The sequence below is a fragment of the Erwinia rhapontici genome (genome assembly GCF_012271765.1).
Lineage (GTDB): Bacteria > Pseudomonadota > Gammaproteobacteria > Enterobacterales > Enterobacteriaceae > Erwinia > Erwinia rhapontici.
Window position 1 is genome coordinate 57,672 of the sequence record NZ_VRKO01000003.1, and the last position, 115,343, is coordinate 173,014.

Below are 115,343 nucleotides of genomic sequence, written 5' to 3' on the forward strand. Positions count from 1 at the left end.
GATTTATCGGCCAGCGGTGACAGCAACTCATCAGTGCGCAATGTTTCATAGCGCCACTGGCTGGAGTGGTTGTAGAAGAATGAGGTGCCGTTCATCTGGCGCGGTGGACGCTGCCAGTCAAGGCCGAAGGCCAGCGGCAACCAGCCCGTTTGCGGACGGAGCTTCTCCTGACCAACATAGTGCGCCCAACCGCCGCCGCTCTGCCCCACGCAGCCACAGAACACCAGCATATTGATCAAACCCCGGTAGTTCATGTCCATGTGATACCAGTGGTTCAGGCCGGCACCAACGATAATCATCGAACGTCCACGGGTTTTTTCGGCGGTTTCTGCAAATTCACGCGCTATACGCACAATATTCTGGCGGGATACGCCAGTGATCTGTTCTGCCCAGGCCGGGGAATATGCTTTCACTTCGTCATAGCTGGCGGCACAGTTAGCATCATCCAGCCCGCGATCTACGCCGTAGTTTGCCAGCGTCAGATCATACACGCTGGTGACAAGGGCACTCGATCCATCGGCCAGTTGCAGCCGTTTTACCGGCAGCCTGTGCAGCAGAATTTCATCCAACTGCACGCGGTTGAAATTCGGGTTATCTATTGCACCAAAGTAAGGGAAGCCGACATCGACCAGCTCGTCATACTGGCCCAGCAGGCTCAGTTGCAGCTCCACTTCCTGCTGGTTTTTACCTTCACGCTGCTCAAGGTTCCATTTGCCTTTCTCACCCCAGCGGAAACCAATTGACCCCTGCGGGGCCACCAGTTCACCGTTTTTCTGGTTAATGGCGATGGTTTTCCACTGCGGGTTATTCTCCTGCCCCAACCCGTCCACCAGATCGCTGGCGCGCAGCATACGTCCGGCTGCGTAAAAGCCGCCTTCGCGCTCCTCCAGCAGCACCAGCATCGGCATATCGCTGTACTGGCGCACATAGTTGCGAAAATACTCCACCTCACGCTGCTGGTGGAACTCGGTCAGGATCACATGACCGAACGCCAGCGCCAGCGCGCTGTCAGTACCCTGCTTCGGGCTCAACCAGTGATCGCACAGCTTGGCAATTTCGGCGTAGTCCGGGGTGATCGCAACGGTTTTGGTGCCTTTATAGCGGACTTCGGTAAAGAAGTGTGCATCCGGGGTTCGCGTCTGCGGCACGTTACTGCCCCAGGCAAGAATATACGCAGAGTTATACCAGTCAGCCGACTCGGGAACATCGGTCTGCTCACCCCACGTCATGGGTGATGCTGGTGGCAGGTCGCAGTACCAGTCATAAAAGCTCAGACAGATGCCGCCAATCAGTGAGAGATAGCGTGAACCGGCCGCATAGGACACCATCGACATCGCCGGAATAGGCGAGAACCCGATAATACGGTCAGGCCCGAACGCTTTAGCCGTATAGATATTGGCGGCGGCAATCAGTTCATTCACTTCTTGCCAGTCGGCACGAACAAAACCGCCGCGCCCACGAGCCTCTTTATAGCTTTTTGCCTGCTCCGTATTTTCCACAATCGACTGCCAGGCGAGGACCGGGTCACTGTGCTGCGCTTTTGCCGCGCGCCAAAGACTGACCAGGCGTTTGCGCACCAGCGGGTATTTCAGGCGGTTGGCGCTGTACAGATACCAGGAGTAACTGGCACCACGCGGACAACCGCGCGGCTCGTGGTTAGGCAGGTCGGGTCGGGTACGCGGGTAGTCCGTTTGCTGGGTTTCCCAGGTCACCAGACCATTTTTGACATAGATCTTCCAGCTGCACGAACCGGTGCAGTTCACACCGTGAGTAGAGCGGACGATTTTGTCATGCTGCCAGCGGCTGCGGTAACCATCCTCCCAGTCACGGTTGGTGTTCAGTGTTTGCCCGTGCTGGCCGGAGAACGGCTCACCCAACTGTTTAAAATAACGTAACCGATCAAGAAACTTGCTCATTCGACATGCTCCAAAAACACTAAAAGGATGCTCGCGTTTATTTCGTTTTTTTACGGCCGTAAACCAGCCAGGTAATCGCGATACAGATCAGATAAAACACCAGGAACACCTTCATCGCTCCGGCGGGTGAACCGCTGAGTGACAGTGACATTCCGAAAGTTTGCGGGATAAAGAACCCACCCAGTGCGCCAATTGCCGAGATAAAACCGAGTGCGGCACTGGTATCGGTAACGGCTTCGTGCTGGGCGGCTTCATCGCTTCCGCCTGCTGCCTTAACCCGATCAATGGTGATTTTGCGGAAGATGACGGCAATCATCTGGAAGGTGGAACCACTCCCCAGGCCCGCCGCGAAGAACAGCACCATAAACACGCCATAAAAGGCGATAAATGAACCTGACTGGCCTTCACCCGGAAGCGTCAGGAACAGCAGTGCGGTAAATACCGCCATCAGAATGAAGGTGAACAGCGATACCCGCACGCCACCAAGGCGATCGGAGACGATGCCACCCGCAGAGCGTGCCAGTGCCCCAATAAAGGGACCAAAGAAGGCGTAATGCATGATGACCACATCGGGGAATTGTGTTTTGGACAGCATGGCAAAACCGGCAGAGAAACCGATAAACGATCCGAACGTTGCAAGGTACAACAGCGACAGAATCCACAGATGCCCGCGTTTCAGCACGGGCAGTTGCTGGCGCAGAGAACTTTTCGCCGCAGCCAGATCGTTCATACCAAACCAGGCGGCGAACGTGGCGATGAGCAAGAACGGCACCCACATCCAGGCCGCATTTTCTAACCACAGCCCATTTTCTGCATGAGAAGACGGGCCGCTAAACCAGCTAAACAAGGCTACCGAGATAGCGATGGGCGCAAACAACTGCATCACGCTGACACCCAGGTTACCTAACCCGCCATTAATGCCCAGCGCGGCACCCTGACGGGCCTTCGGGAAGAAGAAGCTGATGTTGCCCATGCTGGAAGCGAAGTTAGCCCCGGCAAAACCGCACAGCAGAGAGATCACCACAAATACGGCAAAGGGCGTGGCTGGGTTTTGCACGGCAAAACCCAGCCAGATGCAGGGCACCAGCATTAGAGCAGTGCTGAACGCCGTCCAGCGACGGCCACCAAATACCGGGACCACAAACGAATAGGGGACTCGCAGTAGCGCACCGGAAACCGACGGCAGCGCGGTCAGCAGGAACAGTTGATCGGTAGTGAAGTTGAAACCGACTTTATTGAGATTGACTGCAACGGTGCTAAACAGCATCCAGACGCAGAAGGCGAGTAACAGGCAGAACACAGAAATCCACAAATTGCGGCTGGCAATCCGTTTACCAGTTTGTTGCCAGAAAACGACGTTCTCAGGCTGCCAGTCCTGAATAAGCGCACGATTTTCCGTCCCTGGCGATGCGTTAATTTTCGACATAATTTTCTCACTGACTGTGTATTTATCAGCCTATCCTGGGCATCTCAGGCATTGTTTAAATTGACGTGTATCAATCAGGTTGCAGGTGAGAACATGCCCATGCAGAGGGAGTATGTCGTTTAATGTGGAGGGGGTAGGATATTAAGATGAATATAATCAGTTAGTTAATATCATTATGTTGTTTTATTTGCTGAACCACCAAAATACAGATATTTAGTATTACCACAAAATAGGTATGGGAATAGAAGGGCCAATCGGTGACAATCCTCCGCTGCCACTTCATCTGAAGAGATAGCATTCCGCGAATCGGCCACCAGCAGGAAGACAGGATGACAACCCAGCTTACGCAATTGCTCTCCAACAAACCCGCCAGTGTATTATTGATCGACGATCATCCGATGATCCGTAACGGGCTTAAGCAACTTATCGGTCTCGATTCACGTCTGTGCGTAGTAGGGGAAGCCAGTAACGGGGCGGATGGTGTGGCGCTGGCAGAACAGCTTGAAGCGGATTTGATCCTGCTCGATCTGAATATGCCCGGCATGAATGGTCTGGACACACTGGAACAGCTGCGGGCTATTGATGCCTGCGGTCATATTGTGGTTTTCAGCGTGTCAGATTATGAAGATGATGTGATCAATGCATTGAAACGTGGGGCTGATGGCTACCTGTTGAAAGATATGGAGCCTGAAAGCCTGTTGGAGTGCCTGCATCGGGCTGCTGCCGGGGAGCTGGTATTGAGTCATACCCTGCCCTCTTTGCTGGCCGCCAGTCTTCGCCAGCAATGCGCCCCACCACTGGCCGAAAAACCTGACTTCACCACACGCGAGCGCGATGTTCTCCGGTTAATCGCCCAGGGCATGAGTAATAAGCTGATTGCCCGCAGACTGGGGATCAGTGAAAGTACTGTGAAGGTGCATGTCAAACATCTGTTGAAAAAACTGAATATGAAATCCCGCGTCGAGGCCGCCGTCTGGGCACTTCAATGCGGAGAGGTGTGAGATAACCTGCAGGCAAAAAAAAACGGTGACCGAAGTCACCGTTTCTCGCATTACTTTATTCATCAGGTGGTTGCGCAACCTGTCCCGCTTAATTATTCACGAAACAGGGCTTCAATGTTCAGCCCCTGAGCCTGCAGGATCTCACGCAGGCGGCGTAAACCTTCAACCTGAATCTGGCGTACACGCTCGCGGGTCAAGCCAATTTCACGACCCACATCTTCCAGTGTTGCCGCTTCATAGCCCAACAGGCCGAAACGACGTGCCAGCACTTCACGCTGCTTGGCGTTCAGTTCGAACAACCATTTAACGATGCTTTGTTTCATATCATCGTCCTGCGTGGTGTCTTCCGGGCCGTTCTCTTTCTCATCGGCCAGGATGTCCAGCAGCGCTTTTTCAGAATCACCGCCCAGAGGCGTATCAACTGAGGTAATGCGTTCGTTGAGACGCAGCATCCGGCTGACATCATCAACAGGTTTATCTAACTTCTCGGCAATCTCTTCCGCACTTGGCTCATGGTCGAGCTTATGGGAAAGTTCACGCGCGGTACGCAGATAAACATTCAATTCTTTCACGATATGAATCGGCAGGCGGATAGTACGGGTTTGATTCATTATCGCCCGTTCAATCGTCTGACGAATCCACCATGTGGCATACGTTGAGAAGCGGAAGCCTCTTTCCGGGTCAAACTTCTCTACGGCGCGGATCAGACCGAGGTTACCTTCTTCAATCAGGTCCAGCAGTGCCAGACCACGATTGCTGTAGCGACGGGCGATCTTCACCACCAGACGCAGGTTACTTTCGATCATGCGACGACGAGAAGGAATGTCACCACGGAGTGCACGACGAGCGAAGAACACTTCTTCCTCTGCCGTAAGCAACGGAGAATAACCAATCTCTCCTAAGTAGAGCTGCGTTGCATCCAGTACGCGCTGGGTTGCGCCCTGTGATAACAGCTCTTCTTCTGCTAAGTCGTTATCACCAGGTTCATTTCCGACAAGTGCCTTCTCGTCAAAAACCTCAGCTCCGTTTTCGTCGAATTCCGCGTCTTCATTTAACTCGTTAACTTTCAGCGTATTCTGGCTCATAAGCGGCTCCTACCCGTGATCTCAGGGCAGAACACCAGGGTTCTGCCGGATTAACGTTGCGGTAAATAGCGCAACGGATTTACGGATTTCCCCTTGTAACGAATTTCAAAGTGCAATCTAACCGAACTCGTGCCGGTACTACCCATTGTGGCGATCTTCTGACCCGCTTTCACTTCTTGTTGTTCACGGACCAGCATGGAATCGTTGTGGGCATACGCACTCAGGTAGTCATCATTATGTTTGATGATAATCAAATTACCGTAGCCACGCAGAGCGTTACCGGCATAAACCACGCGGCCAGAGGCGGTGGAGATGACGGACTGACCGCGCGAACCCGCGATATCGATGCCTTTATTGCCCCCTTCGGAAGCAGAGAAGTTATCGATGATCTTACCGTCTGTCGGCCAACGCCAGCTTCCCACAGGGGTAGCGCTGTCTGTTGTACTACTGACGGTCGGGGCGGTAACCGGAACTGTTGTCGTTGCAGCAGTTTTCCCGGACGAAGGCAACATTTTGCCTTCACTTGGTGTACCTGAATCCTCAGAATACGTAATTACCGGTTGGTGTGCAACCGTTCCGGTGTTCATTTGTGAACCGGAAGAGGCCGTGGTCACGCCACCCGCATTCGCATCTGCTGCCGTGACTGCGTTGCCCCCAGTGATTGGGGTACCAGAGCCGTTAGCTACCTGTAATTGCTGGCCAACGTTGAGCCCATAAGGCGCGGCAACGTTATTGCGCTGGGCAAGATCACGGAAATCGTTACCGGTAATCCAGGCAATATAGAACAGCGTATCACCCCGTTTTACGGTGTAGGTATCGCCGCCATAACTACCTTTAGGAATATTCCCATAACTACGGTTGTACACAATTCGACCGTTTTCGGTAACCACATTCTGATTCTGGCTCGCGCTGGCAGAAGAGGAGGAAATCATTCCCCCACCCGACGCCGGAGGGCGAGCCGGGCGGATAAACCCGCCGTTGCTGCCACCGGAGCTGCTGTTCATGCCCGGGTTGCCAGAATTGCTGCTCATCATGCCGGAGTCATTTCCGCCAACAGAGCTGATGGGGGCCTGCGCGTTATCGCTGCTGGTACAACCTGCCAGCCAAAATCCTACCAATGAAACGGCCGCAAGACGGCGTAACTTAAATACTGGGCTTCCCGTGCTCATTCAATCCCCCATTACGGCAATGCTTTGACGAAAAAAATATAAACAACATAACAGCTGCACGACCGACGGCATTAAGCCCGCATGCGCAAATTTAGTCAGATACTAGCAATATCAATGACTGCGTGCCATGAAACAGTTGTATAGAAATATCCTGGTTGTTGCGGATATCAGGCAAGATCACCTTTTACCAGTGGGACAAAACGGACGGCCTCCACGGTATCGATGATAAATTCGTCACCTTTACGGCGAATGCGCTGCAAAACCTGCTGCTCTTCCCCCACAGGCAACACCATGATACCGCCCTCATCAAGCTGCGACATCAATGCTTCAGGAATTTCGGGCGGTGCTGCCGTGACAATAATTGCATCAAACGGCCCACGCGACGGCCAGCCAAGCCAGCCATCACCATGACGGGTAGAGACATTATGCAGATCCAGCTGCTTCAGGCGGCGCTTGGCCTGCCACTGCAAACCTTTAATCCGCTCGACGGAGAAAACATGTTCCACCAGATTGGCCAGAATGGCGGTCTGATAACCGGAGCCCGTGCCGATTTCCAGCACGCGTGACTCCGGCGTCAGGGCCAGCAGGGACGTCATTTTTGCGACCATGTAAGGCTGGGAAATCGTCTGCCCTGACCCTATCGGCAACGCTGTATTTTCCCAGGCTTTATGTTCAAAAGCCTCATCAACAAAGCGTTCACGCGGCACATCTTCAATGGCTTTCAGCAGCCGTTCATCATCAATACCCTGTTGCCGCAATTGTGCCAACAGTGTATCTATCCGCCCACTCACCATTCGCGATTGACCTCAACATTGGCTAACCAGGAAGAGACGACCTCCTGCGCGGCATGAGCAGTCAGGTCAACATGCAGTGCGGTCACCGAGACATAACCCTCATCAACAGCGGCAAAATCCGTGCCCGGGCCGGCATCAAGCTTTTCACCCGGCGGCCCAATCCAGTACATCGTATTACCGCGCGGGTCCTGCTGTGGGATGGCCTGATCGCTGGGATGGCGGCTGCCACAACGGGTGACGCGAATCCCTTTGATTTGATCGAGCGGCAAATCTGGCACATTAATATTCAAAATACGCCCGGTGCGCAGTGGCTCGCGCAGTAACGCTTTCAGGATTGAACAGGTGACGGCAGCGGCGGTGTCGTAATGCACATGCCCGTCAAGGGAGACCGCCAGCGCAGGCAGGCCCAGATGACGTCCTTCCATCGCAGCGGCTACCGTGCCTGAATAAATCACATCATCGCCCAGATTGGGGCCCGCATTGATTCCTGACACCACGATATCCGGCTTAGGACGCATCAGGGTATTCACCCCGAGGTAGACGCAGTCAGTCGGCGTGCCCATCTGCACCGCAATATCCCCGTTAGGATAGTTAAAGGTACGCAGAGGGGTTTCCAGCGTCAGCGAGTTCGACGCTCCACTACGATTACGATCGGGCGCGACAACCTGCACCTCAGCAAACTCACGCAGCGCTTTTGCCAGCGTCTGTATGCCTGGCGCATGGATACCGTCATCGTTACTCAGTAAAATGCGCATTGAGACCTAACCTGTTGATAAATTTTGTTCACCCTCCCCCGAAAACTGACTCGTGTTCCCGGGGCGTCGGATGCGGCTGAAAACATTTTAGCTGGATGCGCCAGGGAGTGGTAGGTGTAAATATCTGGTAAATAAAGGATGCCAGTGAGCCATCGCAGGGCGGGCCGATCAGCTTTCGGCCTTGTCTTCCCCCAGTTCCTGTAAAAAACGTTGCTGCGAACTCATCAGTTGAGTGAGCGTCAGGCACTGATAATCATAACCATAACGTGCGGCGATCTGCGCAATGATCCCCGCCAGCATCGGGTAGTGACGATGGTTCCAGTGGGGGAACAGATGATGCGTTAAGTGCAGATTCATTCCGCCCAGCCAGTAACCCAGCCAGTGCGGCCGCGTCGTCCAGTCGCAGGTTGTCGCAAACAGGTGACTGTAGCGGCTGTGGGGCAATTTCCCCTGTTCGGTGGGCTGGTAGCTGTTTCCTTTCGCCCAGTGAGTACCGATAATCAGCATGACAAAAACCAGCGATGCCAGCATCTGACAGGAAAGATAAACCAGCACGATTGTGCCGATGCCTAATGAAGGCGGCAACAGCCATAAGGGCAGCGCCAGCACCAGTAAAAAATGGCCCACTTTTACCAGTAAAAAAGCCGCCCAGCCTTGGATACCCTGCAGGCGCATTTTCGCCCCTACGCGTGTCTGCCCGGCGCGATCCAGCCAGTCAAACAGCCAGATATAATAGGGAAACGTCAGAGCAGCCACCAGCGGCCAGTAATAGCGCTGATAGCGCATTAGCGGGCGCAGTCGCTGAAAACGCGACTGGCGAAGAATGCCGTTCTCTTCCATATCCGGGTCATACCCGATGACATTATTTCCGGTGTGATGCATCAGCACATGGCGCACACGCCAGCACTCCGGGTCCAGCCCCAGCGGAATGGTAGCCAGCACATTCAGCCAGCGATTGGCCGATTTTGACCTGAAAAAAGCCTGATGCGAGGCATCATGTACCACGTTGATCGTCAGCAGCATGGCAAAGAAACTGACCCCGGCCTGGCAAGCCGCCCAGCCCGTCCAGTGAGTCTGCTGCAGGCCAAGCCAGCCGCAACCGGCAGCCAGTAAGGCCAGCAGCACCGCTTTGGCGATCATCGCCCCGTTGGCAAAACGGTGGTCGCCGTGCTGATCGAGCCACGCCTGAGTGGCTCGCGTCAACTCGCGGTGAAATTGCAGATTTTCACGGGAAAAACGCAGCGGTGGCGGGTTCATGCAACCTCCTCCGGCTGTCCCATCCGGCGTAAAAATGTCTGCTGACGCCGCAGCAGTTCGCGATAACTGATACAGCGGTAATTCATGCCGTGTTCGCTGGCAAGCCGGGCAAGTCTCTCCGCCAGTGCCGGATAATGCCGGTGATGCCATCCGGGAAACAGATGGTGCGTCAGGTGCATATTTAGCCCGCCAGTGAAATGCCCGATCCAGGCAGGCGAAGGCAGCCAGTCGCAGGCGGTGGCGAAGTTATGGCGATACCAGCCTTGCGGCAGCTTCCCGTCAGGCCCGACCTCGAAAAACTCCGCCTCAGCCCAGTGGGTGCCCAGCAGCAGGAATACCACCAGCAAAGAAGCCATCATCTGGCTACACAGCCAGGCACCCAGCACTACGGACATCGCGATGCCATTCTGCTCTGCCGCCCACAGCGGTACAGCGAGAACCAGCAGCAGATGCAAGACTTTACTGCCGCAAAACAATAGCCAGCCGCGGACACCCGGCATCACGTGCCTTCCCGCCAGCGGCGTTTTTCCGCAGCGGTCGGCCCAGTCAAACACCCAGGCCAGATACGGCAGCGACAGTGCGGCCACCAGTGGCCAGTAAAGATGCTGCCAGCGCATCCATGGTCGCCAACGCTGATACGGGGTTTGCCGGAAGAAACCGTTCTCTTCGGTATCGAGATCGTAATGTTCGATATTGGCGTAAACATGATGAAAATGGACATGGCGAACGCGCCAGTAATCCGGGTCCAGCCCCAGCGGCAACGTCACCAGGCGGCTGATAAGACGATTAACACGCGGCGAACGGCTGAAGACACCGTGGCTGGCATCATGGTTAACCACAATATTAAGCAGCATTGCCATCAGCATAAACAGGAGATAGCAGAGAACAAATCCACCGCTGCTGGACTGAAGCAGGCTCAGCCCATAGCAGGAGACACAAAGTATCAGTAACACCCCTGCTTTCAGCCAGTCGCCGCGCCCGGCGAAACGATGATCTTTGGATGCGGAAAGATACTGATGCGCTGCACGCTGCAACGCCTGGTGGAAAGCCTGTTCGCCATCCGGAGGATAACGCAGCGGTGGCAGTGAATTAGCCATTTTCGGCCTCCGGGATCAGCACCTGACGCCCCCACCCCGCCGCCAGCGCGATGCTGTGCAGCATCACCAGCAGTGCACCGGCCAGCCAGATCTCAACCGACTCGCGGCACAGGATAAACCACGCCGGATACGCCAGCCCCACCACCAGCCACAGCAGCGGGCTCCAGCGCCGTCCTTCCGACAACCCACCTAATGCCACCGCCCCGAGCGCCAGTAAAACAAACAGCGCCACCTGCTCCCGGCCGATATTTTGATAGCCGTAGCCATATATCCAGACATAACTCGCCACCAGCACAAATAACAGCAGCATACCGCTGGTCAGTGCGCGGGCGCGGCAATGAAACGTTGCCGCGCTTTTCGCCGGAGAAAATGGCAGTTTAAGCAGCCGGAAAAATGGCCGGTTACTGGCCCAGAACGGGTTACGGGATGAGCGCTCCCCACCGGTGCCGAAGCGATACTCTGTTTCTGGCAGGCGGGCAAACGTCCCAAACATTTTGTCCCAGAAAATAAAGCTGCCGCCAAAGTTCTTATCGGAATAAGCGCGATCGCAAACGTGATGGACACGGTGATGATTCGGCGTCACCAGAATATATTCCAGCCAGCCCAGCTTCGGCGTCAGCGCGTTGTGGTTAAACAACTGCACGCTGTAGTGGAAAATCGATACGGTGATAAACACCGACAGCGGCACACCGGCTATCGCCAGCAGCAGGAAAAAGGGAATCGAGGTCAGTGAAGAGTACCAGGAGTTACGCACCCCCAGCGACAGATTAAAGTGCTCGCCCTGGTGATGGACGACGTGCACGGCCCACAGCAGACTGAAACGATGATGCAGGCGGTGCAGCCAGTAAAAGGCAAAATCCCAGGCCAGCAGCGCAAACAGCCACAGTCCCCAGGTCGGCAGCACATCCAGCCAGTGCTGGCTGAAGTGCAGCGCCACATAGCCGTAACAGGTCACCTCAAGGCCACGAAACAGCCACAGCATGATATGGCCGGAGTTGAGGTTAAACACCACATCATGCCAGTTGACCCGCTGCTTATCCTGACGGTTCAGCACCAGCGCCTCGGCCATCACCAGCAAGACCATCGCCACAATCGGCACGACCAGATCACTCATTGCCGCTCTCTCCATGAATAAGGAAACGTCTGTGCTGCCCGCAGGCAGATCCAGCCGCAGACCAGCGCCACCAGCGCACCGCTGACCAGGTCAATAAACAGGTGGCGGCGCAGTTGCAGAATCGATACCGCGATCAGCGCCCCCCACAATAACAATAGCCCGCTGCGCCAGCGTTGTTCAGGCTGATACAGCGCCCAGACCGCCAACAGCGACAGCGCCATATGCAGCGAGGGCAAACAGTTCTGTGTTGAGTCGGCGGCCACCAGCTGCGCCAGCAGATGCGAACTCAGCCCCTGACCGTGATCGATGGGATAGACCAGCGTGGTGGGCCACAGCAAATACACCGCACCGCACACCAGCGCGGTGAGGATCATTGAGCCCGTTAACCAGCGCAGTTTCTCCGGACGGCAGAACAGATAACCCGCGGGGATCAGCAGGAAAAAAGAGAGGTAGAGCCAGATGCCATCGGCACTGAACGGAATCATCCGGTCAACGAAACCGGGGTGCATCACCGTGCCGGGCCCCTGCCAGCGATCGCTGAACGTGTAGATCACGCCGACACTGCCCCAGCCCAACAGCATTGCCACTAAGCGACGTAACAGATTCATACGCCTTCTCCTTTTTGGCGAATAATACGCCGCCGCTTGCGGTCAAACTGCGGCATCAGCGGCTGTACACTGAGCTGCCAGCACAGTCTCTCCGTGGCGATCCCCTGCTGTGCGAACAGCGCAATCAGCGCCTGCTGGCAGGCGACCAGCGACGCTTCATCCGCATCGCTAATCAGCTGCACATCATGCATCCCCGTCTGCACCAGCCGGTAATCACTGGTCAGCGGCAGGGAACGGGCAATCGCGCGGCTGCACACATCGGCAAAGACGGCCTGCACGTCACCCTTCATATCAGGTAGCAGAAGCTGGTCATCGCGACGTCCTTCTATAGCCTCCAACACCCGGGTCGGCTGCCCGCAAGGGCAAGGTTCATTTGCGGCGACCAGCACATCGTCCAGCCGGTAGCGAATCACGGGCTGAGTGCGGCGACTGAAATCCGTAATCACCGGCGTAAAGCGCCGCTCATCAATCCACTCCGGCTCCACATGGATAAATTCTTCATTAAGATGCAGGCGCCCATGAGAACAGCTGGCCGCGAGAAACCCCTCGGTGGCCTGATAGACCTCGGCCACATCGCCGAACACCGTTTCTAGCAGCTGGCGATCCTGCGGTTCCAGCACTTCCGCTACGGAGATCACCCGGCTGACGCTCAGTTTAAGTTGCCCACCCTGCACGGCCAGTGCCAGCGCCCGCAAGACCTGTGCTGGCGCCACAATAATCGTCGGCGCAAACGCCGGCAGCGTACGCAAATGCTCACTGAACGGTGCGAACAGATCAAAGAACGCCAGGCTCAGCCAGCGGGTATTCACGCTGTGATAGAGATGATTATCGGCACGCAGAAACAGCGCCACACGTTCACCGGAGAGCAGCCCGCGTGGCAGCATCTTCGCCAGCATACCGCCTGCCCAGATGCGCTGCTCCCGTGGACTCACCACAAACACGCCGCGCCGCCCGGATGTGCCGGACGATAAGCCCACGCTGAAGCGCCCGACTTTCGGCGCAAAATCGCGGTCTTGTTCACTTTTCAGGGCACACTGGAGCAGCGTATCGACCTGCAGCCCGGCGGTATTCATCTGATCAAAATGGGTCATCATCTGCGCTTTGTCACTCAGCGGCCATGACGACAACGGCAGATGACAGAACGGGGCATAGAACGGACTTTTCGCCATCACCTGACGGGCAAAACGTTGCAACTGCCTGGCCTGCCACCGCTCAAGCGCGGCGCGATCGCGAAACCGCAGCCGCCGCGCACGGAAGTAGTGCCACAGCATACGTACCGGGATCATAAATCCCCCTCGTGACACAGCAGAATACGCACTTTGCCGCCACGCCAGAGCTGGTGCAGCTGGGTGAGCGTGCGGTAATAGGCGGCGCTGTCATCCATAATCAGACTGGCCAGCCGTGAGGGGCCGCGCAATTTCTGGTAGTTATCCGGGCACCAGGCGGCATCGCTGGCCAGCAGCGTCCAGCCATCATCCTGCAGGATAAACGCGCCAAGATGCCCGGCAGCATGGCCCGGCAGCGCGACCAGCACAATTTCGCCGTTGCTGTCCGGCAGTTGCCAGCCGCGCTCAAAAGGATGAAGTTCAGCGGGAAGATCGACAACGTCGAAGCGCTCAACAAAATGCAGGCGTGACTCAAAATCGGCCGGGATCAGTCCCGGCACAAAAGCATTTTTCAGCGCGCGCACACCTTTCAGGCTGCGGGTTTTCTGCCAGCCCTCCCCGGAGGCGATCATTGGAACGCCCGGAAAATCGTGCAGACCGGCAATATGGTCGCCGTGGAAATGGGAAATAATCAGCCCCTGGATATCATCAGGTTGATATCCGGCCTGGCCGAGCTGCGCCACCAGCGCCTGCTCTGGCGAGAAATAGACCGGGGTCAGCTGTGCATAGAGACGGAAAATGCCTTGACGGGTGTGATCAATAAAGTGGCTGGCGTAGCCGGTATCCCATATCCAGCGACGGTTATTGGCCTCCAGCAACCAGGCTCGGGCAGGAAACTGGCAGACGCGCAGCCCGGCACCGCGCAGTGCCATGCAGCCACGGTGAGTGCAGTAACCCGCTTCGAACGTCGTCAGTTTAGCCACGCTGACCCACTCCCTGCTGCCGCCACCATGCCCCGGTCAGCGCAATCGCCTCATCCATAGAATAATGCGGGCGATAACCCAGTTCATCGATGACACGCTGCTGGCTGAGGGTCATATCCAGGCTCACCGCGCCGACGCTGTAGCGGGTCAGTAACGGCTCACGCCGCGTCAGTAACGCCGCCCCCTCCATCAATGCCGCCACACCGTAAAGCAGGCTGGCAGGCAGTGAGCGGATCGCGCAGTTCAACCCAAGCTGCTGGTTAAGCAACGGGCGCAACACCTCCGCCAGCGTTACCGGCTGCTGATTGGTCACGTTATACACCGCGCCAGAAGCCAGGTCGGGTACATCGGTCGCCAGCCACATTGCCTGCACCACGTTGAGTACAAAGGTCAGATCGAGCAGCGTATTCCCGCCGTTGGGCAGCCGCAGCACGCCATTATCACGCTGAATCTGTGCCAGCAGGCGCGGCACAATCACCCGATCGTGTGGACCAAACAGCGCACGCGGACGCAGCATGACAAAGGTGGTGGCAGGATGCTGTGCCACCCGCTGCAACACCACCTGCTCGGCGGCATATTTGCTGGCAGCATAGTGATTGGCAAAACGCCGGGCGCGGAAGGTTTCATCAATATCGTGATGAGGGGAATAATCGAAATAGATTGAGGGCGTGGAGATATGAATAAAACGCCGAACGCCCCGCTGCCCGGCGGCAGCCGTCAGACGCTCAGTGGCCGTAACATTGGCCTGCCAGAAATCGTCACGCGGCCCCCAGGGCGAGGACTTGGCAGCGCAGTGCCACACGGCCTCAGCCTCGCCGACCAGGTCAGCGCAATCGGCAGCCGAAGCCCGGGCCAGATCCAGGGCGGTAAACTGCGCCCCGCACTGCCGCAGTATCTCTCCCACCGCATCATCACGCCCGGTTGCCAGCACCTGATGCCCGGCTGCCAGCAGCCACTCAACGGCGTTGCGCCCCAGACCACTGGTGGCTCCGGTGACCAGAACCTTCACGGCAGCAGCACCATGCCACCCAGGGTTAACCCGGCGGCGGTACCAATCAGCATCACCGGGCCTTTTTGGAAACGATCGGTGACCATCGCTTCATGCAGCGCGCTGGGAATCGATGCCGCCACCTGGTTTCCGCGATAACGGTAAATATCCACCAGCGCATCACTGCTGACGTTCAGCCGTTTACGCATATGTTCCAGCGACAGGTGGCTGGCCTGATGCGGCACCACCGTGGCGATCTGTGCCAGAGTCAATCCGGCCATCGCCAGCAGGCGCGCCAGATAATCTTCGATCAGCCCCGAGGCCTGACGGAACAGTTTTTTGCCCTGCATATGGAACAGAAAATCGCTGTCGCGCATGCCCGCACGCGGGTTGCAGCGCGTGCCTCCGGCACGGATCTCACAGAGTTCACTGCCATCCGGCCAGCTCTCCATCAGGCAGGAGATAATGCCGCTTTGCCCGTCACCGCGTTCCACGATGGCGCAGGCCGCGCCGTCGCCGAAGATCAGCGATGACTCTTCATGCTCCCAGTCAATACCGCGTGACGCCAGCTCAGTCGACACAATAGCAATGCGCCGATAGGCACCGCAGTTCACTAATCCCCCCGCCACCTGCAACGCCGAAATAAAGCTGACGCAGCTGCTGTTAATATCAAACACCGCGGTGCCCGGCGTCAGAGGCGACAGCTTGAGCACCTGTATGGCACTGCATGGCAATGCCTGGACGGCGATGGCCGAGGCGAAGATGAGCAAATCAATGGAAGCCGGGTCGATATGTTGTGCACTTAGTGCAGCGGCCAGCGCATCGGCGCCCAGTTGCGCCTGACTGGCCTGGTGATCGGCATGAAAGCGATGAGCGATACCCGAGCGTTTTTCAACATAGCCGGGTTTCATACCCAGACGTTCGTCGAGCATCGCTGAGGTGACGCAGCCGGGAGGCAGGGCCACACCGCTGGCAATAATCTTCAAAGGCACGAAAGCCGTTGTGCTATCCGGCACTGGCAGATGGGGTTGGTTCATCCGTATTCCCATTAACAAAATTGTTAAATTATTGCGCATTGTAACGGAAGTACGGGTTCTCGCAAAATCGCCAGAAAAGAAGAAGATAGCGGGGAGAAAACAGTGAAAGGAACGACTGACTTAAGCGGATAAATCAGCAGAGCCTGCTGAGAATCAGGCTCTGCTGCAAGGGGAATTACTCGTCAACCTCGGCTGCGCTGCCCTGGGTCAACAGCAGTTCGCGCACCACGCTGGTGGCAAAGCTGCCCGCCGGGAGCCAGAAGTTCATCTCCAGCGTGACGTCATCCAGCCAGTTCCAGCGGAGATCGCGCGGGATCACCAGCATTGCACGACGTGCGGCATCCACACGTTCACGATCCATCAGCGCGAGCAGCGCAGCTTCACCGGCCAGGCTGTTTTGCTCAAAAGCCAGCGCTTCGTCACGCGTACCCCACTCGCCGCTGCCCGGCAGCGGTGCAGTAATGCGCAGTTCACTGGCATCAACGCGCTGCTGCAGGGTATCCAGCTCCGCAGCCTCAGCCACAAACCAACTGCCGCGCCCGGTCAGCTGCAAGGCATCGCCCGGCAGCACCTTACACAGTGAGCCCTGCTGCGCCAGACGGTCACTGACCACCTGATTAAACATGGCGCTGCGGGCAGCCGACAGAATAAAGCTGCGTTTATTGCGCTCACGCACGCGGATTTCATCTGCCGCCCAGCGCTGCGCCATCGTCAGATTGTTACCCTCATGGCCGAAACGCTGGCTGCCAAAGTAGTTGGGTACGCCGTCACGAGCAATCAATTGCAGGCGCTGTTCCACCGCATCACGGTCAGAAATCTGGCGCAGTACCAACGCAAAGGCATTGCCCTGTAACGCCCCGGTACGCAGCTTGCGGCGATGGCGGGCGCTTTCCAGTACCTCAACGCCTGTCAGCTCAAACGCGCTGAGGTCCGGAGTGACTTTGCCCGGTACACGCAGGCAGAACCACTGCTCGGTCACCGCATGGCGATCCTTCATCCCGGCAAAACTGACGTCACGCGGATGAATGCCAACAAACTTTGCCAGCGCTTCGGCGACAAAACGGGTATTGCAGCCATTTTTGCGAATACGCACCAGCAGCTGTTCGCCGTCACCGTCCGGGGCGTAGCCGAGGTCTTCGATCACAACGAAATCTTCCGCGTGAGCCTTCAGCACACCGCTGGCAACCGGCTGACCGTGCAGCCAGCCCTGTTGGGTTAAATCCATCGGTTACACCTTCATCAACAGGGCAACGGCTTCACAAGCGATGCCTTCACCGCGCCCGGTAAAACCGAGTCTTTCGGTGGTGGTCGCTTTCACATTGACCTCATCCATATGGATCCCGAGATCTTCAGCAATATTGATGCGCATCTGCGGCGCATGGGGCAGCATTTTCGGTGCCTGAGCAATAATCGTCACATCGACGTTGCCCACGCGATAGCCTTTTTTGGCGATCTGGCGCATCGCTTCGCGCAGCAGTTCGCGGCTGTCCGCGCCTTTATAAGCCTCATCGGTGTCCGGGAACAGTTTGCCAATATCGCCCAGTGCCGCCGCACCCAGCAGTGCATCTGTCAGCGCATGCAGGGCAACATCACCATCAGAATGCGCCAGTAACCCTTTTTCATAAGGGATTCGTACGCCGCCAATAATCAGCGGGCCTTCGCCACCGAAGGCATGGACATCAAAACCGTGACCGATACGCATTATGTGTTCTCCTAACGTTGTATTTGGGTCAGATAAAATTGCGCCAGCGCCAGGTCTTCCGGCCTTGTCACCTTCAGGTTATCACTGCGCCCGCTCACCAGCTCAGGGTGGTAGCCACAATATTCCAGCGCAGAGGCTTCATCCGTGATCGTGGCGCCTTCATTCAGCGCACGCAGCAGGCAGTCATGCAATAACGCCTGCGGGAAAAGTTGCGGTGTCAGCGCATGCCACAGCGCTTCGCGCTCAACGGTATGATCAATATTGCTGCGGCCCCCGATGGCGCGTTTCATCGTATCGCGCACCGGGGCGGCAAGAATACCGCCCACTTCGCTGGTGGCGGTCAGTGCCAGCAGTCGGGTCAAATCGCTGAGATGCAGGCAGGGCCGAGCCGCATCATGCACCAGCACCCATTGCGCCTCTTTTGCCGCCTGCAAACCTGCCAGTACCGAATCAGCGCGCAGTCCGCCGCCGACCACCGTCGTCACACGCACATCCGCGGCCACCGGCAACTGGCGAAAATGGATATCCTGCGGGCTGAGCGCCACGATCACCCGGCTGACAGCCGGATGAGCCAGCAGCGCATCGATGCTGTGTTCCAGAATGGTTTTTTCACCAATGGTGAGATATTGCTTGGGGCACTCGGAGAGCATACGGCTACCGATCCCCGCAGCGGGGACGATGGCGATGATCTCCGGAGAGGATTCGGCGTTATTCATGATGCTCATGGTGATGGTTACTGACTGGCTGTTCGCTGCTGCGCGTTTCGTTTGTTTTGATCCGGCACAAGGCGATAGAAGGTCTCGCCGGGTTTAATCATCCCCAGCTCATTGCGTGCGCGTTCCTCGATCGCTTCCGAACCGCCGTTTAAATCGTCGATTTCGGCAAAAAGCTGATCGTTACGCGCTTTAAGCTTGGCGTTATTGGCCTGTTGCTGAGCAACATCCTCATTAACGCGTGTATAATCATGAATGCCGTTCTTGCCCAGCCAGAGCGAATAATGCAGCCAGCCGAGAAGTACAAGTAACAGCAACGTAAGTTTGCCCATCCCCGCCCCCTGAAAAACGGCTCAATCATCCCATAACTTTTGGTATGACTCCACTCCGTCGATGAAATAGAGCCACTTTCTCAGAATACGGCGTCAATACGCGTTAAAAAAACAGCAAAAAAGAGCATTAAAACGCCCTGCACTGATAGATTTTGTAACGTTGCGATGTATTTGCACATCTCACTGACGGGTCACCAGCCGGTGAGAAGCGTAAATAACAGCCAGAAAAGGGCGATCACCAGCAGCACCGTCGCCAGCGCAGCCCAGACAAAATGCTCACGCAGCAGCATAGTCGCGGCGATTCCCACCAGCACCGACACCGGTAACAGTGCCAGGAAGAAAGGCCAGGTGTAGAGGAAAAAAAACAGGGTAGTGGAACCATACAGCAGGAAAGGGATCGCCAGCGCGACCCACCATGAAACAAAGCCCATCGCGCCACCAGGGATGGCCCATGACGGCTCTTCCCGCTCGCGTTCGTCTTTACCTGCCAGCATGGGGGTAACGTTTTGCATAGACTTCCCGTTGATGCTTAGGCGGAGGCCAAACTGCCTCCGCCTGATAACTGCCCGCAAACGGGCGTTAGCCGAAGCTCTCTCAGGGTTTGATAATATCTCGCTGGCGCAGCACGTCTAATAACTGGCGGGTTAAATGTGTTACCAATTGTTCACCATCCAGATGAATATCCGCTCGTTCAGGGGCTTCATACACTGCATCGATACCGGTGAAATTTCGCAGCTCCCCGGCTCGGGCTTTTTTGTATAACCCCTTCGGATCGCGTACTTCACAGATAGCCAGCGGCGTGTCGACAAAGACTTCAATAAAACGCCCTTCCCCGACCATGTCGCGCACCATCTGACGCTCGGCACGATGAGGGGAGATAAAGGCGGTTAATACCACCAGCCCGGCATCCACCATCAGCTTCGCCACCTCACCGACGCGGCGAATATTCTCTTTACGATCGTCATCACTGAAACCGAGATCGCGGCACAGGCCGTGACGCACATTATCCCCGTCCAGCAGATAGCTGCTGACGTTCAACCGATGCAGTGCCTGCTCCAGCGCGCCAGCGACGGTGGATTTACCGGAACCTGACAGCCCGGTAAACCACAGCACTGCGCCCTGATGACCATGCTGCTGCTCACGCTGTTCCCGGCTGACCGGATGCGCGTGCCACACCACATTTTCATCATGCTGCGCCATATTACTTACCGCCCAGCAGGTCGCGTGCATTCCAGTGTGGGAAATGACGACGCACCAGTGCATTCAGTTCCAGTTCAAAGGCGCTGAAATCACCGCTGCTCTGTTGCACATCGTCCAGCGGCTGACGGATCATACCCGCGCCAACGGTCACGTTGCTCAGGCGATCGATAAAGATCATCCCGCCGGTCACCGGGTTTTGCTGGTACGGATCCAGCACCATTGGCTCATCGAAGATCAGATCCACCAGCCCGATACCGTTCAGCGGCAATTCATCGGTGTTGTGCTGCGTCAGGTTGTTGATCTCCACCTGATGCTGAATGCGCTCCACGCGCGCACGGGTTTTCTTCCCGGCAATTTTCACGTCGAAACTCTGGCCCGGCACCAGCGGTTTTTCCGCCATCCAGACCACATCCACTGCCGCAGCCTGCACCGGCGTCAGGTCAGCATCCGCGGCCACCAGCAGGTCGCCACGACTGATATCAATTTCGTCTTTCAGCACCAAAGTAATCGCTTCCCCGGCGGCAGCCTGCTCCAGATCGCCATCGAACGTCACGATGCGCGCAACAGCAGACTCCACGCCAGATGGCAGCACTTTCACCCGCTGTCCGACCTGAATAATGCCGGAGGCCAGCGTCCCGGCGTAGCCGCGGAAGTCGAGGTTCGGGCGGTTAACATACTGTACCGGGAAGCGCATTGGCTGCTGCTCCACCACGCGTTGTACATCCACGGTTTCCAGAACGTCCAGCAGCGTTGGGCCGCTGTACCAGTTCATCGCGTCGCTCGGGGAGGCGACGTTTTCGCCCTCCAGCGCCGACAGCGGCACAAAGCGGATATCAAGATCGCCTGGCAACTGCCCGGCAAAATCCAGGTAATCCTGTTTGATGTGCTCGAAGGTCTCCTGGCTGTACTCCACCAGATCCATCTTGTTGATGGCGACGATCAGATGTTTGATACCCAGCAGAGTGGAGATAAAGCTGTGGCGACGGGTCTGATCGAGCACGCCTTTGCGCGCATCGATCAGCAGGATCGCCAGATCGCAGGTTGAAGCGCCGGTCGCCATGTTGCGCGTGTACTGCTCATGGCCCGGCGTGTCGGCGATAATGAATTTACGCTTCTCGGTGGAGAAGTAGCGATAGGCCACGTCAATGGTAATGCCCTGCTCACGTTCAGCCTGTAAACCATCAACCAGCAGCGCGAGATCCAGTTTTTCGCCCTGGGTTCCATGACGTTTACTGTCGTTGTGCAGTGACGAGAGCTGATCTTCGTAAATCTGACGTGTGTCGTGCAGCAGACGCCCAATCAGCGTACTTTTGCCATCGTCCACGCTGCCGCAGGTAAGAAAGCGCAGCAGGCTTTTATGTTGCTGGGTGTGCAGCCAGGCTTCCACGCCGCCCTGGTCGGCAATCTGTTGTGCAATTACTGTATTCATGACGGTTCCTTAGAAGTAGCCCTGGCGTTTTTTCAGCTCCATTGAGCCGGCCTGATCGCGGTCAATCATGCGCCCCTGGCGCTCACTGGTGGTGGAAACCAGCATCTCTTCGATGATCCCAGGCAGCGTTTGCGCTTCGGACTCGACGGCGCCGGTCAGTGGCCAGCAGCCGAGGGTACGGAAACGCACCATACGTTGCTCGATCACTTCGCCCGGTTGCAGGTCAATGCGATCGTCGTCGATCATCATCAGCATACCGTCACGCTCCAGCACCGGGCGTTCCGCGGCCAGATACAGTGGCACAATCTCGATATTTTCCAGGAAGATGTACTGCCAGATATCCAGCTCTGTCCAGTTGGACAGCGGGAAAACACGGATGCTTTCGCCTTTGTTAATCTGACCGTTATAGTTGTGCCAAAGCTCAGGCCGCTGATTTTTCGGGTCCCAGCGATGAAAGCGGTCACGGAAGGAATAAATGCGCTCTTTCGCACGAGATTTCTCTTCATCACGGCGTGCGCCACCGAAGGCCGCATCAAAACCGTACTTATTCAGCGCCTGCTTCAGCCCTTCAGTTTTCATAATGTCGGTGTGTTTGGCACTGCCGTGAACGAACGGGTTAATGCCCATCGCCACGCCTTCCGGATTGCGGTGGATCAGCAGCTCTGCACCAATATTTTTCACCATGCGATCGCGGAATTCGTACATTTCGCGGAATTTCCAGCCAGTATCAACATGCAGCAGCGGGAACGGCAGTGTTCCCGGATAGAAGGCTTTACGCGCCAGGTGCAGCATCACCGATGAGTCTTTGCCGATAGAGTACATCATCACCGGGTTGCCGAACTCTGCGGCCACTTCGCGGATAATATGGATGCTTTCCGCCTCCAGTTGACGCAGATGAGTGAGTCGTTTCTGATCCATATCTTTTCCTCAAGCCAAATTCACAACAGGGGACTCGCGTCCGTCCTGCTGCGCTGAATGTTGAAACCATGCCAACTCGTCATGCAGTTTGACCACTTCGCCAATCACTAACAGCGCCGGAGTTGGGGCGTTTCGTGCCAGTTCTTCAAGTTGTTGTAAGGTCCCGGTCAGTACCTGCTGATCCTGACGGGTGCCGCGGCTAATCACCGCAGCCGGGGTGGCCGGATCGCGCCCGTGCGCCATCAGTTGGCTGGCAATGTCGCCTGCCGCCATGGCCCCCATATAAATAGCCAGCGTCTGACGTGAACGGGCCAGCGATGGCCAGTCGGTGCCGTTGCCATCCGCACGGCATTGTCCGGTGACGAACAGAACGCTTTGTGCATGGTCACGGTGAGTCAGTGGGATGCCCGCGTAGGCGGTCGCCCCTGCTGCTGCGGTCACGCCCGGCACTACCTGGAAGGGAATGCCAGCGGCCACGGCGGCCTGAAGCTCTTCGCCCCCCCGGCCAAAGATAAACGGGTCACCGCCCTTCAGGCGCACAACGCGTTTGCCCTGCTTCGCCAGTTTTACCAGCAGGCGGTTGGTTTCCTCCTGCGGAACACTGTGGGCGTTAGCGCGCTTACCCACGCAGATGCGGTCAGCATCGCGGCGCACTAAATCCAGAATTTCATCGCTGACCAGATGGTCATACAGCACCACATCAGCTAGTTGCATCACCTGCAAGCCACGCAGGGTCAGCAGGCCACTGTCGCCAGGCCCGGCACCCACCAGAATAATCTCTCCCTGCGGGGCTTCCGGGTCAGTCAACTGCTGGTCCAGCGTGCGTTTAGCCCCTTCAAGATTGCCGGAGGCGACCTGATTGGCGAATAAGCCGTTGAAGGCTTTTTCCCAAAAACGGCGGCGGTCGGACATCTTGTTGAAGCGGGCTTTCACCTTCCCGCGCCACTGGCCGGCAATATGCGCCATCTGTCCCAGGTTCGCAGGCAGCAGCGATTCCAGTTTTTCACGCAGCAGGCGTGCCAGTACGGGCGCAGTGCCGCTGGAGGAGATCGCGACCACCAGCGGGGAACGATCAACAATAGAAGGAAAAATAAAGGAGCATTTTGGCTGGTCATCAACCACGTTGGCCAGCAGACGGCGCGCAGTGGCATCCAGATAGACCTGACCATTGAGTTCGCCATCATCGGTGGCGGCAATCACCAGGAACACCTGATCAAGCTGAGTGGCCTGATAATCCTTTGCCAGCCATTCGATACTGCCGCTGTCATGCAATGCGGCCAGTTCTTCACACAGATGGTGTGACACGACCAGCACATGCGCACCGGCGCGGCGCAGCAGTTCGATTTTGCGTGCAGCGACATCGCCACCGCCAACCACCAGCACCGGCTTGTGTCTGATATCAGCAAAAAGAGGGAGATAATCCACGTGAACCCTGTCTATATCACTATTGTTAAGGGGACTATACGTCCCGCGCTTAAGGCTTATGAAATTACTAATTGGAATGAGTAGTTACCGAATGGAATAACGCCCCGGTAAAGCTGAGAACAAAATGTGCTTAACAGATGATATTTCGCACCTTTCAGAGAGATTAAAATTGTTTAACGGCCGTCACAATTTCATACTAACTGCGCAAAAATTTTCGTACGTATCGTCACTGACGACGTATCAATGCCTAAATGATTAGGCGTAATTGTCGCAGCCAGTTTGGACCCGGACAGCGCTCAATCCCGCAGCGTACACGCAGTACGTGAGGATTTTGAGCACTGCCCAGGTTCAAAATGGCAAGTAAAATAGCCTGATGCGACAGGTTTTAAGGAATGATCCATGGTAACCCTTCTGCGCCAGGGGATGCTGGCAGCACTGCTCATTTGCGGCATCAATTTCAGTACGAATGCCGTCAGTATAAAGACAGGCAGTATCGCCGAACAGCAACTGCGGCATATTGCCACCTATTTTCCCGGCAGAATGGCGGGCAGCCCGGCGGATATGCTGACCGCCGATTATCTGCAGCAGCAGTTCACCCAGCTTGGCTATCACAGCAACCAGCGTCGTTTCACCACGCGTTATGCCTATCAACATCAGAGCGGTGATGTGACATGGCGCAACGTCAATGCAACCTCGGTGATTGCGGCCCGGGAAGGTCAGGTCGCACAGCAGATTGTGATTATCGCCCACAGCGACAGCTGGACGCCGCACAATGATAGCGAGATGCAAAATAACCTCGGTGGGCTCACCAATCAGGGCGTTGATGACAATGCCTCCGGCCTGGGGGTAATGCTGGAACTGGCACAGCGGCTCGGTACTCAGCCGCTGCATTACAGTTTGCGTTTCGTTGCCCTGAGCGGCGAAGAGATTGGTCATCAGGGCAGCGAAGACTACCTTTCGCGTATGACCCCCGAAGAGAAACACAATACGCTGCTGGTAATTAATCTCGACAGCCTGATTATCGGCAGCCATCTGACGTTTACCAGCGGCAGCAAAACCCCCAAAGCCGTGGCCCGGCAGACGCGCGATCGCGCCATGACACTGGCCCGTCATCTGGGCATCAAAAGTTCGGCGCAGACAGCGAGTGAAGAGACCCCCTTCGACCGCGCCGGCTTCCCGCTACTGTCGGTCAACGCCAGCGATGCGCCATCCGGCAAGCTGCCGCGTAGTATCGCCCAGCACTTCCCTGTTGCGCTGCGCCATCAGGCACAGCGTGATAATCTGACCTATATTGACCGCTGGTTACCGGGGCGTATCACCCACCGAGCACATGATTCGGTGGCGGTGCTGCTGCCCTTGATTCGCGAACTGGCTAATCCTTAATGTTTTGGAGTGATGAATGTATATCGTCTTTCTGACCTACACCCGTCCCATGGAAGAAGTGGAAGCGCTGCTGGAACCTCACGTTGCCTGGATTAATCGTTACTTTACCGCCGGGGCCTTTATCAGCGCCGGGCGTAAAGATCCGCGCACCGGCGGCATGATCATGGTGAAAGAAATGGACAGAAAGCAGCTGGACGTTATCCTGGCGGAAGATCCGTTCCAGAAAGTCGCCAGCTACGAAGTGACAAAAGTGAATATCACCCGCTCTGCGGATAAGTTTGCGGCACTGACCGGGATTTGATGGTCCCGATACCAACAGCTACCCCGCTTTAATACAGAGCACCGGTGACCGCAATGGGCAGAACGCCAGGACGCCGTAAACCCTTCCCTGGGGGCTTCGCTGCGGCATCCATGCCGCAGAGACCTGGCTAACCTGTCCCATCACGTTCACCTCTCTGGCAACAGCATCGCGGCCAGAAAAGGCGAAAATCCCACGGAAGGATACGTCAATTTCAAGTAGTCGCTGTGATCCTCGGCCTGGCAACGACAGCCGTTCAGCCCGCAATGGCCATTTTTGGCTGTGATCATTTTGGTGGTGCTGATTATGGGGATAGTACAATCCTGAATGCGATCGCGCCGAGACTTCTGATAATCCAGGTAAATTCACTACTGATGTTGCAGCAGATAACTGATAGGGTCCCCATTTCTTTTATGGGGCCTTTTAGGCTTCGCTTGCGGCACCATAACAGAGGAAGGCAGCACGTTATCACTGAATGCCCATAACAAGGAGAATGTATGGCTCAGGATATGTTTATAAAAATCAATGGCGTTGAAGGTGAGTCACTGGATTTTTCTCATAAAGGGGAAATCGAAGTCTTGAGGTGGAACTGGTCAGTCGCTCAGCCAGCTAATATGCACTCTGGAAGTGGCGGAGGTGCAGGAAAATCAACCGTACACGATTTATATTTCAAACATTACATTGATAGATCCTCGACAAATCTCATTCAATATTGCCTGACGGGAAAACATATCCCGGAGGCTGTTCTGACCGTCAGAAAAGCCGGTGGTTCTCCATTAGACTTCTTAAAAATAACATTGCAAGAACTGATTATTACTTGTGTCGAGCCGATTGGCATGGTCCATATGCCAATACCAATAGAGAAAGTAGGTCTTTGTTTTTCAAGAGTGAAATTCGAATACTTACCACAGAGTGCAGAGGGGAAGATAATGGGCATGGTAGCAATGGGTTATGACATTAAAGCTAACGCGACTATTTAGATCCTAATGGGATAGGCTCTTAGTGCATTTATAAAGGAAGATAATATGTATATAGATGAAGACGGTTATATTTATGATGACCGCATCGAGAGAAAGATATTTAAAACGATTGAGAGAGGGAGTCTCGATAGCGTTAATGATATTGTCGTGCATCAAACTGATAGTTCGTCAGCTCAAAGTACTTTTAACAGTTATGCCAACAAGGCTGCTAATGGAGCACATTTTCTAATAGATAAAGATGGCAAGGTTTATCAAACAGCGTCGTTATTTAAAACAACCTGGCATGTTGGTTTGATGCAATCTAAATGCTTCTTAAAAAAAACATGTCAACCTACCGAAGTTCGTTTAATAGCATTGCACACTAAAAAATTTTGGGAACGAAAAATATCCAAGGAAATATCTGATATAGAAAGAGAAAAGAACTTCCCGGAGCGTTTTCCAAATAACACCGATAGCATAGGCATTGAAATAGTTGGAAAGGCCGCAGGCCCTAAAGGTAATGAAGTTTACGAGACTGTTACAGATAAGCAGAACGAGTCTCTTAAATGGCTCGTTGCAGAGCTTACTTCAACATTTAACGTTCCTATGACTGAAATCCATAGACATCCCAATGTAGGCAGAAAAAACAACACGGAAGCGAGTACAGCAAAATGGGAATAAAAAAAAATTTATTCTACCCCCTGCTATTTTTAACTTTATACACTCATGCGGGCAGGGAGGTGGATCATATTGAAATATTAGAGGGTGGTCACTATGCTTCTAGTGTTGAAGATACAGAGGGATATTCTAAATGGTGTAAGCTTTTCAACCCCACAAAAAAGGAATTAATCGATTACTTTGCCAAGGCCAGGGAGGACGAATTTGGCGTAGGATGGGTTCACGAATACTACTCTCCTTGTATCGCTTCTGGCACTGTTACATTTAAAGATGGATCTTATGGGGTTTGGGGACTGCACGATAGCGGCCTTGGCTCTGTATATTTTGAGGATAAAGTGAACGCAGGGAAGAAGAGGTTATTCCTTTATCTGAATAACAAATGGGAAGATGAATGAAAACTGTAAGTTTCCTGTCAAAAAATGAGGGGACAAACGGGATCGAATACAAGAAATGGGAATAAGAAAAGTGATTTTTTGGTTTTCATTACTTTTCCCTGTATTTGTTCAGGCGAGTAGAGAATTCACTCCAGTGGGCTTGGATGGGTGGACTTCACCCAAGGGAGTAGAAAATATTTCTACCACATCGATAATGAGTGGGAAGATTAAGCGAACCAGCAAAACAGGAATGGAAAAAATAAATTTTTATAGTCATCTTAACTGGCCGACCGGAAAAGAAGGTCGGCCACTACAGATGCTTAAAGAAACCAGGCCACGACGCTAATTTGGTAACAAGTAACACTACTCGTGCAGGCCGCACTCGCGCTTCAGGCCAAAGAAACGCGTCTCTTCTTCTGCCATCCCCGGTTCCCATTTACGCGTGGTGTGGGTATCCCCCACCGAGAGATAACCCTGTTCCCACAGCGGGTGGTAGCTCAGGCCATGCTGTTGCAGATACTGATATACCTGACGGTTATCCCAGTCGATGATCGGCAACAGCTTAAAGACGCCTTTCTTGATCGCCAGCACCGGCAAATGCGCCCGGCTCCCGGACTGATCGCGGCGCAGGCCGGCAAACCATGTCTGGGCGTTCAGCGTCTCCAGCGCACGGTTCATGGGTTCAACCTTGTTGATCTGGTTGTAACGCTCAATGCCCTCTACGCCCTGCTCCCACAGCTTGCCATAACGCGCTTCCTGCCACGCCGGGCTGTGCTCTGCGCGGAACACCTGTAAGTTGAGATCCAGCTTCTCCGTCAGTTGATCGATAAACTGATAGGTTTCCTGGAACAGATAGCCGGTATCCGTCAGGATCACCGGAATATCCGGCTTCTGACGCGCAACCAGATGCAGACTGACAGCCGCCTGAATACCAAAACTTGAGGTCAGCACGGCCTCACCCGGCAGGTTCTCCAGACCCCAGATCACCCGGTCTTCGGCAGACAGTTTATCCAGCGTGTTGTTGATTTCGGCGAGCGCCATGACGCGCTCCACCTTCGGTAATGCGTTCAGTGTCGTCAGATCGAGAACTGCCATATCACGCCTCCATCATTCCCAGAAATCACGGGCCGGATCGAGTACCGGCCGGACGATCCCGGCACGGATGGTGAAATCACCGAAACCTTCGTCAGCTTCGCGCTCTTTCGCCCAACGGCCAACCAGCTCATCCAGCGTTGCCAGAATCTGCTCTTCATTGATGTTTTCACTGTGCATACGCGGAATGCGTGTACCCACGCGGTTACCGCCCAGATGCAGGTTGTAACGCCCCGGCGCCTTGCCGACCAGGCCCACCTCAGCCAGCAGCGCACGGCCACAGCCATTCGGGCAACCCGTTACGCGCAGGACAATATGCTCATCACCCACGCCGTGCTTATTCATGATGCCTTCAACACGCGTCACAAACTCTGGCAGGAAACGCTCCGCTTCAGCCATTGCCAGTGGGCAGGTCGGGAAGGCCACGCAGGCCATCGAGTTTTCACGCTGATGACTGACGTTTTCCATCAGACTGTGTGACACCGCAAGCTGTTCAATCTTCTCTTTCTCTGACTCCGGCACCCCGGCAACAATCAGGTTCTGATTCGCCGTCAGGCGGAAGTCGCCCTGATGGATCTTAGCGATCTCGGCCAGACCGGTTTTCAGCGGCCGGCCTGGGTAGTCCAGCAAACGACCATTTTCGATAAACAGCGTCAGGTGCCATTGATTATCAATGCCCTTAACCCAGCCAAAACGATCGCCACGTGTGGTGAATTCGTACGGACGGGTCGGCTCGAAGGTCAGCCCTGCACGGCGCTCCACCTCCGCTTTAAACACATCCGGGCCAACGCGCTCCAGCGTGTATTTAGTTTTTGCGTTCTTACGGTCGGTACGATTACCCCAGTCACGCTGAGTGGTGACGACGGCTTCGGCCACATCGAGAATTTTTTCCAGTGGCAGATAACCGAACTCACTGGCGGTGCGTGCGTAAGTGGCTTTATTCCCGTGGTCGATAGACAATCCGCCGCCCACCAACAGGTTAAAGCCCACCAGCTTGCCATTCTCGGCAATCGCAATAAAGTTCAGGTCGTTGGCGTGCAAATCGACGTCATTATGCGGCGGCACCACTACGGTCGTTTTGAACTTACGCGGCAGATAGGTTTCACCCAGGATCGGCTCAACGTCAGTGGTGGCCACTTTTTCCTGATCCAGCCAGATTTCGGCGTAAGCGCGGGTCTGTGGCAGCAGATGCTCAGACAGCTTTTTGGCCCACTCGTACGCTTCCTGATGCAGTTCAGACTCAATCGGGTTTGAGCTGCACAGCACATTACGGTTCACGTCATTGGCGGTCGCCAGCGCATCCAGGCCCACTTCATGCAGCATCTGATGCGCCGGTTTAACATTGCCTTTCAGAATGCCGTGGAACTGGAAAGTCTGGCGGTTAGTCAGACGGATACTGCCGTAAATCGTGTTATCGGTGGCGAACTTGTCGATCGCCAGCCACTGTTTCGGCGTCATGATGCCGCCCGGCAGACGGCAGCGCAGCATCATCGCATGGCGCGCATCCAGTTTCTGCTCTGTACGTTCAGCACGGATATCACGATCATCCTGCTGGTACATACCGTGGAAACGGATCAGCAAGAAGTTATCGCCGTTGAAGCCGCCGGTCAGCCCGTCATGCAGGTCTTCGGCAATGCCACCACGCAGATAGTTACTCTGTTTTTTCAGGCGTTCAGCGTCGACCAGCTTGCCTTCGACCACCAACGGCCCTGGATATTTTTCATTGCTCATTAGTACACATCTCGCTGATAACGGCGCTCAATGCGCAGCTCACTTAAAAATTCATCCGCCGTTTCGGTGTCCATTGCACCGAATTCGGCTACCACTTCCAGTAATGCCTGCTCAACGTCTTTAGCCATACGATTTGCATCGCCACAGACGTAAATGTGCGCGCCCTCTTCGATCCAGCGCCACAGTTCCGCACCTTTCGCACGGATTTTATCTTGTACGTACACTTTATGATCCTGGTCACGTGACCAGGCTAAATCAATGTTTGTCAGCAAACCGTCTTTCACGTAACGCTGCCACTCAACCTGATACAGGAAGTCTTCGGTAAAGTGTGGATTACCGAAGAACAGCCAGTTTTTACCGCCAGCCCCTTCTGTATCACGCTGCTGCATAAAGGCGCGGAACGGTGCAATCCCGGTGCCCGGGCCAATCATAATCACCGGAGCATCCGGGTTGGCTGGCAGACGGAAATTATCGTTGTGCTCGATGAAGACGCGGATTTCTGCATCCTCCTCCAGACGGTCAGCCAGATAACTGGAGGCCCCGCCAGCACGCGCACGGCCTTCAATCTCAAAGCGCACAGCACCGACGGTGATATGCACTTCGGTTTCATTCTCAGCCTGCGAAGAAGCAATCGAATAGAGGCGCGGCGTCAGCGGACGCAGCAAGCCAAGCAATTGCTCAACGTTCAGCTCAGTCGGGGCGTAACGCACCATATCAACAATCGGTGTGTTCTGTGCGTAATGGTGAAGTTTGGCTTTCTCGTCAATTTGCGCCAGTAACGCTTCATTGCGGGAAAGCTGGGCATACTGCTCGACGATCTGCGGGGTATTGACCGTCAGTTCATACTGTTTTTGCAGAGCCTCTGCCAGGGGTAACGTCTCGCCGTTCACGGTGACTGTCTCGTCGCCTTTCAGCCACAGCAGTTCAAGCAGCTCTTTGACTAACAGCGGGTCATTTTCGAACCATACGCCGAGTGCATCGCCCGGCTGATAACGCAACCCGGAATCACCCAGATCAATTTCAATATGGCGCACATCTTTATCGGAGTCACGGCCCGTGATTTTCTGATTGACCGCAAAGCTGGCGGTCAGCGGAGTTTCTTTGGTGTAGGGGCTGCTGTGAATTTCATTCACGCTACCTGTTGCCGCTGCGGCAATCTGACCCGCGCTGGCATCCGGCACACGAGCTTTAAGAACATCCACCACCTGCTTACGCCAGGCTTCGGCCTGTTGCGCGTACTCCACGTCAGCATCAACGCGATCGAGCAGACGCTCCCCGCCCAGTTCAGCCAGTTTGTTGTCAAAATCTTTTCCGGCCTGGCTGAAAAATTCGTAAGACGTATCGCCCAGACCAAACACCGCAAAGGCGCTGCCGTCCATTTTTGGCGCTTTCTTCGACATCAGGAATTTATGCAGCGCAACGGCTTCTTCCGGCGGCTCCCCCTCGCCCTGCGTGGAGGTCACCACGACCAGTAGCTTCTCCTGCCCAATCTGCTTGAATTTGTAATCACCGGCATTCACCAGGTTAACGTTCAGTTTCACGGCCAGCAGGTCATCACGCAGCTGTTCAGAGAGACGGCGTGCATTCCCGGTTTGTGACGCAGAGAGAATAGTGACGGTTGGCACCTCAACCGCAGCGGGAGCGCTGGCGACTGCCGTACCCGGCGTCTGATTGACCATGCCCCAGAAATAACCGGAAAGCCACGCCAGCTGGGTGGGGGAATAATCACCGGTGGCTGCCTGTAAGCGGGCAAGCTGGTCCGGATTTAACGGAAGCATGTTAGAGGGTGCCTGAGTCGTCATTACGTTGAAAATTCCACAGTCAGAGAGCTATTAACAACAGGGTAAGGGCAAGCATAATAACCCTTAAATAAGGGTTGGAAATAATTAATAACCAAAATGACTAAACGGTTTTTATGGTAAGCATTAGCGACAAAACAGGTTAATTATTTTCATACTATTCAATTAGTTAAAAACAACACCTTTAACAGGTATTTCCCTTTATCGCGTTTAGCCGGGAAACGGGTGCGAAAAAAGCTGTTTTCCGGTATCCTGCGGCGGTTTTATTGATAAAGACTGAGACTGTCACTATGGCGACTACGCTGTTTAAAGATTTTCAATTCGAAGCCGCGCACCATTTACCGAATGTGCCAGCAGGGCACAAATGCGGCCGCCTGCACGGGCATTCCTTTATGGTTCGTCTGGAAATTACTGGCGAAGTGGATGCGCATACGGGCTGGGTAATGGATTTTTCAGAGATCAAGGCGGCGTTCAAACCCGTTTATGATCGTCTGGACCATTATTATCTCAACGACATCCCTGGGCTTGAAAACCCGACCAGCGAAGTGCTGGCAGAGTGGATCTGGCAACAGATGAAGCCGGTTCTGCCACTGTTAAGCGCCGTACTGGTGAAAGAGACCTGCACCGCTGGCTGCGTCTATCGCGGTTGATTGCCAGACAGGCCTGTCAATCAGGCCTGCTTTTCTATACCCGTCATACTTCAAGCTGCCTTCATGCACCTCGAATTATTTTCGGTCTATATGCGTTTTTCAGAAAAGCTTATGAATTAAATATATATTCTTAGAGAATATATTATATCATTTCAAGATATAAGCGCTCCTTACACCACCGTGATATTCTCTCGCCACAGAACAAAAATCGATATTTATTTTTTAAGATGGGTGAACAATGCCAGCATGGCTTACGTTAGCAATTGATTCATTCTGGCCGATGCTGTACGCCGGTGTGACATTTACCATCCCTTTAACGCTGGTCTCTTTTGCACTGGGTTTATCGCTGGGTTTTATCGTTGCACTGGCACGATTATATGGGCCTAAGCCCCTGCAATATATTGTGCGATTTTATGTCTGGCTTATTCGTGGCACGCCATTATTGGTACAGCTCTTTCTGATTTTCTATGCACTTCCTGGCGTAGGCATTACGCTTGATGCTTTTCCGGCTGCGGTTATTGGCTTTACGCTGAATATTGGTGCCTATACTTCTGAAGTGATCCGCGCCACGTTGCTTTCTGTGCCAAAAGGTCAGTGGGAAGCGGCGCACTCCATCAGTATGAGCTGGGTTCAGGCACTGCGTCGCATCATTATTCCACAGGCTGCACGCATTGCCGTCCCGCCGTTATCCAATACCTTTATTTCGCTGGTCAAAGATACCTCTCTGGCCTCGGTCATTACCGTCCCCGAGATGTTCCTTGCCGCACAGCGTATTGCGGCAGTCACCTATCAGCCATTAATACTGTATACCGAAGCCGCCATTATTTATTTATTAATCAGTTCTGTTTTATCTGCATTACAGACCAGACTGGAAAATAAGCTCGCCAGCAATAGCACGGTAAAGGAAAGAGATAATGATAAAATTATCCAACATTGAAAAACAATTTGATGGCAATCCGGTTTTAAAGAATATCGACCTGACAATTAATGAAGGTAGCGTGACGGCACTTATCGGCCCTTCAGGTAGCGGCAAGAGCACATTATTACGCTGCATCAACCTGCTGGAAATACCGCAGGCGGGCGAGTTAACCATCGGTAACGAACATATTGTATTTTCCGGCAGCCAACGTGTTGCCCGAAAAGATATCCGTCGTATTTGCCAGCAAACCGGCATGGTATTCCAAAACTTTCAGCTGTTTCCACATCTGACCGTCATTGAAAACATTATGGAAGGGTTGATTACCGTCCATAAACAGCATCCCGCTCAGGCTCGCGAACGTGCCGAAGCGCTGCTGAAGAAAGTGGGCATGATCCACAAGCGCGATGCCTGGCCTGCCACCCTGTCCGGTGGTCAGCAGCAGCGCGTGGCGATTGCCCGCGCACTGGCGCCGTCACCCAAGGTGCTGCTTTGTGATGAACCCACATCGGCGCTGGACCCGGAGCTGTCGCTTGAAGTTGTTGCGGTGCTGAAGGATCTGGCAAAAGAAGGAATGACCATGCTGATGGCAACGCACGACCTGCGTCTGGCCGCCAATATTGCTAACAACGTGGTGTTTCTCGAAGCGGGGGAGATCGTGGAGACGGGAACCTCCCGCGATCTGTTTACCCGCGCCGAGAAACCCAGAACGAAAGCCTTTATCTCGACCCTGACCGACACCCTGCCCGATTCCTGGGAAATATAATTTAAGACCCCATCACAGACAGCATTCAGGAGTTTTTAATGAAAAAGATCGCAACGTTATTATTGGCAGGCCTGGTCCAGCTGAGCTTCTCCTCTGCCGCACTGGCAGAAACTGATCTCGCTAAGATTCAGTCGGCCGGCGTGCTGAAAATTGGTACGGAAGGAACCTATCCACCGTTTACTTACCACGATGCTACCGGCGCGTTAACCGGCTTTGATGTCGAGATCGGCCGCGAAGTGGCTAAACGCCTGAACGTGAAAGCGGAATTCGTGGAAGGGAAGTGGGATGGACTGATCGCCGGGCTGGATGCCAGGCGTTACGAAGCAGTGATTAACCAGGTGTCTATTACCCCGGAGCGTCAGCAGAAATATGATTTCTCTGTACCCTACATCGCCTCAAAAGGCGTGCTGATTGTGCGCAGCGATAACACCAGCATCAAATCCTTCGAAGATTTGAAAGGCAAAAAATCAGCGCATACGCTGACCAGCAACTATGCACAGCTGGCACGCAGCTACGGTGCGGAGATTGTCGGCACCGACGGCTTTAACCAGTCGGTCGATCTGGTGGCCAGCGGCCGTGCCGATGCCACCATTAACGATAACCTGTCTTACCTCGACTTTAAAAAACACAAGCCGGACGCCAACGTGAAAATCGCTGCCACCCGTGCCGATGCCGAGCAGGAAGGTATTCTCATCCGTAAAGGTAACCCTGAGCTGAAAGCCGCCATTGATAAAGCCTTAGCTGAGATTAAAAGCGACGGGACTTATCAGCGCATTTCTCAGCACTATTTTGCCGCTGACGTTTCCAAATAACCCCCCTCTGTGACACTCCGCAGGGCTGCCAATGCCCTGCGGAGACGCTTCTCCTGCTGATGAGTGACTTCAATGACGATCTCCTCCACTGACCTGTTTACCGTCGTTCAGCCCACGGTGCCGCTTGCCGATCCGCATGTTCTGTCAGATATCCGTGACCGGCGCAGCATTATTGATGCGATCTTTGATGCGCTCGTCAGACGCAACGATGAGGGCGAGTTTATTCCGTGGCTGGCGGAAAGCTGGTCAGTGGAGGACGATTGCCGACGCTGGTGCTTCCAGCTGCGCGCTGGCGTGCGCTGCCACAACGGCGCAATACTCACAGCCTTTGATGCCCAAGCCTCTCTGCTGCGCGCGCTCTCACCGGAGATGCCAGGCGAGCTGGGTACGCAGGGCGTGCTGCGCAGCTATTTACAGCATGCCACCGTGACAGTGGCCGATAATGGCGCGCTGACGATCGACAACCCGGAACCTTTTGCTGATCTGCTGGATTTACTGGTGGATATTGCCATTGTTCCGGCAGACAACCTGCACGCGCTGCCACAGCAGCCTATCGGCAGCGGTCCTTACCAGTTCGCAGAGCAGCAGCCAGGGCGTATAACCCTGCACGCCTTTGATGATCACTGGGCGGGTAAACCGCCAGCCGCCACGCTGGTGTGGCTGGCCGAGCCTGATGCCGTGCAACGCCAGGCGCTGTTCGCCCGTGGTGAGGCCGATCTGCTGGTGGACCCGCTGTTTGAGCCAGCTGGCGCGGAACACATCGTCAGCCAGCGTAGTTATCTGTGCATTATTTTTCTGCTGAACCTGTTTGAGGGTGCCACACAGGATGTTCGGGTCAGAAAGGCGCTGAATTATGCCGTTAATCGTCAGGCAATTATCGCGCATCCACAGATCGCTCAGGGCCACGCGCGCCCCTTAGCCGGGCCGTTAACGGCCCGCCACAGCGTTATTCCGCAGGATGTGCAGCCCTATCGCTACGATCCCAACGCAGCACGACAGCTGCTGGCAGACGCGGGCTATGCCTCAGGGCTGAAGCTGTCGCTGGCGCTCCCGGCACGCTTTCCCGATGAATCGATTGTGCTGGCCCGGCATATCGCGGAGGAACTTCAGGCGGTGGGTGTGACCGTCGATTTGACTATCTATGAAGACAGACCGGCCTATGCGCAGCGGGTACGCGATAAGCAGTTTGGCGATATTGCCTGCTTTGACTCCAGCCCGGCCAGCGGCTGGCGCATTTACCGTGAAAAACTGGATTCCCGCCAGCAGGGCCCGTGGTGGCAGGGGTATCACAGCGAGGCGCTCAATGCGCTGCTTGACCGTGCCGCCGCGACGGCTGATGGCGATCAACGTGCGGCAATCATGCGCCAGGCGTTTACTCAGGTTCACGATGACGCACCCTGGCTATTTTTGTATGCCCCGGATCATCGCTGGGCGCTGGGAGAGAAAGCCCGCGGCTGGCACCCCTGCGCAGAAGGTCGGGTCCGCATCCTCTGATACCCTAAGGTGGCTCACAATACCGAGCCACCTCCCCGGCCCCCCATCCGTCTTTACTCTTCCCCTCTCAGCAGTCGCCCGGCGTCCTCTGCGCTAAACCATGCCACCAGAAAATCCAGCAATGTACGCAGGCGTGCAGACTGGTACTGCCGCGACGAATAAATCGCATACAGCCCCAGCTCATCAAGCTGATACTCTGGCAGCAAGGCTACCAGTTCACCGCTGGCCAACAGCGGTCCTGCACTGTAGTTCGGCTGCATGGAAATACCGGCCCCCGCCAGGGTGGCAGAGAGCAGCATCACCGAATCATTGCCACTCAGATTACCACTGACCGCCACCGCCTCTTTCTCCTCGCCCCGGGTGAAGTGCCACAGGCTTTTACCGAAATGCGAGTAGGCCAGGCAGTTGTGATGGGTGAGGTCCTGCGGGATCTGCGGCGTTCCCGCACGGGCAAGATAAGCGGGAGCCGCACAAATCACCGACTGACAGGTATGCAGGGGGCGGGCAATCAGGTTGGGCTCCAACTGGGCAGTAATGCGCAGCGCCAGATCAATACGTTCTTCCACCAGGTTGACCCGTTGATTGCTGATGTGCAGGTCGATACGCACCCGGGGATAACGCTGCTGAAACGCGGTCAGTGCCACCATCAGCACGCTTTGCCCCAGCGACAGCGAACAGGAGACGCGCAGCAGACCGGAGAGCCCCTCTCCCTCTGGCTGGTTGCTGTGCTCAATCTCGGCAGACAGCGCCGCCAGTTGCTGGCAACGCGCCAGGGCATGCTCTCCGGCAGGCGTCAGGCTCAGACGGCGGGTGCTGCGATGCAGCAGGCGCGCCCCGGCCCAGCTTTCCATCTGGTTCAGATAGCGGGTGACCATAGCCCGCGACATATCCAGCGTTTCCGCCGCCGCCGACAGGCTGCCGCGTTGAACAATGGTGATAAAAACCGTCGCTGCGGTGACGCGATCCATAATATGCCCGTTTTATGCAACAATCTGTTGCCTGATAGTCGGTTTATCTGCTGTATTTTGCAACCTACACTGGGTTCTTTTCCGACTCACAGGTTATTTACGATGAAAACCCGCCTCACTCTCCTGCTGGCGCTGACGGCCAGCGCTCCACTGTATGCCGCTGAAACCCTAAAACTGGAAGTTTATAATCCAGGCGAAGCCAGTATGTTTGCGGTTTCCAGCGAAATCATTTCCGGCCCGAATGAAGTGGTGCTGATTGATGCCCAGTTCCAGCGCAATGATGCCGAAGCGCTGGTCAAACGCATCAAAGCGACAGGAAAAACGCTCACTACGGTGTTTATCAGCCAGTCGGACCCGGATTTCTACTTCGGCCTCGATACGATTAAGCACGCCTTCCCACAGGTGAAAATTCTCGCTACTGCCGCCACGGTAGATCTCATTAAACAGAGCAAAGAGGGCAAGCTGGCGTTCTGGGGGCCGAAGATGGGCGCTAACGCTCCAGAGTCGCTGATTGTTCCCGAGGTCTTACAGGGCGACAGTTTTAAGGTGGACGGTGAGCGCATCGAGGTAAAAGGCGTGAACGGCCCGCAGCCGCAGAATACCTGGCTGTGGGTGCCCTCCCTGAAAACAGTGATGGGCGGCGTGGTGGTGTATGGCAATAATATTCACGTCTGGATGGCCGATGCGCAGTCAGCCACCGAGCGGTCAGTTTGGCAGCAGAAGCTGGAAGCGATTACAGCGCTGAAACCGGTGCGCGTTGTTCCAGGGCATTTCCTGCCGGGTGCGGCAGAGACAGTGGCGTCGGTGAACTTCACTCACCAGTATCTGAAAACGGCTGAAAGCGTGTTGGCAGAGAGTAAAGATGCCGCCAGTTATACCGCGACGATGAAGACGAAATACCCTGATTTAAAAGATGCGTCGAGCCTGGAATTGAGCGCGAAAGTGCTGAAAGGCGAGATGAAGTGGCCGCAGTAACCCTTCAGGGTCTGAAATCGTAGGGGCGAGGCACGCCTCGCCACATCCGCAACGGGTGAGGCATGCCTCACCCCTACATGGCCCTGTCGATCCGGGTCAGGCAATATTCAAATATTTGTGCGTCTGCATCGATAACCGCCAGTTACGCGCAATGCAGGTTTCAATGCACAGCTTCGTCGCATCATCCTTCTGACTGATCGGCTGTAGCGCGATAATCCGCGCCTTATCATCGCTGAGCGTTGCCAGCAGATCATCCAGCGCATCGACGTCGCGCTGACGCGCCACCGGGTGTTTCACTTCATCGGCGCGCACCAGGGCCTGATGCAGCACATCATAGCCGCCGCGCATATTCACCTTCGGCGACACTGTCACCCAGGTTTCCGGCGTACAGCGCACATCGTGCGTGCCGCTGGTTTCAATCTGGCAACCGAAACCATGCTGCTGAAGGGCTGCGGTCAACGGAGTGAGATCGTGAATGCACGGCTCACCGCCGGTGATCACAATATGTTTCGCCGTCCAGCCATGCTGGCGGATCACGCCGATCAAGGCCTCTGCATCGGCGGCACCCCAGGCATCGGTTTCGACGGTTTTCAGCAGAATATCGCCCAGCGATGTCTCCCGATCGGCCAGTTTATCCCAGGTATGTTTGGTATCACACCAACTGCAGCCCACCGGGCATCCCTGCAAGCGGATAAAAATTGCCGGTACGCCGGTATAAAGACCTTCGCCCTGCAACGTCTGGAACATTTCATTTATCGGGTACTGCATTAACATCTCGACTGGTGGCTAAAATACGGGCGCAGATTATGGCAGATTGACAGAATAAGGCCAAACAAAGCGTGCCAATCATTGCGCCGCCGTTGACCCTCCCCCCAATGCAGACGGTCAACGGCCAGGCAGGCGGGGTTAAAACGTCTCCCAATTCCCTTCGTCGGTGGCTGCGGCTTTACGCGGAGCGGCCAGCCGTGGGGTTTTGAGTGCCTGAGCGCTGCGGTTATCGACAACCACAGCACGCTGTGGTCCGATTTTAAACACGGCAACCGCCTGAGACAGCAGGCTGGCCTGCTCTTCCAGTGACGCTGACGCAGCCGCAGATTCCTGCACCAGAGAGGCATTCTGCTGCGTCACCCGATCCATCTCGGTGACGGCAAGGCCAATCTGGTCGATGCCACGGCTCTGTTCATCAGACGCCGAGGAGATCTCACCCATAATATCGGTGACGCGCACCACCGCGCTGACGATATCCGTCATGGTTTCCCCTGCCGTCGCCACCTGCTGTGAACCGGCATCCACGCGGTTCACTGAGTCCTCAATCAGGGATTTAATCTCTTTGGCAGCCTGGGCGCTGCGCTGGGCAAGATTACGCACTTCGCCCGCGACAACGGCAAACCCACGCCCCTGCTCACCGGCTCGTGCCGCTTCAACCGCCGCATTCAGTGCCAGGATATTGGTCTGGAAAGCGATGCCGTCGATCACGCTGGTAATATCAGCAATCTTTTTAGAACTTCCCGCGATCTCATTCATGGTTTTCACCACACCTTCCACCACCCTGCCGCCTTTCGCGGCGGTTTCTGAGGCGTTCTTAGCCAGCTGTGACGCCTGACGCGCGTTTTCGGCGTTCTGCTTCACGGTGGCCGTTAACTGTTCCATGCTGGCCGCAGTTTGCTCCAGCGAGGCCGCCTGCTGTTCAGTACGGGAAGAGAGATCGTTGTTACCCTGAGAGATTTCACTCGCCCCGGTGTAAATGGCATTCGAACTGTCACGCACATTACCCACGGTGCCGATCAGCGACTGCTGCATTTGCGTCAGGTTACTGGCCAGCAGACCCATTTCGCTGCGCCCGTCCACCACCAGGGTTTCGGAAAGGTCACCCGCCGCGATACGCTGAATATGGACCAGCAACTGTTTTAACGGCGTCAGCAGAACACGTTTGATCACCACCCAGACCGAGCCCACCAGCAGCAGCAATATCAACACCACCGCCCCCAGCGTCCAGACCATATGGTTGTAGCCGTTTTGGTTATCGGTGACGCCCACCGCCAGCAGGCTGCCGTTCTGCTCACGCCAGCGGTCATAATTTTTTTCTAAATCATCCTGGGCTTTCTGCGCTTCCAGATTACCGTACGCTTCGTAGTTATTGGCCCCCAGATACTGAATGGACTGTTTCATGGTGTCGTACATCAGCTGATAGCTGCTGACAATGGCGTCATCCAGTGCCGTATTCTGGCCCTCTACCGCCGGATACTGTTTATAACGGGCAAAATGTTGTCCGGCATCGTCCAGCGTTTCAGAGGCCTGGCCCAGCAGTTTTTCAATCGCCGCCATGGAGGCAGGATCGGTCTGCTTTTTCAGGATACGGATAGCCACCCGGTTGATGGTGACCCGCGTTTTGACCAGTGTTTGCCATGCATCACTCAGTTGCCCCTGTTGCTCAGTCAAAATCGTGGCACGGGTGAAGTTGGCTTTGTCCTGGCTTATCGCATTGAACGAGAGCGCGCTGGAGACAAGCAATAGCGCACTAAAAATGATCAGCATGATAACGATGCTGGTGACGACTTTTATATTTTTTAGCATGGTGCGCACTCTGTGATGGGGTTAGCCCGATAACAGCTAATATCGGTTCAGAGTGGCATTTACTTTAATTACTTACAAAAGCCCTGTGGGCGGCCCTTTGACGGCCGCCCGGATTGATAAATTACATAAATCTGTTGTCGCGCATCTGCACCATCGCCTGCTTCGCCACGTCTTTCGCCCCGCTCAGGGTAAAGTGACCGTAGTCGTTCGAGGTCGGATGGCCGTCAGACGCCAGCCCGCGACAAATGTTACCGGGGCAGACAATCGAATAGACCGAGATATAGGGCGTTCCCTGCTCGGCCATCGCTGTACGCATTTGTTCGTCCGTCCCGCGGATCTCTTTCTTAATCGATGAGGCAACCAAATCTTTTCGTCCGTCCGTCTGATAAGCCAGCAGGTCCGGCAGCGCTTCGGTATATTCGACGGTCGGCCCCATGACGATGATATTGCCAGAGCGAGATTTCAGGTGCTCGAGCGTTGCGCGCAGAGGCGCGATATCCTCCGGTGCCCAGCGCGCCGAAATGATAATGCCGTCAATATGATGTTCTGCGATCCACTGGTCGTAGACATAGTCCACCAGTCGGGTGCACGGATTACGCAGTGACTGCTGGTACAACGGCTTACAGCCTGCTGAGGTCGCCTGAATAACGTTCACTCCGTCCCCCGCCGCCAGGCTGATAGCACGCCACAGATGCGCTGCATGGCTGTCACCGATCATCACATAGTTCTTCGCGGTCGGAGAGGTCTTGAGGCAGAACTCACGATCAAACGGCTTATCTTCCTCGCTCTTACCATCAACGAAACACTGCCCACGACGATATTGGTAGTCAAACTCCGGCATCTTGCTGTATTCCGAGTACTGCGCCAGCGCCAACGCCGCCGGAGAAAATTGCCCGGAGCTGTTACTGATATGGCCTTTATACAGCGCTCCGCTGGCCATCACGGCAAGCCCTATCACCGAAGCCGCCACAATACGGCCCGGGCTGATGTAAGACAGTTTGTAGCGGAACGGGATTTCGATCAGATAGCGCGATGCCACTGCCAGACCAAAGGTTAAGGCGAGGATCACCAGCTCACGCACACCCGGTTCAAAATTAAAGAACATGCGCGAGTAAACAATGATCGGCCAGTGCCACAGATACAGGCAGTAGGAGATCATACCGATATACACGACCGGCTTCAGTGCCAGCAGACGGGAGACGACAGACTGCTGACCCGCCAGGATAATCAGGAAGCTACCAAGACACGGATAGAGCGCATTCCACGCCGGGAAAGGCAGGGTGGTATCAAGCCAGAGAAAACCAAACAGAATCAACGCCAGCCCGCTGAGGCTCATGGCGTGTTTCACCCCGGTACGGTAATGGGCGGTTTTGGCTTCCAGCCCGGCGATAGCAATAATCCCGCCGAGCGCCATCTCCCAGGCGCGGGTCGGAAGCATGTAGAAGGTAAAGGTAGGTTTGCGCGTAACGCCGTAAATACTCAACAGCAGCGAACCCGCTATCACCAGCAGCATCACCTGAGTGGTACGGTTGCGGAACAGACGGATCACCAGCAACAGGATGATGGGGAAGAGAATATAGAACTGCTCTTCCACCGCCAGCGACCAGGTATGCAGCAGCGGCTTGAGATCGGCCGGGCCATCAAAATAGCCGGTGGTTTTCCAGAAAAAGATATTCGATGCCGACAGCAATGCCGCCAGCGCACTGTTGCTCAGATCGGTAAACTGAGCGGGAAGCAGGTGGTAATAACCAAATATCATCACCGCCAGCAGCACCACAAACAGCGGTGGCAAAATACGCAGGCAGCGACGTTTATAGAAATCGAGATAAGAGAAGTTGCCACTCATGGCACTGTTATAAATAATGCCGCAGATCAGATAGCCGGAAATCACAAAGAAGATATCGACGCCGGTAAAACCGCCGGGTATCCCCCCTATTCCCATGTGGTACGCAATAACCGGCAGTACGGCGAGTGCGCGTAGCCCGTCAACATCAGCACGGTATTTCATATTTTCTGATCCTGGTTACAAATAGTCACCGCGAATTTACACAAAATGACGCATAAAAACGCCCTGCAATCCATGAACCAGGACTTTTCCGCATTCAAGAAATAACCTTAACTCGCTGAAAAATAAAAATAAGCAAAAAAAAGCCCCGTCCGGAGACGGGGCTTTTCAGATAATCCTCAACCGGATAACCGGTTCAGAATATCGGCAGCTTACTGACCTTTAACTTCTTTCAGGCCGTTGAATGGCGCACGGTTGCCCAGCGCTTCTTCGATACGGATCAGCTGGTTGTACTTAGCAACACGGTCAGAACGGCTCATAGAACCGGTTTTGATCTGGCCCGCTGCAGTACCTACCGCCAGGTCAGCGATAGTGGCATCTTCAGTTTCACCTGAACGGTGAGAGATCACCGCAGTGTAGCCCGCGTCTTTAGCCATTTTGATCGCAGCCAGCGTCTCGGTCAGAGAACCGATCTGGTTGAATTTGATCAGGATGGAGTTAGCGATGCCTTTGTCGATGCCTTCTTTCAGGATCTTGGTGTTGGTCACGAACAGGTCGTCGCCCACCAGCTGGATTTTGTCGCCCAGCACTTCGGTCTGGTATTTGAAGCCAGCCCAGTCAGATTCGTCCAGGCCATCTTCGATAGAGACGATTGGGTACTGTTTGGTCAGGTCTTCCAGGAAGTGAGTGAACTCTTCAGAAGTGAAGGCTTTGTTGCCTTCGCCTGCCAGCACATATTTACCGTCTTTGTAGAATTCAGATGCTGCACAGTCCATTGCCAGGGTGATGTCTTTACCCAGAACATAGCCCGCTTCTTTTACCGCTTCAGCGATAACAGCCAGTGCTTCTGCGTTAGAACCCAGGTTTGGCGCATAGCCACCTTCGTCACCAACCGCAGTGCCCATGCCTTTAGATTTCAGCACTTTTGCCAGGGTATGGAACACTTCAGAACCCATACGTACAGCTTCTTTCAGCGTTTTCGCGCCAACAGGCTGGATCATGAATTCCTGGATGTCGACGTTGTTGTCTGCGTGCTCGCCGCCGTTGATGATGTTCATCATTGGCAGTGGCATAGAGAACTTGCCTGGGGTGCCGTTCAGTTCAGCGATGTGCTCGTACAGTGGCATGCCTTTCGCAGCAGCCGCCGCTTTAGCCGCAGCCAGAGAAACAGCCAGAATGGCGTTAGCACCAAACTGTGATTTGTTCTCAGTACCGTCCAGATCGATCATGATCTTGTCGATATTGGCCTGGTCTTTGGCATCTTTGCCGGTAACCGCGTCAGCGATCGGACCATTAACAGCAGCAACAGCTTTAGTGACGCCTTTACCCAGGAAACGAGATTTGTCACCGTCACGCAGTTCCAGCGCTTCGCGAGAACCAGTAGAAGCACCTGATGGCGCCGCTGCCAGACCGACAAAGCCGCCTTCCAGATGCACTTCAGCTTCAACAGTCGGGTTTCCACGAGAGTCGATGATTTCGCGACCGATGACTTTAATGATTTTGGACATTAGTTTTTCCTCAGTACAAGTTAGCTTAAACTTAGACACACGGCTTGAAACCCTAAGATTTCAAGCCGTTATGAAAACACTTATTTTGCCAAACGCTTCTGGTACTCGCTGGCAGCTTTCACAAAGCCACTGAACAGCGGGTGCCCGTCCCGAGGTGTTGAGGTGAATTCCGGATGGAACTGACACGCAACAAACCATGGGTGGTCAGGGATCTCAATGATCTCAACCAGTTGGTCATCCCCAGAGCGACCTGCCACACGTAAACCGGCCGCTTCAATTTGCTTCAATAGCATATTGTTGACTTCATAACGATGACGGTGGCGCTCAACAATGGTGTCTGAACCATAGAGATTACGCACCAGGCTGTTATCCGTCAGCTGGCACTGCTGGCTACCCAGGCGCATGGTGCCGCCCAAATCGCTCTGCTCAGTACGCTGCTCAACGTTGCCTTCTTCATCACGCCATTCGGTAATCAGCGCCACAACCGGGTACTTACAGTCAGGAACGAACTCCGTTGAGTTCGCCCCCTCCATATGTGCCACGTTACGGGCAAACTCCATCAATGCGACCTGCATACCGAGGCAAATGCCGAGGTAAGGAATATTGTTTTCGCGGGCATACTGCGCCGTCATCAATTTGCCTTCCACACCACGATAGCCGAAACCGCCAGGGATAAGGATAGCATCCAGATCCTTCAGCACTTCAACACCACGGGTTTCAACATCTTGAGAGTCGATCAGCTTGATATTCACCGTCACACGGTTTTTCAGACCACCGTGCTTCAGGGCTTCGATCACTGATTTGTACGCATCCGGCAGTTCGACATATTTACCGACCATCCCGATGGTCACTTCACCACCTGGATTCGCTTCCTGATAAATCACCTGCTCCCACTCGCCAAGGTTGGCTTCCGGAGCATTCAGATTGAAGCGTTTGCAGATAAAGTCATCCAGGCCCTGCGATTTCAGCATGCCAGGAATTTTGTAGATGGAGTCGACATCTTTCAGTGAGATAACGGCTTTTTCCGGCACATTACAGAACAGCGCAATCTTAGCGCGTTCGTTAGCGGGAACCGCGCGGTCAGAACGGCAGATCAGCACATCGGGCTGAATACCGATAGACAGCAGCTCTTTCACGGAATGCTGGGTTGGCTTCGTTTTCACTTCGCCCGCCGCGGCCATATACGGCACCAGCGTCAGGTGCATATACATGGTGTGCTCACGGCCCACATCCACCGCCATCTGACGAATGGCTTCCAGGAATGGCAGTGATTCGATATCACCCACGGTGCCACCAATTTCCACCAGCACGACATCATGGCCTTCGCCACCTTCAATGATGCGTTCTTTGATGGCATTGGTAATGTGCGGGATCACCTGAATGGTCGCACCCAGATAGTCGCCACGACGCTCTTTGCGCAGGACTTCTGAATAGATACGGCCTGTGGTGAAGTTGTTACGGCGGCTCATCTTAGTACGGATGAAACGCTCGTAGTGACCGAGATCCAGATCGGTTTCCGCGCCATCATCGGTGACATAAACTTCACCGTGCTGGGTTGGACTCATGGTGCCTGGGTCCACGTTGATGTACGGGTCCAGCTTCATGATGGTCACGTTAAGACCACGCGCTTCAAGGATAGCGGCCAGGGAAGCTGCGGCAATGCCTTTACCCAGAGAGGAAACGACCCCGCCGGTCACAAATATATAGTTCGTTGTCATGCTGAACCTGAGAATGTAGGTTTAAAGACGATGGAATGAATAACCAAGACGGGAAAATAGTATACCCGAAACACCCCGTTGCGACAATTGCTCGTTTCCGGTTGTGTGCTTACCACCGCATTTACCGCCATGAGATTACCTGAATATGCGCATCAGGAGGTTGACGCGCGTCACATTTTTGTTGAATCGTGTCAGCCAATTATTCCTGAGATTTCACAACCTGCCATGCGGCTTCCATCTGTTCGAGGGTCGCCTGCTGCATTTCCATCCCTCCTGCGGCAATAATCTGCTCAACCTGGCGAAAACGACGTTCAAACTTGGTATTGGCCTTCTGCAATGCAGTTTCGGCTTTACTGCCGAGGTGCCGTGACAGGTTGACCGTGGCAAACAGCAGATCGCCAATCTCTTCTTCCAGCTTGTCCTGATCGATGACCGCCTGCTGCGCTTCATGCATCACTTCATCAATCTCTTCATGCACTTTATCGAGCACCGGTCCAATCGTGGTCCAGTCGAAGCCCACGTGACTGCAACGCTTCTGGATTTTGTGAGCACGCATCAGAGCAGGCAAGGCATGTGGGATATCATCCAGCGCCGAATGCTGTGCTTTTTCGGCACGCTCATCGCTTTTAATTTTTTCCCAGTTGACCAACACCTCAGCACTGTCGCTGACCTGCGCATCGGCAAAGATATGCGGATGGCGGCGTTGCAGTTTATCGCTGATCGCATTGCAGATATCGTCGAAGTTAAAGCGCCCCTCTTCCTGCGCCATCTGAGCGTAAAACACCACCTGGAACAGGAGATCACCCAGCTCACCGCGCAGATCGTCAAAATCAGCGCGGTTAATCGCATCAATCACTTCGTAGGTTTCTTCGAGGGTATAAGGGGCAATAGAGGCAAAAGTCTGCTGGCGATCCCACGGGCAGCCGTGTTCCGGATCGCGCAGGGTTTTCATGATGCCCAGCAGGCGATCGAGAGAAGTCATAGTGTATTCCATGTTGAATTAGGAGGGCGACGCATGCGTCGCCCCTACGATCGAACCGGGCACCAGGGGCCGGGCATGCCCGGCCCGGTTAATGCAATCTCTTAGCGTCGATGATATCCGGGACCTGGTTAAGCCGTGCTATCACCCGGCTCAACACCTGCTGGTTATAGATCTCAATATCCATATCAATCGTCGCCAGCTGCTTTTTGGTGTCACTGTGGCTGGATACGCCCAGCACGTTCACTTTTTCATTGGCCAGGATGGTGGTGATATCGCGCAACAGGCCGCTGCGATCGTTCGCGGTAACACGCACCACCAAGGAATAACCGCTGGAATAAGTCTCACCCCAGACCGCATCGACGATACGTTCCGGTGCATGAGACATCAGATCCGCCAACTGGTCACAGTCGGCACGGTGAATCGAAATTCCGCGTCCCTGGGTGATAAACCCGGTGATATCGTCACCCGGAATCGGCTGGCAGCAGCGCGCAATGTGGTGCATCAGATTACCGACCCCTTCCACCACCACGCGGCCGCTCTCTTTGCTACGAGGTACGCTGTTAGAGGTTTTCTGCGTCAGTTTTTGCAGCGCTTCACGATCTTCTTCCTCAGCGCTTGGCTTGTTCAGCTTCGACTGCAGGAAGTTGCTCATCTGGTTGAGACGGACATCGCCACCGCCAATCGCGGCCAGCAGCTCATCCAGCGTGTTGAAGTTGTAGCGCGGTAGCAGCAGCTTCTCGGCATCTTTCAGATTGATATCAAGATGGTCCAGTTCGCTGTCGAGGATTTGACGCCCGGCAATAATATTCTTGTCACGATCCTGTTTGCGGAACCAGGCGTGGATCTTCGAGCGCCCCCGGCTGGTGGTGACATAGCCCAGGTTCGGGTTCAGCCAGTCCCGGCTTGGGTTCGGCTGCTTCTGAGTGATGATGTCAATCTGGTCGCCCATCTGCAGCTGATAGGTGAACGGCACAATGCGCCCGCTGATTTTCGCGCCGATGCAACGGTGGCCGATATCGCTGTGGATATGGTAAGCAAAGTCCAGCGGTGTGGACCCGGCCGGCAGATCGACCACATCCCCTTTCGGCGTAAAGACATAAACCCGGTCGTCGAACACCTGGCTGCGTACTTCGTCGAGCAACTCGCCGCTGTCCGCCATCTCTTCCTGCCAGGTAATCAGCTTACGCAGCCAGGCAATACGTTCTTCGTGGCCGGAAGCCCCGCGAGCGCTGCCACTTGCTGCACCCTCTTTATATTTCCAGTGCGCGGCAACGCCCAGCTCGGCATCTTCATGCATCTGGCGGGTACGGATCTGAATCTCGACGGTTTTACCCTTTGGCCCGAGAACCACGGTATGAATAGACTGGTAGCCGTTCGGCTTAGGGTTGGCAACGTAGTCGTCAAATTCGCTCGGTATATGGCGGTACAGAGTATGGACGATACCCAGCGCACCATAACAGTCCTGCAAACGCTCAGCCACGATGCGCACCGCGCGCACATCGAACAACTCATCAAACGACAGCGACTTTTTCTGCATCTTGCGCCAGATGCTGTAGATATGTTTTGGGCGACCATACACCTCGGCCTTCACGCCCTCTTTCACAATCTCCGTGCGCAGCGACTGCACGAAAGTATCAATGTAGTCTTCCCGATCGATACGACGCTCGTGCAGCAGTTTGGCAATACGTTTGTATTCATCAGGATGCAGATAACGGAAGCAGAAGTCCTCCAGCTCCCATTTAAGCTGGCCGATACCCAGGCGGTTTGCCAGCGGAGCATAAATATTGGTGCACTCTTTTGCCGCCAGGACGCGTTCATCTTCCGGCGCGTCTTTCACTTCACGCAGGTGGGCAATACGCTCCGCCAGCTTAATCACCACACAGCGGAAATCTTCCACCATCGCCAGCAGCATGCGGCGCACGTTATCGACCTGCTCTGAGGCCATCGAATCATTGTGGGTCGCTTTTAACTGACGGATGGCATCCATATCGCGCACGCCATGCACCAGCGAGACAATGGCTTTACCGTGCTGCTCTTCCAGAACCTCTTCGCTCACCACGTTGGCATCGGCCAATGGGAACAGCAAAGCGGCACGCAGCGTTTCGTTGTCCATGCTGAGCATTGAGAGGATTTCTACCATCTCGACGCCACGCCACAGTAACAGTGCTGCGTCAGGATGATTTTTGGTCGCTGTTTCACAATAGCGCCAGGTATCGGCCAGTCGTTCACATGACTGCTGGTTGGAGATCCCCAGACTGGTGATCCATTGGTCGAGCGCAAACTCGCCAGCTGTATTCAGATGTGCACTTCTTACCGCAACCATATCCTCTCCTGGAATAGCCTCTGTTCAGGCCTTATTTTCAGCTAAACAGCACCATGGATCTTCGCCGTACACAGTGACGCCGTTGTTTTCAGATTATTGAATCCCGCATTATACGCAGCCTTCACGACTATTGCTGCAACGCCTTCCACACCTGCGACATTTTCAGCCATTTTTCCTGGCGTCTGAGCCCAATTTCTCATTTCAAAAGCACATTTCATCGGTGTGTGGCGATACAGTCAGCTGCTATAGCTTAGGCTTATGCGAAAACTGTTCCAGTTTTTAAAAAAAAATTTATCATTCTGCGTTACTGAGCAGGAAGAACTGATACAAGCCTTTGCCTGCCCCTGTTCGTGACGTTCATGCCAATGTCCTGCCACAAAGCGTGGCGCTGAACGCTATCATCAATCTGAAATGACGCCTTATGTTCACGCTTCACGATGGGGCAACACAATCTTTCAGGGTAGAATTTCATCATTGTTTCTTTGTGATTCACACGTCATCATTATCGGCAGGAAAATCGGGTATTGCCTGCCTCTGAACACAGCGCCAGTTGGACGGCACAGAGCGAAACACCGCGCACAGGGAATATTATGACCAAATACAGCCTGCGGGCTCGAATGATGATTTTGATTCTGGCACCCACGCTGATGATTGGGCTGCTGCTCTCCACGTTTTTCGTCGTGAACCGATATAACGAATTACAGAGCCAGCTCACCGATGCCGGGGTCAATATTATCGAACCGCTGGCGGTCTCAAGTGAATATGGCATGACCTTTCACAGTAAAGAGTCCGTGCGCCAACTGGTCAGCCTGCTGCATCGCCGTCATTCAGATATTGTGCGGGCCATTTCGGTTTTCGACGATCACAATCAGTTGTTTGTCACGTCAAACTACCATCAGACGCCCGACCTGCTGCGCCTGCCGGACAACACGCCGTTAACCACTCGCTATATGAAACAGCGCCACGGAAACTCCGTGATCCTGCGTACCCCCATCCTCTCCGAAAGCTATTATCCGGATGAATCGCCGGGCCAGGATGCGAAACCCAATGGTAATCCCCTCGGTTATGTCGCCATTGAGCTGGATCTGCAATCCGTCAGGCTACAGCAGTATAAAGAGGTGTTTATCTCTACCCTCTTGCTGCTGCTTTGCCTGTGTATTGCCATGCTGTTTGCCTACCGTCTGATGCGCGATGTCACCGGGCCGATCCGCAATATGGTGAGTACCGTTGACCGCATCCGCCGTGGCCAGCTAGACAGCCGCGTAGAAGGGCATATGCTGGGTGAACTCGATGTGCTGAAAAACGGCATCAACTCGATGGCCATGTCGCTTACCGCCTATCACGAAGAGATGCAGCAAAATATCGACCAGGCTACCTCTGACTTGCGTGAAACGCTGGAACAGATGGAGATCCAAAACGTCGAGTTGGATCTGGCTAAAAAACGCGCCCAGGAAGCCGCGCGTATTAAATCAGAGTTCCTCGCCAATATGTCACATGAGCTGCGCACGCCGTTAAACGGCGTGATTGGCTTTACCCGCCAGACGCTCAAAACCACGCTGAATTCCACCCAGCGCGATTATCTTCATACCATTGAACGATCGGCGAATAACCTGTTAAGCATCATTAACGATGTGCTCGACTTCTCAAAACTTGAAGCCGGAAAATTAATACTGGAGACCATCCCCTTCCCGCTGCGTGCCACGCTGGATGAAGTGGTGGTTCTGCTGGCGCAGTCCGCACATGAGAAAGGACTGGAGCTCACGCTTAATATCCAGAGTGACGTGCCGGATAATGCCATTGGCGATCCGCTGCGCATGCAGCAAATCATCGTCAACCTGCTCGGCAACGCAATCAAGTTCACCGAACGTGGCAATATTGATATTCGCGTGGAGAAACGCGCCCTGAGTAATAACCGTATGGAGCTGGAAGTTCAGATTCATGACAGCGGCATCGGGATTTCAGAAAAGCAGCAGTCGCAGCTGTTTCAGGCGTTTCGTCAGGCGGATGCCAGTATTTCGCGCCGTCACGGCGGCACCGGGCTGGGTCTGGTGATCACTCAGAAACTGGTTAATGAAATGGGCGGCGAAATCTCGTTCCACAGCCGCCTCAATCACGGTTCCACCTTCTGGTTCCACGTTAATCTGGCCCTGAATCCGAACGCTGCCAGTGATCCACGGGTGATGGATTGCATCGAAGGCCAGCGCATGGCTTATGTCGAACCCAACGCCACGGCCGCGAAAGCGCTGATGGAGATGCTGGCCGCAACGCCAATGAACATCAGCTACAGCCCGTCACTGAGTGAACTTCCGGAAGCACACTATGATGTGCTGCTGATGGGCGTTCCGGTAGCTGACCCGCAAAATCTTGAGATCACCGGAGAACAGCTGACGCCAATACTACAACGTGCTAACAGCGTCATTATGGCTCTGCCATTCCAGATGCAGGTTTATGCGGAAGAGCTCAAAGCACGCGGTGTGACGGCCTGCCTGATTAAACCGATATCCATGACCCGTCTGATCCCCGTTCTGGTCGATCATCATCACCGTGATGCCCTGCCACTGACCGAACGGCACCGTCTGCCGCTGCGTGTGATGGCGGTGGATGATAACCTGGCTAACCTGAAGCTGATTGGAGCACTGCTGGAAGAGCAAGTCGCGCACATTGTGCTGTGTGACAGTGGTGAAGCGGCGATTAATCAGGCGCGTCATCAGCATCTGGATATTATTTTAATGGATATTCAGATGCCGGAGATCGACGGCATTCGTGCCAGTGAAGCCATTCGTACCCTGCCACAGCACGCCAATACACCGATAGTGGCGGTCACGGCGCACGCACTGGATGGCGAAAGGGAACAGCTGATCAAAGCCGGGATGAACGATTACCTCGCCAAACCTATCGATGAGCAGAAACTGAGTCGACTGCTGGCACGCTATTCACCGGGCGGGCAACGCATGTCGCTGCCGGTGATTGAAGTACCGGCGTCCCTCGACTGGGCACTCGCGTTACGTCAGGCGGCGAATAAACCCGATCTGGCACGCGATTTGTTGCAGATGCTGGTGGATTTCTTACCGGAAGTTCAGATGCTGATAGAGCAATATATGACGGAGAATAATACAACTTCACTGCGCGATATCATCCATAAACTGCATGGCAGCGCCAGCTACAGCGGAGTACCACGCATGAAGCAACTCTGCCTGGCACTGGAACAAAGCCTGCGTCAGAGTGAGGATATCACTCAGGTAGAGCCTGAATTGTTTGAGCTGTTGGATGAGATGCAGAACGTGGCACGGCTGGCGAAGGAGCGGCTAAAACTGTAGGTTCGGGATCCGCTGCGAGGCGGGCCTGCATTGCAGACCCGCTCGTCAATTATGCAATGAGCTTAGCCCACTGCTCAACCCACGGAGAGGTGACCTCTTCCGGCTCCGGGTTTTCCGTGGCATCCACCAGCAGCATCTCACCCACGCGGATAGCACTTTGATCCTGTAACAGGTCAGCAAATTTTTTGCCGCCGCCGCAGAACTCATCATAGCTGCTATCGCCCAGCGCGATAATGCCGTAACGCAGCTCAGGCTGGTAACCCAACTTATCTTTGATGCCAGCGTAAAGGGAAGCAATGCTGTCCGGCAGATCGCCTTGTCCAGTGGTTGACGTGATCACCAGCACGGCTTTCTGCGCATAGTGCTGCCAGTCTTCCAACGTGGGATCTTCAAAAATCTTCACCTGATGGCCCGCCGCAACCAGCAGTGGTTCAGCCTCTTCGGCCACCAACAGGGCATTACCGTAAACGGTGCCAACAAAAATGCCTACCTCAGCCATGCTCTTCTCCATTTTGGAATGCTTATCGTTGTTCACTATCCTGCGGGCTTTCCGTCGCGAACTCAACCCGTGGAATATCAGGGAGACAGTGCTGCCAGTCGAACTGCGTCATCGCCGTTTGCCAGACGTCATCCAGCCCGGCACGCAGCACCAATGGCACCTGGGTTACCGGGTGCGCCAGGCATAGTTCGCTGGCGTGCAGCATAAGTCGGTTCATCCCGAAGTTTGCCGCAGCACTGCGATTCTGCTTCAAATCGCCATGGGCGCTATCGCCGATAATCGGGTGGCGCAGATGGGTCATATGACGACGCAACTGATGCTTACGCCCGGATTCCGGTTTCATCTCTACCAGAGAATAGCGCGAGGTTTGATAAGGGCCGACGGGCACGGGCAGTTCGGCAGTGGCCAGCCCACGCCAATGGGTGACGGCCGACTGCGGCGCTTTTTCAGGCTGGCTAAACTTATCCGCAATTTTGTCCAGTTCTTCGGTCAGCGCATAGTCCAGTACCTCATCACCTTCCAGCCAGCCGCGTACCACGGCATGATAGGTTTTCTGCAACTGATGCTGTTCAAATTGTTCTGACAATAAACGCGCCACATCACTCGACAGCGCCATCAGCAGTACGCCGGACGTTGGCCGATCCAACCGGTGCACGGTAAACACGTGCTGGCCAATCTGGTCTCGCACCGTTTGCATCACAAAACGGGTTTCATGACGGTCCAGCCAACTGCGGTGAACCAGCCAGCCGGACGGCTTATTCACCGCCACCAGCCACTGATCCTGATAAATAATTTCCAGCATCAGTTTTGTGACTCAAATAACTGGTCAAAGGCATTTAAAAGGTGCAACAGTTGCGCACGCTCCGGGATCTCACCTTCCAGCCACACTTCATAGTAAGGCGCTATCGCCAAAGTTGTCGGCAGCGGCGCACCGGCATCCAGCAGCGCCTGCATGCGCGGCAGGAATATCCATTGCAGCCATTGTAATGGCGTCATGGTATCGACGCAGAAAGGTTCTGTGCTGGCAAACGCCTCACTATTTGGGGCAATAGCCTGCCATAAACCCGCCTGTTTAAGCTGCGTTTCAATGGCCAGCAACCGTTCCTGCACCTGTTGTTCACGGCTCATGAGCAACCTCCTGATTAAGCGTTGGGGATAAAGGTCGCAAAGCATAGCATCCGCACCGTGCCGGGTAAAAATTTCAACGAAAAAAGGGGCACTGTATATACAGTGCCCCTGGTCCGTTTGCAGCGTTCCAGCTACATTTATGCTCCCTGCTCATCCTTGAAAACTATTCCTGACACTCTCCATAGCGTGCACCATCCTGATGCGAATCCTTTGACGTCCATGATCACCGACTACCTTGTTCGGTCCACATTCTCCGTCCTGGAGGTGTCCTTTACCTCTCCCTGAGGTTTCCACGCTTCATCCGGAAGCCTTTCCCTGATACGTCATCCTGACGGGTCCAACTCATTCCATGAGCACATCGTCCTGATGTTCGTTCAACCCTGACTGTCCTTTGCGATGGGTGCTATTTTGCCTGTTCAGCATAAGCAAACAAGACACCCGTGCCAGTTTTTTACGCATCTCACAGGCGTGTTATCACAATCAGTACCCTAACGTGATGATCTACAATATTTTTACAATTAGAACGATTGATATGTCTGCATCAAAGGGATGCGATCTCTCACAGAGCACGTGAGACATCTCGCACAAAATAAACGGGCAAACTCTCAGCAACGTTCGCTAAGGGGTTGTAAAGAAATAAGAAAATTCTCAATTGAAGGGGAAATGACCTGCCGTTTTTGCGTTCCTAACTGCTCAATAATCACTTCGCCATTGAGATTACAAACCGACACCACCTCCAGTTCAGATTCCGTAGTAGCAATAAACAGAGTAGGAGAGTGTTTAAGACGACGCTTCATCACCAGGTGCCCAATCAGATTTTCCTGCACGCGCACAAAATCGTCTTCACTCCACACCTGTACCAAAGACACCTGGTGTCCGGCATAAGTTCCCATCATGTCACCGGCAAATTGTGCGGTATAGAATCCGGTGATCGAGGGCTGCAAGCTGATATCCAGTGCACGTTCAACGGCATCCAGGTTTTTTGCCAGCGTAAAGGGCTGTGGCTGCCACCAGACTTCATCATTATGGGTGGCGGTGACGCAAGGCGAGGGAATGCCGTACAGATCGGCGCTCGCCGGTGCATGACCATGCTGCTGCTGCCAGAGATCGCAATAGCGCTGGCTAAAATCGCGTAGGGCCTGGGAGGTTTCTTCGATCATTATTTTTTCACTCTTTGCTGGCTGGGTTACACTGACAACCTGGTGTGCACATCGGTACACGACACTCTTCAAGCTGCCTGCCACGGCGGGCACCCTAAAGTAACACAAGGTAACACCATGTCTTCATACGACCATCATCAGGCACTGGAAGGCCTGACTCTGGGGAAACCCACAGAATATCACGACAGCTATCAACCAGAGCTGTTACAGGCTGTCCCGCGTAGCCTGAACCGTGAACCGCTGGGCCTGTATCCCGATAATCTGCCGTTCAGCGGCGCGGATATCTGGACGCTGTACGAACTGTCCTGGCTGAACAGTAAAGGGCTACCGCAGGTGGCGCTGGGTGAAGTCACTCTGGATGCCGGCAGCGTTAATCTTATTGAATCCAAAAGTTTTAAACTGTATCTGAACAGTTTTAATCAAACGCAATTTGCCGACTGGGGTGACGTCCGTCAGACGCTGGAACGCGATCTCAGTGACTGTGCTGCGGGTAAAGTTAGCGTTGCGCTATTCCGCCTGCAAGAGATTGAAGGCCAGCCCATCGGCCGTTTCAACGGCGAATGCATTGATGAGCAGGACATTGTGATTGATCACTATCAGTTCAATGCCGACTATCTGCGCGATGCCACCAGCAACGAACGCGTTGAGGAGCAACTGGTCAGCCACCTGCTCAAATCTAACTGTCTGATCACTAACCAGCCGGACTGGGGGTCAGTGCAAATCAGTTATCGTGGCCCGCGTATTCAGCGCGAGGCACTGCTCCGTTATCTGGTCTCATTCCGCCATCATAATGAGTTCCACGAACAGTGCGTCGAACGCATCTTTAACGATATTCTTCGTTACTGCCAGCCGGAGAGTCTGACCGTTTATGCCCGCTATACGCGGCGTGGTGGTCTGGATATCAATCCCTGGCGTACCAACGATAAGTTTGTCGCCAGCCGTTCAAGACTGGTCCGTCAGTAAATCGCCGATCGCAACGTTAAGCTATTGTTAAATATCAATGGAAAAGGCTACTCTGACAACGGGCAGCGACAGCGGCCCAAGGACATTTTGCTTTTGTGATCGTCACATCACGGAGTTACTGCACCCCTGCGGGTGTAAAGGAGTTCACTTGATTACACATGTCAGCCCTCTCGGCTCAATGGACCTGCTTTCACAGCTCGAAGTCGATATGCTGAAGCGCACGGCCAGCAGCGACCTCTACCAGTTATTCCGTAACTGCTCACTTGCCGTGCTGAATTCAGGCAGTCAAACCGACAGTAGCCACGAACTGCTTTCCCGCTTCGAAAGCTTTGATATTAACGTGCTGCGCCGTGAGCGCGGCGTCAAACTGGAACTGATCAACCCGCCAGAAGAGGCATTTGTTGACGGGCGAATTATTCGTGCGCTTCAGGCTAACCTGTTTGCCGTTCTGCGCGACATCTTGTTCCTCAACGGCCAGATCGATAACGCCGGGCGCTTCCAGCAGTTGAAAGCGGAAGATCCCGTCCATATCACCAACCTGGTTTTCTCTATTCTGCGTAACGCGCGAGCGCTGCACGTAGGAGAAGAGCCCAATACCGTGGTGTGCTGGGGTGGTCACTCAATCAACGCCGTTGAATACCAATACTGCCGCAACGTTGGCTCCCAGCTTGGCTTACGTGAACTGAATATTTGCACCGGCTGCGGGCCGGGTGTAATGGAAGCACCGATGAAAGGGGCGGCAGTGGGCCATGCCCAGCAGCGCTACAGAGATAGCCGTTTCATCGGTCTGACCGAACCCTCAATCATTGCTGCCGAACCGCCTAACCCGCTGGTGAATGAACTGATCATCATGCCCGATATCGAAAAACGCCTGGAAGCGTTTGTGCGTATCGCCCACGGCATTATCATCTTCCCCGGCGGGGTCGGAACAGCCGAAGAGCTGCTTTATCTGCTGGGTATCCTGATGAACCCACACAACCATGACCAGGTTCTGCCGCTGATCCTCACCGGACCAAAAGAGAGTGCCGACTACTTCCGCGTGCTGGATGAGTTTATTGTCAGTACCCTGGGGGATGAAGCACGCAAGCACTACACCATCATTATTGATGATGCGGCCGAAGTGGCACGTCTGATGAAAAAAGCGATGCCGAAAGTGAAAGAGTATCGCCGCGAAACCGGTGATGCTTACAGCTTCAACTGGGCACTACGCATTGCGCCCGACCTGCAAATGCCGTTTATGCCAAGCCATGAAAATATGGCAAACCTCAATCTGTCTCCCGAACAGCCTGCCGAACAGCTGGCAGCTGCACTGCGCCGGGCGTTCTCCGGCATCGTGGCCGGTAACGTGAAAGATGTGGGCATCAAGGCCATCAAAGAGAAAGGGCCGTACAAACTGCACGGTGACCCGGAAATCATGCGTCGCATGGATGATCTGCTGCAAGGATTTGTCGCGCAGCACCGTATGAAGCTGCCGGGCAGCGCGTATATCCCCTGTTACGAAATCATTAAGTAAAGAGCGGCCTGCGGGCCGCTCAGGGTTATCTGATGATACATCTGTTAATTATCGATGCGCTGAATCTGATTCGGCGCATTCATGCGGTTCAGGGCTCCCCTTGCCAGGAAACCTGCCTGAATGCCCTGCAACAATTGTTGCTCCACACACGCCCAACGCACGCCGTGGCCGTTTTTGATGATGATGATCGCAGCGACAGCTGGCGCCATCAGATCCTGCCTGATTACAAAGCGGGACGTTCACCGATGCCGGATTCCCTGCGTGACGAAATGCCGTTGCTCCGGGCTGCCTTTGCCAGTATTGGTGTAACCAGCTGGCACTCAAAAGGCGATGAAGCTGACGATCTGGCCGCAACGCTGGCCAGCAAGGTCGCCTCCGCAGGCCATCAGGCGACGATTGTGTCGACCGACAAAGGCTACTGCCAGTTGCTGGCACCGACTATCCAAATTCGTGATTACTTCCAGAAACGCTGGCTGGATGTGCCTTTTATTGCCGCAGAATTTGGCGTGGCTCCGGCACAGCTGACCGATTACTGGGGGCTGGCGGGGATCAGCAGCAGCAAAATCCCCGGCGTTGCGGGCATTGGGGCCAAAAGTGCCAGCCAGCTACTGCAACAGTTCGGCAGTCTGGCGCAGATTTATCAGCAGTTGGATCACGTACCGGAAAAATGGCGCAAAAAACTGGCCGAACATCAGCAGATGGCGGAAATCTGTCAGCAGGTGGCAACGCTTAAAACGGATTTAGTGCTGGAAGGGAATCTGAAGGATCTGCGTTTGCCGTAGGGTCGGGCTCGTTTAACAACGGGCGAGGCATGCCTCGCCCCTACATTCTGGATTATTTTTCGTCGCGGCGGCCCGGCGCGGCGCTCCAGATGCGGCGGATATGTACCGTTACTTCTTCACGATCGTGATAAAGCTGACGCGCCTGAATCTGTGCATTAATGCCATTTTCTTTCAGCTTTTCGTCGATCATCGCCAGGTTCTGCGAGACCTCTTCATAGCGTTTTTTCATCGGCAGCTTGAGGTTAAAAATCGCCTCACGACACCAGCCATTCACCAGCCAGTCCGCCATCAGATTTGCCACACGCACCGGTTTTTCTACCATGTCGCAGACCACCCAATAGTTATTGCTACGCGTTGGGCGATATTTGAAGCCGTCTTCACGCTGATGGAACACCTGCCCGGTATCCATCAGGCTCGGTGCCATCGGACCGTTATCTACCGCGTTAACCATCATGCTGCGCTGCACAAGCTGATAGGTCCAGCCGCCAGGACAGGCCCCCAGATCCACTGCCCACATCCCGCTGGCCAGGCGCTCATCCCACTCATCGGCAGGAATAAAGACATGGAAAGCCTCTTCCAGCTTGAGCGTGGAACGGCTTGGTGCATCGGAAGGGAACTTCAGGCGCGGAATGCCCATAAACAGCGCGGAATTATTCTGCGGCAGGGAATACCCTACATAACAGCAGCCAGAAGCGATAAAGAACACGTGAACCACCGGGCGCTTATTGCTTTCGTAGTTAAGCAGAATGCCTTCTTTACGCAGGCTGGCACGCAGCGGGACGGTAAACTTACGGCAGAACTTCAGCAGCTCTTTGCTGGCATTGGTGTCCGGCACTTCAACACGCAGATCGCCGCCCTTCTCTACCACTCCGGTCAGCATCCCCGCGACAGGCGAGATGCGGTCCTCGGTGGGCAGGTCACGCAGCAGTTCACCCACCACGATCATCTGGCGGGAGAAAATCAGTTCGCTAAACGGCAGCTCATTGAGCAACTTTTCTGCTTCACCCTGCTGATAGCACTCAAACAGCACGTAGGCAGAGTCATCTTTCACGCGGGCGAAGCCATACACTTCGCGTTCAGCGGCTTTGGCGGTAATTTCGGCCGCACACTCTTTCTCAAAACCCTGACGGCAATACAGCAAAATTTTATTCATGGCGATCTGCCCTTTTTTTCAGACGCAGCGCGCCAACCAACATCAGAACCCACCCGATCAGGAAGCCAGTGCCGCCAATCGGGGTGATATAAACCCATAACTTCAGGTGGGACAGCGCCAGGCAGTAAAGGCTGCCGCTGAACAATACCGTACCCAGCGCTAAAAATGCGCTGCTCCAGTAAAACCAGATATTTGCACGGCGCAGCATCGCTGCTGCCATACCGAGTATCGCCAGGGTGTGAAACGCCTGATACTCCAGCCCGGTTTTAATCCAGGCCATCTCTGCGCTTCCCAGCGACTTGCTTAACACGTGGGCACCAAATGCCCCCAGCATCACGTAGAAGAATCCACTGATGGCGGAGAAAATCAGCATTGCACGACTGGACATGACACCATCCTCTATCCGGACAGGGAGGCCCCTCCCTGTCTCTTTATTCATTACCCCTGCCGCTCGGCGGCGAAGGCATCACGGTCAGTGTTCGTAGCGAAAGCGAAATTTTTCTTGTTCGCTGGCCGCTTTTGCCAGAATCCACTGACGGAAGGCGGCTATTTTACCCAGTTCTGCCTGACTGTCATGACAAACCAGATAAAAAGCATTTTTACTGACTAATACATCATTAAACGGGCACACTAACCTGCCCGCTTCAATCTCGCTCTGCGCCATCACGTTATTAGCCAGTGCAACGCCTTGTCCATGGATTGCCGCCTGGAGCACCATGGCACTGTGGCTGAAAATCGGCCCCTGCTGAACATTAATACTGTTCAGCCCCAGTTGTCGGGTATACGCCTGCCAGTCACGGCGTGATGCATCATGCAGTAAAGTATGGCCTGCCAGTGCCGCAGGCGATGTCAACGGGCGCTCGCCCGTTAACAGCAGCGGTGAACAGACCGGAAGCAGGTATTCCGCATAGAGTTTTTCCACCCGCAATCCCGGCCAGTTACCGCGTCCATAGAAAATCGCCACGTCCACATCATCGGCCAGTTTCTCTTCATCGCGGTCCACGGCCTGGATACGAACATCGATTCCCGGATAAGCTGAGTTAAAGCTGGTCAGTCTTGGCACCAGCCATTGAATGGCAAAACTCGGCAGCAAACTGACCGTCAGTGCGCCTTTTGCACTGCGGGCCTGTAGCTTGCGCGTGGCATCATTCAGCGCGGTGAAAATTTCTTTAATATCGAGGTAATAGCTTTGCCCTTCTTCCGTCAGCAGCAGAGATCGATTACGTCTACGGAACAGCTTAAGGCCCAGAAAGTCTTCCAGTGACTTGATTTGATGACTGACAGCGGCCTGAGTCACAAACAGTTCTTCTGCCGCTCGGGTAAAACTGAGATGACGCGCAGCAGCGTCAAAAACCCGCAGCGCATTCAAAGGTGGTAAACGTTTAGACATGATAGATGGGTACTTTTCATCAAGGCCGGGCGTTGCTCTGTTACACAGAGTTACGTATTAGTTTTTTTTATCCGAGGCATTATAAATTGTCCGTTGAGGAACTGCCAGCAAATACCTATAGTTGCGCCACTTCCTGAGCCGGAACGAAAAGTGTTTTGAAATTTGGTGCTAACGCGCGGAATTTTGAGGGGCTTTTGGCTTGTGTCGTGATGTTGTGTTTGCATTTGACCTGACGATTTTCAGGTCTGGTAGCCTGGCTACCTTTTATTCCTGTAGATTTACCCTGTCTGTCCATATTGATTGTTAATAGCACCGCCTGTGGCGGTGCTTTTTTTTGCCTGCGTTTTACTGGCCCATCTCAACCATCTCTTTGACATCAGAGCGGTTAATCTGCTGTTTTGACCCATTGGCATCTTTATAGCTGATCATCCCGGTATCATCGTCTACCATAGGTTTGCCCTCGGCAACGATAGTCCGGCCGTCATTGGTATGCATCACATAATTGCTTGAACAACCAGCCAGAGCTAATGTCATGGTGCAGGCTGCGATCACAGCGGCGAGCTTTTTCATTTTTATATCTCCGTGATGAGAAGAAGTACCCGATGAGCTGTCAAAATAACAATAGAAAAGGGTTTAACATCCTACTAAGACAGCGCTTCTATTTGCGGGTAAACACTATAAACAGTCATAATTCAGCATAACGCGCTTTTTCAGCTTTGCCAGAAAACCACATCTCTTTCAGTCTGGTCCTAAAAAGGCACGAACCATCCCAGAGGAACGCGTAAAAAGTATGACGTCATTTAATCCGCGGCACTTTCGCCAGCAGTTCCCCGCACTCAACGATGCCACCTGCTATCTCGACAGCGCAGCCACCGCGCTGAAACCGCTGGCGGTGATTGATGCCACGGAACAGTTTTATCGCCTGAGTGCGGGTACGGTCCATCGTAGCCAGTTTGCTGCCGCACAGCGCCTGACCGAACGTTATGAACAGGCCCGCGCACAGGTGGCACACCTGCTGAATGCCGCCAGCAGCCACAATATTGTCTGGACCAAAGGCACCACTGAAGCGATCAATCTGGTGGCACAAAGTTGGCTGCGCCCGCGCCTGCAAGCGGGGGATGAGATCGTGGTCAGCGAAGCGGAACACCACGCTAATCTGGTGCCCTGGCTGATGGTGGCAGAACAGACGGGTGCCCGCGTCGTCAAATGGTCGATTGGTAAAAACCGCCTGCCAGACCCCGATCTGCTCCCGGCACTGCTGAATGCACGCACACGTCTGGTGGCCGTGGGGCAAATGTCTAACGTCACTGGCGGTTGCCCTGACCTGCAACGGATCATCAGCCTTGCGCATGGCTGTGGTGCAAAAGTGATGGTCGATGGCGCCCAGGGCGTGGTGCACTGCCCTCCGGATGTACAGGCACTGGATATTGATTTTTATGCTTTTTCGGCACATAAGCTGTACGGCCCGATGGGCATTGGTGCGCTGTATGGCAAAGCCGAACGCCTGGCAGAAATGGTGCCCTGGCAGGGGGGCGGCAAGATGATAAGCAGCGTGACCTTCGAGGGATTTACCCCGCAACCCGTCCCGTGGTGCTTTGAAGCCGGCACCCCTAATGTGGCTGGCGTCATTGGCCTGAGTGCTGCGCTGGAGTGGTTAAGCCACATCGATGTAGCTGCCGCCGAGCGCTGGAGTTGTGAACTGGCGACACAGGCCGAACAACATCTGTCGGCACTGCCCGGTTTCCGCAGCTATCGCGCCAGCCACTCCAGCCTGCTGGCATTTGATATTACGGGTATCCATCACAGTGACGTCGTGATGCTACTGGCCGAAAGCGGCATTGCCGTGCGCGCCGGGCAGCACTGCGCCCAGCCGTTGCTGGCCGCCCTGGGCGTCAGCGGGACATTACGTGCCTCCTTCGCCCCTTATAATACCGTTGAAGATGTGGACGCGCTGGTCGCGGCCATGACCAGCGCCCTGACACTACTGGCAGATTAATCATGAGTTTACCGCTTATCGCTTCGCATCCCTTTGGCACACTGATTACTCCGGACACACTGCGGGCGCAGTTTTCCCATTTCAGGCAGTGGGAGGAGCGTTACCGCCAGCTGATCCTGCTGGGCAAACAGTTGCCCGCCCTGCCCGATGAACTGAGAAGTGCTGATATTGAGCTGACCGGATGTGAAAATCGCGTCTGGCTGGGGCATCAGCTGATGGCTGACGGGCGTCTGCATTTCTTTGGCGAGAGCGAGGGACGTATTGTGCGCGGGCTGTTGGCCGTACTGCTGACGGCTGTAGAAGGTAAAACAGCGACACAGTTACAACAGGACGATCCGCTGGCGCTATTTGAGCAGTTGGGATTAAAAGAACAGCTGAGCGCCTCACGCAGCGCCGGATTGCAGGCGATGGCCGATGCCGTGATACGGGCGGTGAATGAATAATACGGCTGCTTGTAACCGTCGGGTCGATCATTTTTTCGATCGACCCGTGCAATAAAAGGCTGACCGAAACAGAAGATCAGCCTCTACGCTATTTATGCCTGACGCGCTGCTTTTGCCATCATTTTCTTCAGCACATGGGATACCGCGACAAAACCAAAGGTGGCGGTGACCATCGTTGCAGCACCAAACCCTGCCGCACAGTCCATACGCTTCGGGCCTTCTGCGGTGCTGCGCGACGCACATACCGAGCCATCCGGCTGCGGATACATCAACGCCTCGGTGGAAAACACGCAGTCGATTCCCAACTTACCTTTGCTGTTTCTGACGATATTGAAATCACTTTTGAGCCGCTCGCGCAATTTCGCCGCCAGCGGATCCTGAATGGTTTTTGCCAGATCGGCCACCTGGATCTGTGTGGGATCAATCTGCCCACCTGCGCCCCCGGTGGTCACCAGCGGCACTTTATTACGCCGACACCATGACAGCAGCGCTGCTTTGGGTCGCACGCTATCAATGGCATCAACCACATAACTGAAGTCCTTCCCAATCAGCTCCGCCGTATTCTCTGGTGTAATGAAGTCGTCAACACAGGTCACCCGGCATTCCGGATTGATCGCCAGCAGACGTTCAGCCATCACCTCGGTTTTCGCCCGGCCAACATTCTCTTTCAGCGCGTGAACCTGACGATTGGTGTTGGTGACGCAGACGTCGTCCATATCGATCAATGTGATCGCACCGATGCCGGTACGTACCAATGCTTCCGCCGCCCACGAACCAACCCCACCAATGCCCACTACACAGACATGCGCATCCGCAAAGAGCTGAAGCGCAGACTGGCCATAGAGGCGCGCCGTTCCGCCAAAGCGTTGCCGCCAGGCATCTGAAAGAACCATCATCTGTTATTCCTCGAAACCTATCCAAACACAGCGGGCCGCCTTCGCCGCCCGCTGTGGATTTACTGACTGACCAGTAAACCACTCTGAGAAGAACTATTCTGTGCAGAAGAGAATATCGGTGCGCCGGCCCCTGGGGCATTTTTCAGCACCCAGACGCGGCCATAATGGTTAAACCAGCCCGCCATATGCCCGGCATCGGGGCCGATTCCCTGGTATATGTCGAAGTGCTGCCCTTTAATGGCCCCCCCTACATCCAGCGACACCATTATACGCATCTCATATTTGCCGGTAAATTTACCGTTGTTATCCAGCAACGGAATCTCTGCCAGCAGCGCAGTACCCGGTGGGATCAACGCACGGTCAGCCGCGACCGAAGCTTTTGCCACCAGCGGCACCGCGCTGGCACCACGCACGGGCGCAAAGTTCTCAGGTTTAAAGAAGACAAAGGAAGGGTTCTGCTCCAGCAGTTCGCGCACCTCAGCCGGGCTGTGCGTTTCGCCCCACTGACGGATAGCCTGCATCGACATGTCTTCGCGCTTCACTTCACCGCGGTCGATCAGAACTTTACCGATACTGCGATAAGGATGGCCATTCTTACCACCGTAGCCGAAGAACGTCAGCGGACGCCCATCCCCGTAGTCAACATAGCCGCTGCCCTGCACATCCATAATAAAGTTATCCATCAGCGAATTGCTGTAGCCCGCGATAAAGCGTTCATCCAGCGCACCACTGTAGATTTCCGCCCGGCTTGGCAGCTTCCTGCCCTTACTACGCGGTGGCATACGGTATAAAGGATACTGGAATTCACCCTGGCGGGTGTAACGCGCCTGAATCACCGGGGTGTAGTAACCGGTAAACTGAACGTTGCCATAATTGTCGGTGCCTTCCATCTGATATGCATCCAGACCGAACTGGCGCAACTGACGAGTATCGCCCCCGGCCATCAGCCAGCTCTCGATGGCGCTATAGGTGCCGGACTGACGCGAATACATGCCCGCAGAGGAAAAACGGATTTGAGAAACCTGGTCGGCAAAGTCTTTGCCATTCACCGGGCGCCCCTTCGCGTTGGGCTGATTGACCAGCGCCAGCGGTTGATTCAGTGTCCCATCCTTATACTGTTGCCCACGATCGGTGGGTTTCGACGAACACCCCGCCAGCAGCGCCAGCAGCGTGCCGGTCACCAGATATTTTGCCCAACCTGCTTTCATGCCTTCTTTACCTTTATACGGGAACCCTGCGCGAAGATAGCAAAGGCACCGCCATAATTAAATGCGCCTTCTGAAAAAGACCTGAGGCATTTGTGCAACATTCCAGCATCTGAGCGTAAAAATCCATCACAACCACGATTTTAGCCACTTATCTGCAAAAAGGGGTTGCAAGAAAACCCATCAGGCGTATAGTGCGCAACCACGGACGCGGGATGGAGCAGCCTGGTAGCTCGTCGGGCTCATAACCCGAAGGTCGTCGGTTCAAATCCGGCTCCCGCAACCAATTAAACACCCTTAAGGGTGTTTTTTTGTATCTGTCGTTTGTCCCCCTCTTGCTGAATCACAGCGGAATCCTTTCCGCCCGTTGACTATTTATGCAGTGCCAGCGGCGCACCGTTAGCAAAATACGCTTTAATCCCTGCCAGAATGGAATCCGCCACCTGATGCTGAAAACGTGTGGTGCGTAATTTACGTTCCTCTTCGATATTGCTGATAAAGGCCGTTTCTACCAGAATCGAAGGGATATCCGGTGCTTTCAGTACCGCAAAGCCTGCCTGATCCACCGTCCGCTTATGCAGATGGTTAATTTTCCCCATGCGCGACAACACCTCTTTGCCAAACTTCAGACTGTCGTTAATCGTCAGGCTCTGCACCATATCGAACATGGTGTGGTCGAGGTAACGGTCGCCGCTTCTGCTAACGCCCCCAATCAGATCGGATTCATTCTGCGTCTGTGCCAGAAAACGGGCAGCGGTACTGGTTGCCCCTTTCGTCGACAGCGCAAACACCGATGATCCGCGTGCCGCACGGCTGGTAAATGCATCAGCATGAATCGAGATAAACAGGTCGGCACGCTGCTTGCGCGCTTTCGCCACACGCACTTTCAGGGGAATAAAGACATCCTCATTGCGCGTCATATAGGCACGCATGTTCGGCTGCTTATCGATCAGGGCCTTCAGCCGTCGGCCAATCTTCAGCACCACATCTTTCTCGCGCGTTTTATGCTTACCAACGGCCCCGGAGTCTTCACCGCCGTGGCCGGGATCGATCATGATGACAATGGGACGATCCCGACCCGCCTTACCGGGAAGCGGTGCGGCCGCTGGCTGGCTGCGTTCGAGATCGCCCTTGTTGTAATCTTCCAGCAATGCCAGTAGCGGATCATCATTGTGCTGTTGTGTTTGCACCGGATAGAGATCCAGTACCAGACGATTTTTGATCCCGGCAACCGGATCGAGCGTAAAAATACGCGGCGCAACGTTTTGCTTTAGCTCAAGCACCAGCCGGACGGTGTTTTGGTCGAACTGGCCGACACGCGCATTTTTAATATAGGGATCGTCCTGACGGACCAGATTGCCCACGCTATTCAGCGCCGAATTCAGCCGGATATTATCGATATCCACGACCACGCGATCGGGATTGCTGAGGGCAAACTGCTTATACTTAAGCGGCGTGTTGGACTCAATGGTCAGACGTGAATAAGTAGAAGAAGGCCAGAGGCGGATCGCGACCACATGGCCGCTGGCGGCCATGCCGACACGGCTGATGCTGAGTAACCAGGCTGCGCCTGCCCCTTGTAATAACCGCCGCCGGTTAAGTGAGGTTGAATCGGTCATGCCACTCCTGATGCGTTGCTGTGTTTAATAAAAAGCCAATAACAAAAATTTTGCAAAAACTTTAACGAATCCACCAGGCAGTGTCACCCAAAAAAAGCGAATAAATGCAGGGCATTAGCCACAGAGAAATGCGGTAGCAAGTGATAAGTAAGGATAAATGCCACTTGCACCCGGAGTGATAAAAGAATAAAAATACACTTTTACCGAATAATAATTCAAAGAGGGTTTACCGTGAAGGAACGTAGTACCGAGCTGGTCCAGGGATTCCGCCATACAGTTCCCTATATCAACGCCCATCGTGGTAAAACGTTTGTCATTATGCTGGGTGGTGAAGCCATCGAGCATGAGAACTTCTCAAGCATCGTCAATGATATCGGCCTGCTGCACAGCCTGGGTATCCGCCTGGTCGTAGTGTATGGCGCCCGCCCGCAAATTGATGCCAGCCTCGCCGAGCGTAACCTCGAACCGCTCTACCATAAACATACCCGCGTTACGGATGCGCAGTCGCTGGAGCTGGTCAAACAGGCCGCAGGCCGTTTACAGCTGGATATCACTGCCCGCCTGTCGATGAGCCTCAATAACACGCCGCTACAGGGCGCACATATTAATGTGGTCAGCGGCAACTTTATTATTGCCCAGCCGCTGGGCGTGGATGACGGCGTGGACTACTGTCACAGCGGCCGTATTCGTCGTATCGATGAAGAAGCTATTCATCGCCAGCTGGACAGCGGTGCTATCGTGCTGATGGGGCCCGTCGCCGTTTCGGTCACCGGAGAGAGCTTCAACCTGACCTCTGAAGAGGTTGCCACCCAGCTGGCGATCAAACTGAAAGCTGAAAAAATGATCGGCTTCTGTTCCGAACAGGGCGTGACGAACAATGAAGGCAATATTGTTTCCGAGCTATTCCCTAATGAAGCGCAGAAGCGTATTGAAGAACTGGAAACCAGCGATGATTATCACTCCGGCACCGTGCGCTTCCTGCGTGGTGCCGTGAAAGCCTGCCGCAGCGGCGTGCGCCGTAGTCACCTGATTAGCTATCAGGAAGATGGCACCCTGTTGCAGGAGCTGTTCTCACGCGACGGTATCGGTACGCAGATTGTAATGGAGAGCGCCGAGCAGATCCGCCGCGCCACGATTAACGATATTGGTGGCATTCTGGAACTGATCCGCCCGCTGGAGCAGCAGGGCATTCTGGTGCGCCGCTCGCGCGAGCAGCTGGAAATGGAAATCGATAAGTTTACGATTGTTGAACGCGATAACCTGACCATCGGCTGCGCTGCACTTTATCCATTCCCCGAAGAGCAGATCGGTGAAATGGCCTGCGTGGCAGTACACCCGGATTACCGCAGTTCGGCACGCGGCGAGGCACTGCTGGAGCGCGTAGCGTTACAGGCACGCCAGATGGGGTTAAAAAAACTGTTTGTGCTGACCACACGCAGTATTCACTGGTTCCAGGAACGTGGTTTTGTCCCGGTGGATATCGAACTGCTGCCGGAAAGCAAAAAACAGATGTACAACTATCAGCGTCGTTCCAAAGTGCTGATGGTCGACCTGCGGGAAGCCACCGCCCATACGCGGCAAAGTTAATCGCGCACCGCACGATTAACCGACGGGGCGAGGCATGCTCCGTTCGATGTTAACCGGGACGGGCATGCCCGTCCCCCTAAACCTGCGTTAATCGATCCACCAGCCCACTGCGCCTTTGCGTGCGCATCTTCACTGCGGCGTTAAACACGCCTTTATCGGCGTACAGCGTTAGCTGCCGTTTGGCACGCGTGATGGCGGTATACACCAGCTCACGCGTCAGCACCGGCATGATCTGATTTGGTAACACCATCAGCGTATGTTCAAACTCCGATCCCTGCGACTTATGCACCGTCATCGCCCAGGCGCTGTCATGCGGCGGCAGGCGACTCGGTTGCACGGCCTTGATGCTGCCATCGGGCAGTGGGAAAAACACTTTCAGCTGCTGCTCATCGTCCAGCATCGCAATACCGATATCGCCGTTAAACAACCCCAGCGCCCGGTCATTACGGGCAATCATCACAGGCCGCCCGACAAACCACTTGCCATTCATCGCCACAACGCGGCGAATCAGCCCCGCCTGGCGCAGCGACTGCTCAATGCGTTCATTCAGCCCGGCAACACCAAATGGCCCCTCGCGCAGGGCGCACAGCAGTTGGAATCGGCCAAACTCCGTCAAAACCTCAGCAGGCGGCGCTCCGGCGGCGAGCAATTTCAGATAGCCGCGATAACCCGCCACACAGTCATTCAACAGCTGCTGGTAATCCTCGCTGCTGCTCAGTGCCTGGCGACGAATATCCGTAAATCCACCGCTGAAGACCTGCTCAACCCGCTTCACCTCACCGGCGTTGACCGCCAGCGCCAGCTGACCAATACCTGATGACGCTGTAAAACGGTAGCTTTTCCGCAGCAGGCAGATGATATCGCGCACCACAGAAGCACTGGCATCCTCACGCCCGGCAACGTCACACCCCGTCAGACGCGTGAGTTCAGCGGCACGCTCCAGGCTGTAACCGAATTCGGCACAGCGGCAGATATCCCCCAATACGGCACCCGCCTCTACCGAGGCAAGCTGGTCGCGGTCACCCAAGAAGATCACTCGTGCCTGTGAAGGCAGCGCCGCGATCAGGTTAGCCAGCATCGGCAGATCGACCATTGAGGCTTCATCCACCACCAGCACGTCCAGATGCAACGGATTACCCCGGTGGTAACGCATGCGTTGGCTGCCTGGCAGTGCGCCCAGCAGGCGGTGCAGCGTGGTCGCCTCCGTCGGGAAACGGCTGCGAATCTCCTCGTCCAGCGTCAGTTCCTGTAGCGTTTTTCCCAGTGACTCCGTGAGTCGGGCTGCCGCTTTCCCGGTTGGAGCTGCCAGTTCAATCCGTGGCGCCGTCACTGATAGCTCAATCAGGCTGGCGAGTAATTTCGCCACCGTTGTGGTCTTCCCGGTGCCCGGCCCGCCTGAAATCACTGCAACCTGACGGGTGAGCGCCACGGCAGCGGCAATTTTCTGCCAGTCGTCAGGCTGCTGGCCGAAATAGCGGTCAAGCGTCTGGCGCACCTGCGCCTCATCCAGTGCGACGGCATGCTGCTGGCGCTGCACAAACTGCGCCACTTCCCCTTCGCTCTGCCACATCCGGTGCAGATACAGCCGCTGTTGATGTAACACCAGCGGCGTCGCTGACTCCCCGTTACTGACGGCGGTTTGTGCCAGTAATGTATCAGCCCAGTCCTGTGGTGCTCCTGCCGCCTGCCACAATGCCTGCGCCAGCTCCGGGTGACGGCCGGCAAAAAAAGCCTCAGGATGCAGTTGGTCCAGCGGCAGACAGACGTGCCCTTCCCCCGCATCGCGACTGACCAGTGCGGCCGCCAGCATCAGCGCCGGTTGCTCTGCTGTCGCCACCATCTGCGCAAACTGCACATCAAGGGGCCGCAATAGCCGCAGTCGCTGCGCCTGCTTTAATCCTTCTGTCAGCGTCATGCGCCCTGCTCCGCGTTGTTAGCAAACAGCTGGTCAAGCGCAGTGACAAAGTCTGCCTGGGGCCGCGTGCTGTAAATGCCATTGCTTCCCTCCGTCCCGTCCAGGCCACGCAGGAACAGATAAATCACGCCACCGAAATGACGTTCGTAGTCATAGTCCGCCAGACGGTGCCGCAGATAGCGATGCAGCGCCAGCGTGTAAAGCTGGTACTGCAGGTCGTAGCGATGTGACTGCATCGCCTGCGCCATAGCCGGACGCGTGTAAGCGCTACTGTCCTCACCCAGCCAGTTCGATTTGTAATCCAGCAGGTAATATTTTCCCTGCCAGCAAAAGACCAAGTCGATAAAGCCTTTCAGCATGCCCTGCACCTGATAAAAATCGAGCGGCGGGCAGTCAGCCGAAAGCGGGTCCTGGCGCACCACCTGGTCCAGTGCATCAGCCGTCAGAAGACGTGAAATCGGCAGATAAAATTGCAGCTCAACTCGCCGGGCTTCAGGTGCAAGCTGATCCAGGCTCACGCCACTGTCATTGAGCGGCGTATGCAAAATACGCCCGAGCCAGTCATGCATCACCGGATGCCAGGCCTCGTCCAGCCCCTGACGACTAAGCTGAAGCGCCAGCCAGTCATCTTCCAACGGTGCGGTAAATTCGAGGGTTTCGAACAATCCATGCAGGAAGGTGCCCGGTGCCGCTCCGCGCGGGAAAGTGTGCGGCGTAAGCTGTGGTAACAGCTCATCGCTGGCTTCCCCCACCGCATCAACATCCAGCCGGGGCAGCAGGTCCAGCGCGGGCGCATGTCCGTGCTGTTGCAGGCCGGAATAACTGGTCACTCGCCAGTCATCGCGCAGGGTACGTTGTAACTGCTGGCTGCTCAGGCGCTGTGGGTCTTCGTGCTGTGGCTGCCACGGCGTATCGTCCGGTTCCTGCGGAATAACGACCGCGGTCGCATCACTTTGCAGGCTCAGCAGTGCCGTCCTTAATCCTGCGGCATCTGCCGCTTCGCCTTGCTGGATCAAGTAGCCCAACGCGCTGCGGTGCAGGTCGCTGTCGCCCTCTTTTTTACGTGTGCCTTTAATCAGGGGAGCAATACCGACGCTACAGTGGTAAACCGAGCGCGTCAGCGCCACATACAGCAAGCGCAGATCTTCTGCCAGCCTTTCCTGCTCGGCCAGCGCCACGCTCTCTTCCCCTTGTTGTAAGTCGAGCAACGCTTCGAAGGTTTGACGATCGTGATAAACGCCGTTTTCCGCCTCGCGGAAGCTGGCAACAAATGGCAACCACACCAGCGGATACTGTAAACCTTTCGATTTATGGATGGTGACAATCTGCACCAGGTTACGATCGCTCTCCAGGCGCAACTGCTGGTTAGCCACTTGCCCGTCCGGCTGTTCCACCTGCTGAGCGAGCCAACGCACCAGCGCATGTTCACTGTCGAGGGTGGCTGCAGCCTCCTGCAACAGTTCACCCAGATGCAGCAGATCGGTCAGACGGCGTTCCCCGCTGTCGGACGCCAGGAGGTTTTCCGCAATATGCCGTTTCACCATCAGATCGCGCAGCATCGGCAGTACGCCGCGCTTTAACCAACGCTGGCGGTAGTCGGCAAATTCATCCACCAGGGCATCCCAGGCCCGTTCGTCCTGGTTCAGCGCATCCAGTGCCCGGGCATCAAGGCCCAGCAGGCTGCTGGCCAGCGCACTGCGCAGAACACGCTCCTGCTCCGGTGCCAGCACCGCCTGCAACAGCCACAGCATTTCGCGGGCTTCCGGTGTGGTAAATACGCTGTCACGGTTGGAGAGATACACCGAGGGGATTGCCAGGCCGTTTAATGCCTCACGCATCACCGAGGCCTCACTACGGCTACGCACCAGAATCGTGATATCCGAGGCACGCACCGGCTGCTGTTTACCGGCCTTACCGATCATCGCGGTGCCCTGCTGCCCGGCACTGAGCCAGCGGCGAATTTCCGCGGCACACTGGCGCGCCATAAACTGCTGGTAATCACTGACCCCAACGCCCTCGCCGGGCTGCAACCAGAACTGCAAAGCCGGCTGTTCTGCTCCCTCCAGGCTAAAGCTCAGAGTGGCGTTCGGCTCTGCCGGGCTGACGGTAATAAACGGGATATCATTGAATAAAAACGGGTTTACCTGGTGCAAAAACAGCTTATTAACGCCATCCACCATCGCCGGTGATGAGCGCCAGTTAGTCTCAAGCGTATAGTGAGCACTAACTTCTGCTCGCGCCTTCATATAGGTAAAGATATCCGCACCACGGAAGGCGTAGATAGCCTGTTTCGGATCGCCGATCAGCAGCAGTGCACTGTCTGGCTGCCGCGCATACAGCGTGTGGAAGATGCGGTATTGCTGGGGATCGGTGTCCTGGAATTCATCAATCAGGGCAACCGGATAACGCTGACGGATTGCCGCTGCCAGCGCGGCCCCCCCCGGCTGCTGCAATGCAGCATCAAAACGCCCCAGCAAGTCATCAAACCCCATCTGCGCATGCAGGCGTTTCTCCTGCTGGGTCACAAAACGCACCTCGTGCAACGCCCGGGCAATCACCAGGTCGCGCAATGACAGAGGCTCTGCGAGGAAGGCATCAATCTGGTCAAACAACGGATGCCGTGGCGGCTCGCCTTTCTTGGTTTTATCCGACAGCACGCGCTGACCAAAACGCTCAAGGTCTTTCGCGACCTCATAGTCTTCCGTTGCTGCCTGCGCCCACTGGGTAATTTTTTCCAGCCAGTTAGGTAAGTGCTTACTACTGTAACTGCGCTTGTCCACACCGGAGGACTCAACCAGCGACTGCAAATCGCCTGCCGCCAGCCATGCCTGTTTCAGCAGGTCGATGTGGGCAATGATTTTCTCATGGCGCTGCTCCAGCGTTTCATCGCGGTCTGGCGCTGATTTGAGCGCTGGCGCTTCTCCCCCCAGCCACGGCGAAAGCGTTTTCAGCAGTTGCTCCGGCCCTTCCCACAGTTGACGCACCACGCGCGCCACTGGCAGCGGCAACGGATAGCAGTGACGACGCCAGAAATCGGCCGTTGCGCGACGGCGCAACGGGGTTTCGTCCTCAATCAACTCCTGTTCAAACAGCATGCCGGATTCAAAGGCGTTGAGATTCAGCATGCGCTGGCAGAAACCGTGAATAGTAAAGATACCGGCCTCATCCATCTGCCGTTCTGCGGCCAGCAGCATTGATGCTGCCCAATTTCGGTCGGCGACTTCAGTCATAAGCTGTTTAAACATCGGGTTATGACTTTCACCGCGAACGCAGGCAATGCGCAGCTCGTGGATATTGGCACGGATACGCCCGCGCAGCTCCGCCGTTGCCGCCTCGGTAAACGTCACAACCAGAATCTCTTCCACTGACAACGGGCGACTGAACGCCGCTTCACCGCCCAACCCCAATAACAGGCGCAGATAGAGCAGCCCGATGGTGAAGGTTTTCCCGGTTCCGGCGGACGCCTCAATCAGCCGCTCGCCGTGCAGTGGCAGGGTTAACGGCTCAAGCCTTTCAGGCACCCGTTGGTTCATGGCTGATCCTGACTCACCGGTAATGATTGCTGCAAGGTAGAGAGATCCTTCCAGGTCTTCCAGCCTGATGGTGCAGCATAGTCAGCTTTGCCGTGGCGGCTGCCGGACACCTGGGACAACAACGCCAGCCCACTCGGCGCAATGACAGCCTGATGGAAGAAGTCAGCCAGCCCCTGCGGCGTTAACGTCTGGATCTGCGCAATCACCTTCTCGCGGGTATCGAAATGGTAGTTCTCACGATCGAAATCTTTGCTAAAGCGCCCGGCTTCCTCATCCAGCGTTTGCGGGCGCTGCTTCAGTTCGTTGATCATCGCAGCCTGATACTGAGCAAAATCTTCGTGGCTCATTTCACGCAGGCGCTTCTCAGCCGTTGGATAAAACGCCTCAAAGCGCTTCAGCAGATAAGCGGGTTGCTTCACGTTACTTTGCAGCAGGAAGCCGATGCCCCACTGACGGCCCACCGGCATCTGGAAGGAGAAGACCGCATAGCCGAGTTGCTCTTCCGTACGGAGCTGATTGTAGAACCACGGCTGAATAATCTGGCTCAGCATCGCACTGCTGGCCATACTCTGATACTCCGGGAAGCCCAGCGGAATATAGACGGCGGCCAGTGCAGAGTCGGTACTGCTACCGGGCTGTTGCAGGTTAGCCAGCACTTTTTTATCCACCGTCACGTGCTCACTGTGCCACCAGTCGCTGCCTTCGCAGTTAAGCTGATTTTTCACGTCAGTGGCCAGCTTACGCACGGCATCCGGCGTCATATTCCCTACCACCATCAGTTCCGGAGTGGATTGTTCCAGCAGCATTTTACGGTAGTCGAGTAGCTGTTGTAGCGTGATGGCAGGCACCAGTTTACGGCGTTCACTGCGTTGCGTGTAAGGCAGCTGTGACAGCAGTTGCGCAGGCTGAATCGCCAGCTCAAACGCTTTGCCTTTTTCGGCCGAATCCAGACGTTCCAGATACCAGGATTTCGCCTGTTCCAGCTGCTGTTCCGTTGGGGTAAAGCTGGCGTAACCGTCCAGCAGTTGGCCCATCAACTTCGGCAAACGCTGCGTGAACCCGCTGGCACTAAAGGAAACGCCGTCATCTTCACTGGTGGAAAAACTGATGCCACCGACAGAAGCCTGGGAACTCAGTTCATCCAGCGCAACCCCCGCCAGATAGTCATTGAGCGCAAACAACACCTGATTTTGAGCGGTGCTCATTGACGCCTTGTTACGCAGGGCCAGGGTGATATTGGCTTTAGGCTCATCGGCGTAGTACTGGCTTGGCATGTAGAACACGCGCAGCCCTTTCTGATTCATCAGCTCTTCCGGGCGCTGATACTTTTTATCGGCCTTGATCAGGCTGAAATCATCCGGGATGTAAGGGTTAAGAACCGGTAACGACAGGCTGATTTTGTCGCTTGCCGCCTGCCACTGATTAAAACGCTGCGCAGGAATACGATCGACCTGATAAGGCGCATCGACAAAGTAAGCGGTTTTATTGTGTGGCTCTTTCGGGCTGATAAACCAGATACGCGCATTTTGTGGCGTCATGCCATCCAGACGGGCATTAACCGCCTGCGGATCAAACTGGTCGGCAATATACGGGGCGACCAGCGTATCCTCGACCGGTACGCGCAGCATGGTATCCACCAGCCATTCGATGTAGTCCATATCGCGGGTAATCGACGGATAACGGAAGTCGAGATCCAGCACGTGGGACACTTCATCAAAGTAGCGCTTATCAATGCCCTGAGTACGCAGCGTTTTCAGGTAGCTGAATACGGCGGCAATCACTTCATCCCGGTTAGCCTGGCCTTTATCGGTCAGGGAGATAGCGATGGAGAACACGCCACCGTTGCGGTCGATCATCGGGTCAGCACCCGCACTGATGGAATCCGCCAGGCCCTGATTTTGCAGCCAGTCTGAGAGCGTATTTTTGCTGCGGTTACCAATCAGATACCCGATCAGCGTGTCCGTTTTGCTGCGGAATTTGTCGCTGTTGTTATCGATGCGGAATTCGATTTTCAGCTGCTTACGTGGCTGGGCCGGCACGTAGTGAATGATCACGCCTTTCTGCTGGTCGGTCACCACCGGAACGGTGATATCCGGCACCGTGGCATGGCGGTTTTCCACGCGCCCAAAGGTTGCGGCGGCAATTTTCTCCAGCTCCGGCAGTGGCTGATTACCGTAGATCACTGCCTTCATTAAGTTGGCGGAGTAGTAGCGATGGTAAAAGGCCTTCAGCGCATCGTGCAGTTTGCTGCCCGGTTTATCGCGCAGGGTTTCCAGATTCCCGCCAGAGAAGCGTGAGCTGGGGTGTTCTGGATTGAGAGTTTCAGCACCGACCTGCGCCATGCGCAGACCGTCACGCGAACGGGCCATCGTCAGCTCGGCGTTCACTGCATGGCGCTCGCGGTCAGCATTCACCGGGTCGAGCAGCGGTTCAGCGATAGCATCGGCCAGGCGGTCGACGGCGGGTTGCAGGGCATCGTTTTCCACTTCCAGGTAGAACGCGGTGCGATAAGACGCGGTGCTGGCGTTATGGCTGCCACCGTGTTTTTTGAGGAATTCAGCGAGGTTATCCGGCTGCGGGTAACGTTTTGAGCCCATCAACACCATATGTTCGAGGTAGTGTGCCAGGCCAAGTTGATCGGTTGGGTTTTCCAGTGAGCCGACCGGCAGCGTCAGCGCTGCCAGCGATTTCGTGGCCTGCGCGTCGGACACCAGCAGAACGGTCATGCCATTATCGAGCTTAATGGCCTGATACTGGCGTGGGTCCTTCTCACTTTTACGGATGGTTTCAGTGAGGGGCTGCCAGCCGGTCTGAGCAAGTGTCAGTGGGCTGAACATCGAGACGGAAACAAAACAAGCTAACCAGACTGCATAACGACGCATTCAAACTCCTCAACGGGCTGGTGTTATCCGGCTTCCCGCCAGATGAACATCGGCTTACAAATTTCAGCGTACGGCTGTGTGACGTGACATACGCTAACACAATAAAAACACTACAGGATGTCGCCCTGAATGTCCTGAAAACATCAACTATTATGCACCAGTAACGGCAGCAACCACCGCTCTGCCTGCACGGCCATCTCTTGTTCGCTATTGCTATCCAGGGTACGCAGTAAACGTTGCAGATAAGGGTCTGTGCCCTCGCCGTCAACCTGATAATTTCCCTGCCAGCTCAGCAACAGTTTCCCGCGTGCTTTTTTCAGCGTCGCGTCATCGCGCAGCACCGCGCCCGCTTTCTCATCAAAGCAGGCTTTCAACCAGGCACCGCCGGATGCGGTCAGCAGCAGTGGCGCACACATGCCCTGACGATAACCGTCAACATACCCGGCAAGCTGCTGCTTTGCAGCAGCAGGGGCCAGCGGAGGGAAATGCCATTCGCTCTCTTTGCGTCCCAACATCCTGCTGCTGCCGGTGCCCCCCATCGAACAGTACACCAGGTGCTCCAGCCACAGCGTCAGGCCATCATTGAAGTTGAGAATACCGGGCCGCCAGCGCAGCAATCCGCTGTCCTGTACCTGGGGCAGCCAGCCGTTTAAGGTCACGCCCCCCACTTCCAGTGCGATCTCCCAGCTCTCAGCCGCCGCCCGCAGTTCACGTACGCGCCCCGCCAGCTCGCTCATCTCCTGCTCCTGTTCCTGCCAGAACAGTTCGCCAAAGGCCCCATAGGGTAACGCCCCGGCGGCGCGCTGACGGGCATACAATCGTTCGCTTTCACTGCCCTCAATCAGGCTGTTAAGCAGTTGAGTGTTGACCTGATAGCGGCTCAGACCCTGTAAAGAAAAAGGTTCCGCATCGGGCAGCCCGGTCTCTTCAAGATGGAAGCTGACCCCAAGACGCAGGCTGAAAAAAGCCCTGACCGGATGGCGCCAGAAGCGCACCAGCTTGTCGAAGCTGAGCTCATCCGTACTTTCATCAGGCAGTGCCTGCATAAACGGCGGGTGTGCCGTCCCCTGTGCGCTGGCAGCAGGGAGCCATTCAGCGGCAAAGCTGCGGAACTCCGATTCAGCGCTGAAGTTTTCCGCGGCAAAGGGCATCCGGCTATGCAAATGGTGCAGATGCTCCACGACGGCTTTTGCGCTGCTGTCAACATCCCGATCGCGGTCCTGCTCCAGGCAGAAGCTCTGACTGATGTATTCCACTAATTCACTGACCAGCACAGAGGGGTAACGTTCCGTATTATCCTGAATCGAGCGGCCGATGTAGCTGATATACAGCTGTTGCTGCGCCGAGTTCAGCGCTTCGAGGAACAGATAACGGTCATCGTCACGGCGACTACGGTCCCCCTTCTGCGACTGCTGGCTCATTAAGTCAAAGCCCAGCGGCGGCAGCGTACGCGGATATACGCCGTCGTTCATTCCCAGCAGACAGACGACTTTAAACGGGATCGAACGCATGGGCATCAGAGTACAGAAGTTAACCGGGCCGGCGAGGAAGCGCTGGCTGATGCGCTGCTGGTCGAGGCGTGACGACAGCTCATCACGCAGTAGCGTCAGCGGCACGGCCTGCTGATAACCTGCCTCCACGCCGTAGTTGATCGCCTGCTGCCACTGCTCTTCAATCAGCGTCAGCGCCGCTTCGGTTTCTGCGTCACTGGTAAAGAAATCATCCAGCATTTGGCGGCACAGCGGCAGCCAGTGCTGGAGTTCACGGGGTTCACTCAGCCACTGCCGCCAGCGGTTGAGCTGCATCAGCAGTTCAGCAAGGTTTCCGGCCAGTTCTGCAATCAGCCCGCTGGATTCATCGTAAGGCAGGATACCCTGCCAGTCCCCGGCCTCGCTGTTCATAGCATAGCCCAGCAGCATACGCGTCAGACCAAAATGCCAAGTGTGCTGGCCGGTAGCAGGCAGATCCAAATCGCGCACGCTGTCATCATCAAGCCCCCAGCGAACGCCGGACTCCGCAACCCAGTGGCGCAGCAGACGTAATCCTTCTTCATCCACGGTAAAACGGCTGGCGAGTGCAGGCACTTCCAGCAACGCCAGCACATCCTCGGCGGTAAAGCGGCTTTCCGGCAAACTGAGCAACGAGATAAAAGCCTGCAATGCAGGGTGCGCCTGGCTGGCACGGCGGTCGGAAATAGCAAACGGCAACGCGCGATCGGCCGGAGCATTGCCAAACACCGCCTGAATAAACGGGGTATAAGCGTCAATGTCAGCCACCATGACGATAATATCGCGCGGGGTCAGCGACGGGTCGTCAGCCATCATGGCCAGCAGCCGATCCTGGAGCACCTCCACCTCGCGCTGTGGGCTGTGACAGAGGTGGATCGCCACCGAACGATCTTCAGGGGAGAGCACCCGCTTGCTACGACTCGTAGACCATTCACTTTGCTTCAGGCCAATCGCGGCATGATCTTCCAGCTCCAGCAAATCCCGCTTCAGGGCATGCAGCAGGTTTGTCGGCTCAATATCGACAAAGGCAAAGACTTCATTCGGTTCCATTTGCGCCAGCAGGTACAAATTGTCACGCCCCAACTTGCCCCAGGAGGCCAGCAACGGGTTACTCAGCTGCTGTTCACCGCCTTCATTAAACAGCCCTGGGGCTGCATCGCTGTCACGAAACTGGGGGATCTCGCGGTTATCCTGATAATGGCGACGATGGCGGCTTTGTAATTTTGCCAGGAAACCATAATCCTGAATGTCGCCCCAGTAGTGACGGCAGGGATTCGTGAAAAGCAGATGGATATCAATATGTTTACCCAAAGCCTGGAGGGCTTGCAGGTAAACCGGCGGCAGTGCTGAGATACCACAGATAAACACACGATCAGGGAGGTTAGCCGGGCGTTCACCGCTGTTGTCCAGCCGGGCAATAAAGCGCTGATAGAGGTTGGCACGGTGCCATTCTGGCTGGCCGAGTTTATCCGTGTAGTCAACCAGCGCAGCCCACAGCGGTGCCTGCCAGCATTGGGATTCCCCCAGATCATCCACCAACTGCCCTTTTTCCCAGCTGTTCAGCCAGTGAGGGCGATAGACCAGATACTGGTCAAAGAGATCCGCCACGCGGGACGCCAGCTGGAACAGCTTACGGTCGTCGCCATCGCTGAGATAATGACGCAGCATTTCAAATTCTTCACCGCCCAGCATTCCGGGCAGGATAGCCATCAGCTTCCAGCTCATGCTGGATTTATTAAAGGCACTCTCTTTCGGGATCTCCGGCAGCACGCGGACAAACATGTCCCAGATAAAACTGGCGGGCAGGGGAAAGTCGATATTCGCGGCAATGCCGAACTCTTCGGCCAGCGACATTTGCAGCCACTGCGCCATGCCCGGGCTTTGTACCAGCACCACTTCAGAACGCAGTGGATCGCCCAGCGGCTGGTTTTCTATCTGCCAGCACGCCAGTGTTTTTAGCAAATCCAACTGATTGGAGTGGTACACGGTAAACATACAAATATGCCCTTAAACAATACGCCGGAGGCTACTGTAACCCGATAAGCCCGGCTTGCAAATGTCACTATGTTATCGGTTTCTCTCATCGCACTGGAGGTGCGTCAGTTCGGCACGCCGCCCGGCGGGGCTGATTGCCTGCACGGTGATCAGTTGGCAACCCTGTGGGCCGCTACGTGACTGTTGCTGTATTTGCCAGCCTGCGGTCGCCTTACCCTCTCGTCGCTGGAAAGCCTGCCACCAGGCATCGCGCTGCTGCCACTGCCAGTGGAAACCCTGCCCCAGCACCTGCTGGTAGTGCAGCAACGCCGTGTAACTCAGGCTGAACAACAGCAGAGAAAACAGGATTTCCACCAGGCTAAATCCCTGCTGCGTGTGACTAGTTGACATCGCAGGCCCCCTCCCCGGTCAAGGGGCAGTAATCCAGCCAGCCGTGCGGCTGTGCCTGTAAAGTCCCGTTCGCTTGCTGACCGACCCAGCGATAAAGTGCCAGCGTATCTGGCCCACTGTCACCGCGCAGTAATTGATCAACGGGCTGAAAACAGGCACGCCAGTGATGCTCCACTTGCTGCTGGCAATGCCACTCTTCAGCCGCAACCCAGTGCAAACGTTCGCCCCAGGCCAGGGCGGACATCGCCCCGGTAAACTGCTGAAGGTAATGTCGTTCATCGCCCACCTGGCTCATTGAATCATCAAGCTGCCGTCGTGTGGTGTTCAGCATCAGAGTTCCCATCAGCAGGATCATCATCACCATAACGAGTGCCCCGCTACCCCGCTGTGTCGATGTCTGCATCACAGATTCTCCGCCGTCAGCCAGTGTTCCAGATCGCGCACGATACCCGGATCGCGCTGCGCAAAACCACTGAGGCTGACCTTGATCTGGCGCCCTGTCTGGACCAGCTGAAAAACACGGATGCCAACGCGCCGGGGGTCATTCAGCCTTTCCCAACCGCCGCCCTGGCAGTCTGTGACGCCACGCTGCATTTCCAGACTGGTGCCACGCAGACGGTAACCATAAACTTCACTGTCCTCACGCCCCGGCGCTTCCCAGCGGCCATTACTGTTTTCATCCCAGCGCACCAGCAGGCATCCCGCTGAGATGTGTAACCCGGGTTGTGCAGCATCACGGCAGTTGCCGTGGCAGTACCCGGCACGCCGCACGGCTTTTTCCAGGGTGTGCATGATCTGCTGAAGATCCTCATGCAGTTGGGTCTGCATCATGAGACGCAGGTTTTGTGCCTGAAGCTGCGGCAGCGTGCGCGCCGCTGACAGCATTAACATGCTGCCAATCGCCATCGCCATCAGCATTTCCAGCAGCGTGAATCCCTGGGCCTTCATCGACAGTTCTCTTCAGAGGGTGAACAGATGCGTACCCGTCCACGAGACGAGACAACAATCCGCCGCTTACCGGCTGCGTTGCCGATTAAAATACTGCCGGGATGGGCGGTATTTTTCTTGCCATAAAACCCTAAATCGCTGGTGACCAGCTCAACGCTCACGCCGGGGTGCGGTGCACGTAACGTATGTTTTGTGATGCTCAGACAATCTGCCGTCCCCGCCCCCAGGCACCAGCGCCCGGCGGATTTCAGCCACAAGAGATGCACAGTATTGTGCCAGTTGGCATCACTGCGCAGCCGTTGCAGCAGACGCTGGATCTGCTGGGCACTGTCGTTCAGTTGCTGCCGCTGCTGCCAGCTGTGCCAGCCGCTCCATGCGCCCAGGCTCAGCAGACTGACAATCGTCACTACCACCATCATTTCCAGCAGGGTAAACCCGCGCACGTTTTTCGTTTTCATGCACGACAGTGTGCGCTTTCCGTTCGCTCAAACCAGCGGCAGTTGGCAGGGTTGCGCGCCGTCTTCCAGACTGATTGCCCACTTGCATGTGCTTTCATTCAGATGACAAGAAGGCTCTTAATGTTGGGGAAAATACAGGGAGGTGAACAAGCCAGTGAGGAGAGATAAAGCGGTAACATCAACAACAGAGAGGGTTTTGTCGAAAGGTGATGCCCCCGGTGAAGGGGGCATGCAGGTCTAGATTGCGACCGGGGCTTTAATTGCCGGATGCGGATCGTAGCCTTCAATCTCGAAGTCGTCGAAACGATAGTCGAAGAGGGAAGCCGGTTTACGTTTGATCACCAGCTTCGGCAGCGCACGCGGCTCACGCGTTAACTGCAAACGCGTCTGCTCAAGGTGGTTGCTGTACAGATGAGTATCCCCGCCCGTCCAGACAAAATCACCGACTTCCAGGTCACACTGCTGCGCCATCATATGCACCAGCAGCGCATAGCTGGCGATGTTAAACGGCAGGCCGAGGAAGATATCGCAGGAGCGCTGATAAAGCTGGCAAGAGAGCTTGCCATCAGCCACGTAGAACTGGAAAAACGCATGACAGGGTGCCAGCGCCATCTGATCCAGCTCACCGACATTCCAGGCGGAAACAATGATGCGACGCGAGTCCGGGTCGCTTTTCAGCTGTTCGACCACTTTCGTCAGCTGGTCAATCTGAGCACCATCGGGTGCTCCCCAGCTGCGCCACTGTTTGCCGTAAACCGGGCCAAGATCGCCATTTTCATCAGCCCACTCGTCCCAGATCGAGACCTTATTTTCTTTCAGGTACGCGATGTTGGTGTCACCGTTCAGGAACCACAGCAGCTCATGAATAATCGAGCGCAGATGGCACTTTTTGGTGGTAACCAGCGGGAAACCTTCCTGCAAATTGAAACGCATCTGATGACCAAAAATCGACAATGTGCCGGTGCCGGTACGATCATTTTTCGGCGTGCCCTGGTCGAGCACATGCTGCATTAACGCCAGATACTGTTTCATTTTTCCTCACGAAGCTGTGGCTGCGGACGACGACGATACGCCCAAATCATCATAATCACGCCAGCCACAATCATTGGTACAGAGAGGATCTGCCCCATGCTGATGCCGCTGAACAGGCCAAGCTGCTGGTCAGGCTGACGGAAGAATTCAACGATAATACGGAACGCACCGTAGCCAATCAGGAACAGCCCGGATACCGCGCCCATCGGGCGAGATTTACGAATGAAGACGTTGAGGATGATAAACAGCACGATACCTTCAAGGATCAGCTCATAAAGCTGTGAAGGATGACGTGGCAATACACCGTAGGTTGACAGCAGCTGCTGCCATTCAGGATGGGTTGCGACCAGGGCGATATCTTCGCTACGCGAGCCTGGGAACAGCATCGCCCACGGCAGATTGGGGTCAACGCGGCCCCACAGCTCACCGTTAATAAAGTTGCCGAGTCGGCCAGCACCCAACCCAAATGGGATCAGCGGCGCCATAAAATCAGAAACCTGGAAGAAATTGCGTTTGGTGCGCCAGGCGAAGATCAGCATCACCACGATCACCCCAATCAGGCCTCCGTGGAAAGACATGCCGCCATCCCAGACTTTAAACAGGTACAGCGGGTTATCCAGGAACAGCGGCATATTGTAGAACAACACATAGCCGATACGCCCGCCGAGGAAGACACCCAGGAAACCGGCATACAGCAGATTTTCTACTTCTTCTTTTTTCCATCCGCTACCCGGTTTGTTAGCACGGCGAACTGCCAGCCACATCGCGAAAACGAAACCCACCAGGTACATCAGTCCGTACCAGTGCAGTGAAACCGGTCCGATGGAGAAAATCACCGGATCAAATTGAGGGAAAGCCAGATAGCCGTTATTCATCTTTCACCATTAGTAAAGTCAGTCCTGACAGGCAGCCGCACACTCCGGGGCTGCATAAGGCGCGCATCATAGCATAATGCGAATTATTGCGGCCTGAGCTAACTGTAAACTTTGTTAAGCAAACGCTGCCAAAAAACACGGTTAACGGCCACCACGAATCAGGCCGCCTAAACCTCGCCGCTCCATAAACGAGGCCACCAGATGACGTACCTCTGTCGCGAACTGGGCTTCCATACCCCGTTGCGCCAGGACTTGTGCATCTTCATGCTCAAGATGGCTCAGCAGGTATTTTACGCGTGCCACGTTGCGACCATTCATACTGAGATGGTGATAACCCATGCCCACTAACAGCGCCACGCACATGGTATCACCGGCCATTTCACCGCACAGACAGAGTTCGATACCGGCGCGTTGGGTTTCATCCGCAATACTTTTTAATGCCCGCAGCATCGCCGGATGCAGGCTGTCATACAGACTGGCCACCCGGGTATTGTTACGGTCAACCGCCAGCAGATACTGTGTCAGATCGTTGGTGCCCACAGAGACAAAATCGACGCGCCCCTTAAGCTGCCCGATCATAAAGATCATGGAGGGGACTTCGATCATGATGCCAATGCGCGGCTGTGGAATAACATAGCCGAGCATCTCTTCCACTTCACGCGCAGCACGTGCGATCAGGCGGCGGGCCTCATCGATCTCTTCCAGACTGGTGATCATCGGCAGCAGAATATTCAGATTGCCGCTGGCGACATTGGCACGCAACATGGCGCGCAGTTGCACCAGGAAGATCTCCGGTTGATCCAGCGTCAGACGAATACCGCGCCAGCCAAGACAAGGGTTTTCTTCACTGATGGGCATATAGGGTAGCTGTTTATCCGCCCCCACATCCAGAGTACGCAGGGTCACCGGCTTATCCAGGAACAGTTGCAACATGCCCTGGTACTGCGCCACCTGCTCTTCTTCCGATGGAAAACCGTTTTGCAGCATAAACGGAATTTCGGTGCGATACAGACCCACACCGTCCACCCGGTTCCCTACCATCTTCTCGTGTTCGGCGCTTAGGCCTGCGTTGAGCATCACTTTTACCGGCTCACCGCTTTTCAGCGCGCCGGGCAGGAAGACAAAATCCTCCGCCAGCAGGCTCAGTTCATTCTCTTCGCTGATCAGCCGCTGATATTCCTGCACCAGCACGGGTTCAGGATCGACCAGCAGTTCGCCACGATAGCCGTCAACGATCAGCAGATGCCCTTTCATCAGCTCGGGCTGGATGTCAGCACCCATCACCGTTGGGATGCCCATCGCCCGCACCATAATCGCGGCATGCGAGTTGGCGGCACCATCGCGCACCACCACCCCCGCCAGGCGGTCACGCGGCAGCTCGGCCAACGTGGTGGCGGTCAGCTCATCGGCCACCAGTACAAAGCGCTCAGGCCAGGTGTTAGTGCCCTGCATGGTGTCATCGAGGTGAAACAGCAGACGCTGCCCCAGCACGCGCAAATCGCCTGCACGCTCACGCAGATAGCTGTCCTGCAAGCTGGCAAACTGCGCGGCGAATTTTTCAATGACTTTTTTAACCGCCCACTCGGCCACCGATCCGGCATCGATTTCCGCCAGCAGGTCTTTTTTCAGCCGGGCATCACTTAAGAGGTGTGAATAGAGATCGAAGATCGCCGCACTCTCTTTGTGCATGCTGGCAGTAAAACGCTTGCTGTAACGACGAAACTCGTTCGAGGCTTCACTCATGGCGAGCGCGAGGCGTTCGCGTTCTCGCACGGTATCGAGGGTCGATGCCGCGAAGACGTTTTCCAGTGAAGGCTGGCTAGAGTCGACCCAACCCTCCGCTACCGCAACGCCAGGCGCCGCCGCCAGCGCACGAATGCGGGTTTGACGGTACTGGCCAAACAGGGCATTAAGCTGTGACTGTGAGAGGATCGCTGCCATTTGCGTGGCCAGCGTAACCAGAAAAGACTCTTCACTTTCGTCGAACTGACGATGTTCGCGCTGCTGAACCACCAGCACGCCAAGCAACTGGCGACGGCTGATAATCGGCACGCCAAGAAAGGAACGGAAACGCTCCTCTTTCACCGAAGGAATATATTTGAAGCTGGGGTGACTCTGCGCATCGGCGAGGTTAATGGGCTCTGCAAGCCGCCCTACTAAGCCAACGATACCTTCATCAAATGCCAGGGCAACAGTGCGCCCACGCGGCTTTTTTAGCCCACGGGTAGCCATCAGGTAATAGCAGCGACGATCGTGATCCGCGAGATAGACCGAACAGACTTCGGTTTGCATCGCCACACAGATTTCGTTAACCAGAATATCCAGCGCCTCGGTAAGCCGGGGCGCTGCCGCCACTTTCTCAACTATTTCGCGTAGCTGTGTGAGCATAATCTACGTGGCTTAACCTCTCTTCCGTCGAAAACCTGGCGCATTTCGCTGTACGGTATTCTCCTGCAGGGGCATAACCACACTGGCAAACTCTTTCATCACGCGGCGGTAAACATCGCGTTTAAAAGAGACCACCTGGCGTACCGGATACCAAAAGCTCACCCAACGCCAGCCGTCGAACTCTGGCGTGCTGCTGGTTTGCATATTGATATCCGCGTCATTGCACATCAACTGCAGAAGATACCACTTCTGTTTTTGGCCGATACAAACCGGCTTTGTGTCCCAACGCACCAAACGTTTTGGCAACTTATATCGTAACCAGTTACGGGTGGATGCAAGGATGCGGACATCCTTGCGGTTCAAACCGACTTCCTCGAAAAGTTCGCGGTACATCGCCTGCTCCGCCGTCTCCCCTGCGTTAATACCGCCCTGGGGAAACTGCCAGGAGTGCTGACCAAAACGTCTGGCCCACAACACCTGTCCCTGCCTGTTACAAATTACGATACCAACATTCGGGCGGTAGCCATCATCATCGATCACCGGACTACCTCAAACTAAAACTGGATGTTCTGATTGTTTCATACTCCTTACAGACGGTAAACCACTGCTTTTAGGGGATGTGACTGCATCCGGCTGGGATAACTTGCCCTTTTTTGCAAAGTTATAAACAGATACCCGGATAAAAGTGCGATCTTATTCACGTTTTCTGTGGATAGCTTTGTGCAGAACTCTGTTAACAGGTGGGGAAAACTTTTTGACAGGCACAGAGCGACTTTTTTAAAACTAAGAATAACCCCCTATTAATCATCATCTTTTGCCGTTAACCACAGGCTTTCAACCGCTTGTCATTTGGCTGTCATCATCCACTGATCGCCAACTGGTGAAAGATCGAACGCCTTGCACGTTATCCACAGAATATGCCGATTAGTTAGGCATGAAAAAGGAAAAATAGTGGAAAAGAGCCAACGTCAAGGCTGTAAATGGAAACAGTATTATTATAAAAAGTGAGTTATCCCACTTTTCTGTGGATAACTACCCCGGTGATCCTGTTCATTGTCGGTGGCAAGCCGGGTAAAACTGTAGAGAGAGGCTTTTTTTTACGTGCCTGATGCAATAAAAAAACATGATTTATCATGCTATTATTGGTGTTTTCCCCAGACCTGTCCGGGATATTTTCTCTGTGGGCAAATGACGGCTATTTTTTGAACAGATTACGGACGTGATGATGACTGGTGATCTCTACCTCGTTTCTCCGCCAGAAAATGAAGACGAACTGATGGCGCGCGCCGCCGCACTGGCCGGTTATACGCTGGGCGAACTGGCAGCGCGCATCCACCTGCCCATCCCACGCGATTTAAAACGCGACAAAGGCTGGGTTGGCCTGTTGCTGGAACGCTACCTCGGCGCCAGCGCAGGCAGTAAGCCAGAGCAGGATTTTGCCGGGATTGGCATTGAGCTGAAAACGATTCCGGTTGATGCCAGCGGCCGCCCGCTGGAAACCACGTTTGTCTGCGTGGCACCGCTGACCGGCAACAGCGGCGTCACCTGGCATAACAGCCACGTACGCCATAAGCTAACGCGGGTACTCTGGGTGCCCGTGGAGGGTGACCGCGCTATTCCACTGGAACAGCGCCATGTGGGCGCACCCTTATTATGGAGCCCGGATGCCACAGAGGAGTTGCAGTTGCAGCGCGACTGGGAAGAATTAATGGATATGATCGTGCTGGGCCAGGTTGAGCAGATTACCGCACGTCACGGAGAATTCCTGCAAATCCGGCCGAAAGCGGCGAACAGTAAAGCGCTGACAGAGGGAATTGGCCGTGACGGGCAGCCGATCATGACGCTGCCACGGGGTTTTTACCTGAAGAAAACCTTTACCGGCCCGCTGCTGGCCCGGCATTTTCTGCTATAAAAAACCCCTGTAAAGATTTTCCCGCTGCTGTAAACCTTAGGTATAATCGTCGTTTAGCTTTCGTTTAACTTTTATTAGAATTTAGGATGCAACATTACCATGTTTGACTGGATTGCCGATCCCAATGCCTGGTTAGCGCTCGGTACGCTAACGATCCTCGAAATTGTCCTCGGGATTGATAATATTATTTTCCTCTCGCTGGTGGTGGCAAAACTGCCTAAGCATCAACAGAATACCGCCCGCCGTATCGGTCTGGCTGGCGCCATGTTGATGCGTCTTGGCCTGCTGGCCTCGATTGCATGGGTTATCCGCCTGACGGACCCGCTGTTTACGCTGATGGATCATGCATTCTCAGCGCGCGATCTGATTCTGCTGTTTGGTGGATTATTCCTGCTGTGGAAGTCGAGCATGGAAATTCATGAAACCATTGAAGGTGGCGGCGGTGAGCACAACACCAATGTGCATTCATTTATCGGCGCTATCGTGCAGATCATGCTGCTGGATATTATCTTCAGCCTTGATTCCGTCATTACTGCCGTGGGCCTCTCCGACCATCTGGTTATTATGATGGCTGCCGTGGTGATCGCGGTACTGGTGATGATGTTTGCCGCGCGTGCTATCGGTGATTTTGTTGACAGACATCCGTCGGTGAAAATGCTGGCGCTGGCGTTCCTGATCCTCGTGGGTTTCACGCTGATGCTGGAAAGCTTCAATATTCACATTCCTAAAGGCTACATCTATTTCGCCATGTTCTTCTCTATGGCGGTGGAATGCCTCAATCTGGCACGCAATAAAAAACGTCCGCTGTAACATCACCTCCTTACCCGGCCTGTCGGGCTGGGTAAGGAAATAGTGGTGATGCAATGTCAATGGTGTGTTGTGCGCACGATCCATTTTCAGACTCATACTATTATCGCTACAGGGAAAATAGTTTATTACTACACTTATGCTGAAGTGTTGAGTAATGAAGAGTAAGGGAGACAACGATGAAGTGGATTTTTAGCGCAGCGGTGCTGGGCATGGCAGTATTAGCGAGTGGTTGCAGCAGTAATTATGTGATGGCAACCAAAGACGGCAAGATGATTATGACCGACGGTAAGCCGCAGATTGATAAAGATACTGGTCTGGTGAAATATACCGACGATTCCGGCCACGAACTGCAAATTAACGGTGATGAAGTCTCGTCCATCGTTGAGCGTTAATTTTTAACGCAACAGTCCCATCATTCATTCGAGTTGCAGAATCAACCGACTTCTGCGACTTGATAAAGGATGAGTTTCAAGCGGCCTTTATAGCACTTCCCGATAAATACCCTCTTCCCCCACCCGCGCTGCACGGTTATAGTCGAAAACCGGGTTTTTGGCGTAACCTGCCAGCCCCAGGCAAAAAGCCCCTGTTGCGGACGCCCTGATGTCCCTGACCTTTGACGAATGAAAAAGGAAGCCGGCCATGCATTATCACCGTATCCCTCACAGCACCCTGGAAGTCAGTTCCCTGGGGCTGGGCACCATGACGTTTGGTGAGCAAAACAGCGAAGCCGACGCCCATGCACAACTGGATTTAGCCCTCAGCCGCGGGATCAACCTGATTGATACCGCCGAAATGTACCCTGTGCCACCCCGCCCGGAAACCCAGGGCCTGACCGAGCAATATATCGGCAGTTGGCTGAAGGCCCGTGGCAACCGCGATAAAGTCATTCTCGCCTCTAAAGTCTCCGGCCCGGTACGCGGTGCCGATGCCTCTATCCGGCCAAATCAGGCGCTGGATCGCAAGAATATTCGTACGGCGCTGGATGCCAGCCTGAAACGTTTGAACACCGACTATCTTGACTTATACCAACTGCACTGGCCGCAGCGTCAGACCAACTATTTTGGCAAGCTGAACTATCAGTACACCGATAACGCCGCCACCGTGACGCTGCTGGAGACGCTGGAAGCGCTGACTGAGCAGGTGCGCGCAGGTAAAATTCGCTATATCGGCGTATCCAATGAGACGCCGTGGGGCGTGATGCGCTATCTGCAACTGGCAGAGAAACATGAACTGCCGCGTATTGTCAGCATTCAGAATCCCTACAGCCTGTTAAACCGTAGCTTTGAACTGGGGCTGGCAGAGATCAGCCAGCACGAAGGGGTTGAACTGCTGGCTTACTCCAGCCTGGCGTTTGGCACCCTGAGTGGCAAATACCTTAACGGCGCGAAACCTGCCGGGGCGCGTAATACGCTGTTCAGTCGCTTTACCCGTTACAGCAGCGAGCAGTCGAATCAGGCAGTAGCCGAGTATGTCGCGCTGGCGAAGCAACACGGGTTAGATCCGTCACAGATGGCGCTGGCCTTCGTGCGTCAGCAGCCATTTGTTGCCAGCACCCTGTTGGGCGCCACCACGCTGGAACAGCTGAAGATCAATATTGACAGCTATGATGTCACGCTGAATGAAGAGGTGATTGAAGGGCTGGAAGCGATTCACCGTCGCTACACCTACCCGGCACCATAAGAACCGCAGGCAGGGCGATCGTTCGCCCTGCCTGGTCTGACTGCCCCGTCAGAGCTGACGGGTAACTTTGCGTTTCTGCGCCAACTGCCAGCCCCACAGCACCGCAATCGCCAGCGCAAACAGCGCACCAAAGCCAACGCCTGTCGCCACTGGCGGCGCACCAAACTTAATCGCCAGCGTGTAAAGCCCAAGCATCAGCAGCATCGCGGTGTTCTCACCCAGATTCTGTACTGCCACCGCATTCCCCGTGCCTACCGAGTCTTTGCCACGCATCTGCAATAACGCGTTAAGCGGTACGACGAAGAAGCCGCCGAGCATCCCGATAATCACCAGCAGCACATACGCATTGATGGCCTGCTGCTGTAATGAGAAGAACAGCACCGCCACGCCAATCAGTACACCTGCAGGCATACAGCGTCCCACGGTTTTTAACGTCACCAGCTTCGCTGCGGCAATGGCGCCGAAGACGATCCCAATCGCCACCATCGCATTCAGCAGCGTCGGCGTTTTATTGTCGCTAATCCCCAGCGCCACCGGCACCCACAGCACCAGCAGGAAACGCAACGTCACGCCCGCGCCCCAGAACATACTGGTACCCACCAGTGAGAAACGGGTTTCGCCATCACGCCACAGGGTACCACAGGCGCGGAAGAAGCTGGCCGACATGCGGGCCGGATGCCATGACTGACCGCCGCGTGCGACCGCCAGTTTTGGGATCAGCACATTCGCCGCCACCGCCAGCGCATAAGCCAGCACGCAGGCCACCAGCGCCGCCGTCAGATTCCAGTCAGCAAGAAACCCACCCGCCACCGATCCCAGCAGGATAGCGGCAATGGTGGAGGACTCCATCAGACCGTTGGCTTTCACCAGCGTGTCACCGCCGGTCAGCTCCCCGAGAATGCCGTATTTCGCCGGAGAATAGGCCGCCGCACCAATCCCCACCAGGCTGTAGCCGAGGAACGGGTCAAAACCAAAACAGATCACCAATGCGCCCAGTAGCTTGAGAGCATTGGCAAACATCATGACCCGCCCTTTGGCAAAGCTGTCGGCCAGTTGCCCGACAAACGGGGCCAGCAGGATGTAGGTGGCCACAAACATCATTTGCAGCACCGGCTGGCTCCACTCCGGGTAGACCAGTGATTTCATCACAGCCAGCGTGGCAAACAGCAGCGCATTGTCACCAAATGCGGAGAAGAACTGCGCCACAATCACCGCCATCATGCCCTTGGACAATAGCGGCTGACCACTCACCTGGGATGTGCTCATGCCTGTTCCTCCGACTTTTCAGCCATTTCACGCAGAGTGACGAAATCCGGTTTACCGCTGCCCAGCAGCGGCAGCTGTGACAACACGCGAATATCACGGGGAACAGCCAGCTCAGGGCTGCCCAGTTCACGCGCCGCACGGGTCAACTGTTCGCGGGTCAGGCTGGCATCGGTGGTAAACAGCACCAGAGCCTCGCCGCGATTACCGTCCGGTTTGATGGTTGCCGCATGCTGTTTCTCCCCTGAGGCTTTCAGCGCAATCAGTTCAACACTTTCCAGCGAGACCATCTCTCCGGCAATTTTCGCAAAGCGCTTCACGCGCCCCTGAATCTGACAGAAACCGCCCTCATCAAAGCTGACGATATCGCCGGTGTCATACCAGCCAGCGTCCATCTGACCTTCGCCGTTATCGGCCTGAGGCGCTTCCAGCACGCCAGGGCGCTCAACGCGCAGATAGCCTTTCATAATGTTCGGGCCACGCAGCTGTAACAGACCGCCCTGCTCGATCCCCGGTACAGAAACCAGGCGCGAATCCATGCCCGGCAGGATGCGACCCACGGTGTGGGATTTCGCGGCCATCGGCACGTTGATCGCCACCACTGGCGCGCACTCCGTTACACCATACCCCTCAAGAATACGGATGCCGTATTTCTCCATCCACAGTTCACGGGTCTGGTTTTGCAGCTTCTCCGCCCCTGCCACCACGTAACGTAAACGGGCAAAGTCATACGGACTGGCAAAGCGCGCATAGTTCCCCAGGAAAGTGGAGGTGCCAAACAGCACGGTGCAGTTACGGTCATAAACCAGCTCCGGCACAATGCGATAGTGCAGCGGGCTGGGATAGAGAAACACTTCCGCACCGGTCATCAGCGGGGTAAACAGGCCCACCGTCAGGCCAAAGGCGTGGAACAGTGGCAACGCTGACATAAAACGATCGCGCGGCGTAAAGTCAGCCACGGTGCGGATCTGTTCAACGTTCGCCAGCAGGCTTTTATGCGAATGCACCACCCCTTTCGGGTGGCCTTCAGAGCCGGAGGTAAACAGCACCATCGCGGCATCTTCCGGCTGCTGCGGCACCTGTGCCCGGGAAGGCATCAGCAGATGGCGCAGGATCCACAGTTTGTCCTGAGTTGTGACGGTATCTTTCAGATCTTCGAGGTAAATCCACTGAACCTGAGGGATGCCTTCCGGCAGATGCCACAGCTTGCCTTTGTCGAGGAACTGACGCGAGGTGAACACCGTTTTCACTTCAGACGCGGTCAGAGCGCTGGTCAGCCCTTTCACGCCTGCGGTGTAGTTCAGCATCGCCGGGATACGCCCGCGCATTGATGCACCGAGGATCGCCGCTGCCGTGACGGTGGCATTCGGCAGTAACAGGCCGATATATTCCCCCGGCTGGCTGTAGCGTTCCAGAATACGCCCCACTCCGAGCGACTTTTTCAACAGCCCGGTGTAGCTGTCAGGTTTAAAATTGACGTCTTCCACGCAGGGTTTAAACAATCCATAGCGGGTGCGTGCGGCCAGGAAGGCCTGGTACAGTGTTTCACGCGGACGTACCGCCATGCGGGCTTCCATCATGATGTGATGCAGATGCTCACCCGCCAGGCGACGACGATCGCGCGCACGCGGTGCTTCGGGCATCGGAATTATCGTCGCAGGCAGTACGGTCAGAGTGATACGTGGAAACAGACGGCGTTTAAACACACCGGCGAGGCGGCCAAACAGGGTGTATTCGGCACCTTCAATGCGCAGCGGCACCACGGTCGCCTGCGATTTTGCCGCGACAAACCCCGCACCATCGTAGATTTTCATCAGCGACCCGGTCACGGTAATACGCCCTTCCGGGAAGATCACCACCGGGCGCCCCTGGCCAATCAGCCGCACCAGGTGTTTGATGGACATCGGTTTGGTCGGGTCGAGGGGAACGAAGTCGATCACCGAGCGCAGCGCACGCATATACCACTGTTCGCTGATAGAGGAGTAGACGGCAAATACGGGTTTCACCGGCAGGAAAACCGCCAGCAGGATGCCATCAATGAATGACATATGGTTCGGGGTGATCAAGACCTTCTCTTTATAAAGCCCGGAGAGATCGCCCGTCAGGCGGGCACCAAACAGCACCCGTAGCAGAAAACGCAACACAGAGAACAGCATGCTTTGTCCTTTTTCGCTGTAACAAATTGCGTTAACGATGCAGCAAAGGTGCGGACAACTCAATATCTAATGGTTTTTTCCCTGTCTATTCGGTGACGGGGCGATCGGTTCGCCCCGTGCGTCGCCGATTATATTTTAAATACCGCCATCGCCTGCACCAGCTGCTGGCTCTGATCTTCCAGTGAACGGGTGGCCACGGCAGACTCTTCTACCAGTGCGGCATTCTGCTGCGCCACCTCTTCCATCTGGCTGACGGCAACGTTCACCTGGTCAATGCCCTGGCTCTGTTCACGCGAGGCGTTGGCGATCTCCCCCATCAGCACATTGATGCTGGCGATCTGCCCGGCGATGGTATTCATGGTATCGCTGGCTTTAGCGGTCAACTGCGATCCGGTATCCACGCGGCTGCGTGAGTCGGCAATCAGTGCGTGGATCTCTTTTGATGCCTGCGCACTGCGCTGAGCCAGGGTACGTACTTCATTCGCCACCACCGCGAAGCCCCGCCCCTGCTCGCCGGCACGTGCGGCTTCTACTGAGGCATTCAGCGCCAGGATATTGGTCTGGAAAGCGATACCATCGATCACTTCAAGAATGCTGGCAATACGATCGGAGCTGCGGGAAATCTCCTTCATATTATTCATCACATCACTCATCAGGTGGTTACCGGCACTGGCCGTACCCGAGACATTTTCCGACAGTTCATGACCATGACGGGCATTTTCAGCATTATGTTTTACTGTTGCCGTCAGTTGTTCCATGCTGGCGGCGGTCTCTTCCAGCGAGGATGCAGAAATTTCGGTACGGCGCGACAGATCGTCATTACCGTTCGCCAGCTCGGCACTGCCTGTTTCAATCGCAAGGCTGGCATCACGCACCCGGCTGACCGAGTTCATCAGTGATTGCTGCATCAGCGCCAGCCCGGCATTCAGGCGGCCCAGTTCATTGCTGCCCGCTTCCGGCAGCGGCCGGGTCAGGTCACCGCTGGCAATAAACTCCAGCTGATTCACCGCCTGATTCAGCGGTTTCAGCAGCATCACCCGCAGCACCATCCACCCCAGTGCAATCAGCACCAGCGTCAGCACAAAGCAGATAGCGATCAACACCAGCATCCGCGTACGATCGGCGCTGGCCTGCTCAAGCTGCTGCTGCCCGGTTAACTGGGCATAATCAAAGAACGCTTTGTTGGCCTGGTCGAAGGCGATGCCCAGCGGGCGCAGACGGGTATCAATCATGGCGTAATAGGTGGTGAGGTCACGCTGTTGCAGAGCCTCAATCATCGGCTTCAGCCCTTCACTCATATACGTCTGGTAGGCGCGGTTAATATCCTCTCCGAGCGCTTCGCCCTTGCCGCTGCCTTTGACGGCGGTAAAGAAGCGCGCAAGGTCATCATGGGCTGCCGCCGCATACTTGCCCGCACGTTCAGCCGCGGCGGCCCCTTCCGGTAGTTTACCCAGTTCAATATTCCGCACCGCCAGTGAAGCCACCACGCGGATACGCTGCATGTTGGTGTTACTGCTGGCAAGGTTGCCTAGCTGCACGCCCTGGGTCAGGTTGACCGCATTCAGCGCGTCGTAAGATTTACCAATCGCCACCACGCCCAGCACGCTAACCACCAGCAGGATCAGTGCCATAAGCGCGAGCAGGAGAAGCAACCCGGTACGAATCGAGAGATTTTTGATCATGATATTTTCCGCAGGTGAAGTTTTTTTTAGGCTATAGCGGGTATATCGGCAGGAAGAGAGGATAACTGTAGGGGCGGGCACGTGCCCGCCCATGCCCCATACTACGGCGTTTTCCAGCCGCCACCGGTTGCTACAATCAGCTGCACGCTGGTCACCCACTGGGTGCTTTGCAGTGTCAGCAGGCTCTGCTGCTGGGTCAGGCTGGTATTCTCGGTGGTGGCCACGTCGAGATAGTCGATCATCCCTGCCTGATACTGATTGTTAGTGACGCGTGCGGACTCCTGTGCTGAGGCCGCCGCACGCTGCTGCGCCTGCATTTCCGCCTCGAAGGTGCGCAGTGCCACCAGATAGTTTTCGACCTCTTCAAAGCCGGACAACACGGTCTGCCGATAGCTGGCCACATCCGCATCGTACGCGGCGCGTGCCTGATCCACTTTCGCGGAGGTGGCTCCGAAATCAAGCAGCGTACCGCTCAGGCTGGGTCCCAGCGACCAGACGCGATTGGGTAAGGTCAGCAGATGACTGAAGCTGGAACTGGAATAGCCCGCGCTGGCGCTGAGCGTCAGATCCGGGTAGTAACCGGCAATCGCCACGCCTACGGCGGCATTGGCGGCGGCCACCGTGCGTTCTGCCTGGGCGATATCCGGGCGGCGTTGCAGTAAATCTGCGGGCAATGTCACTGGTGCCGCCGGCAGTGTGGCCTGAAGCGGTGCCACCGCGAGGCTAAACTCTGCCGGGGTTTTCCCCATCAGTACCGCAATCGCATGTTCAAGCTGAGCACGTTGCCAGCTGAGATCGAGCGCCGAAGCCCGTGCGCTTTCAAGCTGGGTTTCCGCCTGCGCCAGGGTGCCGCGTGATTCACTGCCTGCCTGGTATTTATTCTGGATAACCGTCAGATAGCGCTGATAGGCATCCACGCTTTTCTGATACAGCGCGATGCGCTGGTCAAGAATGCGCAGCTGGAAATAGTCCTGTGCCAGCGTTGACTGGGCGCTGAGGGTCATATTCGCCAGTTCGGCCGCGCTGGCCTCTGCGCTGGCCCGGTTCTCCTCCAGCGTGCGGCGCAGTTTGCCCCAGAGATCCAGCTCCCAGGACGCGGAAGCCTGCAATGCGTGGCTGTTACTGACCGACTGACCGCTGGTGCTGGTGGTGGCAGATGCCCCGCTGCGCGTCGAACTGCCCGTCCCGGTGACCGTTGGTAGCAGATCGCTGCGCGATTCTGAGGCCAGCGCCAGCGCCTGGCGGTACAGGGCTTCATACTGCGCCACGTTCTGATTCGAAATCTTCACCTGACGCAGCAGGCTATCCAGCGTGCTGTCGTGATACACCGCCCACCAGTCGCCTTTGCTGAGCTGATCCTGTGGCGTGGCCTGCTGCCAGCCTTTGGCCTCTTTATACTGCAACGCGGTCGGGGCTGTCGGGCGCTGGTAATCCGGGCCAACGGCACATCCGCCAATCAGCAATGCCAGTACAAGAGGAGTGAGTTTTTTCATTTTCATCATTATTGAGTTATTCAGCATGACGCAGGCGCAGCCACTGACGTCGTGTGGCACGACTGACGCGGTCAAGATAGAGGTACACCACCGGAGTAGTGAATAAGGTCAGTAACTGGCTCAGGGCCAGGCCACCGGCAATCGCCAGCCCCAGCGGGCTGCGCAGATCGGCATCTCCCCCGCTGCCCAGCGCCAGCGGCAGTGCGCCGAAGAACGCCGCCAGGGTGGTCATCATTATCGGACGGAAGCGCATCAGACAGGCCTGAGTGATCGCCTGTTGTGGTGTCATTCCTTGCTTACGTTCGGCCGCCAGCGCAAAGTCGATCATCATAATGGCGTTCTTTTTCACGATGCCAATCAACAACAGGATGCCGATCAGCGCGATCACCGTCAGCTCCGTGCCGGTTAACAGCATCAGCAGCAGCGCGCCCACCCCGGCGGACGGCAGCGTGGAGAGAATGGTTAACGGATGAATATAACTTTCATACAGCATCCCCAGCACAATATACACCGCAGCCAGCGCCGCGAGGATCAACCACGGCATTGAGGCATTCAGCTCGGCAAAGGCCTGCGCGGTGCCGGCAAAACCGGCCTGAATGGTGTTCGGCAGGCCAATTTTTGCCATCGCCGTTTTCACTGCCGCCTGCGCCGCTTCAAGGGATGCACCGTCCTGGAGGTTAAAGGCAATGGTGCTGGTGGCCGACTGCCCCTGATGGTTAACCGATAACGGTGCATTGCTGCCGCTAATGCTGGCAAAAGCCGACAGCGGAATGCGATCGCCGCTGTCATTGACCACAAACAGCGTGTTGAGCGTATCCGGGTCGCGCGTCCATTCCGGGCTGAGTGACATCACCACATGATACTGATTCAGCGTTTTGTAAAGCGTGGCAACCTGACGCTGGCTGAAGGCGTTATTCAGCATGTCATCCAGCATCTGCACATCCACGCCCAGCCGGGTGGCGCGGTCACGATCGATAGTGATCATCACTTCCTGCCCGCCGGTCTGCGAGTCAGAGTCAATGCTGGTCAGCAGGGGGATCTGCTCCAGCGCCGCCTTCACTTTCGGTGTCCAGATACGTAGCGTATCCAGATCGTCAGCCTGCAGGCTGTACTGATACGAGGCATTCGCACTGCGCCCGCCGATATGCAGATCCTGCGCCGCCATCAGGAACAGCTCCACGCCAGGCACATTCTGGGTTTTACCGCTGAGGCGGTTGGCCACTTCGCTGGCACTGGCATCACGCTGGTCGAAATCTTTCAGATGGACGAAAAACATGGCGGTATTACGCGAGCCAAATGCCCCGCTGCCCATCGAAGACATCACCCCATCCACCGCCGGATCTTTTTCGATCATCGCTGCATAGGCTTTCACTTTCGGTTCCATCGCCTGGAATGAGACGTTCTGATCGGCACGCATCATGCCCATCAGCAGCCCGGTATCCTGGTTCGGGAAGAATCCCTTCTGCACCACCGAATAGAGAAAGACGTTAAGGATTACGGTCAGCAGCAGGCTGAACATCGTCAGGCGCTGATGGCGCATCACCCATGTCAGCGCAGCGGCATAGGCAGCCAGCAGGCGGTTGAGGCCATTTTCAATCCACTGATAGAGCGGATGTGGGCGTTTCGTCACCGCCGGTTTACGCTTCAGCAGACGCGAACAGAGCATCGGGGTCAGGCTGAGTGAGACCAGCATGGAGATAATCAGTGAGGCGGTGAGCGTCACGGCAAACTCGCGGAACAGGCGCCCGACAATACTGCCCATCAGCAGGATCGGGATAAACACCGCCACCAACGACAGCGTCATCGACAGCACGGTGAAACTCACTTCCTGCGCACCTTTGATCGAGGCGCGCACCGGGCTGAGCCCCTCTTCGATGTAGCGGGTGATATTTTCCAGCACCACGATGGCATCATCCACCACAAAGCCGGTGGCGATAATCAGCGCCATCAACGACAGGTTATCGAGGCTGTAGCCGCACAAATACATCACCGCGCAGGTGCCAATCAGCGATACCGGCAGCGCCAGCGCCGGGATCACCAGCGCACGCACATCGCGCAGGAAAACAAACACCACGCCGATCACCAGCAGCATGGCAATCAGCAAGGTCTCTTCGGTTTCATACAGCGAGGCGCGCACGTTGGGCGAACGGTCGACCACAATGGTCAGTTTCACGTCAGCGGGCAGATCTTTTTCAATCAGCGGCAGTTGGGCTTTAATGCCATCGATGGTCTCCAGCATGTTAGCCCCGGCGGAACGGGTCACACCGATGGTCACCGACGGTGAACCGTTATAGAAACCAGCGCTGTAGTTATCTTCCACGGAATCAGACACCTTAGCGACATCGCTCAGGTGAATGGCAAGCCCGTTGCTGTAGCTGACCACCAAATTACGGTACTGGCTGGCCTGATCGAGCTGGCCGTTGCCGTCCACCATCCATGACTGGCTTTTCCCTTCCAGCCTCCCTTTCGGCAAATTGGTGGTGCTGTTAGCGATGGCTTCACGCACGCTGTCCAGTGACACACCCGCCTGGCTTAACTGCTGAGGTTGCAGGTCAATTCGCACCGCAGGCAGGGCACTCCCGCGCAGGGAAACATCCCCCACGCCCGTCACCTGGGCGATCTTCTGTTTGATTTTACTGTCGGCCAGATCGTACAGCTCAGCGCTGGTGCGCGTGGTGGAGGACAGCGCCATCATCAGCACCGGGGCATCGGACGGGTTGGCTTTCTGGTAGGTCGGTAGCGACGGCATACTGCTCGGCAGCAGGCTGCGCGCTGCGTTGATGGCGGCCTGCACATCGCGCGCCGCGCCGTTTATATCGCGATCGAGGGCAAACTGCAGGATGATATTGGTCGAACCTTGAGAACTCTCCGAGGTCATCTCAGTGATACCGGCAATCTGCCCCAGCGCACGCTCCAGCGGCGTGGCCACCGTGGCAGCCATCGTTTCCGGGCTGGCTCCCGGCAGGTCAGCCGACACCATAATGGTCGGGAAATCCACCGTCGGCAGCGGGGCGACCGGCAGCAGTCGATAGCCCAGCGCCCCCAGCAACACCAGCGCCAGTGTGAGTAACAGCGTGGCAACCGGGCGGAAAATAAACAGACGCGTCATACTCATTCACGCCCCCGTGCGGCGTCTGAGCGGCGCAGATAACGTTTCATGCGCTGTGACAGCCCATCAAACCACAGGTAGATCACCGGGGTGGAAAACAGTGTCAGCACCTGGCTGAAGATCAGCCCGCCAACAATCACCAGGCCCAACGGCTGACGCAGCTCTGCACCCGAACCGGAAGCCAGCATCAGCGGCAGCGCACCCAGCAATGCCGCCATGGTGGTCATCAGAATCGGACGGAAGCGCAGCAGGCAGGCCTGGTGGATCGCCTCACGGGGGCTGAGGTGCTGCTTGTGCTCGGCCTCCAGCGCAAAGTCGATCATCATAATGGCGTTCTTTTTCACAATGCCGATCAGCAGGATCACCCCGATCAGTGCGATCAGGCTGAATTCGGTATCCGCCAGCATCAGCGTCAGCAGCGCCCCTACCGCCGCCGACGGCAGCGTGGAGAGAATGGTCACCGGGTGAATAAAGCTCTCGTAAAGAATACCCAGTACCACATACATGGTCAGCAGCGCTGCGAGGATCAGCCACAGCGTATTGCCGGTTGCACTCTGGAATGCCGCCGCTTCGCCCTGATAACGCAGGGTAATCGACGGCGGCACCGCCAGTGAAGTGCTCTCCTCACTGATGGCCTGCTGCGCCTGTTCCAGCGAATAGCCATCATTGAGATTGAAGGAGACAGTCACCGCCGGGAACTGATTCAGCCGCATATGTACCAGCGATCCGGTACGCAGGTGTATGCTGGCGACCGAGGTCAGTTTCACCATGCCACTGGTGGTGGTGCTCGTTGTGCTGTCCGTTGAACTGCTGCTGGTCGTGCTGGTGCTGGTTGTACTGGTTGATGATGACGCACTGCTGCTGGTTGAGGGTTGCAGATAGATATCATCAAACGAGGCCGGAGACTGCTGGAATGCAGGCGCCACTTCCAGCACCACGCGATACTGATTCGACTGGGTGAAAATGGTGGAGATCAGGCGCTGACCAAAGGCGTTATACAGCGCGGTGTCTACGTCTGAGGCAGTAATGCCGTAACGGGCGGCGGCATCGCGGTTCAGCTCAACGTATGCCACCTGCCCCTGATCCTGCAGGTTACTGACCACCGAGCTGAATTCCGGGCGCTGCTGCAATGCGCTGACCAGCTTCGGGGACCACGCCACCAGGTTCTGGCTATCCGCATCATCAAGCGTCAGTTGGTAGCGATCCGGGGTAACCTGATCGTTCACCGTCAGATCCTGCGCGGATTGCAGATACAGTGAGATGCCCGGCACCCCCGCCGTCGCCTGTTGCAGCTCGGCAATTACGCTGTCGGCGCGTTCATCGCGCTCGTCAAACGACTTGAGGTTAATCTGCAAACGGCCGCTGTTCAGGCTGGTATTACTGCCGTCGATCCCCACCGTCGAAGAGAGGCTTTCGACCGCCGGGTTTTTCAGGATAATTTCCGCCAGCTGCTGCTGACGCCGTGACATCTCTTTAAATGACACATCCTGAGAGGCGACGGTGACGCCCTGGATCAACCCGGTGTCCTGCGCCGGGAAGAACCCCTTCGGCACCACCAGATAGAGCAACGCCGTCAGGGCCAGGGTGGCTAACGCGACACACAGCGTTAGCCGTTGATGGTTGAGGACGACGGTCAGCAAGCGATCATATCCGGCCACCAGCTTGTCAAAGAACTCGCCGCCTTTGCGGTAGAAGCGCGTCTGGCGGTGTGCAGGAATATGGCGCAGCAAATAGGCACACAGCATCGGCGTCAGGGTCAGCGACACCAGCATGGAAACCAGTATCGACACTGCCAGCGTGATGGCAAATTCGCGGAACAATCGCCCCACCACATCCCCCATAAACAGCAGCGGGATCAGTACCGCAATCAGCGAGAACGTCAGGGAAATGATGGTAAAGCCGATCTGCTGCGAGCCTTTCAGTGCGGCTTCCATCGGGCTTTCGCCCTTTTCCAGACGGCGGGAGATGTTCTCCACCACCACAATGGCATCATCAATCACGAAACCGGTGGCTACCGTCAGCGCCATCAGCGACAGGTTATTGAGGCTGAATCCGGCGAGATACATCACGCCAAAGGTGCCCACCAGCGACAGCGGCACGGCAACGCTTGGGATCAGCGTCGCCGCAACGTTGCGCAGGAACAGGAAGGTCACCATCACCACCAGCGCAATCGACAGCATCAGCTCAAACTGCACATCGCTAATCGATGCGCGAATGGTCTGGGTACGATCCGACAGCACGGTGACTTTGACGCCGTCCGGCAGCGCGGCCTGGAGTGTCGGCAGCTGCGCTTTAATGCTGTCCACTACCGAAATCACGTTAGCGCCCGGCTGGCGCTGCACGCTGATGACAATCGCCGGTGCGTTATTGGCCCACGCCGACTGATAAGTATTCTCAGCCGCTTCTTCAATGTGCGCCAGGTCGCGCAGACGCAGCGCCGAACCATTTTTCCAGGTCAGGATCAGGTTGCCGTATTCAGCGGCAGTGCGCAGCTGATCGTTGGCATCGATGGTGACCGAATGGTACTGACCATCAAAGCCCCCTTTCGACCCATTGACGTTGCTGTTGCTGACCAGCGTATTGACGTCCTCCAGCGTCAGGCCATGTGCGGCCAGCGCTTTCGGGTCCATCTGCACGCGGATGGCAGGCTGATGCCCCCCGGCCAGCGTCACCATCCCCACCCCGGAAATCTGTGACAGTTTTAGCGCAATACGGGTGTTCACCAAATCCTGCACTTTGGTCAGCGGCAGCGTGTCTGAACTGGCGGCTAAGGTGATCACCGCGCTGTCCGCCGGGTTGACCTTTTTATAGGTCGGCGGATTGGGTAAGTCGGTTGGCAGCAGACTGTCGGCGGCATTGATCGCCGCCTGCACTTCCTGTTCGGCCACATCCAGTGACAGATCGAGAGAGAACTTCAGGCTGATCACCGACGAACCGCTGGAACTGCTGGAGGCCATCTGGCTGAGGCCTGACATCTGCCCAAGCTGGCGCTCCAGCGGTGCCGTCACGGATGAGGCCATCACATCCGGGCTGGCACCGGGATAGAGTGTGGTGACCTGAATGGTCGGATAATCCACCTGCGGCAACGCCGATGTGGAGAGCATACGGTAGGCAAAAATACCGGAAATCAGCACGCCCACCATCAGCAGGATGGTGGCTACCGGGCGTTCGATAAAGATGCGCGATGGGTTCATTGCGCTTTCTTGCCCCCGATAGCGGCGGCCGTCTCTTCGGCGGTGACCACCGAGACTTTACTGCCGTCAGTCAGACGGTCGATGCCTTCCGTCACCACCTGCTGACCGGCGCTGACGCCTTCAAGGATCGCCTGCTGGTCGCTGCCAAACACCGGCCCGGTTTTCACCGCTTTGCGGGTCACCGTGTTGTCTTTATTGACCACGTACACAAAGCTGCCATCGCTGCTCAGTTGCAGCGCTTGCCCGGGGATCACCGTCGCCTGTTTCAGAGTGCTGGTTTGCAGGCGCAGGTTAACAAACTGATTGGGATAGAGCGACTCGTCGAGGTTGGCAAACTGCGCTTTCAGCGTAACGGTGCCTGTGCTGGTATCAATCTGGTTACTGATGAACTGCACTTCCCCCTGCGCCAGCTCGCTGCTGCCCTGCTGGTCGAACGCGGTGGCAGGCAGGCTTTGATCGTTGTGCAGTACTTTCAGCAACGTGGGAATATTGCTCTGCGGCACGCTGAAGGTGACGGCGGCGGGTTGCGTCTGTGTGATGGTCACCAGCCCGGTCGTTGAGCTGCTCTGCACCATATTACCGGCATCCACCAGACGCAGGCCAACGCGCCCGCTGATCGGGGCGGTGATACGCGCATATTCAATATTGAGTCTGGCGGCGTCAATTTGTGCCTGGTCGGCTTTGACCGCCCCGCTGTACTGCCCGACCGTGGCGATCTGGGTGTCGAGGTCCTGACGCGCCAGCGAGTCCTGAGCATACAGTTTTTGATAACGGGCCAGCGTCAGTTGCGCGCTTTTCAGCAGTGCCTGATTTTGGTTCAGATCGCCCTGATACTGCGCCAGCGTTGCCTGGTAGCTGCGCGGGTCGATCTGCGCCAGCACCTGCCCGGCGGCCACTTTCTGCCCTTCTTTGAACCAGACGTGCGTCAGCTGTCCGTCGACACGGCTGGTCACGGTCACCGTCGCATTGGGGATCACCGTACCCAGCGCCGTCAGATAGACCGGCACATCAGCCAGCACCACGGGGCCAGTGTGCACTGGCGTCGTCATGCCCGCCATCGTCTGTCCTGGCCCACCCGGGCCCCCCGGGCCACGCATACCGCCAGGGCCACCGGCTCCGTTCTGACCGTGCGGCCAGAAACGCCAGGCCAGAGCAGCGGCGAGCAATAGCAAAATAACGCAGAGGATGATTTTACGCCGGGCGTGCGACTTCTTCGGGGAGGTAACGGTCATGAGGCTCTGTTCAATAAGATGCAGCAAGAGGATAAACACGCCGGTAATCACCGCCGCGACAGAAATTTAATGTGGGCCAGGCATGCCTGGCCCCTACGCTAACACCGCAACATGCGTAGGTACGCCTACGTGAACACTGCATCATACGTAGGGGTCAGGCACGCCTGGCCACTGCGCTAACACTGTGCAACATGCGTAGGTACGCCTACGTGAACACTGCATCATACGTAGGGGTCAGGCACGCCTGGCCCCTGCGCTAACACTGTGCAACATGCGTAGGTACGCCTACGTGAACACTGCATCATGCGTAGGGGTCAGGCACGCCTGACCCACAAAACCATCAACCGTTGTTGATAGTAATTCCTATTATCATCTATTTAACTGCTGAAATTCTATCCTCACCGCGTAAGAATTTCGTAATAAGTAAAAGATTTCATCTCATTTCTTCACGATTTCCATCCACCTCCCAGTGCTTTATACAGTGTAATCTGCTGGTTTAGCTGCCCGAGACGGGTGGTAATCAATGATTGCTGCACCGCATACAGCGAGCGTTGTGCCACCAGTACATTCAGATAATTGTCCACGCCTTCCCGGTAGCGCACGTTGGCAAAATCGAAGTTACGCTGGTTCGCGATTTCATCTAACTGACGTGCTTTCAACTCATCCTGGTAGGTTTCCTGCCCGGCCATGGCATCCCCCACCTCTTTAAATGCCGTCTGAATCGTCTTCTCATAATCCGCAATTTGAATGCGTTTTTGCAGTTTGGCGATATCCAGATTGGCCGAGTTCACCCCGCCATCGAAGATGGGCAAATTGATACTGGGCCCAAATGACCAGGCGGCCGTGCCACCCGACAGCAGATGGCTAAAGGCCGCAGAGGTGGAACCTCCCGCCGCCGTCAGTGAAATGCTGGGGAAGAACGCAGCACGTGCCGCACCGATGTTGGCATTCGCCGCCTTTAACGTGTGTTCAGCGGCGATAATATCCGGGCGATGCGTCAGCAGGTCGGAAGGCAACCCGGCCGGCGTGGCCGGGAAGTTCCATGCTTTCTGCAAACGGGCGCCGGCCAGCAGACTGGCGGGCAGATCGCTGCCCACCAGTAGCCTCAGTGCATTAACATCCTGGCGTACCTGGCGGCTGTAGGTCGCAATATCCGCCTGCGCCGCACGTACCGCCGTTTCGGCCTGTACCAGATCCTGTTCGCTGGCCACGCCGCCGTCATAGCTGCGTTTCGTCAGATCCCAGGAGTCCTGCTGGCTTTTTGCCGTATCCTGCGCCAGTTTCAGCAGATCGTTATCGGAACACAGCGAAAGATAGCCAGAAGCCACTTCAGCAATCAGGGTGATCTGCGTTGCCCTTTGCGTGGCCGCGCTGGCCAGCCACGCTTCCAGTGCCTGATCGCGCAGGCTTTGCAAACGACCAAAGAAGTCCAGTTCCCAGGCGGTGACACCCAGGCTGGTATTCAGTTGGTGATACGTCACCGGTCCGCTGCTCTGCGTGCTATAGAGATTCCCCGGGAGATGCGTGGCGCTATCGCTGGCATTGAAATCAAGCGATGGCATCAGGGCGGCGCGATCAACTTGCACCTGCGAACGCGCCACCTCCACATTCAGCGCCGCCACCCGCAGGTCACGGTTGTTGGACAGCGCACTGGCGATCAGCCTGTGCATAACCGGGTCGGTAAAGAAGTTCTGCCAGCGGATGTCCGCGCCATCACCACGCACCGCCCCCCCCTGACTCTCGTAATGCGCCGCAACGGGTAAAGCCGGGCGATGATAGTCTGGGGCCATAGTACACCCCGTGAGGATCATCGTCAGAGGCAAGATCCCCTGGGAGAAAGACTTACGCATCATGTTCTTCAACCTCAGTTTTCGGTTTTTTCTTCGCGGTAAAACGCTGGGCAACCACAACGTAAAACATCGGCACGAAGAAGATGGCCAGGAAGGTCGCAGTGATCATCCCGCCGACGACGGCAGTCCCTATCGAGTGCTGGCTTCCCGCACCGGCACCGTGAGACATCGTCAACGGCAGCACGCCGAGCACAAAGGCCATTGAGGTCATAATGATTGGCCGGATACGCAGTTTCGCCGCTTCAATTGCGGCTTCCACCAGTCCTTTTCCCTGATTTTCATGCAGATCTTTGGCAAACTCGACAATCAGAATGGCATTTTTGGCAGCCAGTCCGACAGTCGTCAGCAGCCCCACCTGGAAGAAGACGTCATTTTCCAGGCCACGCATCAACACCGCAAGAATGGTGCCTAACACGCCCATTGGTACCACCATCAGCACCGAGAATGGGATCGACCAGCTCTCATACAGTGCGGCAAGGCAGAGGAAGACCATCAGAATGGAAATGGTATACAGCGCCGGAGTCTGTGAACCGGACATCTGTTCCTCGTAGGACAACCCATGCCAGCCAACACGGAACCCTTTGGGCAGTTTGGCGGCAATCTCGTTGACAGCTTTTACCGCATCACCCGAGCTATACCCAGGCGCAGGCGAGCCCATAATCTCCACCGACGAGGCACCGTTAAAGCGCTCATAGCGCGGTGAACCGTATTCCCATTTGCCACTCCCGAAGGCGGAATAAGGGACCATGTCGCCACTGGCATTACGGAAGTACCATTTGTCGAGGTCTTCCGGTGTCACACGCGACCCCGCGTTACCCTGTACGTAGACCTTCTTAACGCGGGCGTTATAGATAAACTGGTTCACGTAGCTCGAGCCCCAGGCCGTGGAGAGCGTATCGTTAACATCTTCCAGGCTGAGGCCCAGCGCCCGCGCACGTTCATCATCAATAATCAGATGATATTGCGGCTCATCTTCCATCCCGTTCGGACGGGTAGCGAACAGGCGCTTATCTTTCGCTGCCATCGACAGGAATTGATTACGCGCGGCCATCAGTGCGGCATGCCCCTGGTTATTGACGTCCTGCAGGAAGAAGTCGAAGCCGGTCGCATTCCCCAGCTCCATAACGGCTGGCGGTACCAGAGCAAACACCTTGGCATCTTTTAGTGTGGCGAAGTGCGCCATCGTGCGGGCGGCCAGTTTCTGCACCGACTGCTCGCTGTTGCGCTGGTCCCAGGGTTTCAACAGCACGAAGGACATGCCGACATTTTCCCCACGCCCGGCAAAACTGAAGCCATTCGGCGAGAAGACCGATTTAACCTCAGGTTCGTTCTTCAGCAACCAGCCACCAATGTCATTCAGCACCTCCTGGGTGCGTCCACTGGAGGCATTGGCGGGCAGCGTCACCTGCACCATCATTACCCCCTGGTCCTCATCCGGCAGGAATGAGGTGGGTACGCGGGTAAACAGATAACCTGTTGCGGCGATAATGGCCACGTAGATCACCAGGAACAGCTTTCGTTTGGAAATAACGCGACTCACGCCGCGGGTGTAATAAAGCGTCCCGGTGTCGAATTTACGGTTAAACCAGCCCGCCATCCCGGTGGTTTTATGCTCGGCAGAGGTCGCTTTCAGCAGCGTGGCGCAGAGTGCAGGGGTGAAAATCATCGCCATCAGCACCGAGAGCACCATCGCAGAGACAATAGTGATTGAGAACTGGCGATAGATAACCCCGGTGGAACCACTGAAGAAGGCCATCGGCAGCAGCACCGCTGACAGCACCAGCGCAATCCCCAGTAGTGCTCCTTGAATCTGCTGCATGGACTTAATCGTGGCGGCCTTCGGATCCAGCCCTTCGTCGTGCATCACACGTTCGACGTTTTCCACCACCACGATAGCGTCATCCACCAACAGCCCGATGGCCAGCACCATTCCAAACATCGTGAGAATATTGATGGTGTAACCGCAGGCCGCAAGAATACCGAATGTGCCCAGCAGCACCACCGGAACCACCATCGTGGTAATCAGCGTGGCACGCAGGTTTTGCAGGAACAAAAGCATGACCATGAAGACCAGCACAATCGCTTCGATCAGCGTTTTCACCACTTCCTCAATCGAGGCACTGACAACGGGTGCTGTATCGTACGGGAAATTGACTTTCACCCCTTCCGGCAGGAAAGGTTTAATGCCGTCAACGGTATGTCGCACGCTGTTGATCGCATCCAGCACGTTACCGCCACTGGCAAGGCGCAGTGCAATACCGACCGACGGTTCACCGTTAAAGGTGGAGGAAATGCTGTAATCCTGTGGGCCAAGATCGATACCGCCCACGTCACGCAGGCGCACCTGTGAACCATCAGCATTGACCTTTAACAGAATATTTTTGAACTGCTCCACTGACTGCAGACGGGTTTTCCCGACGATAGTCGCACTGAATCTTGCGCCCGACACCGTCGGTAATCCGGCGAGTTTACCGCTGGAAACCTGCACGTTCTGCTGGCTGATCGCCGTAGTGATATCGCTGGGAACCAGCTGGTATTTATACAGTTTTGCCGGGTCGAGCCAGATACGCATTCCGTACTCGGCCCCCATCACCATAAAATCCCCCACGCCGTTGCTGCGCGCAATCGGGTCCTGTAATTTCGACACCATCAGGTCAGCGAGATCGCCATTACTCAGCTTGGGATTACTCGACGTCAGCCCGACCACCAGCATAAAGTTGGCCTGGTACTTACGGATGTTGATCCCCTGATTCACCACTTCGGTCGGTAATTGTGATTCAGCCAGCGACACTTTGTTCTGCACCTGCACCTGGGCAATATCCGGGTCTGTGCCCTGATTAAAGGTGACGATGATTGACGCACTGCCGTCACTGTTACTTTGTGATTCGATATAACGCAGGTTATCCAGCCCGTTCAACTGCTGTTCAATGACCTGCACCACGGTATTTTGCGTCGTTTCTGCGCTCGCACCCGGATAGGCTACCTGCACCGAAATCGCCGGGGGGGCAATATTCGGGTACTGGTTGATGGGCAGACTCAAAATCGACAGTCCCCCCACCAACATCACCACAATAGCGATCACCCAGGCAAAGATGGGACGTTCAATAAAAAATTTAGACATCAGGGTTTCCTTGCTACTGCGCCGATGCGTCGGTGGTAGTCAGATTGACTTTCGAGGCGTTCGATGACCCACTCGTGCTGGCAGTGGTGGTCACTCGCGTTCCGGCCTGCACAGTTTGCAGCCCATTCACGACCACCCGGTCGCCCGATTTCAGTCCGGAATTCACCAACCATTTGTGACCGATCATCTGACCGGTGGTTATCGACTGCTCCTTGATGCGGTTGTCCGCGTCCACCAGGTAGACATAAGGCCGACCTTTGGTGTCATGCATGATCGATTCCTGCGGCACCAGAATGCCCTGTTCGGCGATCCCCTGCGGGAAACTGGCGTGGACAAACATGCCCGGCAGCAGTTCACGTTTCGGATTGGGGAAGATGGCACGCAACGTAACGCTGCCGGTGCTTTCATCCACCGTCACTTCCGAGAACTCCAGCCGCCCCTCTTGCGGATAGAGAGAACCATCTTCCAGCGTCAGTTTTACCGCCGCAGCATGATCTCCCACTTTTTTTAACAGCCCTTCGGCCAGTGCGCGACGCTGCGCGATGAGATCCAGTGACGAGGTACTGACATCGACATAAATGGGGTCGAGCTGCTGGATAAGACTCATATAACTGCTTTGCCCGTTGGTCACCAGCGCCCCTTCGGTCGACAGTGAACGCCCGATATGACCGGAGATGGGCGCCCGTACCTGGGTGTAATTGAGGTTAACGCGCGCCGTTTCGACATCGGCTTTCGCTTCACGCGCAGTGGCTACCGCGTCGTCGTAGGTCTGTTGACTGATGGCATGAGCAGCGGCCAGCGGTTTGTAGCGCGCTGCCACTTTGTCCGCGTTGATCAAGGTCGCCAGTGCTTTGTCGTAGGAGGCTTGATAACTGGCGGGGTCTATCTGATAAAGCGATTGTCCCGCTTTCACTTCGCTCCCCTCCGTGAACAGGCGTTTAAGGACAATACCGCTGACCTGGGGGCGCACTTCTGCCGTACGGATGGCCGTGGTTCGGCCCGGTAACTGTTTAAACAACGTGACCGGCTCACTGTGTAAGGTGCTGATACCGACCTGAACGGACGTGTCTTGAGGCGGGGTCGTGGTCTGGTCGCAGGCGGCCAGCAAAAAAAGCAAACTCGCGGGAAGAATCCTTAAGCGCATGGTGAAGTCTCAATTAGATAGCTTTAAATTAATAACGAGAGTGATTACTCTCATAAAAGAAGGGCATTATAGAGGGTGCAAAAATCTGGCTGTGTTAAGTTTCCGCTAAGTTCTTTATCGAAACGCGACGAGTAAGCTTCTCGTGCCGCATCGGTTGGCGGATGCTGATAGCTGTTGCCTCCTGCAATTAATGCCCTGGTTAACCCAGTGGCTCAACGCCCCTCCTTCTGAGTTCACGCCGGGCCAGATCCTTCAGCCAGCAGGCGAGCGTCACATTGTCATTGTCGGTGATCATTCTCAACTGATCGTGCAGCTGAGGGTGGATGCGTAGCTGAAAGGCGGCTGAACGACCGCCAGTTTTTGGCGTCCTGTCTTTAAGTTTCGGCATATTATCGGTTCCTGAAGGTCAAAAACGCCCCCCGCAGCGCTACCAACACCTCAGGGGGCTGACACGACACAATGGAATGCGTTACTGCACCGTGGTGTCCCACCTTAGCCCTTTGGCCTGTGCTTATTTTGTCGATTCGTGTACGCACCACAGAAAAGTTGTCAGTAAAAGAAACTAACAGGATAAAATGGTGAAATAGAGATTGAAGGGGTAAAAAAAAACCCACGCAAAGGCGTGGGCTGGCGGTGTGACTCTGAGGGATCAGCCCGGATGGTAAATCGCATCCGGGGCGATATTCATATGCTTCAGTACCGGGCCAATAATGTTGCCGAATACCGGGGCGGCGACCGATCCACCGAAGTGATCGCCTGCCGTCGGATGGTTGATCATAATCACCAACGCCACCTGCGGGTTACTGGCGGGAGCCACTCCGGCGGTGTAGTTGATATAGCCGCCATCATATTTGCCGCTGTCGCCCATCTTTTCTGCCGTACCGGTTTTTATGGCCAGACGATAACCCGGCACAGCAGCACGCACCCCGCTGCCGCCCGGTAAGGCATCACTTTCCATCATATGCACGACGGCACGTACCGTGTCTTCATCCGCCACGCGGCGGCCCGCCACAGGCGGGCTGACCTTCGTGATGGACAGTGGCCGATAAACACCAAAAGACCCCAGAGTGGCGTATTCTCGCGCAATCTGCAGTGGTGTCACGCGCAGGCCGTAGCCAAAGGAGAAGGTCGCACGCTCGATATCGGCCCAGCGCTCACGGTGCAGCGGGAAGTAGCCCACGCTTTCCCCGGTCAAACCTAATCCGGTGGGCTTACCGAGACCAAACGCATGGTAGGTATTTACCAACACCTCTGCCGGCATCGCGAGGGCAATGTGCGACACGCCAATATCACTGGATTTTTGCAGAATACCGGTCATGGTCAGACGCGGCCAGTGGCCAACGTCGCGGATCAAGTGGCCATTGACGCGATAAGGCGTGGTATCCAGTACCGAATCCGGGCGCACCAGTTTACGTGCCAGCCCTTCCATCACCACCAGCGGTTTCACCGTTGATCCGGGTTCAAAACTGTCATTGATGGCCGTGTTGCGCATCTGCGCAGGGGAGACATCGACAAAGTTGTTGGGATTAAAGGACGGATAGGACGCCATTCCGAGGATCTCCCCGGTATCGATTTTCACCAACACCGCCGCACCCGAGTCCGCCTTATTCAGGAGTACCCCATCGCGCAGTTTGCTGTAGAGGGTGTACTGATCAAATTTATCAATGCTGAGCTGCACGGTGGGGGGCTGCTGTGGCGGCTCATAGTTAATCATCGCAACGATATTGCCACTGGCATCCTGACGGTATTTTTCCACGCCGGGTGTGCCCTGTAATAGCTTATCAAAGCCCTTTTCCAGCCCGGTCAGCCCGGCATTATCCGCCCCGACAATACCGAGCAGGGGTGCCGTTGCCTCACTCATCGGGTAGTAACGACTGTCGTCGTAAACCGTGGTGATCCCGGCCAGATGCAACTTGACGATATCTTTGGCAATCCCTAATTCAATTTTACGCCCGAGGTAAAGAAAGCGGCGTTTCGGATTGGCATTAATCTGCGCGGCAAGTTGCTCAGGGCGTTGCTCCAGCGCATTGGCAAGATATTCCCACTTGGGACTGGTAAAATCAGGGTGCCCTTCCAGCACACGTTGCGGGTCGGCAATCACATCGCGTGACGGCACGCTTAACGCCAGCGCTTCGCCGTTACGATCCAGCAGCGTTCCCCGGTTAGTCGGCAGGGTGACGGTACGTAATGAGCGTTCATCGGCCTGTTTTTCCAGCATCGGATGGTTGATCAGCTGTAAATCGGCCACGCTCGCCAGCAGAAAGACCAGGCAAGCCAGAACCCCCAGACAGACCACCCGGAATCGCACAGGGTTGAACGTGGGTGCAGGCTGAGATTTCGCCGAGTTTCGTTTAAACGGGGGCATGTAGGTTCCGGTGCAGGCTGGGAGATAACTTGCTGGCAGTTATACAAAAAATGCTGTGGAGATGACAGGGAAACTGTGTTTCAGATCGTGAGTGACACAGCCGGAGAACAGCCTGAAGCGCATTCAAAAAAGAAGAAATAAATCAGATGGTTAACATAAAAAACCCAAATAAATGGCAAAAAAAACCTGCGCATCTGCGCAGGTTGGTGAAACAAAGCGTTAAAAACTTTTTGATGTTCACCCATCAATACCTCTGGGACTTGAACTGTAGCAACCCTGCGCGTTAAGCCGCTACTCAGGAATCGCAACAGTTACCCGCAAAATGTAACCAGCTATGTGATTTATAGGGTTTTATGCAATCTCTCTCGTAAATCGGCACACCTTGCTAATAGTGAAATGCTCAGGCAGTGACATCCGCTTTTCTGATCTCCACCAGGCAGCTCATAGCATTCGGCCCCTGGGTCAGGGACGAGGTGCCAATATCCAACGTCAGCACGTTCGGATTCCCGGCTTGGTCGTAAGGTTTCCAGGCTTTACCGAAGCCCGGATTAAACCATGCCCCGGTGGCAATCAGTACCACCTGCGGGCTCACGCCGTCGCTGATGCGCACACCCGCCTGCATGATGCCACGATCGTTACTGACCTCAATCACATCGCCATCGCTAATACCCCGCGCTGCGGCATCCTGTGGATGCAT

Annotated in this window: 93 protein-coding genes and 1 tRNA gene (2 of these 94 cut by a window edge); 24 read left to right on the forward strand and 70 right to left on the reverse strand. The window is 55.5% G+C overall.

The window, feature by feature from the left end; genetic code table 11:
- Window positions 1–1,916 carry the 5' portion of a nitrate reductase subunit alpha gene (locus tag FVB43_RS01315; RefSeq protein ID WP_167863264.1) on the reverse strand. The gene continues 1,846 nt to the left of window position 1, outside the view, so 1,916 of the gene's 3,762 nt are visible here — the first part of the coding sequence; it begins with the start codon at window positions 1,914–1,916; its stop codon lies beyond the left edge, outside the window.
- A gap of 37 nt (window positions 1,917–1,953) precedes the next feature.
- Window positions 1,954–3,342, reverse strand: coding sequence for a NarK family nitrate/nitrite MFS transporter (locus FVB43_RS01320; protein ID WP_133846011.1), 1,389 nt, complete (start codon window positions 3,340–3,342; stop codon window positions 1,954–1,956).
- A 329-nt stretch (window positions 3,343–3,671) separates the two neighbouring features.
- Here FVB43_RS01320 and narL point away from each other — a divergent pair, with 329 nt between their 5' ends.
- Window positions 3,672–4,343, forward strand: coding sequence for a two-component system response regulator NarL (gene narL, locus FVB43_RS01325; RefSeq protein WP_167863265.1), 672 nt, complete (start codon window positions 3,672–3,674; stop codon window positions 4,341–4,343).
- Window positions 4,344–4,435: 92 nt separating this feature from the next.
- Here narL and rpoS read toward each other — a convergent pair whose 3' ends face one another.
- From rpoS to cysG, 21 genes are all read right to left on the reverse strand, one after another.
- Window positions 4,436–5,428, reverse strand: coding sequence for an RNA polymerase sigma factor RpoS (gene rpoS, locus FVB43_RS01330; RefSeq protein ID WP_133846013.1), 993 nt, complete (start codon window positions 5,426–5,428; stop codon window positions 4,436–4,438).
- Between the two features lie 50 nt (window positions 5,429–5,478).
- Window positions 5,479–6,597 carry a murein hydrolase activator NlpD gene (gene nlpD / locus FVB43_RS01335; RefSeq protein WP_133846014.1) on the reverse strand — a complete coding sequence of 373 codons (1,119 nt, stop codon included), beginning with the start codon at window positions 6,595–6,597 and terminating at the stop codon, window positions 5,479–5,481.
- 167 nt (window positions 6,598–6,764) lie between these two features.
- Window positions 6,765–7,391 (reverse strand): protein-L-isoaspartate(D-aspartate) O-methyltransferase, encoded by a 627-nt coding sequence (locus FVB43_RS01340; protein WP_133846015.1) that lies wholly within the window; start codon window positions 7,389–7,391, stop codon window positions 6,765–6,767.
- Window positions 7,385–8,146 carry a 5'/3'-nucleotidase SurE gene (surE, locus tag FVB43_RS01345; RefSeq protein ID WP_167863266.1) on the reverse strand — a complete coding sequence of 254 codons (762 nt, stop codon included), beginning with the start codon at window positions 8,144–8,146 and terminating at the stop codon, window positions 7,385–7,387. The genes FVB43_RS01340 and surE overlap by 7 nt, the downstream gene beginning before the upstream one ends.
- A 168-nt stretch (window positions 8,147–8,314) precedes the next feature.
- On the reverse strand, window positions 8,315–9,403 hold the full coding sequence (locus FVB43_RS01350; RefSeq protein ID WP_167863267.1) for a fatty acid desaturase family protein: 1,089 nt from the start codon (window positions 9,401–9,403) through the stop codon (window positions 8,315–8,317).
- A complete protein-coding gene (locus FVB43_RS01355; protein WP_167863268.1) occupies window positions 9,400–10,500 on the reverse strand; it encodes an acyl-CoA desaturase in 1,101 nt (366 codons plus the stop codon). Before FVB43_RS01355 ends, FVB43_RS01350 begins: the two co-directional genes overlap by 4 nt.
- Entirely contained in the window at window positions 10,493–11,614 is a 1,122-nt protein-coding gene (locus FVB43_RS01360) for a sterol desaturase family protein (protein WP_167863269.1), read from the reverse strand. Before FVB43_RS01360 ends, FVB43_RS01355 begins: the two co-directional genes overlap by 8 nt.
- A complete protein-coding gene (locus FVB43_RS01365; RefSeq protein ID WP_227534984.1) occupies window positions 11,611–12,222 on the reverse strand; it encodes a phosphatase PAP2 family protein in 612 nt (203 codons plus the stop codon). The genes FVB43_RS01360 and FVB43_RS01365 overlap by 4 nt, the downstream gene beginning before the upstream one ends.
- Window positions 12,219–13,508, reverse strand: a complete 1,290-nt coding sequence (locus FVB43_RS01370) for a F390 synthetase-related protein (RefSeq protein ID WP_167863270.1) — start codon at window positions 13,506–13,508, stop codon at window positions 12,219–12,221. The genes FVB43_RS01365 and FVB43_RS01370 overlap by 4 nt, the downstream gene beginning before the upstream one ends.
- Window positions 13,505–14,311, reverse strand: coding sequence for an MBL fold metallo-hydrolase (locus FVB43_RS01375; protein ID WP_133846021.1), 807 nt, complete (start codon window positions 14,309–14,311; stop codon window positions 13,505–13,507). Before FVB43_RS01375 ends, FVB43_RS01370 begins: the two co-directional genes overlap by 4 nt.
- Window positions 14,304–15,320 carry an NAD-dependent epimerase/dehydratase family protein gene (locus tag FVB43_RS01380; protein WP_167863271.1) on the reverse strand — a complete coding sequence of 339 codons (1,017 nt, stop codon included), beginning with the start codon at window positions 15,318–15,320 and terminating at the stop codon, window positions 14,304–14,306. The genes FVB43_RS01375 and FVB43_RS01380 overlap by 8 nt, the downstream gene beginning before the upstream one ends.
- Window positions 15,317–16,336, reverse strand: coding sequence for a 3-oxoacyl-[acyl-carrier-protein] synthase III C-terminal domain-containing protein (locus tag FVB43_RS01385; RefSeq protein WP_167863272.1), 1,020 nt, complete (start codon window positions 16,334–16,336; stop codon window positions 15,317–15,319). Before FVB43_RS01385 ends, FVB43_RS01380 begins: the two co-directional genes overlap by 4 nt.
- A gap of 175 nt (window positions 16,337–16,511) precedes the next feature.
- Window positions 16,512–17,561, reverse strand: coding sequence for a tRNA pseudouridine(13) synthase TruD (gene truD / locus FVB43_RS01390; protein WP_133846024.1), 1,050 nt, complete (start codon window positions 17,559–17,561; stop codon window positions 16,512–16,514).
- Window positions 17,562–17,564: 3 nt separating this feature from the next.
- The gene (ispF, locus tag FVB43_RS01395) at window positions 17,565–18,038 is read right to left on the reverse strand and encodes a 2-C-methyl-D-erythritol 2,4-cyclodiphosphate synthase (protein ID WP_133846025.1); all 474 of its coding nucleotides are present in this window, start codon (window positions 18,036–18,038) and stop codon (window positions 17,565–17,567) included.
- A gap of 11 nt (window positions 18,039–18,049) precedes the next feature.
- The gene (ispD, locus tag FVB43_RS01400) at window positions 18,050–18,754 is read right to left on the reverse strand and encodes a 2-C-methyl-D-erythritol 4-phosphate cytidylyltransferase (RefSeq protein WP_133846026.1); all 705 of its coding nucleotides are present in this window, start codon (window positions 18,752–18,754) and stop codon (window positions 18,050–18,052) included.
- A gap of 17 nt (window positions 18,755–18,771) precedes the next feature.
- Window positions 18,772–19,083, reverse strand: coding sequence for a cell division protein FtsB (gene ftsB, locus FVB43_RS01405; protein ID WP_167863273.1), 312 nt, complete (start codon window positions 19,081–19,083; stop codon window positions 18,772–18,774).
- A gap of 191 nt (window positions 19,084–19,274) precedes the next feature.
- Window positions 19,275–19,595, reverse strand: a complete 321-nt coding sequence (locus FVB43_RS01410) for a DUF3561 family protein (RefSeq protein ID WP_133846028.1) — start codon at window positions 19,593–19,595, stop codon at window positions 19,275–19,277.
- 82 nt (window positions 19,596–19,677) lie between these two features.
- Window positions 19,678–20,283, reverse strand: coding sequence for an adenylyl-sulfate kinase (gene cysC / locus FVB43_RS01415; RefSeq protein WP_167863274.1), 606 nt, complete (start codon window positions 20,281–20,283; stop codon window positions 19,678–19,680).
- A gap of 1 nt (window position 20,284) precedes the next feature.
- The gene (gene cysN, locus FVB43_RS01420; RefSeq protein ID WP_167863275.1) at window positions 20,285–21,712 is read right to left on the reverse strand and encodes a sulfate adenylyltransferase subunit CysN; all 1,428 of its coding nucleotides are present in this window, start codon (window positions 21,710–21,712) and stop codon (window positions 20,285–20,287) included.
- 9 nt (window positions 21,713–21,721) lie between these two features.
- Window positions 21,722–22,630, reverse strand: a complete 909-nt coding sequence (gene cysD / locus FVB43_RS01425) for a sulfate adenylyltransferase subunit CysD (protein WP_133846031.1) — start codon at window positions 22,628–22,630, stop codon at window positions 21,722–21,724.
- Between the two features lie 9 nt (window positions 22,631–22,639).
- Window positions 22,640–24,055, reverse strand: coding sequence for a siroheme synthase CysG (gene cysG, locus FVB43_RS01430; RefSeq protein WP_133846032.1), 1,416 nt, complete (start codon window positions 24,053–24,055; stop codon window positions 22,640–22,642).
- A 399-nt stretch (window positions 24,056–24,454) separates the two neighbouring features.
- Between cysG and FVB43_RS01435 the strand changes: the two genes are divergently transcribed.
- From FVB43_RS01435 to FVB43_RS01455, 5 genes are all read left to right on the forward strand, one after another.
- A complete protein-coding gene (locus FVB43_RS01435; protein WP_167863276.1) occupies window positions 24,455–25,438 on the forward strand; it encodes an aminopeptidase in 984 nt (327 codons plus the stop codon).
- 16 nt (window positions 25,439–25,454) lie between these two features.
- Window positions 25,455–25,739 (forward strand): YciI family protein, encoded by a 285-nt coding sequence (locus tag FVB43_RS01440; protein ID WP_159337947.1) that lies wholly within the window; start codon window positions 25,455–25,457, stop codon window positions 25,737–25,739.
- A 494-nt stretch (window positions 25,740–26,233) separates the two neighbouring features.
- Window positions 26,234–26,716 carry an Hcp family type VI secretion system effector gene (locus FVB43_RS01445; protein ID WP_167863277.1) on the forward strand — a complete coding sequence of 161 codons (483 nt, stop codon included), beginning with the start codon at window positions 26,234–26,236 and terminating at the stop codon, window positions 26,714–26,716.
- A 45-nt stretch (window positions 26,717–26,761) separates the two neighbouring features.
- Complete coding sequence (locus FVB43_RS01450) at window positions 26,762–27,376, forward strand: peptidoglycan recognition protein family protein (RefSeq protein ID WP_167863278.1); 615 nt, start codon at window positions 26,762–26,764, stop codon at window positions 27,374–27,376.
- Window positions 27,377–27,435: 59 nt separating this feature from the next.
- Window positions 27,436–27,768 carry a hypothetical protein gene (locus FVB43_RS01455; RefSeq protein WP_159337944.1) on the forward strand — a complete coding sequence of 111 codons (333 nt, stop codon included), beginning with the start codon at window positions 27,436–27,438 and terminating at the stop codon, window positions 27,766–27,768.
- A gap of 342 nt (window positions 27,769–28,110) precedes the next feature.
- On the opposite strand, the gene FVB43_RS01460 is transcribed toward FVB43_RS01455, so the two are convergent.
- Genes FVB43_RS01460 through cysJ form a run of 3 tightly spaced genes read right to left on the reverse strand, consistent with a single transcriptional unit; the run spans window position 28,111 to window position 32,372 of the window.
- Window positions 28,111–28,842: a phosphoadenylyl-sulfate reductase gene (locus FVB43_RS01460; RefSeq protein WP_167863279.1), complete on the reverse strand. Its 732-nt coding sequence runs from the start codon at window positions 28,840–28,842 to the stop codon at window positions 28,111–28,113.
- Between the two features lie 12 nt (window positions 28,843–28,854).
- Window positions 28,855–30,570 (reverse strand): assimilatory sulfite reductase (NADPH) hemoprotein subunit, encoded by a 1,716-nt coding sequence (gene cysI, locus FVB43_RS01465; RefSeq protein WP_133846037.1) that lies wholly within the window; start codon window positions 30,568–30,570, stop codon window positions 28,855–28,857.
- On the reverse strand, window positions 30,570–32,372 hold the full coding sequence (gene cysJ / locus FVB43_RS01470; protein WP_167863280.1) for an NADPH-dependent assimilatory sulfite reductase flavoprotein subunit: 1,803 nt from the start codon (window positions 32,370–32,372) through the stop codon (window positions 30,570–30,572). The genes cysI and cysJ overlap by 1 nt, the downstream gene beginning before the upstream one ends.
- A 287-nt stretch (window positions 32,373–32,659) precedes the next feature.
- On the opposite strand from cysJ, the gene queD reads away from it, so the two are divergent.
- The 5 genes from queD to FVB43_RS01495 all read left to right on the forward strand — a co-directional run bounded on the left by queD (window position 32,660) and on the right by FVB43_RS01495 (window position 37,007).
- Window positions 32,660–33,019: a 6-carboxytetrahydropterin synthase QueD gene (gene queD, locus FVB43_RS01475; RefSeq protein WP_133846039.1), complete on the forward strand. Its 360-nt coding sequence runs from the start codon at window positions 32,660–32,662 to the stop codon at window positions 33,017–33,019.
- 238 nt (window positions 33,020–33,257) lie between these two features.
- On the forward strand, window positions 33,258–33,956 hold the full coding sequence (locus FVB43_RS01480; protein ID WP_133846040.1) for an amino acid ABC transporter permease: 699 nt from the start codon (window positions 33,258–33,260) through the stop codon (window positions 33,954–33,956).
- The gene (locus FVB43_RS01485) at window positions 33,934–34,701 is read left to right on the forward strand and encodes an amino acid ABC transporter ATP-binding protein (RefSeq protein ID WP_167863281.1); all 768 of its coding nucleotides are present in this window, start codon (window positions 33,934–33,936) and stop codon (window positions 34,699–34,701) included. The genes FVB43_RS01480 and FVB43_RS01485 overlap by 23 nt, the downstream gene beginning before the upstream one ends.
- Window positions 34,702–34,739: 38 nt before the next feature.
- Window positions 34,740–35,513, forward strand: coding sequence for an amino acid ABC transporter substrate-binding protein (locus tag FVB43_RS01490; protein ID WP_167863282.1), 774 nt, complete (start codon window positions 34,740–34,742; stop codon window positions 35,511–35,513).
- Between the two features lie 72 nt (window positions 35,514–35,585).
- Complete coding sequence (locus FVB43_RS01495) at window positions 35,586–37,007, forward strand: ABC transporter substrate-binding protein (RefSeq protein WP_167863283.1); 1,422 nt, start codon at window positions 35,586–35,588, stop codon at window positions 37,005–37,007.
- Between the two features lie 53 nt (window positions 37,008–37,060).
- Here FVB43_RS01495 and FVB43_RS01500 read toward each other — a convergent pair whose 3' ends face one another.
- Window positions 37,061–37,975 carry a LysR family transcriptional regulator gene (locus FVB43_RS01500; protein ID WP_133846044.1) on the reverse strand — a complete coding sequence of 305 codons (915 nt, stop codon included), beginning with the start codon at window positions 37,973–37,975 and terminating at the stop codon, window positions 37,061–37,063.
- A 102-nt stretch (window positions 37,976–38,077) separates the two neighbouring features.
- On the opposite strand from FVB43_RS01500, the gene FVB43_RS01505 reads away from it, so the two are divergent.
- Complete coding sequence (locus FVB43_RS01505; RefSeq protein WP_159337940.1) at window positions 38,078–38,950, forward strand: MBL fold metallo-hydrolase; 873 nt, start codon at window positions 38,078–38,080, stop codon at window positions 38,948–38,950.
- Window positions 38,951–39,046: 96 nt separating this feature from the next.
- On the opposite strand, the gene queE is transcribed toward FVB43_RS01505, so the two are convergent.
- The 7 genes from queE to relA all read right to left on the reverse strand — a co-directional run bounded on the left by queE (window position 39,047) and on the right by relA (window position 50,060).
- Entirely contained in the window at window positions 39,047–39,718 is a 672-nt protein-coding gene (gene queE, locus FVB43_RS01510; protein WP_133846046.1) for a 7-carboxy-7-deazaguanine synthase QueE, read from the reverse strand.
- Between the two features lie 138 nt (window positions 39,719–39,856).
- A complete protein-coding gene (locus FVB43_RS01515) occupies window positions 39,857–41,524 on the reverse strand; it encodes a methyl-accepting chemotaxis protein (protein WP_167863284.1) in 1,668 nt (555 codons plus the stop codon).
- 121 nt (window positions 41,525–41,645) lie between these two features.
- The gene (locus tag FVB43_RS01520) at window positions 41,646–43,532 is read right to left on the reverse strand and encodes an acyltransferase family protein (protein ID WP_167863285.1); all 1,887 of its coding nucleotides are present in this window, start codon (window positions 43,530–43,532) and stop codon (window positions 41,646–41,648) included.
- 209 nt (window positions 43,533–43,741) lie between these two features.
- Entirely contained in the window at window positions 43,742–45,037 is a 1,296-nt protein-coding gene (gene eno / locus FVB43_RS01525; RefSeq protein ID WP_133846049.1) for a phosphopyruvate hydratase, read from the reverse strand.
- An 80-nt stretch (window positions 45,038–45,117) separates the two neighbouring features.
- Complete coding sequence (gene pyrG / locus FVB43_RS01530) at window positions 45,118–46,755, reverse strand: glutamine hydrolyzing CTP synthase (RefSeq protein ID WP_133846050.1); 1,638 nt, start codon at window positions 46,753–46,755, stop codon at window positions 45,118–45,120.
- A 199-nt stretch (window positions 46,756–46,954) separates the two neighbouring features.
- A complete protein-coding gene (mazG, locus tag FVB43_RS01535; protein WP_197931245.1) occupies window positions 46,955–47,737 on the reverse strand; it encodes a nucleoside triphosphate pyrophosphohydrolase in 783 nt (260 codons plus the stop codon).
- Window positions 47,738–47,825: 88 nt separating this feature from the next.
- Window positions 47,826–50,060 (reverse strand): GTP diphosphokinase, encoded by a 2,235-nt coding sequence (gene relA / locus FVB43_RS01540; RefSeq protein ID WP_133846052.1) that lies wholly within the window; start codon window positions 50,058–50,060, stop codon window positions 47,826–47,828.
- Between the two features lie 590 nt (window positions 50,061–50,650).
- On the opposite strand from relA, the gene barA reads away from it, so the two are divergent.
- Window positions 50,651–53,377: a two-component sensor histidine kinase BarA gene (gene barA / locus FVB43_RS01545; protein WP_133846053.1), complete on the forward strand. Its 2,727-nt coding sequence runs from the start codon at window positions 50,651–50,653 to the stop codon at window positions 53,375–53,377.
- 49 nt (window positions 53,378–53,426) lie between these two features.
- On the opposite strand, the gene FVB43_RS01550 is transcribed toward barA, so the two are convergent.
- From FVB43_RS01550 to syd, 4 genes are all read right to left on the reverse strand, one after another.
- Window positions 53,427–53,876 (reverse strand): flavodoxin, encoded by a 450-nt coding sequence (locus FVB43_RS01550; protein ID WP_133846054.1) that lies wholly within the window; start codon window positions 53,874–53,876, stop codon window positions 53,427–53,429.
- A gap of 22 nt (window positions 53,877–53,898) precedes the next feature.
- Window positions 53,899–54,678, reverse strand: coding sequence for a tRNA pseudouridine(65) synthase TruC (gene truC, locus FVB43_RS01555; RefSeq protein WP_133846055.1), 780 nt, complete (start codon window positions 54,676–54,678; stop codon window positions 53,899–53,901).
- Window positions 54,678–55,004: a YqcC family protein gene (locus FVB43_RS01560; RefSeq protein ID WP_133846056.1), complete on the reverse strand. Its 327-nt coding sequence runs from the start codon at window positions 55,002–55,004 to the stop codon at window positions 54,678–54,680. Before FVB43_RS01560 ends, truC begins: the two co-directional genes overlap by 1 nt.
- A 605-nt stretch (window positions 55,005–55,609) precedes the next feature.
- Window positions 55,610–56,164, reverse strand: a complete 555-nt coding sequence (gene syd / locus FVB43_RS01565; protein ID WP_159337937.1) for a SecY-interacting protein — start codon at window positions 56,162–56,164, stop codon at window positions 55,610–55,612.
- Between the two features lie 117 nt (window positions 56,165–56,281).
- Here syd and queF point away from each other — a divergent pair, with 117 nt between their 5' ends.
- The 3 genes from queF to xni all read left to right on the forward strand — a co-directional run bounded on the left by queF (window position 56,282) and on the right by xni (window position 59,422).
- Window positions 56,282–57,127, forward strand: coding sequence for an NADPH-dependent 7-cyano-7-deazaguanine reductase QueF (gene queF / locus FVB43_RS01570; RefSeq protein ID WP_159337936.1), 846 nt, complete (start codon window positions 56,282–56,284; stop codon window positions 57,125–57,127).
- A 148-nt stretch (window positions 57,128–57,275) separates the two neighbouring features.
- Window positions 57,276–58,640 (forward strand): nucleotide 5'-monophosphate nucleosidase PpnN, encoded by a 1,365-nt coding sequence (gene ppnN, locus FVB43_RS01575; protein WP_159337935.1) that lies wholly within the window; start codon window positions 57,276–57,278, stop codon window positions 58,638–58,640.
- A gap of 32 nt (window positions 58,641–58,672) precedes the next feature.
- On the forward strand, window positions 58,673–59,422 hold the full coding sequence (gene xni / locus FVB43_RS01580; protein WP_167863287.1) for a flap endonuclease Xni: 750 nt from the start codon (window positions 58,673–58,675) through the stop codon (window positions 59,420–59,422).
- A 52-nt stretch (window positions 59,423–59,474) separates the two neighbouring features.
- Here the strand turns inward: xni and rlmM are convergent, their stop codons facing one another.
- From rlmM to FVB43_RS01600, 4 genes are all read right to left on the reverse strand, one after another.
- Entirely contained in the window at window positions 59,475–60,575 is a 1,101-nt protein-coding gene (rlmM, locus tag FVB43_RS01585; RefSeq protein ID WP_133846061.1) for a 23S rRNA (cytidine(2498)-2'-O)-methyltransferase RlmM, read from the reverse strand.
- Window positions 60,568–60,963: a DUF423 domain-containing protein gene (locus tag FVB43_RS01590; protein ID WP_133846062.1), complete on the reverse strand. Its 396-nt coding sequence runs from the start codon at window positions 60,961–60,963 to the stop codon at window positions 60,568–60,570. Before FVB43_RS01590 ends, rlmM begins: the two co-directional genes overlap by 8 nt.
- Window positions 60,964–61,047: 84 nt before the next feature.
- Complete coding sequence (gcvA, locus tag FVB43_RS01595) at window positions 61,048–61,965, reverse strand: glycine cleavage system transcriptional regulator GcvA (RefSeq protein ID WP_133846063.1); 918 nt, start codon at window positions 61,963–61,965, stop codon at window positions 61,048–61,050.
- A 345-nt stretch (window positions 61,966–62,310) separates the two neighbouring features.
- Window positions 62,311–62,535: a YgdI/YgdR family lipoprotein gene (locus FVB43_RS01600; RefSeq protein ID WP_133846064.1), complete on the reverse strand. Its 225-nt coding sequence runs from the start codon at window positions 62,533–62,535 to the stop codon at window positions 62,311–62,313.
- Between the two features lie 220 nt (window positions 62,536–62,755).
- Between FVB43_RS01600 and csdA the strand changes: the two genes are divergently transcribed.
- Both csdA and csdE read left to right on the forward strand, forming a co-directional pair.
- Window positions 62,756–63,961 (forward strand): cysteine desulfurase CsdA, encoded by a 1,206-nt coding sequence (csdA, locus tag FVB43_RS01605; protein WP_167863288.1) that lies wholly within the window; start codon window positions 62,756–62,758, stop codon window positions 63,959–63,961.
- A 2-nt stretch (window positions 63,962–63,963) separates the two neighbouring features.
- Window positions 63,964–64,404, forward strand: a complete 441-nt coding sequence (gene csdE / locus FVB43_RS01610) for a cysteine desulfurase sulfur acceptor subunit CsdE (protein WP_167863289.1) — start codon at window positions 63,964–63,966, stop codon at window positions 64,402–64,404.
- Between the two features lie 92 nt (window positions 64,405–64,496).
- Here csdE and tcdA read toward each other — a convergent pair whose 3' ends face one another.
- Both tcdA and mltA read right to left on the reverse strand, forming a co-directional pair.
- The gene (gene tcdA, locus FVB43_RS01615; protein WP_171149576.1) at window positions 64,497–65,297 is read right to left on the reverse strand and encodes a tRNA cyclic N6-threonylcarbamoyladenosine(37) synthase TcdA; all 801 of its coding nucleotides are present in this window, start codon (window positions 65,295–65,297) and stop codon (window positions 64,497–64,499) included.
- A 62-nt stretch (window positions 65,298–65,359) separates the two neighbouring features.
- Entirely contained in the window at window positions 65,360–66,508 is a 1,149-nt protein-coding gene (mltA, locus tag FVB43_RS01620) for a murein transglycosylase A (RefSeq protein ID WP_167863290.1), read from the reverse strand.
- 206 nt (window positions 66,509–66,714) lie between these two features.
- On the opposite strand from mltA, the gene FVB43_RS01625 reads away from it, so the two are divergent.
- A tRNA-Met gene (locus FVB43_RS01625) sits at window positions 66,715–66,791 on the forward strand.
- An 85-nt stretch (window positions 66,792–66,876) separates the two neighbouring features.
- On the opposite strand, the gene amiC is transcribed toward FVB43_RS01625, so the two are convergent.
- A complete protein-coding gene (gene amiC, locus FVB43_RS01630; RefSeq protein WP_133846069.1) occupies window positions 66,877–68,124 on the reverse strand; it encodes an N-acetylmuramoyl-L-alanine amidase AmiC in 1,248 nt (415 codons plus the stop codon).
- Between the two features lie 231 nt (window positions 68,125–68,355).
- On the opposite strand from amiC, the gene argA reads away from it, so the two are divergent.
- The gene (gene argA, locus FVB43_RS01635) at window positions 68,356–69,711 is read left to right on the forward strand and encodes an amino-acid N-acetyltransferase (protein WP_133846070.1); all 1,356 of its coding nucleotides are present in this window, start codon (window positions 68,356–68,358) and stop codon (window positions 69,709–69,711) included.
- 76 nt (window positions 69,712–69,787) lie between these two features.
- Here argA and recD read toward each other — a convergent pair whose 3' ends face one another.
- The 12 genes from recD to rppH form a co-directional block, all read right to left on the reverse strand.
- A complete protein-coding gene (gene recD / locus FVB43_RS01640; protein WP_167863291.1) occupies window positions 69,788–71,626 on the reverse strand; it encodes an exodeoxyribonuclease V subunit alpha in 1,839 nt (612 codons plus the stop codon).
- Window positions 71,623–75,159 carry an exodeoxyribonuclease V subunit beta gene (gene recB, locus FVB43_RS01645; protein WP_167863292.1) on the reverse strand — a complete coding sequence of 1,179 codons (3,537 nt, stop codon included), beginning with the start codon at window positions 75,157–75,159 and terminating at the stop codon, window positions 71,623–71,625. The genes recD and recB overlap by 4 nt, the downstream gene beginning before the upstream one ends.
- Entirely contained in the window at window positions 75,156–78,041 is a 2,886-nt protein-coding gene (gene ptrA, locus FVB43_RS01650; protein WP_167863293.1) for a pitrilysin, read from the reverse strand. The genes recB and ptrA overlap by 4 nt, the downstream gene beginning before the upstream one ends.
- Before the next feature lie 143 nt (window positions 78,042–78,184).
- Window positions 78,185–81,544, reverse strand: coding sequence for an exodeoxyribonuclease V subunit gamma (gene recC / locus FVB43_RS01655; RefSeq protein ID WP_133846074.1), 3,360 nt, complete (start codon window positions 81,542–81,544; stop codon window positions 78,185–78,187).
- 72 nt (window positions 81,545–81,616) lie between these two features.
- The gene (locus tag FVB43_RS01660) at window positions 81,617–81,934 is read right to left on the reverse strand and encodes a prepilin-type N-terminal cleavage/methylation domain-containing protein (protein ID WP_167863294.1); all 318 of its coding nucleotides are present in this window, start codon (window positions 81,932–81,934) and stop codon (window positions 81,617–81,619) included.
- Window positions 81,924–82,337, reverse strand: coding sequence for a DUF2509 family protein (locus tag FVB43_RS01665; RefSeq protein WP_133846076.1), 414 nt, complete (start codon window positions 82,335–82,337; stop codon window positions 81,924–81,926). The genes FVB43_RS01660 and FVB43_RS01665 overlap by 11 nt, the downstream gene beginning before the upstream one ends.
- On the reverse strand, window positions 82,337–82,888 hold the full coding sequence (locus tag FVB43_RS01670; RefSeq protein ID WP_133846077.1) for a prepilin peptidase-dependent protein: 552 nt from the start codon (window positions 82,886–82,888) through the stop codon (window positions 82,337–82,339). The genes FVB43_RS01665 and FVB43_RS01670 overlap by 1 nt, the downstream gene beginning before the upstream one ends.
- Window positions 82,879–83,340 (reverse strand): prepilin-type N-terminal cleavage/methylation domain-containing protein, encoded by a 462-nt coding sequence (locus FVB43_RS01675; protein WP_159337924.1) that lies wholly within the window; start codon window positions 83,338–83,340, stop codon window positions 82,879–82,881. Before FVB43_RS01675 ends, FVB43_RS01670 begins: the two co-directional genes overlap by 10 nt.
- Before the next feature lie 237 nt (window positions 83,341–83,577).
- Window positions 83,578–84,372 (reverse strand): thymidylate synthase, encoded by a 795-nt coding sequence (gene thyA / locus FVB43_RS01680; protein WP_133846079.1) that lies wholly within the window; start codon window positions 84,370–84,372, stop codon window positions 83,578–83,580.
- Window positions 84,369–85,247 carry a prolipoprotein diacylglyceryl transferase gene (gene lgt / locus FVB43_RS01685; protein ID WP_133846080.1) on the reverse strand — a complete coding sequence of 293 codons (879 nt, stop codon included), beginning with the start codon at window positions 85,245–85,247 and terminating at the stop codon, window positions 84,369–84,371. The genes thyA and lgt overlap by 4 nt, the downstream gene beginning before the upstream one ends.
- A 141-nt stretch (window positions 85,248–85,388) precedes the next feature.
- Window positions 85,389–87,635 (reverse strand): phosphoenolpyruvate--protein phosphotransferase, encoded by a 2,247-nt coding sequence (ptsP, locus tag FVB43_RS01690; RefSeq protein WP_133846081.1) that lies wholly within the window; start codon window positions 87,633–87,635, stop codon window positions 85,389–85,391.
- 12 nt (window positions 87,636–87,647) lie between these two features.
- Window positions 87,648–88,175: an RNA pyrophosphohydrolase gene (gene rppH, locus FVB43_RS01695; protein WP_133846082.1), complete on the reverse strand. Its 528-nt coding sequence runs from the start codon at window positions 88,173–88,175 to the stop codon at window positions 87,648–87,650.
- Window positions 88,176–88,860: 685 nt separating this feature from the next.
- Between rppH and mutH the strand changes: the two genes are divergently transcribed.
- The 4 genes from mutH to FVB43_RS01715 all read left to right on the forward strand — a co-directional run bounded on the left by mutH (window position 88,861) and on the right by FVB43_RS01715 (window position 92,037).
- Window positions 88,861–89,547: a DNA mismatch repair endonuclease MutH gene (gene mutH / locus FVB43_RS01700; protein WP_374760154.1), complete on the forward strand. Its 687-nt coding sequence runs from the start codon at window positions 88,861–88,863 to the stop codon at window positions 89,545–89,547.
- 99 nt (window positions 89,548–89,646) lie between these two features.
- Entirely contained in the window at window positions 89,647–90,357 is a 711-nt protein-coding gene (locus FVB43_RS01705; protein ID WP_133846084.1) for a TerC family protein, read from the forward strand.
- A 176-nt stretch (window positions 90,358–90,533) separates the two neighbouring features.
- The gene (locus FVB43_RS01710; protein ID WP_133846085.1) at window positions 90,534–90,749 is read left to right on the forward strand and encodes a YgdI/YgdR family lipoprotein; all 216 of its coding nucleotides are present in this window, start codon (window positions 90,534–90,536) and stop codon (window positions 90,747–90,749) included.
- Window positions 90,750–90,996: 247 nt separating this feature from the next.
- On the forward strand, window positions 90,997–92,037 hold the full coding sequence (locus FVB43_RS01715; RefSeq protein WP_133846086.1) for an NADP(H)-dependent aldo-keto reductase: 1,041 nt from the start codon (window positions 90,997–90,999) through the stop codon (window positions 92,035–92,037).
- A 48-nt stretch (window positions 92,038–92,085) separates the two neighbouring features.
- On the opposite strand, the gene lplT is transcribed toward FVB43_RS01715, so the two are convergent.
- The 13 genes from lplT to FVB43_RS01780 form a co-directional block, all read right to left on the reverse strand.
- A complete protein-coding gene (gene lplT / locus FVB43_RS01720; protein ID WP_133846087.1) occupies window positions 92,086–93,303 on the reverse strand; it encodes a lysophospholipid transporter LplT in 1,218 nt (405 codons plus the stop codon).
- Window positions 93,300–95,456, reverse strand: a complete 2,157-nt coding sequence (gene aas / locus FVB43_RS01725; protein WP_159337916.1) for a bifunctional acyl-ACP--phospholipid O-acyltransferase/long-chain-fatty-acid--ACP ligase — start codon at window positions 95,454–95,456, stop codon at window positions 93,300–93,302. The genes lplT and aas overlap by 4 nt, the downstream gene beginning before the upstream one ends.
- A gap of 128 nt (window positions 95,457–95,584) precedes the next feature.
- Window positions 95,585–97,138 carry a methyl-accepting chemotaxis protein gene (locus FVB43_RS01730; protein ID WP_133846089.1) on the reverse strand — a complete coding sequence of 518 codons (1,554 nt, stop codon included), beginning with the start codon at window positions 97,136–97,138 and terminating at the stop codon, window positions 95,585–95,587.
- A 101-nt stretch (window positions 97,139–97,239) separates the two neighbouring features.
- Window positions 97,240–98,631 (reverse strand): efflux transporter outer membrane subunit, encoded by a 1,392-nt coding sequence (locus FVB43_RS01735; protein WP_167863295.1) that lies wholly within the window; start codon window positions 98,629–98,631, stop codon window positions 97,240–97,242.
- A 16-nt stretch (window positions 98,632–98,647) separates the two neighbouring features.
- Complete coding sequence (locus FVB43_RS01740) at window positions 98,648–101,746, reverse strand: efflux RND transporter permease subunit (protein WP_133846091.1); 3,099 nt, start codon at window positions 101,744–101,746, stop codon at window positions 98,648–98,650.
- Complete coding sequence (locus FVB43_RS01745; RefSeq protein WP_167863296.1) at window positions 101,743–104,934, reverse strand: efflux RND transporter permease subunit; 3,192 nt, start codon at window positions 104,932–104,934, stop codon at window positions 101,743–101,745. Before FVB43_RS01745 ends, FVB43_RS01740 begins: the two co-directional genes overlap by 4 nt.
- The gene (locus tag FVB43_RS01750) at window positions 104,931–106,166 is read right to left on the reverse strand and encodes an MdtA/MuxA family multidrug efflux RND transporter periplasmic adaptor subunit (protein WP_159337908.1); all 1,236 of its coding nucleotides are present in this window, start codon (window positions 106,164–106,166) and stop codon (window positions 104,931–104,933) included. Before FVB43_RS01750 ends, FVB43_RS01745 begins: the two co-directional genes overlap by 4 nt.
- Before the next feature lie 446 nt (window positions 106,167–106,612).
- Complete coding sequence (locus FVB43_RS01755) at window positions 106,613–108,019, reverse strand: efflux transporter outer membrane subunit (RefSeq protein WP_277950361.1); 1,407 nt, start codon at window positions 108,017–108,019, stop codon at window positions 106,613–106,615.
- Window positions 108,009–111,137 (reverse strand): efflux RND transporter permease subunit, encoded by a 3,129-nt coding sequence (locus FVB43_RS01760; RefSeq protein WP_167863297.1) that lies wholly within the window; start codon window positions 111,135–111,137, stop codon window positions 108,009–108,011. Before FVB43_RS01760 ends, FVB43_RS01755 begins: the two co-directional genes overlap by 11 nt.
- 13 nt (window positions 111,138–111,150) lie before the next feature.
- A complete protein-coding gene (locus tag FVB43_RS01765; RefSeq protein ID WP_159337906.1) occupies window positions 111,151–112,281 on the reverse strand; it encodes an efflux RND transporter periplasmic adaptor subunit in 1,131 nt (376 codons plus the stop codon).
- Between the two features lie 199 nt (window positions 112,282–112,480).
- Entirely contained in the window at window positions 112,481–112,669 is a 189-nt protein-coding gene (locus FVB43_RS01770; RefSeq protein ID WP_133846096.1) for a toxin-antitoxin system HicB family antitoxin, read from the reverse strand.
- A 261-nt stretch (window positions 112,670–112,930) separates the two neighbouring features.
- The gene (locus FVB43_RS01775) at window positions 112,931–114,646 is read right to left on the reverse strand and encodes a penicillin-binding transpeptidase domain-containing protein (protein ID WP_133846097.1); all 1,716 of its coding nucleotides are present in this window, start codon (window positions 114,644–114,646) and stop codon (window positions 112,931–112,933) included.
- A gap of 400 nt (window positions 114,647–115,046) precedes the next feature.
- Window positions 115,047–115,343, reverse strand: partial view of a molybdopterin guanine dinucleotide-containing S/N-oxide reductase gene (locus FVB43_RS01780; RefSeq protein ID WP_159337904.1) — the 3' portion only. It continues 1,977 nt past the right edge of the window; 297 of the gene's 2,274 nt are visible here — the last part of the coding sequence; its start codon lies off the right edge, out of view — the gene reads right to left on this strand; its stop codon occupies window positions 115,047–115,049.

Bases quoted from the DNA above. Each gene is read 5' to 3' on its own strand.
- FVB43_RS01320 (WP_133846011.1), bottom strand. From the start codon at position 3,342: ATGTCGAAAATTAACGCATCGCCAGGGACGGAAAATCGTGCGCTTATT.
- narL (WP_167863265.1), top strand. From the start codon at position 3,672: ATGACAACCCAGCTTACGCAATTGCTCTCCAACAAACCCGCCAGTGTA.
- rpoS (WP_133846013.1), bottom strand. From the start codon at position 5,428: ATGAGCCAGAATACGCTGAAAGTTAACGAGTTAAATGAAGACGCGGAA.
- nlpD (WP_133846014.1), bottom strand. From the start codon at position 6,597: ATGAGCACGGGAAGCCCAGTATTTAAGTTACGCCGTCTTGCGGCCGTT.
- FVB43_RS01340 (WP_133846015.1), bottom strand. From the start codon at position 7,391: ATGGTGAGTGGGCGGATAGATACACTGTTGGCACAATTGCGGCAACAG.
- surE (WP_167863266.1), bottom strand. From the start codon at position 8,146: ATGCGCATTTTACTGAGTAACGATGACGGTATCCATGCGCCAGGCATA.
- FVB43_RS01350 (WP_167863267.1), bottom strand. From the start codon at position 9,403: ATGAACCCGCCACCGCTGCGTTTTTCCCGTGAAAATCTGCAATTTCAC.
- FVB43_RS01355 (WP_167863268.1), bottom strand. From the start codon at position 10,500: ATGGCTAATTCACTGCCACCGCTGCGTTATCCTCCGGATGGCGAACAG.
- FVB43_RS01360 (WP_167863269.1), bottom strand. From the start codon at position 11,614: ATGAGTGATCTGGTCGTGCCGATTGTGGCGATGGTCTTGCTGGTGATG.
- FVB43_RS01365 (WP_227534984.1), bottom strand. From the start codon at position 12,222: ATGAATCTGTTACGTCGCTTAGTGGCAATGCTGTTGGGCTGGGGCAGT.
- FVB43_RS01370 (WP_167863270.1), bottom strand. From the start codon at position 13,508: ATGATCCCGGTACGTATGCTGTGGCACTACTTCCGTGCGCGGCGGCTG.
- FVB43_RS01385 (WP_167863272.1), bottom strand. From the start codon at position 16,336: ATGAACCAACCCCATCTGCCAGTGCCGGATAGCACAACGGCTTTCGTG.
- truD (WP_133846024.1), bottom strand. From the start codon at position 17,561: ATGGATTTAACCCAACAGGGCTGGCTGCACGGTCAGCCGGTTGCCAGC.
- ispF (WP_133846025.1), bottom strand. From the start codon at position 18,038: ATGCGTATCGGTCACGGTTTTGATGTCCATGCCTTCGGTGGCGAAGGC.
- ispD (WP_133846026.1), bottom strand. From the start codon at position 18,754: ATGAATAACGCCGAATCCTCTCCGGAGATCATCGCCATCGTCCCCGCT.
- ftsB (WP_167863273.1), bottom strand. From the start codon at position 19,083: ATGGGCAAACTTACGTTGCTGTTACTTGTACTTCTCGGCTGGCTGCAT.
- FVB43_RS01410 (WP_133846028.1), bottom strand. From the start codon at position 19,595: ATGCAAAACGTTACCCCCATGCTGGCAGGTAAAGACGAACGCGAGCGG.
- cysC (WP_167863274.1), bottom strand. From the start codon at position 20,283: ATGGCGCAGCATGATGAAAATGTGGTGTGGCACGCGCATCCGGTCAGC.
- cysN (WP_167863275.1), bottom strand. From the start codon at position 21,712: ATGAATACAGTAATTGCACAACAGATTGCCGACCAGGGCGGCGTGGAA.
- cysD (WP_133846031.1), bottom strand. From the start codon at position 22,630: ATGGATCAGAAACGACTCACTCATCTGCGTCAACTGGAGGCGGAAAGC.
- FVB43_RS01435 (WP_167863276.1), top strand. From the start codon at position 24,455: ATGGTAACCCTTCTGCGCCAGGGGATGCTGGCAGCACTGCTCATTTGC.
- FVB43_RS01440 (WP_159337947.1), top strand. From the start codon at position 25,455: ATGTATATCGTCTTTCTGACCTACACCCGTCCCATGGAAGAAGTGGAA.
- FVB43_RS01445 (WP_167863277.1), top strand. From the start codon at position 26,234: ATGGCTCAGGATATGTTTATAAAAATCAATGGCGTTGAAGGTGAGTCA.
- FVB43_RS01450 (WP_167863278.1), top strand. From the start codon at position 26,762: ATGTATATAGATGAAGACGGTTATATTTATGATGACCGCATCGAGAGA.
- FVB43_RS01460 (WP_167863279.1), bottom strand. From the start codon at position 28,842: ATGGCAGTTCTCGATCTGACGACACTGAACGCATTACCGAAGGTGGAG.
- cysI (WP_133846037.1), bottom strand. From the start codon at position 30,570: ATGAGCAATGAAAAATATCCAGGGCCGTTGGTGGTCGAAGGCAAGCTG.
- cysJ (WP_167863280.1), bottom strand. From the start codon at position 32,372: ATGACGACTCAGGCACCCTCTAACATGCTTCCGTTAAATCCGGACCAG.
- queD (WP_133846039.1), top strand. From the start codon at position 32,660: ATGGCGACTACGCTGTTTAAAGATTTTCAATTCGAAGCCGCGCACCAT.
- FVB43_RS01480 (WP_133846040.1), top strand. From the start codon at position 33,258: ATGCCAGCATGGCTTACGTTAGCAATTGATTCATTCTGGCCGATGCTG.
- FVB43_RS01485 (WP_167863281.1), top strand. From the start codon at position 33,934: ATGATAAAATTATCCAACATTGAAAAACAATTTGATGGCAATCCGGTT.
- FVB43_RS01490 (WP_167863282.1), top strand. From the start codon at position 34,740: ATGAAAAAGATCGCAACGTTATTATTGGCAGGCCTGGTCCAGCTGAGC.
- FVB43_RS01495 (WP_167863283.1), top strand. From the start codon at position 35,586: ATGACGATCTCCTCCACTGACCTGTTTACCGTCGTTCAGCCCACGGTG.
- FVB43_RS01500 (WP_133846044.1), bottom strand. From the start codon at position 37,975: ATGGATCGCGTCACCGCAGCGACGGTTTTTATCACCATTGTTCAACGC.
- FVB43_RS01505 (WP_159337940.1), top strand. From the start codon at position 38,078: ATGAAAACCCGCCTCACTCTCCTGCTGGCGCTGACGGCCAGCGCTCCA.
- queE (WP_133846046.1), bottom strand. From the start codon at position 39,718: ATGCAGTACCCGATAAATGAAATGTTCCAGACGTTGCAGGGCGAAGGT.
- FVB43_RS01515 (WP_167863284.1), bottom strand. From the start codon at position 41,524: ATGCTAAAAAATATAAAAGTCGTCACCAGCATCGTTATCATGCTGATC.
- FVB43_RS01520 (WP_167863285.1), bottom strand. From the start codon at position 43,532: ATGAAATACCGTGCTGATGTTGACGGGCTACGCGCACTCGCCGTACTG.
- eno (WP_133846049.1), bottom strand. From the start codon at position 45,037: ATGTCCAAAATCATTAAAGTCATCGGTCGCGAAATCATCGACTCTCGT.
- pyrG (WP_133846050.1), bottom strand. From the start codon at position 46,755: ATGACAACGAACTATATATTTGTGACCGGCGGGGTCGTTTCCTCTCTG.
- mazG (WP_197931245.1), bottom strand. From the start codon at position 47,737: ATGACTTCTCTCGATCGCCTGCTGGGCATCATGAAAACCCTGCGCGAT.
- relA (WP_133846052.1), bottom strand. From the start codon at position 50,060: ATGGTTGCGGTAAGAAGTGCACATCTGAATACAGCTGGCGAGTTTGCG.
- barA (WP_133846053.1), top strand. From the start codon at position 50,651: ATGACCAAATACAGCCTGCGGGCTCGAATGATGATTTTGATTCTGGCA.
- FVB43_RS01550 (WP_133846054.1), bottom strand. From the start codon at position 53,876: ATGGCTGAGGTAGGCATTTTTGTTGGCACCGTTTACGGTAATGCCCTG.
- truC (WP_133846055.1), bottom strand. From the start codon at position 54,678: ATGCTGGAAATTATTTATCAGGATCAGTGGCTGGTGGCGGTGAATAAG.
- FVB43_RS01560 (WP_133846056.1), bottom strand. From the start codon at position 55,004: ATGAGCCGTGAACAACAGGTGCAGGAACGGTTGCTGGCCATTGAAACG.
- syd (WP_159337937.1), bottom strand. From the start codon at position 56,164: ATGATCGAAGAAACCTCCCAGGCCCTACGCGATTTTAGCCAGCGCTAT.
- queF (WP_159337936.1), top strand. From the start codon at position 56,282: ATGTCTTCATACGACCATCATCAGGCACTGGAAGGCCTGACTCTGGGG.
- xni (WP_167863287.1), top strand. From the start codon at position 58,673: ATGATACATCTGTTAATTATCGATGCGCTGAATCTGATTCGGCGCATT.
- rlmM (WP_133846061.1), bottom strand. From the start codon at position 60,575: ATGAATAAAATTTTGCTGTATTGCCGTCAGGGTTTTGAGAAAGAGTGT.
- FVB43_RS01590 (WP_133846062.1), bottom strand. From the start codon at position 60,963: ATGTCCAGTCGTGCAATGCTGATTTTCTCCGCCATCAGTGGATTCTTC.
- gcvA (WP_133846063.1), bottom strand. From the start codon at position 61,965: ATGTCTAAACGTTTACCACCTTTGAATGCGCTGCGGGTTTTTGACGCT.
- FVB43_RS01600 (WP_133846064.1), bottom strand. From the start codon at position 62,535: ATGAAAAAGCTCGCCGCTGTGATCGCAGCCTGCACCATGACATTAGCT.
- csdA (WP_167863288.1), top strand. From the start codon at position 62,756: ATGACGTCATTTAATCCGCGGCACTTTCGCCAGCAGTTCCCCGCACTC.
- csdE (WP_167863289.1), top strand. From the start codon at position 63,964: ATGAGTTTACCGCTTATCGCTTCGCATCCCTTTGGCACACTGATTACT.
- tcdA (WP_171149576.1), bottom strand. From the start codon at position 65,297: ATGGTTCTTTCAGATGCCTGGCGGCAACGCTTTGGCGGAACGGCGCGC.
- mltA (WP_167863290.1), bottom strand. From the start codon at position 66,508: ATGAAAGCAGGTTGGGCAAAATATCTGGTGACCGGCACGCTGCTGGCG.
- amiC (WP_133846069.1), bottom strand. From the start codon at position 68,124: ATGACCGATTCAACCTCACTTAACCGGCGGCGGTTATTACAAGGGGCA.
- recD (WP_167863291.1), bottom strand. From the start codon at position 71,626: ATGACGCTGACAGAAGGATTAAAGCAGGCGCAGCGACTGCGGCTATTG.
- recB (WP_167863292.1), bottom strand. From the start codon at position 75,159: ATGAACCAACGGGTGCCTGAAAGGCTTGAGCCGTTAACCCTGCCACTG.
- ptrA (WP_167863293.1), bottom strand. From the start codon at position 78,041: ATGCGTCGTTATGCAGTCTGGTTAGCTTGTTTTGTTTCCGTCTCGATG.
- recC (WP_133846074.1), bottom strand. From the start codon at position 81,544: ATGTTTACCGTGTACCACTCCAATCAGTTGGATTTGCTAAAAACACTG.
- FVB43_RS01660 (WP_167863294.1), bottom strand. From the start codon at position 81,934: ATGTCAACTAGTCACACGCAGCAGGGATTTAGCCTGGTGGAAATCCTG.
- FVB43_RS01665 (WP_133846076.1), bottom strand. From the start codon at position 82,337: ATGCAGACATCGACACAGCGGGGTAGCGGGGCACTCGTTATGGTGATG.
- FVB43_RS01675 (WP_159337924.1), bottom strand. From the start codon at position 83,340: ATGAAAACGAAAAACGTGCGCGGGTTTACCCTGCTGGAAATGATGGTG.
- thyA (WP_133846079.1), bottom strand. From the start codon at position 84,372: ATGAAACAGTATCTGGCGTTAATGCAGCATGTGCTCGACCAGGGCACG.
- lgt (WP_133846080.1), bottom strand. From the start codon at position 85,247: ATGAATAACGGCTATCTGGCTTTCCCTCAATTTGATCCGGTGATTTTC.
- ptsP (WP_133846081.1), bottom strand. From the start codon at position 87,635: ATGCTCACACAGCTACGCGAAATAGTTGAGAAAGTGGCGGCAGCGCCC.
- mutH (WP_374760154.1), top strand. From the start codon at position 88,861: ATGACTGGTGATCTCTACCTCGTTTCTCCGCCAGAAAATGAAGACGAA.
- FVB43_RS01705 (WP_133846084.1), top strand. From the start codon at position 89,647: ATGTTTGACTGGATTGCCGATCCCAATGCCTGGTTAGCGCTCGGTACG.
- FVB43_RS01710 (WP_133846085.1), top strand. From the start codon at position 90,534: ATGAAGTGGATTTTTAGCGCAGCGGTGCTGGGCATGGCAGTATTAGCG.
- FVB43_RS01715 (WP_133846086.1), top strand. From the start codon at position 90,997: ATGCATTATCACCGTATCCCTCACAGCACCCTGGAAGTCAGTTCCCTG.
- lplT (WP_133846087.1), bottom strand. From the start codon at position 93,303: ATGAGCACATCCCAGGTGAGTGGTCAGCCGCTATTGTCCAAGGGCATG.
- aas (WP_159337916.1), bottom strand. From the start codon at position 95,456: ATGCTGTTCTCTGTGTTGCGTTTTCTGCTACGGGTGCTGTTTGGTGCC.
- FVB43_RS01730 (WP_133846089.1), bottom strand. From the start codon at position 97,138: ATGATCAAAAATCTCTCGATTCGTACCGGGTTGCTTCTCCTGCTCGCG.
- FVB43_RS01735 (WP_167863295.1), bottom strand. From the start codon at position 98,631: ATGAAAAAACTCACTCCTCTTGTACTGGCATTGCTGATTGGCGGATGT.
- FVB43_RS01740 (WP_133846091.1), bottom strand. From the start codon at position 101,746: ATGAGTATGACGCGTCTGTTTATTTTCCGCCCGGTTGCCACGCTGTTA.
- FVB43_RS01745 (WP_167863296.1), bottom strand. From the start codon at position 104,934: ATGAACCCATCGCGCATCTTTATCGAACGCCCGGTAGCCACCATCCTG.
- FVB43_RS01750 (WP_159337908.1), bottom strand. From the start codon at position 106,166: ATGACCGTTACCTCCCCGAAGAAGTCGCACGCCCGGCGTAAAATCATC.
- FVB43_RS01755 (WP_277950361.1), bottom strand. From the start codon at position 108,019: ATGATGCGTAAGTCTTTCTCCCAGGGGATCTTGCCTCTGACGATGATC.
- FVB43_RS01760 (WP_167863297.1), bottom strand. From the start codon at position 111,137: ATGTCTAAATTTTTTATTGAACGTCCCATCTTTGCCTGGGTGATCGCT.
- FVB43_RS01765 (WP_159337906.1), bottom strand. From the start codon at position 112,281: ATGCGCTTAAGGATTCTTCCCGCGAGTTTGCTTTTTTTGCTGGCCGCC.
- FVB43_RS01770 (WP_133846096.1), bottom strand. From the start codon at position 112,669: ATGCCGAAACTTAAAGACAGGACGCCAAAAACTGGCGGTCGTTCAGCC.
- FVB43_RS01775 (WP_133846097.1), bottom strand. From the start codon at position 114,646: ATGCCCCCGTTTAAACGAAACTCGGCGAAATCTCAGCCTGCACCCACG.